This window comes from Sporosarcina thermotolerans, assembly GCF_030067815.1.
Lineage (GTDB): Bacteria > Bacillota > Bacilli > Bacillales_A > Planococcaceae > Sporosarcina > Sporosarcina thermotolerans.
This window is the reverse complement of sequence record NZ_CP125968.1, coordinates 1,170,001-1,285,343: the sequence shown is the minus strand read 5'-3', so window position 1 is coordinate 1,285,343 and position 115,343 is coordinate 1,170,001. Positions and strand designations below refer to the sequence as shown.

Below are 115,343 nucleotides of genomic sequence, written 5' to 3'. Positions count from 1 at the left end.
ATAGTAGCCCGGATCATGTCGCGGCTCGAAAACCGTCCAATACTCTTTATTCGCTATAAGAAGTTCAGTAAAAATGACGGCGTCTTCTTCTGTCAAAACACGTAAATAACAAGTTCGCCCTTCAAGCAGAATCAATGCTTCTTCACCTTTCTTCGGAAGCTATTTTCAAAAACTCTTCGACATCTTTTACGCAAAGAGCTACACCTTTAGCCCAGAATTCCTCCTTAGTGATGTCTTCACCAAGATGCTTCATAGCCAAATCCTCAACGGACATGATAGCAGTATCACGTAATAATGCCATATACTTCTGTTCAAACGATTCTCCTTCTGTTAGCGCCTTCGCATAGATGCTTAAGGAGAATAGGTAGCCAAATGTATACGGGAAGTTATAGAAAGGCGTACCTGTAATGTAGAAATGTAGCTTGGACGCCCAGAAATGCGGATGAGTTGAATCAAGTGCACCAGCATAAGCTTCATGTTGTGCTTCTTCCATTAATTCATTGAGGCGTGAAGCTGGTACTACACCATTTTTACGCTCTTCATAGAAACGAGTTTCAAATAGGAAACGCGCATGGATATTCATGAAGAATGCCACACTTCGTTGGATTTTATCCTCAAGTAATGCAAGTTTTTCTTCTTCTGTTTCAGCGGCTTTTACAGAGGCATCTGCAACAATCATTTCAGCGAATGTTGAAGCCGTTTCCGCTACTCCCATTGCATATTGACGATTCATATAAGGCACTGGGCGTAATGCGTATGAATGGAAAGCGTGTCCAAGTTCATGAGCAAGTGTAGCAACATTCGACATAGAACCGCTATATGTCATGAAGATACGGGATTGTTCAGAAACCGGCATTCCTGTACAGAAGCCCCCTGGACGTTTATCCGCACGATCTTCTGCTTCGATCCAGCTATCTTCGAATGCTTTACGAGAAAACGCCTCGAGTTCAGGACCAAATTTACCGAAATGCTCAAGTATAAATTCTGCCCCTTCCTGATAGGACATTTCCTTCGTTGAAGATGTAACAGGTGCGCTCATGTCGTACCAATTAATCTTTTCACTACCAAGCATATTCGCTTTGTACTTCAAAAAGTCAGCGAATGGAGCTTTATTGGCGCCGATAGCTCCCCACATTGCATCCAATGTTTCTTGGCTCATTCTGTTACGCATTAGCGGCTCGGCTAAAACATTATCCCATCCTCGTTTTTCATAGACCGCCAAACGGAAGCCAGCCAAATGATTTAATGTCGAAGCAAAGAAATCTTCTTTCGATTCCCAAGCCTCTTCAAGTTTCTCAAATACTTCCTTACGAACTGCCGCATCCGGATGGGAGCCTAAGTTATTCGCTTGCCCTACGGAAAGTTTCTTCTCTTCTCCGTTAACAGTCATTTCAATCTTAATGTCTCCGACTAATTGATTGTAAAGTTGTCCCCATCCATTGTATCCATCAACGCTTAACGCCGTTATCAGACTTTCTTCTTTCTCAGATAACTTCAATTTTACTTGTTCGCGCCACTCGTTTAAAACAAATGCAAATGGAGATAACTGTTCTGATTCCAATAATTCATTCCACACATTGTCTTCTGCTTTTGTAATCGTTTGTTGGAATTTCAAAATTACTGTTGAATATCGTGCACCCATTGAGCCCATTTCTGATTGAAGAACAAGCGCTTTTTTGTCTTTTATGTCAGCTGCAGTGAAACAGCCAATAACAGCTCCAGCTTCCCTTAAGTTTTTACCCGTATTCGTGATTTCCTCAAGAACGTTTAAAACTTGAACCGCTTCGTCTTTGGATACCGGTGTCTGTGTTGTATTTGCAAGCTCTTCCAATGTACCAATTTGTACTTTTACAGCGTCAAGATGTTGACGAAGTTCCTCTGAAGCACTTCCCCCTTTGAAAAAAACGTCTAAATCCCATACCTGTGAATATTCTTCTTTTGTCTTCATTGATTGATTCCCCTAATCGTCTAAAAAATTTGTAATTAGTGCTTTTTTAATTATAACATGAATCTTCGGGATTCGAAATATTAGATTTGTGACGGAAATTTCATACTTTCTTTCGCATGATCCACAAAACCTATGTATACTGTTCAAAGGGAGGATTTATTATGTCTAAAACCATTATGATGACGCTATCTTTAATCGCAGTCATTATTGTGAATGTAATAGCAAGATTTTTTTCATTGAATGGGTTTACAACAAGCGAAATCGCGAATAGATTACCTGTTCTCTTTATCCCTGCTGATTATGTGCTGCTTATTTTGGGCGTAGTAGTTGTCCTGCTTTTTTACTGGATTTTCAATTTCAATAAAGCGGGGCGAAAGTTAAGTTATAGGTATCAAAACCGTGTCGCTTCACTTTTTATACTATGTAGCATTTTGCACATCACTTGGATTTTTTTATGGCACTACGGTTTGTTCAACTGGGCGGTCATTGTAAAGCTTGCACTTCTATTTTTATTGCTCGCTTTTTACTTTTCCTATCCGAAAAGGGACAACCGATTACTAGGGAGATTCCGTTCAGTCTGTTAGTTGGATGGGGCTTCATATCTACCATAATGAATGTCAGTTATACACTTATTATTAACGATTGGTCTGGGATGGGGCTGAGCGATCCACTTTGGACCGTCATCTACTTAACCATTTCTACTGCGTTCGCACTACATTTTATGTACCATCACCGAGATTATGTAATGAATCTTGTTTTTGTTTGGGCATTCATTGGAATTGCTATTAAAAACGGAACCGAGGAGTTGTTCATATCAGCGGCTGCTATTTTCTTATGTGCAACAATCATTACATGCATCTTCTTGTTCTCAGGAAGAAACACGGAAATCAAAAATAGAGTAGGCGCATGATTTTTCAAGCGCCTACTCCTTTTTTTATGCCGCCCTTTGAATAAGTCGTGGAGCGGTTGTGAATAAGGGAACTGCTACAACTGCACAAAGTATAATTGAAGGTATCATATACGAGGCGTTGTACACGAGTGAATACAACCATACTGGTTGATCCCCGCGAATTCGGCAAAGAAAATAACTCCACCGATAAAATGGGCAAGGAATCGTAGTACGCCCCCAATGACGGTACCTATTATTATGGCAGAAACCATTGATTGTTTATTCCCCGTTTTTCTACTGCTAAGCAACCAGCCTAAAGTAACTGCAGCAAGCCCTACCAGCGAATAAGCAACAAAATAATCGAGTGCCGCTTGGTAGATATTCAACACATATGCCCCACTAATTACCTGTAACAGTCCAGTAATTAACCCTGTTAACATTCCGCCAAGTATTCCCCATCTGAATGCGATGACGATGATTGGCAGCATAGATAATGTGATTGATCCACCTTGAGGCATTTTGAAAAGTCCTAGTAAATCCAAGACGAATGATAATGCTCCAAAAATAGCAACCTCTAATAAAAACTGAAGACGTTTACGATCCAATTTGAAATTCCTCCTCTTTTTTGTCGGAGGGATACGGAAGAAGAAAAGACATCGAACTGCTTCCACATGATGACCATCAGTAAAAGTTAGGCAAAATATATGAGCCAACAGTTTAATAAGGGCCAATCAAGGTTACGTTTAAAGCAGAGTCACTTTTTCTTTACAACAAAAAACGACATCCCGGATAGAACCGAGACATCGTTAATACATGTCAGTTTCCATCCACATCCCTACGCAAGTATGAACTTACAGGTTCGAAGGGTCCGGACAGATGTCCAATCTCAGCCAATGAAGGCACCCCTTGTGGTCGTGTAATTCAATTGTCGTATACATTGTATATGTTAAGGTACATAATAGCAAGATGATTCTATAAGCTTTTGAAAACTATGGGAGGTTTGCCAATGTCCAACAATAAAATCCTACCGGCATTATGTTATTTCAGCATATTTTTTTCGCCTCTTCTACTTCCAGCCATTGTCTATTTCATCACAGATGATCACGAAGTAAAAGGACATGCCAAACGCTCGCTAATTTCACATTTGGCACCGGTTGTACTGCTGATTGCAGGGTTTATCCTTTTTTCGTTCTCAATCATATCATATGAATCCAGAATACATACGATGATGACGGGACAGTTTGACTTTTGGGGGTTGGCTCCTTTCCTGTTCATGCTTTTGTATGGTCTACTCTTTTTATTTGTCGTCATTTGGAATGTCTTCCAAGGTGTAAAAGTCCTAAAATGATTTAAGCATACGGGCCATCAGGTTAGAATAGTTATGATATAATCGGATGAAAAAGTATGTTTCGAAGAAGGGACCTGTAAAGAATGATTGTTAAAAACAATGAAGAAATTGAAGCGTTGAAAAAAATTGGACGGATTGTCGCGGAAGTACGCGAGACAATGAAGGAAGCGGCTGTTCCTGGAATTACAACTAAAGAACTTGATGAACTTGGCGGACGTCTTTTTGCTGAACGCGGGGCTGTTTCGGCTCCTATCGATCAGTATGACTTTCCTGGATACACATGCATTAGTGTGAATCATGAAGTTGCCCATGGGATTCCGGGATCGCGTGTCCTTCAAGATGGCGATTTAGTCAATATTGACGTTTCAGGGTCATTTGGCGGTTATTTCGCGGATACGGGCATTTCATTTGTTGTAGGTACACCCGATGAAAAGAAACAGTTGCTTTGTGATGTTGCGAAACGTGCATTTGACCGTGCGATGACGAAGGTGAAAGCGGGTTCCAGTCTGAATCAGATCGGAAAAGCTGTTGAAAGAGAAGCGAAGGATAATGGGCTTAAGGTGATTAAGAATTTGACTGGGCATGGTATTGGCACTTCTTTGCATGAAGATCCGCAGCATGTTTTAAATTATTATGATGCGTGGGATAAGACGTTGATGAAGGAAGGGATGGTATTGGCGGTTGAGCCATTCATTTCCGAGAAGGCCGAGCATATTATTGAGCTTGGTGACGGATGGACGTTTGTTACGCCGGATAAGTCCCTTGTTGCACAAATTGAGCATACGATTATTGTTACGAAGGATGAGCCAATTATTTTGACTCAGCTATAAGCTATACAAAAAAGGGCATGCCAATTCACTTTGATGGAGTTGGCATTGCCCTTTTTATTGTTTTTTGTTTGGTTTTTTAGTTACTGGTTTTTGACCGCTGACTGTTTTTGAATTTCCTTCAGCAAGGTTTCCTTTGTACCATACCTTTTGAACGGGTTTGAAGTCCTTTGCAAGCTTTCGATACGAACGTTCTTCGGGGTAAGAGAGTAGCGTAAGGACTTCCCCGTCCTCACCAGCGCGTCCGGTACGTCCTGAGCGGTGTAAATACTGCTCGATTGTATGAGGGACGTCGACGTGGATGACATGGGTCAATCCTTGGATGTCCAATCCTCTTGCTGCAAGATCTGTCGCGATTAGAATACGAATTTCACCTTTACGAAAACGTTCAAGCGTTTCTTGGCGTTCGAATTTTTTCATAGATGAATATAAAACCGCGATTGGAGCCTCATTGTATTGTAATTTCAGTTCCTTCATCCGAAGCTGATCGACATTGTTCATGAATGCAAGAGCTCTAATATCGGGTAGATGTGATAGGCCGCGTAATAAATCAGTTTTGTCACGGGCTTCCGTTTTAACAAATGAATGTATCACTTTTCCTGACAACGGCATATCTTCAAGGGATACTTTTAGTCGAACCGGGTCATTCATAAGCTTCTTCGCAACGATTTCAATTTCATCTGTAATGGTTGCGGATACAACCGCCACTTGGCGATCTGTATTGGCTGCTTCGATCAGATCTTTAACGATGACTCTGTACTCACGAGAAAGAAGCTGATCCCCTTCGTCCAAGACAATATACCGAATATCACTCATTTTTAATCGTCTCGCTTTAACAAGTTCGACTAATCGACCAGGTGTTCCAACGACGATGGTTGGCTTTTTCTTCAACCGCTCAATCTGTCGTTGCATATTCGCACCGCCAATTAGCTGAGTGACGGATATGCTTGTTCCTTCCACCCAACCACGAATGACATTGACTATTTGCATCGCTAATTCTTGTGAGGGAGCCATGATCAGTGCCTGTGTTTTCATTTTATCGCCATCTACCTGTTGAAGCATCGGCAATACATACGCCAGTGTCTTACCTGTTCCTGTTGGAGATTCCGCTACGATATCCTTGCCATTCAGCAATTCAGGAATCATTTGTGACTGTATCGGCGTCTCATGTTCAAATTTCCACTTGTTCTTAAATACATCGTCCATTTTTTCCAAGAAGGACATTCTCATCCCTGCTTTCCTTATACCTTATCTCATAATGGACTGGATTCCATTTCATTTCAACATTTTTTATACGTTTGGCTTGCTTCTTACCAATGTTTGTTGTTCGAATGCATATGCATACCCTATCAATTCCGGCTCGGCAAATGCCCGTCCGCACATTGTAATACAAAAAGGCTCTCCTTTTTCCGTGAAAGATGCGGGAACTGTGATTGCCGGATAACCAGCCGCTGCACTGAAGCTGCATCCATGGTCTTGCGGAAATAATGAAAATCAATGCGGTGTTCATTGAAAGCTTTATCAAGGGCTACTTCCCCTGCCAAATGACGGTTTTTAATTAAAGCCTCGATATAGGCAGGTTCCTTCAATGTTCCACTTGTTCGGTCCACTTTTTCCAACATCACTTGGCCGTATTTAAGCGTTTCTTCCGAATGCTCTTTATTGAATCGAATGACATCGGACAAGGTTCGCACCGGGTTCGTCATCGGGGTTTTTCCAAGATACGCATTCAACGCGGCCTTGAATTCGTAGAGTAGGACATTATACCCTAAATCATCCTCCATCGCCCCTAAATCGATTGAATCGATAATTTCCGCGCCCAATGCTTCCATTTGAGTTAGGACGGTATCGAACTGCGCCTTTCTTTCTGTCGAAATTTCACGTTCAAAAATAGAACGGGCAATACCGATTCTTTTACCAATAAGCGCCTTAGGATCCAATAACGATAGCCAGTCTATTCCGGCATAACAATCGGATCCTTTCGTAACCGGATCATCAGAATCATGACCTATCATCAGACTGAACGTTATCGTTGCATCTTCTACTGTTCGCGCCATTGGCCCCGGGGTATCCTGGGTGAATGATAGCGGGATTATACCGCTTCTACTGATTGCACCTACTGTCGGCTTTATACCGACAAGTGCGTTCTGTGCGGATGGGTTAATGATGGATCCACTTGTCTCCGTTCCAATGGAAACCGCTGCCATGTTGGCACTGACTGCGGCAGCTGCTCCAGAACTTGAACCTCCAACGTCGAAAGGACCGTACGGATTGTTCACTTGCCCTCCACGGGAACTCCACCCATTCCTCATCCTGTCAGACATGAAGTTCGCCCATTCTGTCATATTCGTCTTCCCAAGGATGACTGCGCCCGCTTCACGTAATTTCTTTACTAAAAACGCATCTTCTTCTGCAAAATAATCTTTCATAGCCAATGAACCACAGCTTGTATGCATTTTATCGGAAGTATCCATATTATCTTTTAGCAGCACCGGTATTCCGTGCAAAAGAGAGCGTACTTTTCCAGAACGCCTCTCCTCATCGAGTGAACGAGCTGTCTGGAGTGCTTGTGGATTAATTTCCAGGATAGCGTTAACCGTTTGATCTACCTCTGAAATTCTTTGTAAATACATGATCACCAGTTCTTCAGAACTTATCTCATTGTCCCCCATCTTCTGTTGCATTTGACGAATAGTCGCTTCCTCTAACCATTCCTTGCGAAATTTCTCCAATTTCCCGTTCAAGCTTATCCCCCCAATGATTCACTCTATCTCTATTCCCATTGTATACTGTTTTAGCAACTCATATAAGGAAAGCTCATATAATTGTTTACCATTAATTTTATAAACGCCTTTGCTTACAAGTTTCTCAATGATTGTGTTTCTTTTTGAATCCATTTGGTGGTTTTGATGTTTTGGTTTCTCATGATGAAAAATTCCTCCTTGAGTTATTCACCTTTCTATTCCACCACCTACAACACTGTAAACTTTACTAAAAAAAACCCAATTGCATGATTGCAATCGGGTTTTAGATATTTTTGGCCAGCTTCGGTCGGCAGCCAAAGCCGTTACGAAGAACGGGTTTTGCGAGTAAAAGCGAAGCGTTAGGAGCACAGTTGGATGCCTTAATTTCTGCAAAGATCCGCAGAAATACGGCAAATCAAACCCTTCGCTGTTTGATTGGCTAAACACCGCCCTCCGCTTTTCTTATTCCCAGCTATTATTTTTATATTTACGGTAGTAATTAATTTGTCTCAATAAAAGATATAGTTTTCTTTTGAAGCTTCTATCCCTTTTATAGAACAATGGATTGGTGTATTTACCCGCCCTTAACAACTTCTTAATCTCTTCCCGGACTTCTTTATTGTCAACGAACTTCTTAAGAACAATTTTCGGAACGACCGTAAAGAGGAATTTTTCATCCAATAATGTTAGAGACTTTTCGACATTATAAATGAGGTCATCGACAAAATTCTTCGCCATATTATGACCGCATGACGTTATATAATAGCTTGAACGTCCTTGACGGATATTCACTTCAAACACTTTGAATTTGCCGTCACGATGATCATATTTCAAGTCAAAATTCGCATATCCCACATAGTTGAGCGCCTCTAAAAAGCCCTTCAGCTTCAACATCATCTCTTCATTGTATCTCGTTATGACTGCTGTGTAATTTCCAATAGCAGTAGGAGTATGCTCTTGAAGTACAACTTGTCCAAATGTGATCAGCTCAGTGTTCCCTTTGCTGTTAATGTAAAAAACGGAGTCCCACATGTATGTATCATCACCTGGGATGAAATCCTGGATGATCAAGTCATCTTGATAGCCGCTCTTTTTAATCGTTTCAATTACTTTTTGAATTTCCCCATACGAGTCGACTTTATAGACTTTTTGCATACCTGTAAACGGGTGTTTATAATACTCTACGCCGTTGCTTGGCTTGATGATAACTGGGAACATGACTTCATCTGTGAAGCGGTCGTCATTTTACAGGAATAAAAATAAGTTGCTGGCGTATCGATTCCATGCTCTTCACATAGTTTATAAAAATTTTTCTTTACAAGTAAGTTATTCATTAACGCTTCATCGATATAATTGAATACAAAGTCTTTGGAGAGGGCATCTCGATTCTCAATAATGAGGCGTACATAAAGGTCATTTGTGCCGATCAGGAGCAATCTTTTCCCGGAGTTTTGTATTTAGATGCGACTTGTTTCAGAATAGCTGCAAATTCTTTCTTTTCCCCAGCTTCGGAAACAGTTCAATCGCTCCGGGATTGTGCTTAAGCTTGTAAAGGATAGTGGTTCTTTTCCAACGAGGATAGGGTGTATTCCATATGCCTCATGAAAGGAGATTGCCATATTGTATGCATTAATATCGGTTCCTACAATAATCGGGATAAACGGATTTGTCATAATTTCCTCCAACTAATTTTCTCATTCTAAGTGTAGGGTTATGGAATTTCTATGTCAATCAACCGGATGACCTGCTTTAACTTTATACGGTGACAGTTCGATCACTTATTCTCTCCCAAATAGTCCACGGATGCACGGAAGGAGGTATCGATTCGAATTTCATTAATTCCTTTGTTGTCGGATGAGGGAATTCGAGGGTATTTGCCCATAAAGCAATTTGCTGGCCAGGTTTATTCACTTGTTGCCCGTATTTTTGGTCTCCGTAAAGAGGGGTACCAACTGCAGCCAATTGAACGCGGATTTGATGGGATCTGCCTGTGTGTAGACGGACATTCAATAGGCTCATACCGTCCATTTCTTCAATTGCTTCATACTGAAGGATGGCTTTTTTTTTCCATCCGGATGTCCAGCTTTAACCGTATGCACTTTATTCTTTTTCGTATCTTTCCATAAATGATGTTCCAATACATCGTAATTCTTCTTCAAACTTCCACGCACAACGGTTAGGTAAGTCCTTTCCATTTCCCTTTTTCGTAATACATCGGATAAGCGAGAAGCAGCTTTGGATGTTTTGGCAAACACCATAACACCCCTACCGGACGATCCAGTCGATGAACCAATCCAAGATAGACATTTCCAGGCTTTTGATAGCGCTTTTTCAAATCCTCTTTCAATAGAGTAAGTAGGTCTGCATCGCCGCTTTCATCGGCTTGAACGGGTAAATTCACGGGTTTTTCGACAACAAGCAAATGATTGTCTTCATATAAAATGTGTATGATCATCTTTCACAGCTCCCTTCAAAGAGACTGTTCGACAAATAATTCTATATGATTTTCCATTTTTCATAGTATATCTCCTCCAGTCCGTCTATCATACTATATATTTTCAGTTAATCCGTTGGAATAAAGTGTTTTATGCAAGCAAAAAACCGGAATGCAGTATTCCGGTTTTGATTACTTACTTATTCTTGTACGAGATAGATCTGTTCGCTGATGCGCCATGAAGGATAATCGGAAATGATTCCGTCGACTCCATACTTATGGGCTTTCGAGACGAGTTTCTTGTCACTTTTCGACCAAACAAGGACCTTGCTTCCTCGCTGTTGGACTTTATTCACCATGCTTTTGTTTACAAAGGAGACATTGAAATTTACGAAAGATGCAAAGGATGTTAAATCATCCAATTTACTATCAGATAAAAATGATTCTGCGGGACGAACTAAGACTGCTACGTTTAGTTCTGGCAGCAAGGATTGCATTTTCCTCATTGATTCGATATCAAATGACTGGACGATGATTGAACTTAAATCATCATATTTACTTAATAACGATACAACACTTTCTTCAATACCCGGATTTTTTTCGGGATTTTTCAATTCTATTAATAAACCGATTTGGTCAAAGAATTCATCCAATAACTCGTTAAGGGTCATGATTGACTCACCTTTGAATTCCTCACTGAACGTAATTCCAGCATCAAACTCCCTTAATTCGGCCAATGTATAATCACTTATGAAACCGCTTCCATTCGTTGTCCGGTCGATTCTTTCGTCGTGCATGATAATGAGCTCTCCATCTTTTGATAGATGAACGTCGCACTCCAAATAGTCCGCTTGAAGTTCGACACTCTTTAAAAAGGCTGATCGGGTATTTTCTGGCGCAAAACCGGAGGCGCCCCTATGAGCAATACTCATCATATTCGGTTGATGTACCCGTTTTGTCTGGCCGTTGTACCCAACTAGAAGTAATAAACAAGCTCCAACAATTGCAATCCAAACAAGATTATGTTTTCTCATATAAATACCCCATATCTCTCATCAGATTTATATAATCCGAATTATCTCTCTATTAGAATAACATATTTCATGAGACTTGAATACCCCTTTTTTCCATTTATCTTATATGTAAAATGTCCCAGTTCTATGCGACTTTTTATTTCATTCACAATAATTTCCTAACATGATAGGATAGGAATAAATAAGCAAGGAGGTCAGGGGAATGAATATTGACAAGTACCTAATGCGTTTTAACGCAAGTCATTTGACGGATCCTTCTCTAAAGAACTTGAAGGAACTGCAGTTTTTGCATATGACTAACATTCCATTTGAAAATTTAGATGTCATCCGAAAAGTTCCTATTTATCTAAACTTGATTACAATCTATGAGAAAATCGTCACACGAATACGTGGGGGCTATTGCTACGAGTTAAACGGACTTTTTCATTGGCTATTGGTCGAACTCGGATATGATGCATCCTTGGTCGCAGCAACCGTCTTCAGACCGAATGGGAAATGGGCAAAGCCCGAGACACATGCGGCTATACTCGTTCATTTGGATGAAACGTATCTTGTAGATGTCGGTTTTGGAGATTCTACAATCCTTCCAATCCCGTTAAATGGTGATTTATGTACTGATGCAGGCGGAAGTTACGATGTTAAGAAATTCGATAATCTAATGTATGTACTTAACCGGACAAGAAATGGGGAATCCCGCATGATTTATAAGTTCAGAGCAACACAGAAGCGCCTTGAAGATTTCCATGAGGGCTGTGTTTTCAATCAAGTTTCTGCGGATTCAACATTCACTCATGTGGATATTATTACGAGGGCGACTGAAACTGGTCGGATTTCATTATATGATGATGAACTATCCATTTATGAAAAAGGAAATAAGAAAAATAGAGTAATCACACATACTGAAAAACCTTCTGTTATGAAAGATCTATTTGGTATCGAGATAAAGTAAAGAAGCATCCGGTCGTAATGCCGGATGCTTTCTTATTTGTTTTATATTGTTGTTTCTTTAAACATAGTCTTTAAGGCTAATTGCAATGAACTCGTTGTATGGATTTTAGAGAAATCCAATCCTAATTGGACTGAAGTTTGTGCGATTTCTGGCCTGATTCCTGTTATCGTCGATTCAATACCAAGCAAGCCAAGAACCTGGGTAAGTTGATAGATATGATTCGCCACCATTGTATCAAGAATGGATACTCCTGATAAGTCGATGAAAAGGTTGCTTACATCAAGCTCAGTACATTTATAGGGAACGTAGTCCGATATGGACTGAACCCGTGTGTATCGACATCTCCTATAAGGGGCAACACACCAATTGAAGAATTCAGCTTAATAATTGGCGCGTTCAGTTCTTCAATCAGGCTTTGTTGTGCATCTAATCTGTTATTCATCAAGTCATCGTATCTCTTTGAAAACTCTACCATTAGTTCGTCCAATGCCTTATGAATGGTAATGCCCAGCCCATGATGTCCGAACGAAGAACCCTCTCCCCTTCTCTTTCAACAAATTGCTCAATATAGAACCAATATGTCGATCTAAGCTTAGAAAGTGCATCTAAGACTTCAAAAATTGGTGTATTGGTATTTACTCTACTTTCTGTAATAACTAAAGCCCAATTTATTTTATTTTTCTGAAACACGCTGCAATCATTTAACAAACTGCTTGCGACAGTCAGATTGGTCAATGTATTTTGTTCACTTATTAGCTTTTCAGCCCACTCACCCGCGTTTATTGAGTAAATGGATCCTTTCAGGTCTTCTCGATCCAATAGCCATTTCTCAGTTATCAAGTCTGTATTCTCGCATAAGAAATTGTAAAGCTCACGGTTCATATCTATCATAATAATTCCCCCAATTTTATGCCCTTTTAGATAATTGTACCATACAGAGAAACTTGAATCAGTTATGACTTATTGGAATTAAAAAACACGCATTGGGGGACAATTGACTCCCAATGCATGTCTACTTAATTCAAAACTATAATCTTTACTTTTTTTACTCCCCACTCCATAGCGCTGTCATAGGAAGGGATGAAGACATCAATTCTATGTCCTTTTATAGCTCCTCCAGTATCTCCCGCAATCGCCTCACCATAACCTTCAACCCATACTTTTGTTCCAAGTGGAATGAGTTTCGGATCTACTGCAATTACTTTCTGATCTGGATTGGACCGTAAGTCAATTCCAAATGCAGTCGTTCCTGAACAACCTGCGCAATACGCTGTGTATGCAGTAGCAGTAACAATAAATTCGTCCCCAACACTTGCGGGCGGTGTTGAAATTGAGGCTTGGAATGCTGGTTCCTTTGGTTCTTTTGATTCCGGGACTGTTTCAGGTGTGATCGATGCGACTTGGACAATCCCTACATCTTCAACAGATTTCCCCCACCAACCACCAAGACTTCCCCCGGATGGATTAGATCACCGGTTATGTCATTCCAACTCATTAGCTCAAGAAGAGAGACATTATGATTCATCGCTATCCGAAATAGATTGTCCCCTCCACTACCGTATACGTTTGGGGTACATCATCCAAAATCTCAAGCGGTGGATAAATATGTGGTATTTCCCCCGCCAATAACTCCATAAATGGAACGTCATTTTGGATAGTCTCTATATCTTCAACAGATTCTTGCGTTTCAAAATTGACACTAACTATGTCCCCTTTAAATTCTGCCTGTTCTGTTGAGCTGACTGGGGCTGCTTCAGCTAAAACACTATAAGAAAATGTCAGAACAACAGTTAAAAAAATCATTTTCATTTTCATTGGAAAGTAGTTCTCCTCTCTTACAATTTCCCCCATCCTGCCCCAAAACTTTTAAAATCAAACATATTCTTTAAAAAAGAAAGTATAAAAAATGCTAAACAAGAAATTGATTGGCATTCTGCAACAGTTATAGAGGTGAATGTTTTGTTTATCTTTCTGTAAGAGAGGGCAAATTAATAAATAAAAGGAGCGTAATAAAATGAAAATAGGAAGATTTATTAAAACAGCTATTAAATGGGCTCCAGTCGTTTATCCGATTGTACGGAAATTACTTTCCAAAGGAAAAACGACTGCGGCGTCGCGTAGACGATAGACGTGTTGGGAAGCCTTTTGTGGATAAATGGGGCTGATATTGCCATCCTATTGGTGAGTACACAATGGGGAGGCAGTGAAGATGTCAGAGTTGAAAAGCAACATGTCCAAAAAAGATCGAAAGGATATCGACTTTCGCTATTTGGCGCATCCCGAGGGAATTCCTTCTGAAGGAGTGAGTTTATTTGATATGCACGAGGACATGCAAACAGTAGATACCATTAACTTGGATGATCAGAAGGAAGATTTACGTAAAGAGCGGATTCATAAAAATCCGCGGGGATAAAAAAACAGACTGCGACCATCGAGTTCCGATGATCCGCAGTCTGTTTTATTTATGTTTTTCACAAACGCTCGTTTATCTCTGAATCCGCTCGTTCTTTTGTAGAAGCGCTCGTTTATTCCAATATCCGCTCGTTCTTTCGCGGAAGCGCTGTTTATTCCAATATCCGCTCGTTCTTTCGTAGAAGCGCTCGTTTATTCCGATATCCGCTCGTTCTTTCGTAGAAGTGCTCGTTTATTTCTTTAACCGCTCGTTAAATCCATCCTTTTTCTCGGCAGATGGAGATTGCCTCTACTTTATTTTTCGCTTCAACTTTTTGCAGGATTTCGGACATGTAGTTGCGAACAGTGCCCGGTGATAAAAAAAGCTCTGCGCCAATCTCCTTCGCTGTCATTCCGTCAGCAGATAGTTTTAACACATCTTGCTCCCTATCTGTTAACGGATTCTCCTCATGATAGGAATTCATGATTAATTCAGCTGCAAATTCCCTTTTCCCTTGCATCACATTCCGGATTGCAACCGCCAAATCATCGATAGAACCATCCTTCAACATATATCCATGTACCTTCGCTTTAATCGCCCGCTCGAAATAGCCCGGCCTTGCAAATGTCGTCAAGATGATCACTTTGCATGAAGAGCCACATGCTTGTAATTCATCTGCAACTTCAAGCCCGCTTTTCAACGGCATTTCAATATCCAAAATGCATATATCCGGACCCAAATCACGAACAAGTTGCAATGCCTGCACACCATTTTCCGCTTGGCCTACTACCCTCATATCTTCCTCAAAATCAAGAAGCGTGCCCAATGCCCCTCGAAGAATACGCTGATCTTCAGCAATTACAATCCGGATCATAAAGCAACCGCCCTTTCCTTCGTCTTCACTACAATTGGTATGGAAATTTCGATCATCGTTCCACCCAAATACGACACATTCAGTTCTCCTTCAATTAATGAAAGTCGCTCGGCCATCCCCTTTAATCCATTGCCCCACGGACGGTCTGCGATTCCAATACCATTATCTTGAACTTCTATAGTGAGCCCAATTGAATCCTGTTGGACAGTCACCAAACATTTTGATGCTTTACTATGTTTTACAATATTGGTTGAAGCCTCGCGCAAACAAAGCCCCGCAATATTTTGTTGAAGCGGGGAAAGCTCCGTGATGACTTCAGGTATACTGCAATGAAATTCGATGTTTGCAGCCATCAAAATTTGTTCTATATGAACAAGTTCCTCCTCGATTGTGCTGACTCGCATATCTGCCACCAGCTCACGAACTTGTTGAAGTGCGGACCTCGATGTCTGCTCAATCCCTTTCGCTTCAGTCCTAACTTTATCGGGATGCTCGGCAATACGTTGAATTACTTGGCTTTGCAAAGTGATTAGTGACAATGTATGCCCCAATGTATCATGCAAATCCCGGGCAATCCGAACCCTTTCCTCTTGTTTAATAAGCGTCTTGATTTGTTCATTCGCTTCATACAATTGGCTTTTCAATTCCATTCGTTCATTCATATGTCTGACGCCGTATGGGGAAAGAATGATTACAACTATAAAAGGCAAGAGAGCAACAAAGCCAGAAAATCCATTGTGAAACCAAATCCAACCGGCGCATAGTAAAACGATACTCGCAAATAGCTTCAAGACTATATCGAATCTCTTTTTATCCTCAATCCAGCCGATGAAGTGAGACGTATAAAAACCTAAAAATATGCTGTATGGATCATAGAAGACAACGAAGATGACAGTGACTGCCACCTGAATGAATAGCCACGTGTAAAATTTCTTTATATGGATCGGTTGATAGCACTGCCGGTACGAAATAAAAAAAAGCAGTAACAGGACATAGCCGATTACCGCTTTCACTCCTACTTCTTTGTTCACTTGGTAAAGCGGCATCACCAGATAGACTAAAAATATATAAGGAATAAATCCAAACTTTTTTGGAAACACCCTAAAGTTCTTCATATTTACACCGCTTCCTGTTTCCTTCTGATATATATTGATACTACCATAAATAAAAGAAGATAGAATGCCAGTATTGCAATACTTTTAAATTCCGGGAATTGTCCTCGAATGATTCCCCAGGCGCCATTCCCATAATGGTATGCTGGTAGCCATGACCCGATTAGTTGAATCGTCTTCGGCATGATTTCCATTGGCATCCACAAACCGCCTGTAATCGCCAACGCTAAATAGACAATGTTACTCACGCCGGAAGCAGTATCCACCCGTTTCATCGTGCCAACAAGAACGCCCAACGCAAGGAACGGGAAGGATGCAATCATTATCCAAATGGCGCATAATATCCATTCCGCGAAAGTCATCCTGATACCATTCAGAATAATACCGGCTAAAAAAATGACACCTATCGAAAAAACATGAACCGCAGACTGACCAATCATCTTGGAGATAAAAATAACTTGAACTTGGTAGAGGCGTCACCTTAATCCACGTTGTCCACCCTTCATTCCTTTCCTGAACCATCCGAATGCCAAGTGTCATAATCGCACTCCCCATTACACTAAATACCGCAATGGACATAAGGAAATGTTTATTCCACAGCTCCTGATCATCTACCCCTGTGTTAACGACTTTCGTGAAGATGAAATAGAATATGATTGGCATAAGCAGTGACCAAAAGACGAAATAAGGGTTCCGGAAAATCCGGATCATTTCAACTTTGCATTCATTCAAAAGCATCTTCATTCACGATACCCCCTGTTCGACTGTCAATTGTTCGAAAGCGTCTTCCAGTCTTCCTTTATCAATCGAGATATCCGATATTTGTAATCCCTCAGTGAACAGGGATGCTATCACACGATCGGTGTCTTCTGTCTGAATGACGATTCTTCCCTTCTCCTCTGAGATTACGGATATATGGTCCATTGTGAGAAACTGTTCCTTCGGGAATTCTTTCTGCACTTTGAATGAAACCGTCTTTTTCAGCAATCGCTGTTTGATCGTTGAAGGGCTGCCATCCGCTACCAATTTCCCTTTGTTGAATAAAAGAATTCGAGTCGCTGCATCATCCGCCTCTTGTAAATAATGAGTGGAAAATATCACGGTTTTTCCCGCTTCAGAAAGCTGTCGGACAGTTGCCCAAAACTCCCTCCGTGCGGTGCTATCCATGCCTACTGTCGGTTCATCGAAAAATACGAGATCCGGATTTCCTACCATTGCGAGGGCAAAACTGACGCGACGCTTTTGTCCGCCGGATAACTTTTCAGTTCTTTTCTTTAACTCATTTTCCCCGAGTCCGGTCAAGCGGATCATCTCTTCCAATGATAGCGGGCTTGGGTAATAGCTCCTGAATAAGGCAAGGACCTCTTTCACTTTCAACGCATCCATGAGACTAACTTGCTGAAGCATGACTCCTATTCGTTCCCGCACTTTTTGAACTTGTGGCTGCTGATTGAAGAGCGAAACTTTTCCTGAAGTCGGGTTCAGCAGGCCAAGCATCATAAGGATCGTTGTACTCTTCCCGCACCATTAGGCCCAAGGATTGCTACGACTTCACCTTTTTTGATGGAGAAAGAGACATCCTCAACTGCTTTCTTCCCTTTGAATTCTTTTGTCAGATTTATAATGTCGATAACCGTTTCCATACGCTCACACTCCCTTACTACAATCATATGGAATTGTGAACATTACTTTCAGTATGCTCTGTCATAGAATGAGATGACAATTGTCATGAATAGTTGAGCGGTGGTAGCCTGCTTTGGACGCGCAAAGTAATTTTTCTATCATAAAAAAAGTAGCAAAGGAAGTTTCTCCTCTGCTACTGCACTACTTCATCTTACTTCTTCTTCGAAGGATGCTTTCGCATGCTCTTCGTTACCTTTTTCCATTTATCTCGTTCAGCTGCCTGCGCTTGACGGTTCATTTTGCGATCAAGAAAGGCAATCTCTTTTTGCAGTTTCACATAGTTAGCATAACGCTCCGCGGACAAAACACCTGTATCAAGTGCTTCCTGTATTGCACAACCTGGTTCCCCTATGTGACGGCAATCATTGAATTTGCAAGTCTCGGAAAGAGCCTCAATATCTTTAAATCCGGAGTCTAAACTTTCGCTTTCATTCCATAATTGGAACTCCCTCATCCCAGGCGTGTCGATCAGAACGCCACCCGTCGGTATCTTCAGTAGTTCCCTATGTGTCGTCGTGTGACGGCCTTTTGCATCATCTTCCCGAATGCCTTGTACCGCCATCGTTCCGTCTCCGCAAATCGCATTGACAAGCGATGATTTTCCGACCCCGGAAGAACCTAATAACGCCGCGGTCTTACCACCCTTTAATAAGTCAGTGAGCGGCTCGATCCCTTCACCAGTAGTATTGCTCACAGAATAAATATCCGCACCAGGTGCGATAATTTCTGCCTGTTCGATATAATACTGTGGGGCTTCACTTAGATCCTTCTTCGTCAGCACAACAACTGGTGTTGCGCCCGAATCGTATGCCGCGACAAGGTAACGTTCAAGTCTTCTTGCGTTAAAATCGTGATTCATCGACATGACAAGGAAAACGATATCGACATTCACCGCAATGATTTGCTCGGAAATTGTTGACCCTGCCGACTTCCTTGAAAAAAGTGATGTTCTTGGAAGGATTGCGTGAATGATGCCCCTATCTTCTCCGGGCATTCTCTCTACTAACACCCAGTCCCCTACCGCTGGGAAATCCCGTCTTTCAAACGCTGCATGTTGAAATGCTCCTGAACAGACGGAAAGCCATTCGCCTTCCTCAGTCATTACCCGATACATCCTTTTATGTTCAAGCGTGACACGGCCTGCCACGTAGCTGTCTGCTTTCAATTCATCTATTAGTGCATTGAAGTTCATTTCATGTGTTTCATTCCAGCCGTACTCTTTCAAATTAATCAAATGGTATTCCTCCTATTATGTTCGTGAATATAAAAAAGCATGGTTCCGGATCGGACACCATGCTTTCACGCGCATAACAGAATAGACATGCCTATTTGGCAAGTCTCGCGGGTGATGGAATGGGTCCGATCATTTGTACAATAGCCATATTGATTTTCGCCATAAAACATCACCTACTTTCTGAAAGTTGTTTTTATCATAACAAAGTGACTATTTTTAGTCAACAGTTTTTTCACGTACTGAAAGGATTTTCCATACAAGATAGACGCCATACCCAATAATTACACCGATTGTGTTCAAGATGATATCGTCAATATCTGTGCTACGACCGATGAAATATTGAGTGCCTTCGATGAAGCAAGTGACGCCAAATCCTATGAACAGGATTGATTTAAATGAATCCATCCTACTCCACAACAAAGGAATGAAAAATCCAATTGGTGAAAACACGAACATGTTGCCAAGAAGATTCACAAGCGAAACGCTGCTCCAGCCGCTCACATGTTCATTAACTTGAAAATAATTCAAAATCGTTCGCAACGGGATGAGATTGACACTCGATAGACGATTAATGCTATAAACATCAAAATAGAACTTTCCCGTACTCCCGTCCACGCTCAAACTCCACTTCGGAATAATAGTCTGGGAAGCAAGACCGACTAAGTAGAGGATGAATAAAGCAAGCAGCAATTCATGCAACTTGTTTACGGGAAGCTTCTTTCTTTTGATGATGATCGTTCGTATAAGTACGTAAATTGGCAGTGCAACAACCATATACGAGAGCATCTCTATGACATACATGCTAATTAACCACATAGCTTCTCCTTTTGACTTCGAATTCTTCTTATTAAACATGACGTAATCAAGCTTGGAGTTGTTCCATTTGATTTTTTTCACCTGTGGAAAATTATCGGTCACTTACCGAGGCTTATCGGTCACTATCAGGAAGTTATCGGTCACTTTTCAAGTTTTATCGTCGTTTCAGGACCTTTGACTCACACAAAAAAACTCCGACTGGCAAATGCCATCGAAGCTTTTAAAATTACAACAAACAATCCTTCGGAATCCAACCGACTTCTCCACTGCACAACTTTACTAATGCATATCCTTCGTGACAGTCATCAACTACGGAGACGGTCTCTCCTTTTTCAACAGATAAGAAGGTTGTGCTCAAATCATTTTTGCACATATTCTCTTGAATATACTCATTTTTAATCCACTGTTGAATTCCAAGATTCTTATTTTCACAAAGGGTGAAGTACTCACCTTTCTCTAAAACACGTATTTCATAGTTCGGATAGGTGACTGTTCCAACACGATTTGTTTCATCCACATGACTACGTGTAATAATATTCTCTTTCAATTCATCAACATATGTATAAGCAATATCGTCCCCGTTAATTATGAGCGCATTTAACTGCCCGTCTCTTTTAATTTGATTGCCGCCGTCTAAGGCAATTATCTTTTTCTCCAAATTGATGATTGGTGAGTTGGAGCTTGCAGTAGTAGCGCGGTAGTTGACGACGGGCCAATGTCCTACGATTACGGTTTTATCCGCTTGATGTTCTTTCTCATAAAACGATTGGGTATATAAAGCAAACTCATGACTCGTCCCTTTCCAATCGGGAATATCCTCAATCCCCGCATGGATGATAATAAAGTCTTCAGTTTCATAGGCTATTGGCAATTGGTCCAGCCACTCCAGTTTATCTTGAAAATGCTTTCGATAATGCTCCCCAAGTTCTTGAAGTGTCGCAAAATCCTCCAGCGCTTTCCATGCCGTTCAAGCATTTCATTCAAAACGGAATGTTTTCGCTTCGTCATATAGTTTTTAATGCCTTCAACATTATTAAAAACATAATTATGGACGACATCGCAATTCCCTTTCGTGATAAACACCCGATCCGATTCTTCGCAAAGTTTTCGTGCAAACGCCACCGTCGATAGACTATCTGGCCCTTTTTCACATAGATCGCCATTGATGAATAAATAATCATCTGTCGTGTAGTTCACTTTCTTAAGCAATTGTTGAAACAGTAGAAGGTTTGCGTGAACATCGGACGTAATGATAACCCGTCTGTCCTTCTCCAATTTCAATTCCCTTATTTCGATCATAATACGATTTCCCCTTTTCTGAACGTTTATCAGAATTTCTATAAGAATGACTATACCATATGGAAATGAACGGCAAAAGGGTCCCACACAAACGGGACCCCTCGTAAAAAAGAAATGAAATCTTGCAAACTCGCTCTTTCGTCCATATTGTAGATAAACTTTCTTGCAAATAAGCATAAATTTGGATATTCACGCATAAACTCGGAAACTTGCGTATAATTCCGTGAAACTGCGCATAAATGTAATAAATTGCTCATAAATCGCCGCAAAGACGCATAAGGGAATTTATTCACGCATAAATGTCAACTTCACTTACACTTTCCTGCTCAATTTCACGTCGAATTCCGGATGTGTCACATATTCTTGGTATTCCACTTTGCCGTCGAACTTTAAATACTCCTCGATGCGAGCCCGAATCGCTGGCTGCTTAATATACTCGATCACTTCTTCCTTAGGAACCCACCTGCAATCCGTCGTTTCATCAGATGTGGATAATTCCCCGCCAATTGGCTTGCATGCAAAGTCGAACATCACTTTCGTAGGTACATCCGTCACTCCGTCATACCATTTGTAAATCGCAGAATTCGTATACACGCCTATCAAATGACTGACTTCCACATCGATGCCGCTTTCCTCTTTCACCTCCCGGATCAAGCCATCCATGAGGTTCTCCCCAACTTCAACCTGCCCACCCGGGAATACCCAGCCTCCATGATGCGTTTTTACGATTAATAAATTCCCTTCCCCATCTTCAACAAGCCCCCACAGGCTACAATATGTGTTGGCATCGCCATGTTCCCATCCCCATTCTTTTAGATAATCCCTATACATTTATAATAGTAGCAATTCTCCACCATTAAAAAAAGCTTCTGATTCGATTATTCGAATCAAAAGCTAAAGATGTTAAGCCTTTACCACGTCACTATAATAAGCGTCCAATTCCTTATAATACTTATTCATGGACGAAGGGGACACTTCGAACCATTCAGCAATCTCTTTCAACGTCATGGACAACGGCTCGAAAAATGAATGTTCCTGTCCGAAACGGATAGCACCTGCCGCAATGGCCACTTCCTTCCTGGCATTTGGTTGTTGCTCCACTAAAAAGTCCTCAATCACGTCAAGTAATTTATTCGGATCCCGATCATGTTTTTCCAAAAACTCCATGGCTGATAATAAAACCCCGGATTCAAAATTTGTAAACTCTCCACCGGCATAGCCAGATTCACCGAGACTCTTCCAGAACTCTAAGGAATTTTCCTTTATAAATATGGAAACCAGTTCCTCTGGTAAATATCGCTTAGCAAATTCATTGATCACGTTCGTATGGTCTGTCGGGAAGAAAATTAGGCTTGAAACAGCTAAGTAGTGATTTTCATTCCCTGTTCCGTCAGGCAAGATGAAGCAGTATAAGTGAACGCCTTCCGGTACAGGTTTCTCTCCTTCACGCCGTAAACGGATCACTTCATCCGTAAAGATCATTTGAACGGTTATGTAAGCTTCATCCACTTCTTTTACTTCCCGATAAATGCGCGGGGTTGCTGCCAAGCGTCAACAACTCGTAATACTGAGGGACGGACTATTTTCTTCTTCTGCTTATCCAAATATCCGAGCCAGATATCGGAACGATAATGGAAAAAGAATTCGTCCAAACAAATCGCTTCTATCATTTCCTCTGGTAAATACTTTTCTAAAGAGCTTTTCCATTCATTAGCTAACTTCAAGTAATCAGGTATATCTTTCCGTTCCGGATATTCTTCATAAAATGATTGCAGTACGCGCTCCAGTTCTTCCTTTTGAACCGTTTCAACTGAGACTGCTTTTTTTGATTGGCAACATTTCTTATATTTTTTACCGCTTCCGCAAGGGCATGGGTCATTTCTTCCTATCATTTGATACACTTCCTTTAAATATTTCAACTCTATAAGTTTAACATTTTTATTGAGTTTTCGACACAGTTTCATTTTACTGCTGTCGGTTATTTAAAAGTTAGTTGATTTCACATATGCAAAAACGTACAGAACTCCATCTCCATTTTCATTGCACATGTACGTTATATAGTACAAATATAAATCTTTGTAATTTATAAAAGGATAATAAATTCCCATAAATTACACTAACCTCATAGTTAGAGGTGATTAGCTTGACAACTTCATCAAACTTCATACGGCTTGTCGGAATCCATTTGCGTATGGTTAGGGAAGTAAAGGGGATTAAGCAAGAATGGCTGGCGGAGAAAGCGGGAATCGCCAGGGCAAGGATATCGGAGATTGAAAATGGGAAAGGCAATGCTACATTGGGTACAGTTGAAAAAATCATGGATGCTTTGGAAATCACACCGGTTGAATTATTTAACTTCCAAAATCTCTCGGATATCGAGGATATTACGGACAAAAAGTTACTAATCGATATCCATCGAACCTTGCTTTTGGAAAGGGATTTGAGTGAAATCCAATATGTGGTCAACACGACGAAAGACTTTTTACGGACTGTTGATAAAAAATCAGATTACGGAAAAAAATGAAAGAGCCTTGCACAATAATTCAAGCGTGCAAGGCTTTTTTTTCAACACTCCCGCTGCCCATTCCCACTTGTCGGGGTAAGTCTCTTCTGCTTGGCTTGTTTTTCAAGAAGTTTTAATAATGTATGTTGGATAAACTTTGTTTCCGGTGATGCGTACTTTGGATTTGCAAGGTTTTTTTCCTCATATGGATCTGTAGTAACATTGTACATTTCATATTGTACTGGCACGGGTTCCGTTTTGGTTGTGGTGATGGAAAGTACAGCCTCGCTAGTATCCGAAATTGGGAAAGTCCCTTTCGTTACCGTAACTTGATCCTCTACATTGGGATCGCTCCAAAATTGAGGATTGTCATAGTAACGGGATAGTTTCCATTTTTCATCGCTATGATTTTTTCCCGTTTTCAATGTAGTGATCACGGTCTCTAAGTGATTTGGTTGAGTAACAGATTCGTAAGGCTTTCCTGTTAATGTTACTTGATTCAACCCTCTTGAAAACTCATCATCTGTCATGAAATAGAGCGGTTCATTCGAACGCGAAAACTTTCTCTTCCCCTCTAAAACCGGTGTTAAATCGCGCCTACTAGTGGATGCACCTCCGTATGATCCCGCTTAAGTCTATCCTGAACATAGTCAATCGGAATATCTGCTAGCCCTAATAATGTAGGAATAATATCAACATGACATGTTAACATATCTGTTTGTTCTCTACCTGAAAAGAGTTTCGGATTATGGATGATCAATGGGACATGTAAAGATTCCTCATATGCATTATGCCATTTCTGAAACAGTCCCCCATGCGAGCCTAACAAATCCCCGTGATCTGATGTAAAGACAACAATCGTATCTTCATAAAAAATGGATTTACGGAGCGCATCGAACACTTTGAACATTTCATCGTCAACTTCTTTTTGGAGTGAAAAATAGAACTGTCTAAGAAAATCTGTATCGAATGTCGGTTGCAAAGCCAATTGGTACGTATCCCGATAACTTTTCTGAGCTGACGGTTTTGTTTGAAGACTTTCATCCGCAGTTGGAGCGGGAGGAATTATTGGTACGGAAGGATCTATTTTAAAGTTGAAGGTCGGTAGGAAACGGGTGAATAATCCAAGTAAAACGATATCATGGGGATTTACGAAAGACGAGACGATAAGCCATGGCTTACTCTCCTCTGTATACCCCTTTTCTAAATCACTTAATAGCGACACGACTTCTTTAGCATAGATTACATCCCGGCCACTTACACCCATCCCTGCGGAGGAGCCGGAATTCCTTGGATCACTTCCATGAGGTTCGGGACCTATCCATCCTGAAAACCCAAATGATTCAAGACGATCTGCTCGCTCATATATCCGTGAATTCTTCGGATTCGGTACACCTGTATTCGTGCCATAGCTTGGCAATGAATCATGTGTACCCGGTATCAAGATGTCTTCTTCAGATATATGCCATTTTCCTTTCCAAAAGGTGCGATAGCCTGCAGTTCGGAAGTAATCACCAAGGGTCGGAACAGTATTTGGGTCAAGCCAAAACATATCAGCATCAAACGACCCCTTTGCAGCACCCGGCGTTTGGGTTACGCCATGTAGGGACGGATACTGTCCTGTAAACAAGGTCGCCCTACTGGGGGCACAAGCTGTACTCCCAATATAATGATTGGAAAAACACATTCCATTATCACGAAGAAGTTCTTGTGTTTTCAAATGCGTTTTCCTCCATTGGCTCAGTTCTTCATTCTCATAGACAAGCGGGAAACGCTCTTCATCAACAATGATGAAAAGGAAATTTGGTTTCTTTTTATGTCGGTTCAAGCCATCGGACTGATTCATAGATTCTTGCGCCAATTTTACACCCTTTCTATCCTATAAATGTTGCTCTTCTATTTTATGTACGACTTAAGGAATGGGTGCATCGCCTATTTGGCATGGGATTCATAAAAAGAAAAAGCCCTACATCGAATGTGGGCTTTGTGTGTAGCATCATTCTATCCTTTTTCACTCATAAGATCATTTACTGTTCCAATACGTAGTCCTTTAGAATTTATTTCCCTAATCATCCTATCCAAGCCTTTGGCTACAGGATCAGTTGGATGCATAAGAATCATCGCGCCGTTTTCCACCTTGGAGACAACTCGATTGACCATTTCAGTAGGCTCAGGTTTTCTCCAATCAACCGTATCAACCGTCCATAGTATCGTTTTCATCTTCAGCTCATGCGCTACATCTACAGTTTGCTGATTGAAGCTCCCACTTGGAGGTCCAAACCATTTCGCTTGAACGTTCAAGGTTTCAAAAATGACATCATTTGTTTTTGTGATTTCTTCCATTGTCTCGGCCTTCGAACGTTTCTGAAGATCCGGATGACTGTACGCATGGTTTCCTATTTCATGGCCTTTTTTAAATCATTATAGCCAGATCTGGATTCGCTTTCGTCCAACTTCCATCAAAGAAAAATGTTGCTTTCACTTCATGTTCATCTAAAATTTTGAGGATGGGTGGGATAAATTCATTGCCCCAAGCTACATTAATGAGTAGTGAAACCATTGGTTTTTCGGGATTCCCTCTGAAGATTGGTTGAGGCTCCAAATCGTCCAAATGAACGGCAGGTGGTATTTCCTCAAAAACGAGCATTGATTCATCATATTCGCCCGCCTTCTTCATCTTTTTATAACTCGCTTCAACATCAACTCGTAGTCCATTGTATCCGGGATAGCCTTCCATACTCTATCAATTTTCGCATCAATTGGTTTTACTTCATGCTGCTCACTTTTTGACTGTATCTCTTTATATAATTCATCCTTCTCCATCTTTGAGTTAAGAAAAGCAGCTTTGTTTGGCGTCGCAAAACTTAACGCCACTATGAAAATGAAGACAAGAAGTAGCCAAGCTTTTTTCGTCATAGCAAGTCCTCCACCTTTGATATGTTGGCCTTAAGATTCCCTTGCATTCGGGAACTATACTTGTCCCCAATGACAGTTAATGGCTTTACCCGTCGCGTGAAAGAGATTATTTAATAGGCCAAGTTATAGCGGTGCATAACCCCGCCGACTGTAGAATAAAGTTGAATATACCATGCAAAGGAGTGATTGAATGGCGAAATGCAAAAAATGTGGTGCGGATAAATCTAAATGTAATAATTGCAAGAAGTGCTGAAAAAAATACTTAGTTGATCAAAAGTAGGAGGCCAATCATATACGATTGACCTCCTACTTTTAGTATTTAATTTACTTGCTGTCCATGTAAGCATCCCATTTTTCCTGGAATTCACTTATCTTATTATTCATATCCTCTTCGCTTGGTATATGCGCAAGGATTTCATCCTGACTATACAGTTTACCGCCTTTGATGATGCGATGGATGTCTGTAGTATGTCGAATAGCTTTTAGCGGATTTTCGCTTAAAATAACAAGATCGGCAATATAGCCTTCTTTTATCACACCGATATTCTCAAGATTGATGGACTGGGCTGCATGAATTGTTGCGGCTTGCAAGGATTCCAATTCCGTAAATCCTATTTCATTGAAAATCTCCAATTCCCTATGAAGCGCCATTCCAGGAAACGTATAAAGGAGCGCAGGCGTATCTGTTCCAGCTACAACCGTACCACCTAAATCGTAATATGTTTTCGCAATGATTTTGGTGAACTTCGTCAATTTACCGACTTGTTCTTTCACTCCTTCAATGTTGCTCTCCATCGCCTTCCAATGGTCAATCAGTATATTCCCTTCTTCCAGAGAGTTTGTTATTTTGTTCTTTGGATACCAAACTTCAGGATACCTCTCCGCTTGGTCTGAAAGGACAATCGTTGGGCAAAGTTTGACATTGTATTGAATCATCTGTTCACAAAGCTCTTTTATCTTATTTTCGTCCGGTTCATCCCAATTAATATGACTCCACTCCGTTTGGTCTGCCGATGGATACCATCCCGGATAAAGCGCCTGAGCAAACCCGGATGCATGCTCAAACCAAGTGACACCAAATTTAGCTACATCCAAGGCATTTAACTCTTTGGAATGAATAATGTCGCAACTCACTTCCAAATTGAACTTTTTCGCCTCGTCAACCGTTGCTTTCATCACTTCTTTATTCGCCCATCCATAAAGTTTTATAAATTTCGCTCCCACCTCAGCCTGTCTTCTCACTTCTTTTCTCGCCTCTTCCGGATCTTCGGTCACCAAGTTTCCGAAGCTGTCGGCCCCCAAAGCCCTGGCTCTCCGTCAATCATCCGATCTGCTGCATAGACTCTTGGTGTCGGCGCATCTAACGGAGCTTCGATCAAGCTTTGAAGAAATATCACATTTCCAGCTGTATTTCGGACCGTCGTGATGCCGGACGCCAAAAAATGCGGAGCAAAATTTTCCTGGATATGACAATGCATGTCAATCAACCCTGGAATGATGAATTTCCCTTCAGCATCGACAGTTGGAAGGTGATCCGGTACCATTTCAGTCGAACGATAAATTTTCGAAATCTTATTTTCCTTTACTTCAATTGCACCGATGAAAGAATCCCCATTTTCCACATCGATAATCATTCCATTCTTTACAATGTATTCTTTACTATCAACCATTTCCATACCCCCGTGAAAGAATTTTGTCAATATACATTCAATTTTAGATGAAGCAATTACATATTCATATACCAAAACCGAAAAGAGCATCTAAAGGCCTAAAAACGGAAGGGCCCAAAAAAATATTTGACAACTTTGTGAACAAGGTAAATAATAAAGAAAAGGGGTGTTGGTAATGGATTCCAGATTAAAAATGTTGAATGCAGTAAAAGTAGTCGGGTTAACCATCCTTACCATCGGAATCGCCATATTCTTATACGGATTTTTCGTAAGCGATTACAGCGCCATCACAGGCGTAGGAATTGGTACAGTAATGGGAGCCATATTCATTTTCCTAATGGGCATTTTTTTCGTCGCAACAGAAGAAATGCAAGAAAAAGTAAAAAGACAACTTATGCAATAAAAAGCCAAAAAGGGAGCACCCAAAGCGGGCGCTCCCTTTTTATATATTATCATCCAGCTCCGGACGCTATCTGCTCGGGTCGCTTCGGTTCTGAAAGAAAAGGCAAAGAGCGCCTTTTTTTCAAACCCTCCAGCGCCTGTCGCAGCTAAAGCCGTCACGAAGAACGGCCTTTTGCGAGTAAAAACGTAGCGTTACGAGCAGTGGTCGCAAGCGTCCTCCGCTTTTGGGTATCACATATCCCATACCAAGATCAACAACGTACCAAAAATCGTGAACAACGCTATAGCGATGCCATAGTAGATGTTCATATAAATTATCGTCTTATCCTCTGACTCCCCTACATGCATAAATCCGACCAACTGAACGGCCGCTTGCACAAAAGCAGTAGCTAAAAGAATCGTAATCCCGACATTAAATGACACATCCAAGAAATAGACAGTCAACGCAGCTGCCGTCAGAACCAATGAAAAGACGAAGCCCATCACTTGTTTACGTGGGAATAACTCAATCATCTTACATCATTCCTTTCAAATAGATGAAGCTGAAAATGAAAATCCAAACAACATCTAAGAAGTGCCAGTAAAGCGAAAAGATAAACGACTTATTGGCCGTTTGAGGCGTTATGCCCTTTTTCTTCACTTGCATAATGATGAATAGTCCCCAGAAAAGACCAACCGTTACGTGAGCCCCGTGCGTTCCCAATGTTGTTAATAAAATGCCAGTAAAGGCACTAACCTGAAGACCCGCACCAATATGTGCATAGTGCATGAACTCATAAATCTCAACGCCAAGGAACGCAAGACCAAGCAGCAATGTAATCGAAAAGAAAGTCAACATGGCATTCTTTCGTCCGATTCTCATTGCATGTATACCAAGACCAATCGTGAAACTACTTGTTAAGAGCACAAACGTTTCAATGAGAACAGGAGTGAGCTCAAATATCTCAGCTCCTGCTGGTCCATTTCCAATACGGTTTTCTAATGTGAAGTAAGTCGCGAAGAGGGTTGCAAAAAGCATTACTTCCGCACCGATGAAAACCCAGAAACCAAATATATTCATCTTATTTTGTTCAGTTGCATATTCAAGAGGAACCGAGTTATCTATTTTCATCAGTCAACACCTCCCAATCTTTTTCCGTAGCTTTAATATCCTCAACAGAAATATAATGTCCGTCGTCTTTTTCAAATGAACGATGTGCCATGCATGCGAATATTGCTATCGTTGTAATAATCGCTGGGATCCACATGCTAAATACGAACGAGAAGCCCCAGACGAAGAAAATACAGCTCATGATAAACGGCATACCGCTATTATTCGGCATATGAATCTTTTCGATTTCACCTTGGAATATCGGCTTCCCGTTTCTCTTATGATCCCAAAGCGCTTCGATTGAATCGACTTGTGGAGTCCGTGCAAAGTTATATGATTGGACTGGAGTTTGCGTTGCCCATTCAAGTGTACGAGCATCCCATGGATCCGATCCAATGTCCCTTGAAGAATGGCGCACGCTATAATAAACGTTGTATACGATCAATGCAAATCCAATTGCAAGTCCGATTGCCCCAGCAAAGGAAAGCATATTCAACGGACCAAAACCAGTTGCTTCGGAATATGTGTACATACGTCGTGCTTGTCCATCTAACCCCGTGAAGAACATCGGGAAGAATGTGACGTTAAAGCCAATTGCGACAAACCAGAATGCCCATTTTCCGATACGTTCATTTAACATGAAACCAAACATTTTCGGCCACCAATACGTTAGACCCGCAAGCATCGCGAAGACGACACCTGGAATGATTGTGTAGTGGAAATGCGCGACCAAGAACATCGTATTATGGTATTGGTAATCGGCACTCGCCATACCAAGCATGACCCCTGTCACCCCACCGATTGTGAAGATCGGGATGAACCCTACTGAATACAGCATTGGTACCGTAAACTTAATCTTCCCTTTCCTCATCGTCAACAGCCAGTTGAAGATCTTAATCCCGGTTGGAATCGCAATCGCCATTGTCGTGATGGAGAAAATACTATTGGAAAGTGGTCCTTGCCCCATCGTGAAGAAATGGTGCATCCAAACTAAGAAGGACATAAATGAAATGACCACGATTGAAGCGACCATCGATTTGTATCCGTAAAGATTTCGGCGTGAGAATGTAGAAATGATTTCACTATATATACCGAATGCCGGCAATATAAGAATATATACTTCCGGATGCCCCCAAACCCAGAATAAGTTCGCCCAGAGCATGTCCATTCCGCCATTCGTCATAGTGAAGATATGTGTGCCGAATAGCCGGTCCATCGTTCCAAGTAGAAGAGCAATGGTTAGTACTGGGAATGCGAAAACTACGATTGCATTTGTGATTAAAGCAGTCCATGTGAACATTGGCATTTTCATCAATTTCATACTAGGTACTCTCATTTTGAAAATTGTAACGATAAAGTTAATACCAGATATTAATGTACCAATACCTGCAATTTGAATCGACAGCATGTAGTAGTTTGTACCGACCGATTGACTGAAATCATTCCCTGCAAGTGGGAAATATGATGTCCAACCGGCGTCAGGAGAACCTCCAATGACAAATGAGATGTTGAATAGCATTGCTCCCATGAAGAACAACCAGAAACTAAGTGCGTTTAAACGTGGGAATGCTACATCGCGTGCCCCGATTTGGAGTGGTACGACAAAGTTCATTAATGCGTATATGAATGGCATTGCCATGAAGATGATCATGACAACTCCGTGTGTTGTAAATACTTCATTGTAATGTTGTGCATCTAACAGAGTATTATCGGGAACGGCAGTTTGTGCACGCATCATTAATGCGTCGACCCCTCCGCGGAATAGCATGAGCAATGCGGCGATGAGGTACATGATACCGATTCGTTTATGGTCAACCGTTGTTAGCCATTCACCCATAAATATCCCCATTTTTTGAAATAGGTTAAACCTATAACTATTGCAATCATCGTTAGACCGATGGCAACCATTGATGCGTAGATTGCGGGGCTTGGATGAGGTATGGCAAATCGATCAAAGTAATCCATTCTTGTTGTACTCCTTTCGAAAATCTAAAAAAAGATTAGAGCTATTAATGACCTGAATGGTCTGTGTCTTCCTCTTCATGTGCGTGTTCTGAATCGTGTTCGTTTGAACCGTGATGACCTTCGGGTGGTGGTAGGAACCCTAAATGAGTTCCGCTGAATGTTAATTGACCGAGGTGACCTGGTTCTAACAATTCATCGAACTTTTCTTCAGTAAGGGGTTCAGCATTCGCTTTTACATCTTCAACCCATTTATCAAATTCCTTAGGAGGCATGGCTTCTACGTGGAAGATGTTTTCGGCGAAGCCTTTCCCGCTGAAGTTTGCGTTTCTTCCCATGTACTCACCTGGAACTTCCGCTGCGAGGTGCAAAGTAGTGATCATGTCTGACATCGCATACTTTTGTCCGCCTAATTGTGGAATCCAGAAGCTTGTAATTGGACCGTAAGAGTAAAGTCTGAACTCCAATGCACGATCTGTCGGGATATATAAGTAGTTCACTGTTTCAATATCTTCTTCAGGGTAACTGAAATGCCACTTCCAGTCAGAGGATGAAGCGTAGACAATCAGCGGTTCTTGATCCTCATATCCTTTTGGAGTCGCCTCAACTTCATATGTGGATTTGACCGTAACAATTGAAAGGAAAATGATTATAATTACTGGAATTGCAACGATGAATGTTTCAACAATCGGATTCCCTTCAATATGTGGTGGTTCATAATCCTCACTTTGTTTTGAAGCGCGGTACTTAAATACGACATACGCCATCAGTCCGAAAACAGCAATCACTACGATTGCCATCGTCGCAATTGAAATCCAAATGACATTGGCAGTCGTTTCAGCTTGCGGCCCTTTAGGATCCAAAACCATTAGTGGTTCACAACCCGCCAACACTGCGAGAAGGCCAATAACTAAACTTAAAAAAGTCCATTTCTTTATCATGAAGAAACCCCTTCCTTTTAATCTATAAGCTGTTAAACAACCGAAGTAATGTGTGACTTCAACATCTTGTTCTTTATTTTAATAGAATGAAAAACTAAAAACAATTAGATGAACTACACTTCACAAAAACTTCACCTGAAAACGTGAAATACTGTCACTAAACGTTCATCATTCAGTTATATAACGGACACATTTCAATTTGATTACTGATGTATATTTTGTTAAAAAATAAAAACAAACCAAAATTAATTACTAAATTCATTTAAACAAGCGAGTCTCTAAAAGGAGCACGCTATTTGTGATACTTGCCAGTTTTTCACACGCTTACTTTGTTAGTTAACGGAGAACCTATTAAACGAAAGGTGTTGATAATTGTGAAGTTATTTCAATTACTGGTTGTTTTATTTCTTCTGATACCACCTATTTCCCATGCAAATACAGACACTGATCAGGTAAAAGTAGCTTTTACGCGCGATGGCTTTCTTTTTGTTAAAACAAACGGCGAGGAAGAAAAAATAACTGAGGAGAAGGCAATCTATCCTTCTCCACCGGAATGGTCGCATGACAGTAAAATGTTGCTTTATCAAAAACTTGTGACTGATTCCCCTGATGATCCCGATAAAACGTCAAATGAATTATGGGTATATGATGTCGTAACTAAAAAGCATCAAAAAATTTTCTACAACGGTAATAATCCTCAATGGTCGCCTATTGAGAATATTGTCGCCTTCAATGCGGGGGGTGTTTTGAATATTTCCGATTTGAAAAACTTCTATAATATTGCATTAGGGGTGGATGATTACACATGGCAGCCTGATGGAAAAGGTTTTATCGCTTCTTCCGGTGCATCTCTTCGTCCTGATGGATGGACCCATACGATCCTTTATACGATCTCAATTGAAAATGGCTATAGGAACATTCCTGATTTAATGGACCATGGAAAGAAATTGTTTGTGGTCCCGAAAGAAGTACGAAAAGGTGATGTGAGTGTCATTTCTATCGGGGCGGAAAAACTTACTTATTCCCCAGATGGAAAATGGATTTCATTTGTTATTTCTCCTACTGCATCCTGGTCTATGGACAGTGACATGCTTGCATTGATTTCTTCAGACGGGAAAGATTTTGAAGTGATAGATGAGGTAATTTTGGAGTTTACTCCCAAATGGGCATATACCAAGAATCTTCTTGGCTATATCGCAGGCGGAGGACGGATTGTCTTTGGATTTAAAAATAAGGATATGAAAGTAACAGAGATTCCCATGGATTCAACCGTTAATCTTACACCTGAAAATTATGCGGAAATGGGCTTCACATGGGTTGATGACAATTCACTTATTGTCTCAAGGGTTCAGGAAACAGAGTGGTCCAATGACCCAAAAAAACGACCAAAACCAGTTTTATATTTAGTTTCTTTGACTGATGAACGTCAAATCAAACTGACAAATCCTCATAAGAATAAAGGGGATTATCAACCACAGTTTTTAACTTCCATTGATAAAATCACTTGGCTAAGACAAAGTGATTTGGTGGAGGGCCATGGAGATCTATGGAAGGCAGATCGAAATGGAGAAAATGCAGAAGTTTGGATTAAGGATGTGGAGTTATACTCATTTTACCAAAAACATACAAAAACGAGTCCTTTATGAGGACCCGTTTTTGCAATGTATATCAACCGCGCGCGTTGTCCTAGATTATGCCTTTCGGTTTACTATATCCATGAGGTTCTGACGTTGTTCTTCAGTTGCATTTTTACTGAACTCCACTAATTCTTCAACTGTATTAATTGCTCTTCCAGCAATGTTGACAGGTAACGCTTCGGTTAGTCCAAAGAAGATAGTATTTAGATGGACCGTAGCTGTCGTCTGACGAATTTCTCCGGAATCGTCTTCAACCAATGTTACTCGGTTTACGACATCTCCTTCTACAAATGTGAGTATTCCTTTGAAAATATTTCTTGTATAGTTAAACACCTGTGGCGTGTCCGTTGGATCCAGTAAAATCGGGAAGGAAATCCCAATTGGCCCAGAAACATCGAAGAATCCTGGTAGGAATCCACCCGGTTGTTCAATGATTTGATCAGATTCGATCGTGGCTCTTTCATCAATTTCTGTTAAGTTTGTACATGTTGGAGTTGTGACATTAATAGGCGCAGTCACGACAAGTGGAAACTCTCTTTCATCAATGCTTACGACTGCGACATTACGGTACTCCCCAGGACCATGATCTGAAAATGATATTTCATATGGGAAACAAGCAATTTCCCCAGGGGCTAATTCATGCAAACCTGTTAATGGGAATGGTCCAGCAATTGTCGTGAAATCGAGGTCAGGCGCGGCTCGGAACTGAATTTCATCCAAAATTTCCAAACCAGTAGTCGTTGCATTTCCATAATTCGAAACACAGACAGAGCCGGATACTGTATACGTTCTTGTTTCACTTTGTACAAATCTATCTGCAGTAATTCGGTAATGAACGGGTATTGTATCAGATGCAAAGAAGTTAAACGTAATATTTTCTGGTGTAGCTGTTTTAACAATTGACCAATCGTAGACGATTACTTCGTTTAAAACGACAGAATTAGCTGTTTTCGTCGCAGCAATTTTTGGTATAAGTAACCCCATATTGTAACCTCTTTCTTTTTATTTTTGAGAGCGCTCTCTGTACCAAGATATGTAGCCTTTACAATCTGAGATGGACAATCCTACTGGTCTAATCGTATACTTTTCAATAAATCCTTCAATCCTGCCATTTAAATCAAAAAACAGCCCAGAAAATCAGTGATTTCACTGACTTTCTGGGCTGTCTCATTTTATGATTATAGTGTTACTCGTGTACCCGTTTTTCCTTCAAGAGCATCTTTTAGCTTGTCGATTGAAGTAATGACGACGTTTTTGCCGCCTTTTTCTAAGAACATAATCGCTGCTTCGATTTTTGGACCCATGCTTCCTTTCGGGAAGTGGCCTTCTTCCATATAACGAAGTGCTTCTTCAACTGTCATTTCAAGCAAGTTTTGTTGTTGTGGAGTTCCGAAGTGGATCGCCACTTGTTCAACACCCGTTAAGATGAATAGGTAATCTGCTTTTACTTCCGCTGCAAGTAATGCACTTGCGAAGTCTTTATCGATAACAGCATCTGTACCTTTTAGAATACCGTTTTCTTCAGTGACAGGGATTCCGCCGCCGCCAGCTGTAATAACAGTAATTTCCTTGTCAAGAAGTGCTTCAATAGCTTCTTCTCAACGATTCTAACCGGTTTTGGAGATGCGACAACGCGTCTGTACCCTCTACCGCTATCTTCAATGTATGAAATTTTCTCTGTCTCAAGAATTTTGTCTAATTCTTCTTGTGTGTAGAATGGACCAATTGGTTTCGTCGGAGTCGCGAATGCTGGATCCTCTTTAGAAACAACGGATTGCGTAACAATTGTTGCAATCGGTCTGTTAATGCCACGTTCAACCATTTTGTTCTTGAATTCTTGCTGGATCAAATAACCAAGGTTACCTTGTGTTTCAGCATCCAATACATCTAAAGGATAAGCTGGAACAACAGATTCCGCCATTTGGTTTTTAATTAACGTATTCCCAACTTGCGGGCCATTTCCGTGAGTGATGACAACTGTATTGCCTTGTTCGATTAAGTCAAGAACTGGACCGCTACTTTCACCAATGTTTTGGATTTGCTCTTCAAGCGTACCTTTTTGACCTTCTTTAATAATCGCGTTTCCGCCGATAGCTAAAACGATTTTTTTACTCATCAATATCTCTCCTTTACCCTTAAAAATCATTTCAACAAAGTATATAACAGAAAAGTGGAGAGGAACAAGAAAAAAAATCCATTTCCTCTCCAAATCAATTTCATTATTCTGCTTCGATTAAACCAAGTTTCACTGCATATGCATCGATTGCTTTTTCAAATGCAGCCAATGGAGCACGAACAGTACCCGCACCGATTTGTCCAACGCCAGCTTCTCTGTGAGCGATACCTGTGTTAATAATCGGTTCGATTCCAGTTTCAACAACTTTTCGAGCGTCGATTCCAAGGGCAGAACCTTTGAAATCCCAAGTTGGTATGGAGAAGTTCGGGTTGTGATCGATACAAATATCCATCATATCGTTACTTGTCGTAACTGCATCATCCATACCGCCAGCACCTACGAAGCGTGTTACGCCAGGAGCAGCGATCATTGCAAATCCACCAACACCAAATGTTTCAGTGATTGCACTGTCACCCATGTCTTTACAAGCCATGTCTTGATCGTATCCTGTGAAGAATAGACCTTGTGGTGTATTAACCGGTGCTGTGAACCATTGGTCACCCATACCAGCGATACGGATTCCGAACTCATATCCGTTACGGCACATTGCTGTTACAACAGTACCATGTTGGATTTGTCTTGCCGAATCCATTACTGCTTTTGTGGAAGCCATAGCAATGTTCAAGAAGTACTGATCTGTGTCAGCAAGGAATTGGATAACGTCTTGCTTGTCTTTTTCATCTACATCTGTTTGTAGGATGTATGGAACGATTTCTTTTAAGAAGATAAGTGATCCCGCAATATTACGTTGGTGGAATTCGTCACCCATTGTAATTGCTTTCGCCATCATAACGTTGACGTTTAGGCCGTCACCTTTAATGTTAAGAGCTTTAGATAGTGTTGGTCCAAGAACATCTCTGAACCAGTTTAGACGGTTAATTACTTCCTCTGAGTAAGCACCGAAACGAAGTACTGCACCAATTCCTTCATTCATTGTGCAGTATGCACGGTTTCCGCCGTCACGATTTTCCGCAACGAGAACAGGCATGCTTCCGGATGTGATTCCGCCCATCGGACCTACTGCGTTTACGTGGTGACATGGAATAAATTCGATTTCGCCGTTTTCAAGCATAGTACGTGCATCATCAGCATTCGTTGCCCAGCCTTCAAATAATGTAGCACCAATACATGATCCTTGCATTGGGCTTGTCATGTTTTCCATTTGATAGGCGGTCCAGCATGAAGTAATACTTTCCCGTTTAATTCTTCAATAACTGATTTCGCTGGCACTACATCATTTAAAAATGGTGCGCTTGATACAATTTTATCGATAACCGCTCGGTTTGCTTCATCAATTGTTTTAAATTGTCCGTACATTGTGGTTTCCTCCTGAAAAATCAATATTTCTATAAAGATTACCTATTTAAAGCTTCAGCCATTTAGCTGCAGCGCCTATGAGTTCGGGTCATAAGCCGATTTGGCTGTGAGGCAAAAGACGCCTCTTCGCCAAGTCGTCTTATGCCTGTCGCTCCTAAACAGGCGCTTCCGCTTTTGTTTATTATTTAAGAAGGCTTAAGATTTTGCGTAGTCTTGGGTTTCCGCCAGCAACTGGACGCCAGTCATATTGAACAACTCTGCCGCCGTTTGCAGTAACCGAATTAGTGAAGCTCTTCAAACCAACGTTAACAACGTTAGGTTTTTCAGACAATAGTTTCTGGATTGCTTCTGAAACAGTAAAGTCAGCATTTGTAGCTGCTTCTTTCATTGGAGTTACTTCTTTTATTCCTTCTTCAACTTGAATGCCAAGCATTGCTAAAGCAGTAAGAGTAGCTTGGTTGTTGCTATCACGAATGATAACTCCAGCTTCTTTTAGTTTCGCCTTTTGCTCATCGATGCCTTGTGGGTCTTGATCCGTACCGCAAACAGTTGCAACGAAGTAAATGTTTTTGCCATTTGCTTTTGTTTCTTGTTGGATTTTTTCGATGCCTGGAAGCAATGCGCCAGCCATATCTTCGTGTGCGCCATAGCCAAGAACAAGGTCAAATAGGATGACTGCTGTTGATTCGTCTTGAGCAGCTTTTTGGAAGAATTGGATTCTTGTATCTGGATCAATCATTGGATGTGGTTTTCCTTGTGTGTAAATATCATCACCAAGGTCAATTACTTCAAAACCGTCCGCATTTAGAAGGTAACCAGCTTGGCCATGGTCAGTTTCTCCAAGGTTCAAGCCTCTGCTGATCAACGTAGCTGCTTCATACCCAAGCGTACCGCCTGAATATAGACCTTTGATCGTTTTTTGTTCTAACTTCAAGTCAACTTCAGGCACATCTGAATGTAGCGTGTTGTAATTTGGTTTAATTGGATTGCCTTTTACAAGATCGACAGCAATTGCTGCTGTTTCTTCAAGCGTGTTTGCATAGTACACATTTCCTTCATGGTTATGTGGCTCTTCTCCAAGGAAAATCGCAACAACCGGTTTAGAAATGCTGTGTAGCAATTGTACAACTTCATCACGAACTTCTTTTGCAGGGGGCTTAGAAACAAGTGTGATCACTTCTGTTTGATTATGTTGCGCCAATGCTTTAAGGCCATCCAACATTGTGATTGCACCGATCTTGTCAGAAAGGTCGCGTCCACCAGTACCAATTGCATGGCTAACGCCTGCGCCTAAACGGTCGATTTCAGTCGTTACTTCTTGGATACCTGTTCCAGAAGCTCCGATAACACCGATTTTTCCTGTTTTCACTACGTTTGCGAATGCTAAAGGAACACCGGAAACGATTACTGTACCTGCATCAGGACCCATTACAAGAAGACCTTTTTCATGAGCTTTTTCTTTAATGCGGCGCTCATCTTCTGTCGTTACGTTGTCACTGAAAATCATGACGTGCATATCGCGGTCAAGTGCTTTTTCCGCTTCTTCAGCAGCATATTGGCCAGGTGTTGAGATGATAGCAATATTTGCATCAGGTAGTGCATTTACAGCTTTATCCCATGAGTTAACTGTTTCGAAAGCTTCTTTACCAGCGCTAATTGCTTGGTTGCTTAGATAGTTATCCACTTCGTCGAGTACTTCTTGGATTTTCTCTTCTTGTTCTGTATCGACAACGATACACATATCGTTGGACGCAGCACTTTCAAGTTCTTCAGTGAAAAGGCCTGCAGCCTTGAGGATATCCTTGTTGGGTGTTCCCATCATGATTTGAACTTTGATGATGCCGTCCATTGTTGAAATTTTGTTTGTGAGAAGCATTAGGTTAACTGAATCCTGGTAGGAGTTCTGTTTGACGATTGTATATAACATGTTTTCACGCACCTCTTTGTTTATTTTTTCTTTAGTTTTTTAAAAATCGACACAGGAAAGGGGTGGCCATTTGGCATGACCACCCTTTATATTTCAACCTTACTTTGCAAAAGGGCTTTTATGATCATATGCATTGTTATGGACAACGTCTGAAATTAGGTATTCATAAATGTCATCCACGATTTCGATTCCGTTTTCTGCGTATTGCTTTTCACGTTCAGCACTTCTTTGACCAGGATAAGATACGTGATCGAAACCTGGAGCAGGTTTAATATTATTTAGGTCCTGCATTGTTGTAGCAATGCCTTCTTGGAATGTGCTTAATCCGCCAAAGTATTCGGGATTAATAACGATGTGTAGCTGTCCAAGATTCCGGTACTCAGTAAGATCATGGTACATTGAAGAAACTTTGTTTCCAAATGGAAGTCCCAACAGAATTCCAGATAAGACGTCTACCATCATCATAAGTCCATAACCCTTCGGTCCAGCAATCGGAACTAAAGCACTAACTTTGAATGGGTCGGTTGTAGGCTCTCCTTCGATATCAACAGCCCACGTGTCAGGAATGGATTCATTTTTTGAACGAGCATGAAGAACTTTACCCCAAGCTTGAACAGTTGTTGCCATATCGAAAGTGATATGTTGGCCGTTTTTGCCTGGCGCCGCAAATGCAATCGGGTTTGTTCCGTAATATGGCTCAGATCCACCAAAAGGAACGACCATCGGGTCAGATTGGCATAGTGAAATACCAACTAAGTTTTCATTTGCAGCTTGTTGGACGAAATAAGAAAGTGCACCACTGTGACCGATTCTTTTTACACCGACTACCGCTACTCCATTTTCTTTTGCCATTTGTATCGCTTCGTCCATTGCTAACTTTGCAACGACATGACCTACACCGTTATCGCCATCAAAAACAGCTGTTGCAGGACCTGTCTTTTCAAATGTGAAGTTTGGATTTGCGTTCAATCCACCTTTAGCAATTCGCTCTGCATAATACTCAACTCTCATTGCTCCATGGGAGTGGACTCCTCTTGCATCCGCATGAACAAGCACGTCTGCAACTCCACGAGCATGGTCCTCTGTCAAGCCTGCCTTATGCAACTTTGTTGTAATTAACTCATTCAATTGCTCACTACTAACTCTCACTCCACACACCCCTATTAAGTTTTTCAGCCGTTATCTACTCAAATAGTGAATATTATTCAGCGAATGGATTTTTATGGTCGTATTGATTATTATGGATGACATCAGATTTTAAATACTCGTAAATGTCATCGACAATTTCAATGCCGTTCTCTTTATAGTTCTCAATGACAACATCATTGTTTTGTCCTGGGTAAAGAACTTTTGAGAAGCCCGGTGCAGGTTTGATTTGATTCAAGTCTTCCATCGATTGTGTGATGTCATTTTTGAAACTAGTTAAACCTGTAAAGAATGCTGGATTAATGACAATATGCAATTGACCAAGTTTCCGGTATGCCGATAAATCTTCATACATTGAGGAAACTTTATTACCAAATGGAAGTCCAAGAAGGATTCCTGAAAGAACGTCTACCATCATCGCCAATCCGTAACCTTTTGGACCTGAAATTGGCAATAACGCGTTCACTTTTAATGGATCTGTCGTTGGTTCTCCATTGCCGTCAACTGCCCATGTATTAGGGATTGACTCATTCTTAGAACGTGCATGAAGAATTTTACCCCAGGCTTGTACAGTTGTTGCCATATCCAATGTAATCATTCTTCCATCACTGCTTGGTGCAGCAAAGGCGATTGGGTTTGTTCCGTAGTAAGGCTCTGCGCCTCCGAAAGGAACAACCATTGGATCCGATTGACAAACTGAGAATCCGATTAGATCTGCACTTGCCGCTTGGTTTGTGAAATAAGAGATTGCTCCGCTATGAGAGATATCTTTAACACCAATGATGGCAACTCCGCTTTCTTTTGCCATTTTGATGGCTTCGTCCATAGCTAATTTAGCCGCTGTATGGCCGTTACCACCATCGCCATGAAATACGCCAGTTGCTGGGCCTGTTTTTTCGAATTTAAAATCCGGGTTAACATTCATACCGCCCTTAGCGATTCTCTCTGCGTAGTATTCCACACGAATTGCTCCGTGGGAATGAATGCCTCTTTCGTCCGCAAACGTTAGAACGTCTGCCGCTACATCAGCATGCTCTTCTTTCAAACCAGCCTTATGAAGTTTTGTTTTGATTAGATCTTTTAGTTCATCTCTACTAACTCTCATCATGACACCTCTTTAGTCTGTAAATTATAGTGATGCATCACGATTGCAGTCTTTGGAGTAAACATATGTCAACGGTTCTCTACCAACCGCATACGCTGCTTGATGCACATATGGCGCCATAAAAATGTAATCGCCTTTTTTAACTGGGATCCACTCATTGTCAAGGTTGTACATACCTTCACCAGATAATAAGTATGCGCCATGGCCTTGGTAATGTGTTTCAACGAATGGGTGGCTTGCTGCTGGATCAAATGAAAGAATATGGAAGTTCATGTCGAATTCAAGATCCATTGGCAATAGATCTTTCAGGTGAACGTTATGCATGTCATCATAGTCCATATATTCGATTTCGTTAGCATGACCTGATACGACCCATGGCTTACGGCCGTTTGCAAGAGGATTGTGTTTTTGTTTGTAAAGGAATAGACGTGAATCGCCAGACTCCATGTTTTCCAAATACATTTTCACACCAGGAGGGCAGTATAAATAGCCGCTTTCTTCAAGAATGAATTCTTGATCGTCCGCTTTTGCTTTAATTTTCCCACTAATAACGTAAACGAAGCATTGCACGTCTTCTTCTCCACAGTAACCTTCGCTGTTTTTGCCACCTTCATGCATTGTGACCATATAGTCTACAAAGCTTGCGCCAAGTTTCGGTGAACCCAAAATAGAGATTCGGCAATTTTCAAATCCAGGGATGACATTATTCACTAATCCTTCTGGAGCGATTAGAGCGTATTGCCCTGGCTTAATAATAGATCTGCTTGATAATAAGTCTTTTGGATAACCCATCTTCACATTCTCCTTCGTCTCTATATAATGATTCGGCTTGCGCCTAACCTACAATTCCTTATTCTTTATAGCCTAATTCGTAAAGTGCACCGATAAGCGCTTTGACGCCCTCAGCCAAATCAGCAGGCTCAGTAAATTCAGCTGGATTATGACTGATTCCTTTCAAGCTTGGAACAAACAACATTGCTGTTGGGACAACAGGAGCATAAATCTGTGAGTCATGTCCTGCTCCGCTATGCATCACTTTATAATTAAAGCCATTTTCCTTACATTGCTTCTCGATAAGATTAACTACTCTTTGATCCATTGGAACTGGATCTTCGTCCATCCAAAGATCGATGTTCATCTCAACACCATGATCTTTTGAGATTTCCTGCATTCTTGCTGTCATTTTTTCCGTAAAGGACAAAATCGCATCTTTATCCGTATGGCGGACGTCGATTGTAAAGATTGCCTTCCCTGGAACTACGTTAACGATATTTGGAACAGCTTCAACTTTTCCGACTGTCGTTACGAGTGGATCGCCAATCTCAATAGCCATAGAAATAATTTCGTGAATCATATGGCTCGCTGCAAACATTGCGTCTTTACGGTAACCCATCGGCGTCGTGCCGGCATGGTTTGCTTCGCCTGTCAATTCGATCGTATATCTTCTTTGACCGACAATATTGTTCACTACACCAATGTCAATTTTTTCGGTTTCAAGGACGCTTCCCTGTTCCACATGGACTTCTACGAAAGCTTTCAAGTCTTTGCGAGATCCTTTGGATTCGTCTCTGAAGTCAAAGCCTGCATTTCTCATCGCTTCGACAAACGGAACGCCGTTGAAATCTTTAATTATTTCAACATCTTCACGTTTTGCGATTCCTACTATATTTTTAGAACCCCAGAAAGAATAAGGGAAACGACTTCCTTCTTCTTCTGCCATCGAAACAACTTCGATGTTTCTTACTGGTTCACCAAAATGTTTTTTCAAATATTTCAATGCGATGATTCCGGCAACAACACCATATGCACCATCAAAACGGCCACCGTTTTTCACTGTGTCAACATGGGAACCGGTCAAGATCGTTTCTTCTGTATTTTTACCTTTTAATGTTCCGTATAAGTTTCCGACTTCATCAAATCGAGCTTCAAGGCCTTCGCTTTCCATCCATTCCTTTAAGGCGTTCTGACCTTCCACCCATTCTTTTGTATAGAGTAAACGAGTAACTCCACCTTCCGAATCTTTACCGAATCCTGATAGCCATTTAAGCTTACTATCAGTTTCTTCAGCTAAAACATCCAGTTTTTGTATAATATCTTTCGGTGTTTCGTTCAATCTATTTCACCACCCTTTTCCGCTATGTTTTTTCAATGCATTATTAGATAACGCTCAATATTGTTTGTAATTCATGCAGATAGTATGCACGAATTAATCTTCGTTCACGGATGGACTATTAGCTCCACTATTAATTGTAGTCATTACAACCGAAATAGTCTTTGGCATAAGAGGATAAAGATTTTAGTTTTTTTTATCCTATAAGGATAAAAAACACTTTAGTTCGAAAAGTCTATATTCTCAGTTCTTACGTTGTATCAATTCATGAATTTTAAGACCAACCCTTACAGATAACATTTCTTCAGAATCGTCAAAATCCATGCCTGTTATTTCTTTAATCCTCTCTAAACGGTATACAACAGTCTTATAATGGACAAATAGCTGTTTGGCTGTTTGCGCAGCGTTTTGATTGCATTCTAAAAATATTTTCAATGTATTCAGTAAGTCTGCATGATTCGCCTGTTGATATCCTAGTAATTCCCCAAGAGACTGGGGAATAAACTGTTTTAAGGCAGATGCATCTTCAATATTCCGCAGCAGCCTAAAAATGCCTAATTCGGAAAATGTCGTTATCGAGGCTAATCCATTCAATGTTGCACCTAAATCCAATGCATCGTGAGCTTCTCTGTAACTTTTTCGGATTCCTGAAATATCGTCAATCGCATTTCCAATCCCAACTTGAACATCGATATCTTTAATTTGACGTTTTATTAACGTTTGGATGGATAGTGCGATTTTCTTTATTTCATTTATTACTGACTTATCATTCTTGCTTATTTTCTCTACTTTCCAGAGAATGATAAATAGGTTGCTTTTAGTTGATATAATGCCATTCGGCAAGTAATGATGGATTGCTTCGCTCACAACAAAATGGTTTCTGTCGGAGAGTCCGCTTTTCTGTTTAATAACGCCATCTTCACTACGATTTATCTTAAACAGGACTGTCGTAAACGCACCGGTAAGATCCCACCCGATAACGTTCGCTTTTTCAAAGACAGCTTCCATCGATTGGAATCTTCCACTTATCAATTCCTCAATCAAATCGTTCTTATATTTCTTTTCAACCTCTGCTACTGCAAATTGTTTCATTAATTCAAGAGATAAGGAGGTTACTGCATTTTCCACAGCGATTAAATCAAGTTCACCTAAAGAGTTATTATTTTCCCCGATTAGGAGATACATTTTGTTATGGTTAAGAGTATCAATCGGAACAACAATTTGATGCCCTATGTTTTTCTGTTCAGGGTATTTTACGATTTGCCGGTAATGGGGATATTTAATCCCTGAGGTCTGTTCGTAAAAGTGAACTTTCTCTACCATTTGGAACTTTTCGAGATTAGGATATGTTGAAATAATCGGGTTAAAATTCCGATCAAATAATGCGACAGGATTTCCAATCAACTCTTCGAGTGTGTAGATAATCTTTTCTAATCCTTCACCCGCAAGCGATAGAGCTGTAAAACGATCGTGAATCTCTTTATAGTATTGGAGCTTTATTACCTGATTATTGAAAAGCTCTCCCATGATGGGATACATCACATCGACGAATGGAACGCTGTTTGGAAGCTCGATAATGGGCATTCTATATTTCTTGCCAATTGCAAGTAATTGTTCGATAAACTCTGGGTTAAACTTTTTAATTATCAGAGCACTTACTCTTTTTGCTGCCAATTTCCCGATGAATTCTTTTAGTTCATTTTCGGTAAAGTTTCTTATCGAGTATAGACTTGTTAAGATTACTTCACCGCCTTTTATCCAATCTGCTATGTCGGGGCCTTCCATTATGGTGACGCCTTGGATTACGTTGTCATTGAAAGCTTGTCCTGCTATTATTTCCGCATTTTTCATTGGCTCCATGGCCAGTAGATCTTTGATCTTTAATTCCATTTGACGCATTCCTTTCCGTCTTTAAATGAAACTGATATGATTTATTTAATACCATTAAAGAGAAGAGTGACATCGTGTTGAAAACAACTATTGTATATAAACAAGGACAGAATTTTGAACTTAAAGGTGATTTCTATGCTGTTAGTGAGAAATCACGACCGCTCATTGTCTTTATTCATGGTGGCGGTCTAATATGGGGTTCCAGGGAAGATATTAACCAAACGCAGATAGAGTTTTTTCATAAAGCCGGTTTTAATATCTTTTCCATTGATTATCGATTGGCCCCGGAATCTAAATTACCTGATATCAAAGATGATATTGATGATGCCCTATTCTGGGTCAAAAACGAGGGCGTAAACCAGTTTGACTATGACTCGGAAAGAATTGCCGTTATCGGTAGCTCTGCTGGTGGATACCTTGCCCTTCTGTCCGGAACTTTGACAAACAAACCAAGAACAATCGTTTCGTTTTATGGGTATGGGGATATTACTGGGGATTGGGCGGTGAAGCCAAGCCCGCACTATACAAGCATGACAAACGTGCCAAGAGAACTTGCAAAAATGCTTTTGTCTAAGGACATCATTTCCGTTGGCCCAATCGAAAAACGATACGCTATTTATATGCATGCCAGGCAGCACGGTGTTTGGATTGAGGAGTTAAGTGGACTTATCCCGTTTTTGGAAAAAGACAAACTCAAAAAGTACTCCCCACTCTTCAACATTCATGCTGATTACCCACCAACCTTGCTCCTTCACGGAACAAATGATGAGGATGTCCCTTACGAACAAGCCGTCCTCTTTGCAGAAAGTTTACAGGAAAATGGAATCGAAGGAAAACTGATTACCATTCCTGAAGGCAAGCACCAATTCGATAATGACTGGGAACTTCCCGTTGTGCAAAATGCTTTCAATGAAGTACTTACCTTCTTAAACGATCATTTAAAGTAAGCCAAAATACAAAAATAGATGGAGGAAAATTTTACATTATCCCCATCTTTTTTTATTGTTTATTGGACAACTCGATTTCTTCTTGATCTTCCACACCGTATTTATCCCATTTGATAAGATTTTCCAATAGGAGTGAAAGAATAATCCCCACAAGTAGTCCGCTGCTTAGTACTGGACGGATAATGCTTGGAACCGTGATGAAATAAGTCGCAGGCAGCGTCATAATAACAATCCCGACAAACAGCGGAATTGCCGAACGATACACATTGACTGTATTAAATTCAACATTTTTAAAGAAATTAAAAGAAGAATTTAAGAGCAGTAAATAGGAGACAAACAATGCTGCACTACCGACGCTTAATGGAAGTTGAGAGAAAAAGTGGCCGATTGGTGGGATAAGTCCCATTACAAGGAACATAAGACCACCAAGAACAAACGGAATTCTATTTATAATTCCTGTCTGACTTAAGAAACCAATCGATGACACGTAAGGTGAATTTGGTACAAGACCAAAAATACCTGCAATCAGAGTGAAAACACCTGTAATTGTGAACGACGCTCTATACTCGGATTTAGTCGTTTCCACCTTATACATACTTTCCGTACCTTTTAACGCACCAAATGTATTTGCCGCGTTTAATAAACCAGCTATGACAGTTGTAATGATAATTCCCATATCCCATGCAGGCTTTCCTAACGGGAATAATTCAAGTTTAAACGATGTCGCTTCGCTGATGGCACTTTCCGGCCTGAAGATAAGCGCGAAAATAACCCATCCAACGATAATTCCAATGAGTAACCCATATCGACGGATGCTTGTCGGGGCCTTCACACTAATCACGATGACCAACGTTGCAATCACAATCGAAAGTAAAGAAACTGGTACATCGATATGTGCACCTCCGGATTGGTTTCCGAACGGGATACCAAGCATTCCTTTAAAAAGATACCGATTAATTGACATCCGAATAAAAACATAAATACACCCATTACTGCTGGTGTAAATAATTTAGCGATAAGTGGTCCAACCCCAGTTACGCCAATCAAAAAGGTCAGAATCGCAACAATGATTATTCCAACCGTTAAACTGCCTCCAAGTATAGACAAAGGCATACCTTGAGCCGCAGCTGTTGTTACAAGTGTTAAAATGACGCCCCACCAAAGTCCGGATTGACCTTCCATAATGGCACGTTTATGTCCAAAATAGGCTTGAATGATACACGCAAGACCTGTTACGACAAATGACAACTGCAGCATATTAACAATTGTCTCTTGCGAAAGTTCAAAAGCAGCACCGACAGTTATCGGGATAACAACTATATTTGTAAAAATAAAAAAGAGCCATTGTAAGCCCGAAATCCAGTTACTTGATTTAGCTAACTCTTTGATAACAATCACCTTTCTTTTTTGTGAATAACAACTGAGGTAATACCTACTAAAACGCCTAACAATGTGTCGGCGCCAGATGTATGTCCGATTTTCTTCAATTCATCAAGAGCCTCAATTAATTCAGATCCCATTGGTTGGTTCAAAACAGAACATATCCCTTGAAGATGTGAATGAAACTTATTGTCAGTTGCATATAGAAGATACTCTAAAGCGATATCCGTTGTACGTTTTCGACCACGGTCATCCAAATAGGATTTAAGTTTTCCGATAAACGTTTGATCAATCCCCTCAAAAGCAGAAAGGACTGCGCAAATTCCTGTAATGACATCATCTCCACTCGGGGTGAGCCCAAGACCTCTGCCGATCCAGTAATCGAATACTTCTTCAGCTTCGATATCTTCCTCATTGCGTACAAGTTTCATCAAACTTGATAGTTTACCGAAAATGATACTATCCCCATGGGAGTTTGAGGAATCTAATAGATAATGAATGATTTGCTTTTTTTCTTCTTCATTATCACCGAGACCCGTTTGCCAATCGTCTTGAAGTAGCCTGTCGGCAACGAATGCAGCATTTGTTTTTATATATGATAACTGGTATACAACCGGCTGCACCTTATGATTCGCCCAATTCACTTGATTGAGCGAAAGCCAAAGCCCTTTTGGAAAGATGATTGACTGCGATCTAACATCCCAAAAAACTTCCTCGCTTGCATGTGCAAGCTTTGTAAGAAACAGGGCAATTTCCTCGCTTAGACCAATTCCGAATGGTGATAATCCATTTGGAAGTGCACCGATATGGATAAGGTGTTCGCCAAAGGCCAAATTAAAACTGCTGTTAAAAACACTGTGGACACGTCCCTTTGGGCATTCATTCAGGATTTGATGTATATCACCACTTGCTGCTAGTGCAGTCAATGTAAATGGTCCGGTATGGTCGGTGTTTTCACCCATTGAATAATACAATATTTTCACCCCAGAATTAAGATAATATCCATTTTATGACTTCCCACATTTTTTCACTAACTATTCAAGTCTACAACTTTTCTTAATTAATGTCATTGTTTAACATGACTAATTTATGCTTTGATTTTTGTTCACTTTTAACGTAAAATGATATCAACACTTTCATTTCTGTCATTATGAAAAACTTTTTTATAAAGAGGTATCTAAATGAAAACAATAAATGATTTATTAATTTTAGAAGGGATGAAAGAAGGTATAGTGTTGGCAGGTCATCGCGGGCTCACGAGAAATGTACAATTCGTTAATATCTCCGATACACCCGATGTCATCAACTTCTTGTCTAATAACCATCTTCTTCTTACAACTGGTTATGCGTTTAAAGATGATCCAGAGAAATTCTGTGAGTTAATTCAACAAATGCATGACTTGAATTGTTCTGGACTTGTGATCAAGATCAACCGTTTCTTCAACGAATTGCCAGCGGAAGTAAGATTACTTGCTGACGATTTGGCATTTCCAATAATTGATTTACCGACAAATCACACCTTGGGTGATGTCTCTCGCCACATCTTGAATTATTTAAACGACGCTGAAACTGAACAATTGTATTATGCCCTTCATATTCAAAAAGAATTTTCTAATATGCTCATTAAAGGCTATAGTTTAGCCGCACTATTGGAACGACTGGGTCATTCCTTGGCACGCCCAGCTCTCCTATTGAATCATAGGGGCGAAAAGATCGCTCAAAGCCATCATTTCTTAAAAGAATCAATGAAAAAAATTGAAATGGAAATTATCGAAAAGGTAAAAGAGGACTTATCCTCTGCACGGGAAGGGAACCACTTTTTCGATTCCATCTCATGAACAACAATCCATTTCCACTTTCCCGGTTCAAACGAAGCGCCAATATCCAAGCATGCTTGTCATTTTTGATTCACTCACATTGCCATACCCTTCTTCTCAAATGGCAATTGAACAAGCGGGCAATGTTATTTCTTTCACAATAATAAAAGAACAGGCGATCGAAGAAAATTCAAGGCTATTGAAAAATAACTTTTTTTGCAGATTTAATCGAAATGAAAATTCAATCTGATGAAGAAATTATAAGCCGTGCAAACTATTATGGATTGGTAAAGGATTTGGAAAATGTCTGTGTTATTTGTACGATTGATGCAGATGGCGATATATACGAAACCTTGCAGTTATACGAAAAAAAGGTCGGAGAACTGCATAATAGCGTTTACGACCAACTTGAAGATGAACTTATTCATGCAAATTTAGAGGCAACTTTATTCACAAAAGGAAAGTATTTCGTCATGGTTTTACAATTTCCAAGATACACTGAAGAGGAAGTTGATACGATTACGAAATTCATCGAAAATGTTCAAGCAAATTTCAAAGGTGAATTCACACTATCCTTCGGTGTCAGCCATTCTGTACAGCCCCTTAAAGATATGCCGACAGCTTATGATGAAGCTGTAGAGGCGATATTGACTGGATACGACCAGAACTTAAAAGGTTTTATCAAACATTATAAAACAAGGGACTTAAAAGAATTATTGAATACGTTACCTCGGAAAGATTTAAAAGCACTTTACGAAAACACATTAAAATCACTGGCTTATCCAAAAACAAAGGACGATCAGGATTTAGTGAAAACTATTCAGGTTTACCTGGATTCCCAATGTGAGTTTTCGGAAACGTCGAGGAAATTATTCGTTCACCGTAATACCGTGAAATATCGGATTGAGAAAACAGAAGAGCTGCTTAACTGCTCACTTCGAGATCCTTCCGACTCTTTACGAATTCGCGTAGCACTTGTCATAGGCTCAATCTTGAAAGAAGATGAAGTTGAAAATAGTTAATAAAAATCCCCAACCATATCGGATTGGGGATTTTTGTTTTATTTATTTCGAGGAAATCAATTTTCCGATTGGCTCTCCTTGGATACCTTTTTCCAAATCGAATACAACATGTCCGCGTACAATGGTTTTCGTTACACGGCAGTCGATTTTTCTACCTTCATATGCACTATGTTTGTTTTTATAGTAGAGGTCTTCCCTTTTCACAGTGTATGACTGATTCGGATCCACTAAGATAATATCGGCATCCTTTGATACAGCAAGTTCACCTTTTTGTGGAATATTGAAGCGCTCAGCTGGATGCGTTGCGATCAATTCAACAAATTTATGAACTGGTAGGCCACGTTGTTTAACAGATAGGTCAAACATTAGGTCTACATTGTTTTGTGCTCCACTAATTCCGCCCAAGCTTCCCAAAGTGTACCTTGTTTTAAGTCTTCAGTACATGGGGAGTGGTCGGATGTTAGCCAGTCAATATTGCCAGCTAAAAGCTCATCCCATAATCTCGCTTGGTCTTCTGCTTTTCTGATCGGTGGTTGGCATTTTGCCTTCGGACCAATTTCATCCACTTGTTCAGCTGTAAAAGCAAAGTAGTGAGGGCATGATTCAACAGTTACATCTACACCTTCTCTTTTCGCTTGTATGATTGTCTGAATTGCCTCTGAAGTACTGATATGAACAAGATGCAATTTACAACCAGTCTCTTTAGCGAAAAGGATTGCACGTTGTACAGCTTCCACTTCTGTGAAGATTGGACGTGATTCTGCGTATTCTACTCCGGAATTTTTGCCTTCTCTTGCAAATTCCTTAGCCAATCCCGAAGGTACAGCTCCATTTTCTGCATGAATACATAGAATTTGATCCAACTCAGCTAACTTTTGCATGCCTTTGTATAATGTGAAGTCATCCACGTTGATAAAATCGTCAGGAATATCACTTGTAATATCTGATAAGAAGCATTTGAAAGCAAGAACGCCACCATCAGCCATTTCTTTTAACTTGTCAACGTTTCCGGGTACAAGACCGCCGTAAAATGCGTAATCTACATAGTTCTGATCAATAGCCGCTTCTAGTTTAAGATCCAACGCTGCTTTATTAGTCGTTGCTGGTAGGGCGTTCAATGGCATTTCAACATAGCTTGTTGTTCCACCTGCCGCTAATGATTTGGAGCCTGTTTCGAAACCTTCCCATTCTGTACGTCCTGGTTCACTGATATGAACATGTGTGTCGATCATTCCTGGCATGACGTATTGACCAGTTGCGTCAATTACTTCTTTTGCGTCTTCGGTGATTGTTTCTGCGATACATGTGATTTTTTCATCTCTGATCCCAATATCAACTTTATAAACTCCATCACGTAAAACTACGTTTCCGCCTTTAATTACCAAATCGAATGTCATTGTGATTACCTCTTTTCAGAATTATGAAAGTAATTTTATAAAAATTTGTCTATATAGACAAAATACAACACAAGTTCAAAGGTTTAGCTATGTTCTTTCTGAAATTCCCCACTTCGTTCAAGTTTAACCTCTTTTTTGACTATACATCTCAAGGATGCAATAGAGAACGAACGCTGAGATGAATCCTGCAAACCAGGAGATATCGTAAAGCGGTTTGAAAAACGGTACGAAGTTACCAATTAGACAAATGACGCCGGCAACAACTGTAGTGACTATCGCATTCACATTAAAACCATTTTTGGTACGCGGGAATTTACCTTCACCTGAATACAATTCCTTCAGGTTGATGTTCGTTTTTGAGATAACGAAATACTGTGCAAGCATGACGCCTGCAACTGGTGCAAGCAGCCCAGCAACGATGTTCAAAAACAGGAAGATACTTGTTGCGTTCTCCATCAACTTCCAAGGCATTACAAGTATCCCGATTACCGCTGCTACCAATGCACCTGTTTTGAATGTAAGCTTTTTCGGGAACAATGAAGCAAGCTGATAACCTGCTGGAACGATATTACCTGTGACGTTAACAGATAATGTTGTTAAACAGAGAGTAAGTACTGAAATTCCAATGGCGAACATGCCGTCAAATCGAGCAACAACGTCCAAAACGTTCCAAATCGGCGTTCCGAATGCAATTTCAGATCCAACAATAATCGAAATACTTGCTACCGCAAATAGAAGATAGGTCACAACGAGGCCTAATGTCTGACCGATAGCTTGGTCTTTCGTTGAGCGGGCTAATCTTGTGAAGTCTGACACGTTCACCATCGGCGCAGCCCAAGCAGCTAACACCGCGGTAACGGCTGCCACAAAGATGATTACTTTATTGCCTTCAACGCCGGTGCCTGTATAGGCGAGAATCGGTCCAATGCCTCCAGCCAAATTAATGGCCCAAATCGCCATACCACCAAAAACAATATAGACAAGCGGTGAAAGGATATTCGTGAACTTCCCTAATACTTCCATACCACCGTAAATTAATGCAACGTTAAATAACCAGAAGATCAAGAATGAAATTAACCCAGGCAATGACAATCCTAAAAGATTCCAGTCGCCACCCAATGTTAAATATGTCGGCCAAAGTTTACTTATTAAAATGGACAGGGCTTGGCTTCCTGCATAGGTTTGAAATCCAAACCACATGATTCCTGCAATTACCCCACGTAATACGCCAGGAATTATCGCACCCTTAGTTCCATAAGATAGACGAACCAACATGGAAAACGGCAATCCGTATTTTGAACCCGCATGCCCGTTTAACACCATCATTACCGATAAAACAATAGAAGCAACGATGATTGCGCCGAATACTTGTCCAACCGAGAGACCTAATGCAAACAGTCCACCAATCGCAATATAGTTCGGAATGTTATGAACTGCGCCCATCCATACTGTTGCAAAGTTACCAATACTCCATTTCCGCTCTTCTTCTTTAGTTGGTAGGATATCTTCACTGTATCCTAAGTCCTTTAATTCTTCTCGATTTATATTTTCCATGGGAAAACCTCTTTTTCTATATCAAATTGGCTATACTCATGCATTCTATTGTGTCCCAATCATCCAGATGTATTGGCAGTTATTTTTGGAAACTACTAAAAATAAAGGACGACTTCCTATTTGCACGTTTAGTATACAAACTTTCATACCCATAGTCGTTAGTACATGTAACCAAAAAATAGGTATTATTTTGTTGACAGTAGACGACCACACATACTAAATTAGCCACTTTGAACTATTGATTGTTCAAAGTGGCTAAAACCAAACCGCTATTTTTATAGAAAGCTGTCATGAAAGTTAGCAAGACGTAGACTAATTTGAATAAAGAAAAGAAACATTACTTATCGAAAATTGTTCCCTTTTTAAAGCTTGAACCTTTAAAGGCATATTTAGACAGTAGATAATAAGATATTCCTGAGACTACAACCCCAATGATCCACGCGAGCTCTACCTCTATAAACGCCGCACCTGCACCAATAAACATAGCAAGCAAACCTGCTGGGTTATATCCTTTATAAGGACCTTCATCATTGTACAAATCAGCAGTTTTCACTCTTTGTTTTCTCAAAATATAATACTCGACGAGCAGTATGGAAATAACTGGTCCTAAAAATGCAGAATAGATAAGAATAAACATATTCAGACCAGTTGCCGACGATTCTTGTACAAGCAACCAAGGGAATGCACCTAAAGCAAGCAATCCTGTAATAATTGCAGAAGGTTTGTATTTTAATTTCGTCAGCAATGTAATGACATACACTGGCGGAATAATGTTCGCCACCATATTTGTCGCAATTACAGCAACGACGATAAATACAGATACAAATATGGACACATAGTCATTATTAAGGATGATTGGAAGTGCTTGTGCTGGATTCGTTACACCTGTTGCAGCAGCGAGCATTGCTCCGATGACAATAACTAAACCGTATGAAACAGTGATTGGAACGAAATATAGTGCTCCACGCTTCTTATTGCTCACACCAGTTTTAAGCTCTCTGGAATAGTCTGCAGCGCTAACGAAGATACCTGCATAGTTACCTAAGAACACCATGATAAGCCCGAAGAACGGCAAGCCCCATGAACCTTCAACCTGTACCCAGTTTTGGGAAATCTCAGGCATATGCGACGTGACAAGAAGACCGAAAACATACACAAGTGCTATCATGAACACAACAGATGCAACCGTCTCTACCCATTTAATCGCATGGAAGCCGAATAGCGAAAGGATAATCTGGAATATCTGAAGAGCTATGAAGCAAATAACAATATTATCGAAAGACCCATTTGTAAGAATCTTCGCAATTTCATTTAAGGCGGTTCCGCCAATCCAGCTTTGAACACCATACCAGACGATAGCAGGTATTCCGCGTAATAATGAGGAAATGACTGTTCCTTTTACCCCAAAGGACATTCTAAGCTGAACAACGTATGGAATACCTTCTCTATAGCCAAGACGATCATTTAAAGCGAAAACAGTTGAAATAATTGCAATTGAAATCAAAGCTGCAAGAATTGTTTGGTAGACGTTTAATGTTGCGATTCCCGCAACAATTACGCTGGCGCCTAACGTCATATTTCCTAAGTTAACCCCGTCGCCCATCCACATGAAAACGTAGTGTTTTGGGTCAACAGTTCTTTCTTTGTCGGATTTTGGATGCAATGATTCATCCATTTTCGTGGTGTTTTCTATCTGAATGGCTTTTGTATCGACACCATCATTTACTGCTGACATTTGCGTTACCCCTTTCGGTACCGTAATAATAGATATTTTTATTTTGCCCAATACTAACATTTTTACTACTGAAGAAAAGATGTCAGATTGTCATTTTGTTATGATTATCTAAAACGGTTTTTTATTTAACAACACTGATTATACATAGCTTTATTTAAAACGTCTTTATACCTATTAAACAAAATGTACAAGCGTTGACTATGTACTGTGCATAATATTTTTTCATTAAAAGCCCATTCCAACAATTCTTTGTGCACTTTGCATAAAACCATAAAATTATGTAATTCAAAAAAAGGGAAAACAAAGTCATTCATGGACTTTTTTTCCCTTTCACGTGGTAATATTAAACATTTTAAAAGTAATTTTCCAATCAAATTCTTAATGATCCCCAAAGCCCCTTGCTGCATAGTAAGAATCTGCGCCGTTATGGTATGTAAAAACAGTATCATAACGCCTGTCACAGAAAATGGCCCCGCCAAGCTTTCTTATATCTGCAGGTGTCTTCACCCAACTGGATGTTTTTAAATCGAAATTTCCAAGTTTCTGCAGCTTCCAGTATTGTTCTTCTGTTAAAAGATCAATACCCATTTCTGCGGCCATATTCATTGCGCTATTTTCCGGCTTATGCTTTTTCCTTGCCTCAAGAGCCTCTTGGTCGTAACAAACACTTCTGCGACCTTTTGGGCTTTCAGTTGAGCAGTCATAAAAAACATATTCATCCGTCTTCTCATCATACTCTACAACGTCCGGTTCCCCTTCTGTTCTTTCCATTTCACTAAGCACCCAGAGTTTCTCTAAATTTGCTTCAAGCTTTGCTTGCACTTTCGCCCAACTAATCCCCACATGTCGGTCCATATTTTTCTCAAAACGTGCTTCCAATACTTTAAGCAATTCTTCACGTTGGTCTTCGGGTAAAATGTTCGTCATATTAGTCGCTCCTTATTTTACAATTATCGTAATTTTAGTATAGAAAATGCAAATAGTACATCAAATTGTCGAATTAAGAAGGAATTCAGATGGCCTGTGCCGAATTATTAATTATATCGAAAGGAGTTGCTTAATCTTGAAACCACCTATAGCAAAACGCATTCCCCATCCTCATGAATTACATGGTGATGTGCGTGAAGATGATTATTATTGGTTGAATGAACGTGACAATCCAGAAGTTATCCAGTACTTGGAGGAAGAAAACAAGTATTTCGAAGAAATCATGCGGCCACTTGAGGATGAAACTAATAGGATTTATCAGAGCATGGTTGACCGTGTGCCTGATTCAGAAGTAAATGTTCCTGTGCAGCATGGACAATTCTTCTATTATTCTCGCTTGGATAAAAGCAAGCAATATCCTATCTATGCACGTAAGGAAGCCGCGAGTCGCGACCTACTTAACGAAGCACAAGAACAAGTGGTTCTCGATCTGAACGAATTGGCTGTTGAAGATGGATATTTAAGTGTGACAGCATTAAGATTTAGCTCGGATCAGACCCTTCTTGCTTATTTGGAGAATCGCGACGGCACAGACCGATGCACCATCCATATTAAGAATTTGGAAACAGGCGAACTGCTGCCTGACCGGATTCCTAATGTTTATTTATTCGGAAGCATGGAGTGGAGCCGGTCCGGTGAATACATTTTTTACACGACGGTGGATGAACACCAACGCCCTTACAGATTGTGGCGTCATCGTTTAGGAACTGAAGTAGATCAGGATGAGTTAGTCTACGAAGAGGTCGATACGACGTTCACGTTATTCATTAGCAAATCACAGAGTCAAAAATTCATTTTCGTGCATTCGCATTCAAAAACAACGAACGAGACTCGCATGATCGATACGGATTCACCGCTCTCCTCGTTACAGTTATTGGATGCACGGCGTCCAGGCGTCTTATATGATGTCGAGCATTGGGGCGATGAATTGCTGATCCTGACGAATGAAAATGCACTGAACTTCAAGTTGCTTCGTTGTTCTCTCGATGACCTCAGCGCACGAACTACTGTTATTGAGCATAGCGAAGCTCGCTATCTTCAAGCTATGTATCCCTTCCGTGACTCGCTTCTTGTCGCAGGCAGGGAGAATGGTCTGACGCAAATTTGGGTTCTTAAAGACGGCAAATTGGAGCAGATTAAATGGGATGAGCCACTATACACCGTAGCGGTTTTATCCAATCAAAGCTATGAAGCAACTGAAGTATTAATCCAATACGAGTCGTTGCTCACACCAAAAACGACTTATAGCTTGGATCTAATAACTGGAGAGAAGAAGTGCTTGCAGGTTGCACCTGTTAGCGGTGACTATGACCGCTCTCGTTTCCGCCAAGAGCAACTATGGGCGACAGCGGATGATGGCGTGAAAGTTCCAATGACCGCTGTTTACTTCGAAGGAGCACTCGATAATGGGCCTGCACCGTTGATTCTTTATGGGTATGGATCGTATGGCTCTAACAGTGATCCACGCTTTGACCCGTATCGACTTCCGATACTCGAAAGAGGTGTCGTGTTTATCACTGCACAAGTTCGTGGTGGATCAGAAATGGGACGTGGTTGGTATGAGGACGGTAAAATGCAGAAGAAGCGTAACACATTCACTGATTTTATCGCTGCGGCGAAACATCTTATTGAGAATAACTATACAACCCCAAGTAAGATGGCAGCCCGTGGAGGCAGTGCGGGAGGATTGTTAGTAGGCGCTGTAGCCAACATGGCGGGTGAGCTGTTTGAAGTAATCGTTCCAGCAGTGCCGTTCGTCGATGTTGTAACAACGATGCTTGATACGACAATTCCCCTTACTACACTTGAATGGGATGAATGGGGCGACCCTCGGAAACCGGAAGACTATTTCTATATGAAATCGTATAGCCCTTACGACAATGTTGAAGCGAAAGATTACCCGCATTTGTATATCACGACCGGCATTAACGATCCACGCGTCGGTTACTTTGAACCGGCGAAGTGGGTAGCTCGGCTTAGATTGTTAAAGACCGATGATAATGTCATTGTGATGAAAACGAATATGGGCGCCGGCCATTTCGGTAAGTCCGGACGCTTCAATCATTTGAAAGAAGCTGCTGAATGCTATGCATTTATTCTTGATCGACTTGGTGTATTAGCTGAAGAAGTAGTGTCAAACCCCCGTTAATTTGATGTGCCCCCCGAAAGTTAGAGTTTTATATTAAGCAGCTGATTGGCTGGTGTGAAGACGGTATTGAACCGGACTCATGCCAGCTAATTTCTGTTTGATACGCTTGTGATTGTAATAATGGATGTATGTTTCGATATCTTTTTTAAGCTCCTCGTAAGTTCGAAGAGCCACGCCATAATACATCTCCTGCTTTAAAAGCCCGAAGAAATTCTCCATCGGTGAATTGTCTATACAGTTTCCCTTTGTCACTCCGGTACGAAAAAGTTGTTTTGAAAATAGAGGAATATATGCGTAAATTAATCTAGGATTCAACCAGGTTTTACTTTTATTTTTCAAACGATGAATTAATTATGGGACTAGTTATTAAAACATATATTTAGGTTGACAAAGAGAGGGGGGGCAGATGGTCACAATCAGTTTATGCATGATTGTTAAAAATGAAGAAGATACCATTGGCCGCTGTTTAGATTCTGTTAAAGATATTGTGGATGAAATCAACATCGTGGATACAGGCTCAACCGATCAAACGAAAGAGGTGTTAAGAAGGTACACGCAACGTATTTATGATTTTGAATGGGTGCATGATTTTGCAAAGGCTAGAAATTATGCTTTTCAACAAGCAACAAAAGATTTCATTTTATGGTTGGATGCGGATGATGTATTTTTACCAAAGGATCAAGAAAAATTTAATGAATTAAAAATGAATTTAGATCTTACAACGGATTCTGTGACAATGGACTACAATCTTTCTACCGATCAACATGGAAATGTATTAACGAGTCTTAAACGGAACCGTTTAGTGAAACGAACAAATCATTTTCAATGGATTGGGGCTGTTCATGAATATTTAGAAGTAGCTGGAACGATCTTTCATAGCAACGTAGCGGTCACACATAAAAGCTTACATCATGATACGAATCGAAATTTACTTATTTATGAAAAGCAATTAGCTAACAATGTAGAGTTCTCAGCTCGTGATTTATTTTATTTTGCTAATGAATTAAAAGACCACCAAATGTATGAACGAGCAATTGAATATTACGAAAAATTTCTCTTAACAGAGAAAGGGTGGGTCGAAGATAACATTTCAGCTTGTAGTAGACTAGCGGATTGTTTTTTTTCGTTAGGAGATTATAAGAAAGAATTAGAGTCCATTTTACGATCTTTCCAATATGATCATCCTCGATCAGAATTTTGCTGTCGTCTAGGATTCTATTTCTTGAAAAAGAAAGAATTATATGCAGCGATATTTTGGTATCAACTAGCGACTGAGATTAAGCTCCCTAGTCATAATCTAGGTTTGCAGTATCCAAAATATGCGACATGGCTACCTCATTTACAACTTTGCGTTTGTTATGATCAATTAGGTCAACACAAACTTGCAAACGAACATAATGAAAAAGCAAGACAGTATAATCCAGATGATCCAAGAATCCTTCAAAATAAAAAATATTTAGAATCGATCCTACTGAAACAGACTAAACGAAAATAAGCAGAGCCCATGGGGAAAATCCACGGGCTCTTCTTCTGATAGTAAACCTTGTATATTAGTTTTTTGCGTAAATTAATCTATCTTATTTTTGAATCTCTTGTTAGTAGTAGGAAACCCTTAGACGAAAGCTTCGTTTAAGGGTTTCCTTTAAAAGGACTTGATAACATAGATTTATAGTTGAATGCCATCCCTTTGTTTTTTAGGTTCCTAAATTACAACTTCACCTCTTATGTATAGAGGAAGAGTCCATGGAATCAGTAATATCATGGACTCTTCCTTAGTTAACTAACCTTGTACATTTAAAGAAGTGGAGATGAAAATACGATTATTTCTCTCCCGTTCCTATTATTCATTACCATTCTTCGGTCAGGCTAAAAATTCCATGAACATCATTAACAGCGGGGAATAAATTATATACAGCTAGAGTAATGGTTTCAGTATCCGGTAATTGAAAATCGGGTAAGAAGTCAGAGGTTGTAATTCTAGCACTTCCTGAAGTAGTTCCAGCTACTAATCCTTGAAATAGCACTTGTCCTCCTGATATTGTCGTTAAAGTGTTATTAACTGTAAGGGCTGTCTCCGATAGAGGGATACTAGTGTTATCGGTTGGAAAGTTTACAAATTCTCCATCCATGGTTCCACCTAATATGACTTGGTAGCAAATATCTGCCGAATGTACAAGATCAACACCTTTTAGTTTTATACTAACTGAATTGGATCTAGCAGAACCAGCCGGGAAGACTGCTTTTCTTTGGAAAGACACAATTGGTACTAAATCCTGTTCTAAAGCAAGTACAGTTCTTCTGTCAGAAGTAACACGATAAACCGGATTATATGCGCCTAGAATGCTAAATTGTCTTCCTCCAACAAATAAATTGAATGCAGCTGCCGTACCGTTATTAAAAATTTCTGCACGAAGAGGGAGATTAGGGTCAGCAAGATTTGTTTGCCCGGTCGGGAATAACGATGAACGGTAATCACTTCTTGTGCTAAAGTTGTAGGATTAGGGAGAACCACTTTAAATTCAATTACTCCATACCCATACCATGTATATACAATTTGAAAAATATTACCTTTTGATAAATTAAGATTCTCCCCACTTGGACCTGTTCCGTTTAACGGATCTACGTTCCAAGATGATTGAGGAATAACAGTATCAACACCTGCTCTTCTAATAGCTACGAATATCCCATTGGGTACATCTTGACCAAAGAGCATACCATTTTGGGCGTCAAAAATGCCCCATCTGCCCACTTGGTTTCCTGTTGGTGCAACTGGCAACCGGATACCTATTCCTGCTTCAGCAGCATATCCTGGTTCATAATTTCCTCTTTCTGAGCTTTGCAGGATGGCGCTATCTGTTCCACTTGCTATCGTAGTTAATTGGAACTCGCTATTATTACTTCCTACTGAACCAACGCCAGTTACGGTAACAATGTCTCTTAAATCGGATAAGCCATATGAGGAAGTCAATTCAATTAACGGTGTTCTTTGGCTGACTCTTAATTCGCTAAACTGCGAGCTTACATTTGGTCCTACACCGACTATGTTTGCGTTAGGATCAAAAGTGCCGGTTGGTCCGGTTGCGCCAGCAGCACCAGTAGGTCCAATAGATCCATCTGCTCCAGTTGGTCCCGTATCACCGGTAGTCCCCGTAGCTCCAGTAGCGCCAGTAGCGCCGGTAGTTCCTGTAGATCCAATTTCTCCAGTTGTTCCAGTGGCACCAGTTGTACCAGTAGCCCCGGTAGGTCCAGCAGATCCAGTTTCTCCAGTTGTTCCAGTGGCACCAGTTGTACCAGTAGCCCCGGTAGGTCCAGCAGGTCCAATTTCTCCAGTTGTTCCAGTGGCGCCGGTTGTACCAGTAGCCCCGGTAGGTCCGGCAGGTCCAATTTCTCCAGTTGCTCCAGTGGCGCCGGTTGTACCAGTAGCCCCGGTAGGTCCAGCAGGTCCGGCAGGTCCAGTTTCTCCAGTTGCTCCAGTGGCGCCGGTTGTACCAGTAGCCCCGGTAGGTCCAGCAGGTCCGGCAGGTCCAGTTTCTCCTGTAGCACCGGTAGGTTCAGGAGGACAAGAAAGAGTACAGTCGGAAGCTTTAAACGTGGGATAGTATCTTATTTTCCTTTTTTCACATGACAAATTTATCACCTCCTTTATCATTATTTAAGTATTATATGTTTTCAATTACATATTTGCTTGTACAAAAAAGAGGCTTATACTATGTATATCTTGTGCTGATAATCGCCCAATTGAAGAAATACTGCAGGGCGCTAGCGCGATGTACGGATGGCGCCCCAAAGGTTGATCTGTCATCCAGTTATGTTCGATTCTTTATCAACGACAACAAACCTTTGAAATGCATTCTCCAATATTTCCAGTAAGACCGATTCCATTACTGATTTCATCAAACCCCTCCATTATATTCCCCAAGTAATCCATTTTTCTCAAAATAACAAATATAGCGTAAACAGATGATTTTGTAAGGAAATAAAAATGAGGTGAAACCATTCACGTTCGAATGGATTTCACCTCATGAAAACTGTTACTGATTTAGATCATAAATCTGACCTTTTATTAAATAAGCGGCACTTTCTGCGATGTTTGTAATGTGGTCAGCTGTTCGTTCAAGGAAACGATTGATGAATAATAATTGAACGAGCTGTGTTGTTTCTTCTGGATGTGTACGTAAATATTCAGTGATGCTTTTGTATGTTACTGCATAAGCATCGTCGACTTGATCATCCAAAGCGGCGACTTCCTTAGCCAACTCCATATTTCCATCGATGAACGCAGTAACTGCCTTTTTAAGCATGTCGAGGGAAACCTCATTCATTTTCTCTAGACTTGTAATATTGATCAGTGATTCTGTTTTTCCGATTTTCGCTGTCGCTTTCGCGATATTTACTGCGAAATCGGCAATCCGTTCGATATCAGATGTGATTTTTAATGACGCAATGATTCTTCGTAGATCCGTTGCAAAAGGTTGCTCTTTCGCAATAAGCCACACTGCAAGTTGATTGATTTCCTGGTCAAGATTATCAATAGCAGTGTCTTCGTCAATGACTCGTAACGCTAATTCGACATCTTGTGTTTTAAAAGCGGTGAACGCTTTCTCAAATGCTGATACCGTAAGTGCATTCATTTCCATCATTTTGTTTTGCAGCTGTTGCAAGTTCTTGTCAAAGTTTTTTCTGACGTTCATCATTACAGTCACCCCACATGTAATATATTGAGCTTCGGCGAATTAACCAAACCGACCTGTTACATAATCTTCCGTTCTTTGGTCTTTCGGATTTGAAAAGACGTTATTTGTGACATCATATTCAATGATTTCCCCATTTAAAAAGAAAGCTGTTTTGTCTGATACCCGCGCAGCCTGCTGCATGTTATGGGTCACAATTACAATTGTATACTCTTTTTTCAATAGTGCAATCAATTCTTCAACTTTCAATGTCGAAATTGGGTCTAATGCTGAAGTAGGCTCGTCCATTAGAATTACATCCGGCTTCATCGCAATTGCACGGGCGATACAAATCCTTTGTTGCTGACCACCTGATAGACCAAGTGCAGATGATTTAAGACGGTCTTTTACTTCATCCCAAATTGCAGCCCCACGTAGGCTTTCTTCAACAATCTTGTTCAATTCTTTTTTATTTTTAATACCTTGGCTCGGGGTCCGTAAGCAACATTATCATAGATACTCATCGGGAATAAATTCGGCTTTTGGAATACCATACCGACTTTTGTACGAAGCTTAATGACATCACTCGATTTATAAATATCTTCGTTATCAATGACGATGTCCCCGCTGATTTTAACTCCATCGATTAGATCATTCATCCGGTTGAGCGTTCGTAGAAAAGTTGACTTCCCACAACCGGATGGCCCGATTAATGCTGTTACTTTTTTCTCTTCAATATCTAATGATACACTGTACAGTGCCTGTTTTTCTCCATAATAAAGACTTAAATCTTTTACACTGATCTTAGCTGTTCCTTCTGATTGCTTCTTCATAAGCGCTACATTTCCTCCTTCGCTTCTTGCTTCATTAATAATCTGCTTTACTTAACTTCTTGGATATGAACGTAGCTGAGAAGTTCAAAATCAAGATGATAACGATTAACACAATTCCAATTGCAGCCGCAAGCTCAATATCTCCCGCCTCCTGTGTAACTAAAAAGGCGTGAACCGTTAATGTCCTTGCAGAAGAGAAAATGCTTGATGGCATCGCTGCCACAGTTCCAGCGGTTAAAAATATCGCAGCCGACTCACCGATAATCCGTCCCATAGAAAGAATGATTCCTGATAGGATTCCAGGCATTGAGCTTGGCAAGATGACTTTCATGAGTGTCTGAAGTTTCGTTGTTCCTAATGCCAAAGAACCTTCTCGATACGCCCCGGGTACTGTTTTCAATGCTTCTTCTGTTGTTCGGATAACGACAGGCAATACGATAATCGTCAACGTCAATGACGCAGAGATGATCGACATACCGAGCTTTAGCGTCGTCACAAAGAATACTGCACCGAATAATCCATAGATGATGGACGGAATCCCTGTTAAGCTTTCTGTCGCAAAACGGATTGTTCTGACAAGTCTGCCTTGCTTCGCGTACTCTTGGAGGTACACAGCTGCTAAAATCCCGATAGGTGTTGCAATAACGAGTGAAATGACGATTGTGTACACGGTTGTAACGATCATTGGCCAAATGCCACCGCCACCAGTAGGTGAATAACTTCCGAAGATAAAATCAAGATTGATGAGACGGAATCCTTTATAAAAAATGTAACCTACAATAAGTAACAGAATACCAACCGTCACGAAAGCTGAAAACCATAGAAGGCCGCGCAATAAGTTATCCTTAAAAGTCCTCATCTTAGTTCGCACCCCTTGCGCTGATTTTTGCTAATACGAAATTCAAAATCAAGATAAAGGAGAACAATACAATTCCTGTTGCAAATAACATTTCTTGATGTACCCCTGCAGCATAACCCATTTCCAAGGCAATATTGGTTGTCAACGGGCGGACACTGTCTGTCAGGCTTGTAGGAACGATCAAACTGTTTCCTGCTATCAAAATAACTGCCATCGTTTCCCGATCGCTCTACCTAAACCTAAAACAATCGCTGCCATAATACCGGACTTAGCCGCCGGTACAACCACTTTAAAAATAGTGCCAATTTCAGAAGCGCCTAGTGCCAAAGAACCTTCCCGATACGTTTTGGGAACTGCACGAATCGAAGTTTCAGCTACCGTCACAATTGTTGGAAGCATCATGATCGCTAATACGACAATGACTGCCAATAAGCTTTGCCCCTTCGCTAAACCTAAATAGTTTTGCAAAAACGGCACGATAATCGCAAGTCCGAAAACACCATAGAGAACAGACGGGATACCAGCAAGCAATTGTACAGCTGGTGAAATAATTTTCGCAACTCGTTTTGGTGCGATTTCAGATAAGAAAATGGCTGTAAATAATCCAATCGGTACACCGATGATTAAGGAACCAATTGTCGCGTAAAAGGATGCGACAATCATTGGGAATATCCCAAATTTATCCTCCCCCGGCACCCAATCTACGCCGAAAAGAAACTCGAAAAAGCTGTAACCCTCTGCGAGAAACGGATGAGATCCTCTATAAAATACAAAACCGACGATTAACAACAAACTGAGTACTGATAAAAGTGCACAGAGTAAGAAAAGTTTTGATGATAAACTTTCCAACATGTATTTTCTTTTATTTGATTTACCGTTACCTATGTTGTGTTTCTCAATAGGTGGGCTTGTCATGGCTGCATTCCTCCAAGATTACCTTTAATAAGGCAGATGTAGATTCGATTCATGATTCGTTAACTGGTATAGCCCCGGTTTCAGATACAATAACCTGTCCATCCGGACTTAAAATAAAATCAATGAATTTCTGTCCCGCATCCGTTACACCTCCGTCCATATGAACGAACAAGAATGGACGGGCAAGTTTATATTGTTGCTTTAGTACGTTTTCCGCAGTCGCCTGTACGCCATCAATGTCAATCGTTGAAATGGACTCATCGATATATTCGAAGGAAATGAAACCTACCGCATGCTTATTCATCGCGACAGTCGTTTTAATATTCCCGTTTCCACTTGCTATGATGGCACTTCTCACTAACTCACCTGATGAGTAGTCAACGATTTCTTGGAATGCATCCCGTGAACCTGAACCATCCTCACGAGAAACGACTACTATCTCCAAGTCATCACCGCCAAGCTCTTTCCAATTTGTCACTTCGCCTGTGAATATTTTCTTTACTTGTTCCAACGTGAGATTTTTCACTTTGTTCGTTGGATGCGTTACGACAACGATACCGTCGTAAGCAATAACTGTATCTTTCAACCCTTTGTCAATCTCTTCCTGTTTTAAATCACGGGAGGACATTCCGATTTCGGATACACCATTTATCGCATTTGTTATTCCAGCTGATGATCCGATCTGGTTAATCTCTATTTTGACATCGTTGTTTTCTTCATATTTAAACGCTAACTTTTCTGCCAACGGCCCTACGGAAGTCGACCCAGAAATAGCAATTGTCGGTAAACCTTCTTTTGACGATTTAGTACCTCCATCAGCTTTATTGCCACATCCAGTCATTACGACCGTCAGAAAGACAATAAATAATCCTTTTGCTGCATTCCTCATGAAGTTCATATTATACCTCCAGCATGATTTGTTAACCCAATGTAAATATTAGCGTCGAATTGTAAATTTAAATCGGGTTTCTTGTAAATGTTTTGTAAATCCTCTTTACAAATTCTGAATTCTAAGACATAAAAGTATTTTCAATCATAAAAATCCCTATTATACATGTTGAATGTTTTATGGATGAAACTGAATTTGCTTCAAAATAGAGTTTACCCTATATCCAAATATTAATGTGCATACTCAATCCCCAAATTGCCAGGCAATTTGGGGATTTTTTTGCATAATTTTGTTCTGCACGTATAGATGCCCGATGATAGCTAATTTTCACGAGTATACATAAATGTAAGTGATAAAGGGGGTGATTTGAGTGGAAGACAATAATAGCCGTGAACAATTGAACGAGTTATCAGGCCAGTTAATGGATTTGTTTGTATCAGATTTATTCACCAAAAACAAAGTCGATATCGAAAAAGTAAAAGCACGTATAACAGATGACCAGCGTGAGAACTTGAGGCAGACTGTGGAACAGCTAAAAGCTCAAGTAGAGGACTTTTTGGAATCCAGAACCGTTCTCAAAGTTGAAGAATCGGAAGGTAAAACAGAGGGACAGGCGGCGACAAATCCGTTACGGGAAGCCATTCTGCAAAGAAAACAAATGAAGCGAAATAATAAAAACAATACGAATAGATAATTTGTCCAACTCAACGGCTTCTCATTACATGTAATAGATAGAGAGAGGAGGGAAGAAAAATGGGCTATAAATATAATTCTCGTCAAAAAGAAAGATGGTCTGCTTTGAACAGTAATGCAAAGCACCCAATGTCTCTTTGTAGTTGTGGAAGAGAAGAAGAAGAAGCGGCTGTAGAAGCAAAGGTGACTTCTGATATCGATCAGCTTTCCCAAGAACTGATTGTCATCCGTGATTCTTGCAAAGTCAGAGTTAAAACAACTGATACGCAAATTGCCGCTTCTTTGCAAGCAGCGCTCCAAGTCGCCATCGCAGTCGTTGTCAATATCTCTATTGATGATGCTGTAAGGGCGGAACGAGTGACAATTGAATTACTTGAAAAATCACAGATCAAGCAGACCAACCGTCAAAAATTGATCATCGTTAACTCCCGTGATGTCGAGGTGATAACGGAAGATATCGACGTAGCGATTTCCTTGCAGCTATTGCTACAAATCCTCGTAGCGGTAATCGTCCAATTGGATATTCTCTAAGGCTAAGAGAATAAGTAGGAAACTACACTCTGCAATAACGACTGCCTCCGCGACTCCCACGTTGCGGGGGTGGTTGTCTGTTAGGAATCCCTTTGACCTAAAGTATGCAGCGGACTCCACGTTTGTGCCGAATTTGGCAACCGGAAATAGGCAATTCAAATTTATTTTCACTTATTTCGCTGTGTAGTTTAAGAGTTAACAAATCGGGTAAAATAGATTAGATGTTAACATGCGAGAGGTACCAATGCAGCATGACATACTTGCGCGATACTCCAGACTTCATTACTCTTACTGTTAAATTGAGTATCAGTTAATAAAGTAATCACCTGTACTAACTTACTTCTCGTTTCATACAGATTGTCTTTTACCGATTTCTTCATTGGATTTCTCCCTTTTCGAAATCGCTTATTAACGCAATGAGAAGTACCAATACCCAAAGAATGTAGAGACAATGATTACGTGGCACTTCTCATATGTCGTTTCCACTTACTTAACTATGCAGACCTCCACTTAACCAAGAACGGTGTCGGTGTGGACCTGTCGGGATTTGGATGAGGCTTGTTTTTAGTGGACTCAGCTTGTAAATCTCGTCACTTACGTTCACATCAAACCCGAGGAGTGGGTGCCCTCCGAATTCGAGAGATGACGCGACTAACAGCAATCTTTGCACCAACATTCCCGCCTCCATTTGTTGGATACGGTATCCTCGGTACCCCAATTCCGTTTTGAAATGATTTTTGTCCCCTACGACATGTAGACAAAGTGGTACTTGGAACAGATTTACATTGTCTAAGGACAATCCGTGCTGTAACCGTAATCGCTGATCTCCGAGTTGTACTTTGCGTAACGCATGGGCAGAGCTGTCATAATGATATGCACCATTCGGAATGCCTTCGACATTATACAAACATCCGTAAAGTGAGACACGGGACTTCTGTTTTTTTTGATCTCCATCCAAATCATTTTGATACGAGAAGGAATCCATCGCGCATTTAAGCAACTTGGCAAGCTGGAGTTGACTAACATTCCCCAAAATGAAATCTCTGTCTGGTGAAAACCGCTTTCGGCAGACCGATGCCAAATCATACGATAATCGCTTCACATATGGCAAAGCCACCGTTTGACCTTCGTAATTTAGTTGCTCCTCTTTGATTTTCCGAAACGATCTCGTTGATTCCATCATGGATGCTTCATTCATCTTCGTTACAATCGGGTACTCTAAAACCCTTCGCGATTGGACGTAATGAGTAGACTGAATTGCCGTCAATTCTCGGCATAAATCAGTGGCAGATTCATCCACACCTTTGGTGCATCTATTGAAGCAATTTGTTGAATCAGCTGTTAGCGGAATCACCGCATACACGCTCTCCTCTTGTTCGGAAAGCCCAATCAGGTGGTTGATGGCCCGATCAAGGAACTGAAAGTATACGCAAGGGGCGAAGCCAAAACATTTTGCAACTTCCAGTAATTGTCCAATCAACACACCAGCATCCAAACCTTGAAGACGGTAAGCGAAGTTATTGTATTTAAAGAAGTTCTTCCAAAACATTGTTGATATAAAGACAGTACCAAAACACTCGGATACCTCACAGCGATTACCAAGTGCACGGGATATATATGAATCGAAATTTCCTTCGCGCAGCAACAATAGGCGATGATGCGCCACATCATAATGGTAAACACCGGCAGGCAAATCCTCTATCTTCAAATAAACATACAATTCGTTTGGATACAGCGCCCCACCGGAAGGGACAAACCGCCGTTTCCTGCATGAGGTCCAAGGCTTGATCGCTGGAACCCAAGTTCATCATGGATTCGCTAAATTGCGTTAGACCAAATACATACCAGAGAAAATGACCGAGTTTGCTTAGGTCAGGTTTTGCAGTTCCTTCCACCCTGTTAAGCGTCAACGGCACTTCTAAAGAAAGTGGAAACACCGGTAAGCCACGGTAGAGCTTATACGGAAGTGGCGCGTCTTCCCAATCCACTTCCCAGTCTGGCGGGCTTACCTTGTCAATTTCAAAATGGAGATTGTGCAGTAATGCCTCAAGATTCATCCTCCTACCTCCTAACGACTGGTTATGGGAACGGATGCGGATATGGATTGAGCTGTTCAAGTGTTAACAGTTCTTCCTTATATCCGAGTTCCATTGGCAACCTGAGCACCCTCTCAAGCCCTGTTACTCGGGTAAGATGTTGACCGAATGTCATCGGCAGCATCCCTGGAATCAGGACTTTTACGCAGAACAGTCCGTTTTGTTTTACTTCAGGTGTAGTTTGGTCCACTACGATCACATCGAGGTTCAACCCCCTAAACACCTGGAGAATATCCCGCAGATCATCCGTGAGGTCTGCATGCACTGCCTCCCATTTGAATTCCTCATCAAACGTTCGTAATGGCCGGTTATCATCTAACAAAAACTGTAGGCGTTCTTGCGCTTCCGGCAACCCATACAACATCCCATGATCATCCATCTTCCGTACCAAGGAAGAGTCTTTCAACATCCGCACATATTCCTCCCGGTTAGTCTCCAAATTCTCGTCAAGTATTAGCATCATGCCAGCCAACTCATGAATCGCGCTTTTAGCCGCTCGTATTGGATCCAGATGAGCGCCGGCCGCAGCAATGATATTCAACCCCGTTTTTTTCCTGTTTTTCGCTAGGACCAAAACACTTGGAATTCCATTCTCCATCGTCGAATTATAAAAATGAAGATCATAACCACAAACCGCCCGCACACGATCAATCATCAACTGTAATTCCTGATCATTAGTTGAACAAGGGTCAAGACGTGGTAGTGACAGCTCTGCGTACCAAGTCATCAAGAACGAATCACGCTCTACAACTTCCATAATACCGTAGAAAATGGCCTCCTCTAAGCTACCGCCTAACGCACATCCATTGGAAGTTTCATAGACAATTCCCTCTCCGCCCAAACTGTAATAAGCAAGCAACTCTGGAATCAGAATAGGACGTTCTTCCAAAAATGAATAACCCCAAACCCAATCGATGGAGCGATCAGGATTGAACGGTTTGAACGGAAAATTTGGCAGCGCATACTGTTCCTTTGAATGCACACCTACCTTGAGAGGATTAAGCGCTCGGTCTTTTAGGTTGCGGAAGCTATCATGAACCACTGTTCGTTTTCCACTTGGAGACAATCCACAGTACCGCTCCAACCCCTCCAAAATAGCCGTGGACTCACTAACCTTGTATGAATGAGTCCGGCCTGCCACCCCCTCGTCTCCGGCAAACAACGGCAGATTAACACTTGCATCGGCAAATGGCAGCATGAGGTGATACATTTTACTATTTACCAAACCAGTCCGATCATCTAAGTAATCCTTGCCTAAAATATTTTGCAGGTCATCTATGGAACGACTGCGGTAACTGTCGGTACTGATTTTCAGACTAGATTGCAGTGTAATTCGGGCCGCGGCTGCTGAATCATCGGGTATTTGACTACAGACCGGACACAACGGGTCAGGAAGAAACGAATGCCATGAACTCTTTAGCGATTTCAGATTAATTAAACATAAACGACCTTCCGAACGAGCCTGATTTCCATCTAGTATGCTCTGTACCTCTGATTCGAGAAGGTGCGCCATTTGCAATAATCCCGTACGAGATGCCCAAGCATCACTCGGAGCTCCACCAAGTTCCTTACGTCTCTGTTCCATCTCCCACATCTCTTTACGGTCTCGTCCGGCCATGAGACGTCGCTTGTCTGCACATTGGGAGCAGCCCGGTATTTCCGGACGTACGAGTGGCCCAATCACTCCTTCTCCATATGAAACAATGCCTCGCAGCCAAGGTATGCCGGTTGGCCGCAATACCTCTTCCGCTCTTTTTGAATGGAAGGATTCAAGGTATCGTGCAAGACCATAACCAGTTCAGTCGTTTCTGGTACTCCCTCTTCGAAATCGTACCGGCGTATTACTTCGTATTGAGTGGATAAATCCCCGCACACACGGTCAGCCAATAATCCTTCTCCAACAACCATTACGACGGCAGTCACCGGTATCCCTCCTCCTCTCGTAACGACACACCAAACAGCCCCGCGATCCCCTCTTTCAAAAATGGTTCAAATGCTAAATCAAATACTAATAGCCGTTTGTGATTCCGTTCTAAGATTTGTATAGCGGAATGCAAAATCTCGGCCTGTCTCTTCTCATCATAAGCGGAGATAACAAGGCTGAGTGGTGCTTTTTCTTCCAGTAGAATAATTTCCTGCGATTGCACCGGGTGTGAAGTCATAAGCGCCTGTTGTAGCGCTTTTCGCAACGCCAATGTACTATTCAATTCTACACCACTATACCAGCCGTCATTCGTTCCGACCCAGATGGCAGGGAAACCGTTTACTTCCTCCCCAAGCCAATCGCCGGTGCGCCATGCATCGTGGTCAGTGCCTCTAAATAAAACCGGCAATGTTCATCTTCTACCGTATCCACTTGCAACGGAGTAACATGGATTTTTTTATTTATGAGCTGCATGCTTAGCTCTTTGTCCAAACACTTTTGTAATCCCCGGCATATACCTTCCGCAACCGTTTCTCCCGCTCCAACTCCAATGAACTCCTTTTTTTCTACCCCGTTCTCCCCATTTTCCTGGCTTGAAGGTAGGGTCGCAACGAGCAGCTCAACCGCTTGTGACACATATGATTCTATTCCAGCCAATCCCGCTTTCCTCCGCGCTTCCTCATGCGTCAAGTCTGCACAAACAATGTCTGGTAAAAGGTCAGCAGGTCCCTTTGATAACATATCAACCGCCTGAACACGGCACTGAGCTAAAGGTAGCTGCTTGAGATCTCCTTCCTCCCAAATATGAAAAACCCCTGATACATCCGATGTCAACTGGCTAAAGTAAAGTAACAATCCATTCGGTTCATCTTTGCTTTCGTTTCGTTCAAGACGCACATCCAAATCTGTTACCCATTCACTATACACGCGTCCATCCACCAACGGATGAGGCAAAAATGAATGCCAGTTTCCTTCCAACGTCTCTAAATCAAGCAGATAGAATAGGTTCCTCGGTTCAGATTCGGTCACTCCCGTAATCTCTTTAAACAATTCAAATGTGATTACATTGGCTAACATTGCCCCTGCAGTGGCAGAGAAAGCGGTGAACTGCTGCTCTTCGGAAAGTACAGCTCGATGCATGCGCCTCCATGCAGACTCCCAACATATTTTAGAGTCTGGATGCACGAGCGGACCGCAAGGCCCACATGCTGGTGACATATAGCAGGAAGAAACACCTTCTTCTCTACCCTACAAACCTTTTGAAGCACTCGGAGTTCCTCTATATCGCCCTCCTGGGACACATACAAAATCGAATCAAACGGTTGAACAATTTCATGCCAACAACGTTCCCCTCCTTCTGCAAGCTGATCTCTTCTACCGTTACCTCTGTGTCTGTTTCACGGGCATGTGCCACGAGTTCCATCAACCGCTGTCTATTGGTCGACTCCGAGTCCGTGATGAGCATATGGAACTTGGGCAATCCAGATTCAAGTAATGAAGAAACCAATGAAACAAAAAAATGACCAGCACCAACTGCCAACACGCTTGACTGACGATAAGTTTGAAATCGGGACGCACTCGAATCTCCGAAACTGTCCAGAAATTCAATTTGGGAAGCATACTTGGTAAGAACTTGATCGGTCAATTGATGAGGAAGGTCCTGGCTCACATCCCGAGCATACTCATTTCGGAACAGTACCTCCGCAATTTCATAGACACGATTCCGATATGGAACAGGCAATCCTTCTGTCAAATCCCCTAACGTATACTTACCGTTGAACATCGGTACCAGTTTTTCAACCCACTGAATGATCCCAGTTCCTTCCACACGAAAAGAACTTTTATTATTCCTAAAATACACACCACCATTTGAATCGGGGAGAAAAAAATGTGTCCCTTTTCACTTTCAGGCGCATCATAGGAGTCAAATTCGACATTCCATTCCTCCTTAACAATAGCTATTTCTAAATCAAAATTATTACTAACACTCCAATCCTATGTACCATAACTTGTTTCATATGTTTAACCTTATATAGAAAAGTCCCTGCAACAACTGCAGGGACCTTGGCAATCATGTTTTTTGTTACTATTAACCGTGGCAACGGCCGCCGCAACTACTACAGCGAAAACAATTATGGCAACGGAAACAATTAGAGCAGCGGAAACAACTAAAGCAGCCAAAGCAGCTAAAGCCGCAACGGAAAAAGCCACCGCCAAAGCAACCGCCAATGCCAAAGCCTCCGCCAAAGCAACCGCCAATGCCACCGAGCTGCGCAGTTTGATTTGAAAGAGGATTGTTTTGGTCCCAATTAACTGCCTGACTCGTATTGAACTCGCCAAGATTCAGCATCTGGAGTTCGTTATGGAAATCATTCATTCTTGCACCTCCAATTATATTATCAAGATGTGCTATGAACGTGAAAGGGGAAACACAATAGTCAAAAGTCCATTTACACACTCTATACCAATTTATGAACTGGGGGTGGGGAATGTTACTGCTTTATATGCCTATGATAATCGACTATGTATCCCTTTTTTTCCCCACAAAAAATTGTTTGTTAATTCTTTTGAAAAAGCTGGATTTGATACCTATTAAAAGCATATTATTAATATTGGGGTTATTAAAAATTTTCTAAAGGGGAGGAGATTTATCCATGACGCAAGATATAGCTCAAAATTATTATAAAGAATTAATTGATTTACAAGATGTAGAAGGTGTCGAGGCTCAATTTCGAATTTTACTTGAAGTTCCAATTGAATCCATTTCTGACCTAGAAAAGTGGTTAAAGGATGAAAAGGATTTAATGATTAAAATTATGGAGGCGATGATAGGTCACCAAGTCGATTTCTTCCGAAACACAGAGGATGCTGACATCAAGTCAACGTTTCTTCATGATCAGCAAGTCATCCAACCACTTTTAATGAAATATGAGGCAAAACTGAATGAGAAATTCTGTGATTCTCCATATTTCAATCAAATAGATGAAAACCGTTACGGTTTAATGCGTCGCGTTCGCGAGTCCAAAGTTAAATTGTTCAGAGAAGAAAACATTCCATTAATGGTAAAAGAACAAGAACTCTCTACGAAGTATAGTGAAATTATGGGAGGGCTAACAGTTGAATGGGAGGGGAGGAAAAGCCTTTACCGTTTGTCGAATCCCAACTTGATAATTTAGACAGAGCCGTGCGAAAAAAAGCTTATCTCTTAATAAGGTCAGCCTATCGACAGATTAAGCCCGATATGGATGCCATCATGGATGAGCTCGTTCAACTACGCCATCAAATTGCATTAAATGCAGGCTTTGAAAATTATTGTGATTATATATTTGTGACCAAAAATCGTGAGTATAGTGTTCAGGATTGTTATGATTTTCATGAAAATGTAGAAAAACATATTATCCCTGCTTGGAACAGACTTGCAGATGTTTTTAAGTCTAAGCTAAGTGTCGATACTTATCGCCCCTGGGATAACACCGCTAAACTCTTGAAAAACCCACCATATACCGAGGTGTCCACTCTTATGGATGGCGTTGGTGAGATGTTAGGGAAAACCGACCCATATTTCGCAGACCGTTTCGATTACATGAGAGAGCATGGATTACTCGATCTTGGAGATCGAAAAGGAAAAAGCCCAGGTGGTTTCTGTATCGACTTACCTGTTTCAGGAAATAACTTTGTTTTTGCAAACATGAGCCCATCCTTCTTCTCTCTTATCGCATTAATTCATGAAATGGGTCATGCGGTGAATGGATATCTCCAGTTTTCAGAGCAGGGTCCTCTTGAAGAATACCAATGGCGAGCGGAAATCGCTGAACTGTATTCCCATGGGATGGAATTGCTCTTATTGGATAAACTAAATCAGTTTTACTCAGAAGAAGAATTTAAGAACGCTCAGCGTGAGGAGCTAAGAAGGGCTTTTACAATGCTATTCGGACCATTATCAGGGGATCTCTTCCAACATTGGATGTATACGAATCCTAAACACACCCCCAAAGAGCGTGATGAAAAATTCTTTGAAATCTCAAAACGTTATGGCTTAAACCCTGTCGATACTTCTGGGTTTGAGGAGGAAATTGGAATGAGCTGGGTAGGCACCCTTCATTTTATTCAATATCCTTTCTATACTATTGAATACTCCATCTCGATGTTAGGGGCTCTTCAATTACTTGAGAATTATCAGAAAGACCCAGAGTTAGCTGTCGAATCCTTTAAAAAAGGTGCAAGTGTGGACTACAATCAATCCATCGCAGCTATATATAAAGAAACTGGGGTCAGTTTTGATTTTTCAGAGCCAACTGTCAAACAAATGGGTGAATTCCTAGAAAAGTCATTCAAGACATTCATTAACGAAGCGGAAGTAAAATGAAAAAGCAAATCCCAAGTTTAAGTCGGGATTCGCTCTTTTTTAAACTTCACACCAATTCCAACCACGTTACAGCCTCAACATGTGCAGTGTGTATGTGGCAATTTATTCAAATATAGCTACTAAGCGCCCTTTTACTTCATGATTTTTGAGTTTTTCTAAGCCTTTGTCGACTTCTTCAAACGGAATGGTAACAAGAGTTGGATTCATTTTACCAGTAGCGAAGCAATCATATACACCTTGTAAGTCTTCTACAGATCCGCCATTACTTCCTAATAGCTTAATTTCTTTTGTAATCATTAAATACGTATTGATATTGGATTCTAATTTACCCATACCAACAATTACAACTGTTCCTTCTCGTCTTACAGCTTCCAGTGCATCAGAAGTTGTTTGGCCAAAACCAGCAAAGTCAACAATGACGTCACACTCTGCTTCTTTCATATCTAAAATTGAGTCGTAAACTTTATGAGCACCTAATTCTTCAGCAAGTTTTCGAGCTTCAGGAGAAACATCTGTAGCGTACACTTCGCAACCTTTAATCTGTGCCATTTGCAAAGCAAATTGACCAAGTCCACCGATACCGATAATTCCTAATTTCGTACCTTCTTTTGCTTGTCCAATACTGAAAAGCGCACGATAAGCTGTAATTCCTGCATCTGTTGAAGCCGCCCCTTCTGCAAAGGTTACGCTTTCGGGAATAATTACACATTGATCCGCAGGAACGCGCACTTTTTCTGCATAACCGCCGTCATAAGTGTACCCCGCAGTTACTTTCGTTTCTCGATTCATTGGGTTAGCCCCGACTCGGTCTCCAACTTTAATGTTTTCAACGCCTTCACCCACTTCAATAACAACCCCAGCAAACTCATGCCCCATAATAACAGGACCATTTGGGAATAGTGGCATCCAACCTGGATCTTGTAATGCTGCAACGTCTGAATGGCATAGACCAGCAGCTTTTACGTCTATCACAACTTGACCAGGAATCGCTTTTGGATCTTCTTTTTCAATTAATTTTAGTGGTTTATTTGTACCTGAAAATAGCCAACCTCTCATACTATCGCCCTCCAAAATTGTTTTACTACTTTCCTTAAAATTTCGGTCCAATCTAGCTTTTGAGACCACCCTATAGGTTGTGGTTACATTTATAGTGTAACTGCTTTCATATACGTTTATGTTGAGCGCATTGTCAGATAATGCAGTGTCGGGCGTGGGGGCTGCTAATCAGTATATTCATATTGCCATTCTCGTGCTTGAAGTTGTCGGAAATGGAGCCGCGATTCTCGTCTCCCAATATCTTGGATCGAAGAGATACTTAGAGGCATCCAAAATTTCAGCACTGGCGATTACGTTGAACCTGATTGTTGGACTGATTATGAGTGTATTATTCGTTCTGTTTTCCAGAAATATTATGATTGCAATGAATTTACAAGGAGATGTATTGGACTACGCCACCAGATATTTGGTCATTGTAGGAGGGGCTATTTTCCTGCAAGCCATTATCAATTCATTGGCAGCAATCATTCGGGTGCATGGCTTTACGAAACAGACGATGCTTGTTTCGTTGGGTATGAATATTTTTCACGTCGTAGGGAATTATTTGCTCATTTTTGGGAAGTTCGGTTTTCCTGAATTAGGTGTTCAAGGGGCTGCAATTTCTTCAGTCGTTAGCCGTTTACTTGCGATGATTGTGTTTTTCTGGTTGCTTTATCGGGTGATGGAGTACCGCGTGGAATTCCGCTATTATATTACGCTTTCAAAAGAATATATAGGGAAAATATTGCAGATTGGCATCCCATCCGCGTTCGAACAAATTATGTACCAAGGCTGTCAAATTGTCTTTTTGTATTACGTCACTTATTTAGGGGCGGAATCGTTGGCAGCTAGGCAGTATGCCGTGAATATCTCCATGTTTACGTATTTATTTGCAATTGCAATTGGAATGGGTACTGCCATTATTGTAGGACGTCTGGTCGGCGGTGATAAAAAGGATGATGCATACAAAAGCGTCTGGACGAGTGTGAAGTGGGCATTGTTGTTCACATTATGTATGGTCGCACTCGTCATGATTTTCCGCTATCCTTTATTAAAACTATTTACGGATAATCCGGCTGTTATTGAAATAGGTGCCACCGTCTTATTGCTAAGCATTGTCCTTGAAACGGGACGGACGATGAATATTGTCATTATCAATTCATTACGTGCGTCCGGGGATGCGAAATACCCCGTCATCATCGGTGCTTTTTCGATGGTCGCCATGAGTTTGCCATTAGGTTATTTGTTAGTTTTCCAATTGAATCTTGGACTTGTTGGCGTATGGCTAGCCATTGCGGCAGATGAATGGGTACGCGCTACCATTATGTACTTCCGATGGAAAAGTAGACGATGGGAAAGATATGCGCTCGTTTCACCAAATAAATAACGAAGATAAAAACAGGAGGAGAAAAATGACGTGTTTTTCTCCTCCTGTTTTAGTTATTTTTATCTTTGTTGTTTATTCTTTTAATGTCAGCAATGCCACGCACTCGACGTGGCTTGACTGCGGAAACATGTCCACTGGCTGCACTTCTTTCGTCTGATAGCCACCATCTTCCAAGATTCGCAAGTCGCGTGCCAGTGTTCCTGGATTGCAGGATACATACACAACCCGTTTTGGTTTATATTTTAGGATCGTTTGAAGCAATTTTTCATCACAGCCTTTACGTGGTGGGTCGACGACTAAAACGTCAAATCTTTTCCCTTCCGCATACCATCTCGGAATAACGTCTTCAGCAGCACCCGATTCGAAATAGGCATTTGTAATGCCGTTCAATTCTGCGTTTCTTTTAGCGTCCTCGATTGCTTGTGGCACAATTTCTACACCGTACACTTCCTTCGCCTTTTGCGCAAGGAACAATGAAATCGTACCGATTCCGCAGTATGCATCGATTACCATTTCCCCACCTGTCAACTGGGCATAGTCAAGTGCTTGTTTGTAGAGCACTTCAGTTTGAGCGGGGTTCACTTGGTAGAAGGAACGTGCCGATATTTCAAACTGGATGTCGCCAATCGTGTCGATGATAAATGACTTGCCGTACAAGCAAATCGTTTCATTTCCGAAAATGACGTTCGTTTTTTCGCCATTGACGTTTTGCATGATGGACGTCACTTCTGGTACAACGCTTTTGATCAGTTCAACGACTGCCTCTTTTTGAGGAAATTTCTTTTTAAGGGTCACAAGGACAACCATGATTTCCCCAGTCGCTTTCCCTTTCCGGACAATTAAATGTCGAAGCATGCCGCGATGTGTTTTTTCGTTATACGCATCCAGTCCAATTTCGTGCATTTTATGCTTCAACGTTGACATCAGTTCATCGGCTTCTGCGCTTTGAATGATACAAACATCGGTATCAACGATGTGATGTGTTTTGGATTTGTAAAATCCTGATACAACCTTCCCATCGCGCTCGGCAAAGGGGATTTGAGATTTATTGCGATAGCGCCATGGATCTTCCATTCCTTTAACGGGATGGACAGGAACGTCTGGCAATTTTGCGATTCGGTCGATGACGTCTCGGACTTGTTTTTGCTTTTGGATGAGCTGTGCTTCATATGACAAATGCTGCAGCTGGCAACCGCCGCATTCCCAGAAGACGTGGCAAGGTGGTGTGATGCGATCAGGAGATGGCTTTTTCACATCAAGCAGACGTGCGAATCCATAATTCTTCAACGTCTTTCCGACTTGGACTTCAACATCTTCTCCAGGTAATGCTCCTGGGATGAAGAGTGGATACCCTTCCACTTTTGCAACGCCCGATCCGTCATGTGTCAAATCCTCAACATGGACAGTGAGACGGTCGTTTTGATTTACAATAAAAGACATGATTTTTCCTCCAAATTTCGTGTGATACAAGTTTAACATTATTTCGTCTAAAAAAGTGAAGGGAAGTCGCCTACATCAGTGCGTCAAAGGTCCCGAAATGACCATATATCTCGGGAAATGATTGATATAAGTTGGGAAATGATCGATAACTCCTCCCAATTGATCGATAAATGCTGGGAAATGATCGATATCCGGCGGGAAATGATCGATAAGTTTTCAAGGCGCAAAAAACAGACGCCACAAGACGTCTGTTTTCCATTAATCCTTCTTATTCACAGAACCGTCCAACGGTGCGACGAGAAACGCGATGACAATGGCAGCAATTAGGATAATAAATGGTGCATAAAAAATTATAAAATTAGACATGATTCATCCCTCCTAAGCATGGAAATTATCCTTTCCACGCACATAGTCTTTATTGAACAGGAATAGGCGCATAAGTAGCACTAGTGACGGGATCAACAAACCAAGACCTAAGATGAAAACTACAACAAGCGAAATCGCCATCGCTGGGTTCGTGAAAAACTGTCGTAGATCGTTAAATGCGGGTAGAGCAAATAGGGATAATGCGATGCACCGTATCCGAAAAACGCGAATGCGAATTGCCCTGCAAGTAATCCGAACGCCCAACCATAATTGCGTCGTTTCGCAAGTAGCCAAACCGTTCCTACGAACATCAAAAATGAAATAAGGAACATCGGCCAAAATGTCTGGATATTAGTATAGTGATCGAAATTATGCCTCCGTAGCTCGAAAATGATTCCACCTGCTGTGATGATAGTCGGCAGCGACCAGATGAGCGCGTATTTCCGAAGCAAGTCTGTCGCATCGACGTCCCCTGCTTTATTTGCATACCATGTCAGAAATGTAGCGGAAATATATAGTGTTGCCGCGATGCTTAAGACAACTATTGCCCACGTCAGCGGACTCGAGAAAAGAACCCAATAATCGAGCACCGGATGCCCATCTACCATGTCGATGAAGCCGCCTTCCGAAATAGTAAGGACGATAGATAACGATGCAGGTAGCAATAATCCCGCAACGCCGTACATGAACGAATACCCTTTATGTCCACGTGCCCCGTACGTTTCGAATGCATAATACGAACCGCGAATCGCGAGTAGGATAACTCCAATGCTGACAGGTACTAATAATGTCGTTCCATAGTAGAATGCCGTCTTCGGGAAGAACCCGATAATCCCTACGAAAAAGAAAACAAGGAAAACGTTTGTCACTTCCCAGACAGGCGATAAATAGCGTTGGATGACTTTTGTCAGGATCCGATCTTTTCCCGTCAGCAAACTATATGCATTGAAAAATCCAGCACCGAAGTCAATTGCACCGACGACGATATACCCGAAGAGGAATGACCAAAGAACCGAGATTCCTAAGATTTCAAGGTTCATCGTACTTCACCGCCTTTTTCTATATCTCGATCAGCAAGCTCTTGTTCTACAGGGTTTTTAAAGAACATTCGTCTAAGGACGACAATGCTTCCGACTCCAAGGATTAGATATAGCAACGCAAAAAGCATAAGCATTAAGTCGACTTGCCCGCTTGTCGTCGCGGCATCCTCGACACGCATAATCTTGCGAAGGATCCAAGGCTGCCTTCCGACTTCCGCAAGCCACCAACCTGATTCGATGGCGATCATTGTCAACGGTGCTCCAAGGACAATAAGCCAACGGAACCACTTGGTAGACACGCGTCTCCATCCACGATTGACGCCAATCCAATACAATGCGGATAGGATTGTCATCCACATACCAATGAACACCATAATGTTGAATAAATAATGGATATAAAGTGGCGGTATTTCATCCTCCGGAAATTGATCCAGACCAATGACTTCTGCTTTCGGATTATTATGCGCAAGCATGGAAAGCCCAAACGGAATTTCAAGAGCATACTTCACTTCCCCATCACTTAACACGCCAAGCAAAATGAGTGGGGCATTTTCCTGCGTTTCAAAATGCCACTCTGCGGCAGCCAACTTTTCCGGTTGGTACTCCGCCAGGTATTTACCAGAGAAATCTCCGATCAATGCAGTTGCGAGCGAGAAAATGAACCCTAATTTCATCGTTAGAAAAAGAGCTTTTTTATGATAAATATGGTCCGAACCTTTCAGTAATCGGAATGCAGCAATTGCCGCTAACACAAAAGCAGCGGTCATATACGCAGTGATAACGACATGTGCCACTTTCGTAGGCATCGCAGGGTTGAACATCGCGATAATCGGGTTGATGTTTACGAGTTCTCCGTTGACGATGTCGAATCCTTGAGGGGCATTCATGAACGCATTCACCATCGTTATGAATACCGCGGAAAAAGATGCGCCGATAGCAACAGGCACTAATAGCAGTAAATGCTTTTTCTGATTTTCAAATCGGTCCCAAGTATATAAATAAATACCGAGGAAAATGGCTTCAAAAAAGAATGCGAATGTTTCCATGAAAAGTGGAAGTGCAATGACATTCCCGGCAAACTCCATGAAATTTGGCCATAGCAAGGATAATTGCAGACCGATCACGGTCCCTGTCACGACACCGACGGCGACCGTAATTACAAATCCACGTGCCCATCGTCTTGCAAGCAATATATAGTGTTCATCGTTTTTTTTGATACCCACCCATTGCGCAATCATGATCATGAGTGGGATACCGACACCGATTGTTGCGTAAATGATATGGAAGGTTAATGTCAATTCCGTTAGGACACGTGAATAAAAAACAGCTTCTTCATTTCCCATTTACTATTCCTCCTTCAACTTCCGAAAACTCTTCCCACAATGGACAACAACATTATTCCTGCTACGGTGAAAACTATCCACATAAGCCATTTCTCTTGTTTTTTATACACGGATCATACGCCTCCTATGTGAGTAAATCTCCTTGTATCTATATAAGATGACCATCGCTTATTACTTTTCCCTTTTTGGGATCGAAATAACAAAATTGTCACAGCAACCGTGAACTATTTTTGACAACAACACTCTTGAGAGTAATTTGAATGTTTTGTATAATAAGGATTAAAGGGAGATGAGCACAATGGAAGTGAAACGAAAAGTTTTAGCTTACATTACAAAAGGGGAAAACACCGAACGCAAAATCCTTGTGTTCGATCAAAAAGGGAACCCTGATGCAGGTTTGCAAGTTCCTGGGGGAACAATCGAAAGGGACGAGTTGCTCATTGATGCGTTATATCGGGAAATTGAAGAAGAGACCGGTATTAGACGTGAGCAACTGGAGTTAAGGGGGAAAGTGCATAAAAGAAATTACTTTCCTGAACATAGAAAAGATGTTATTCATGAGCGGAATATCTTTCATCTTATTTATATAGGAGACGATGAAACTGAGTGGGATAATCTTGTTCAAAGCGAGGGGCAGGACAACGGTATGATTTTCCATTGCCAATGGATGCCGATTCATAATTTACCGCAACTTGCTGCTAGGCAGGATGAAGATATCGAGTTTATTGTCTAAAACAACATAAATAAAAGCTGCAAGGATTCTTAGTCCAATGCAGCTTTTTCATCGTCTTCGTCTAAAACAATTCTGTCTTGTTCCCGCAATTGATCAAGTGTGGCGAACATTTCAACATGGCGGTATTTAATCTCAAATTCGGCGGGTAGCGTTCCGCCATACTCACCATCTAAATTCAGTAGAACTTCCTCTGAAGAAGTGACCTTTATTTTAGATGCTTGCGATGAGATTACTAACGGATCATCCAGGTGTTCACCGCGTAATGCCAAACTAACAACTCGGATGAATTCAGCAATACTACACTTTTTCAATACCAATAATGTGAACTTACCATCATTAATACTTGAATTAGGTGCAAGTTTTTCTAATCCACCTACAGAATTTGTAAGTCCAACGAGAAACAGCATCGCTTCCCCTTCAAACACATTATCATCGTACTCGATTTTCACATTACTCGAATGGAAGGAAGGCAACATCTCGATACCTTTCAAGTAATAAGCAAGCTGTCCAAGAACAGTTTTAAGCTTGCTTGGCACTTCATATGTCAATTCGGTCATCCGGCCACCGCCAGCTATATTGATGAAATGGCGTTTGTTCATAAGCCCGACGTCTACTGGTATTGTTTCGCCCTTTATAATGATATCCACGGCCTCATCAATATCACGGGGAATGCGCAGTGCCCGTGCAAAGTCGTTCGTTGTTCCGGTTGGAATCAGTCCAATTTTCGGTCGTTTTTCGCATGATGAAATACCCGCAACGACTTCATTTAACGTTCCATCACCACCTGAGGCGATGATGACGTCAAAACCGCGTTCTACAGCTACCTTCGCAGCCACAGTCGCGTCGCCTTCCGCGGTTGTCGCATGTACTGATGTTTCATATCCCGCTTTCTCAAGCTTTTCAAGCACGTCAGACAGATGCTTCCGGAATATTTCACGTCCTGCTGTCGGATTATAAATGATTCGTGCACGCTTCATACATGTTCCCTCTCAATCATACAAATTATTGCACTTGCATATGCGTTACTGATCCAGCAATAGGACGCCTTATGTTAAAGATATGTTGCACCCTTTACCCGTCAATTCGTTTTCTGTAGTGCCGGCATGAATGTTTTTCTAATGTCTTCATAGACCGTTAACCATAATTCGGGTTGTGTCGTATATTCTGTCATCAGTTCCGAAATGAATGCGCGTTGCTTTTCGTCGAATGCAGGGTCTTCCTTCGTCGGGAGTTGCTTACGGCGCTCAAGCACATCCTCCTGTATTGCAGTAGCACGTGGACCCCATTTCGCAAGGATTTCCCCTTCATCATCAAGAAGGAGATAAATTGGTATCGATCTTCCGCCATTCGTCAAATGCATATCAATCAAATCTGTATCTTCATCCCGATAGGCAGTCCGAACATCCAATTCAGCAGCTTCTGCAATTCTACGAAGGATTGGATTATTCATCATGGCGTCCCCGCACCAATCTTCAGTTATAACTAAAACATTAGGCTTTTTCTCTTTCAAAATTTCAATGAATTCATCGTCCTGCGGCACTTCGAATTTTTCGTAGATCCCGAAGCTGTTCTCTTTATGCTTCTCCATCTTTTCCATATACGCTTCTAGCGTTATTGCTTCATCAAAATATTGTTTTTCAGTTTTCATAGCTAAACACTCCTTTTCCTTAGTTTAAGTCTATTCGTTAAGACAATCAAATAGGATGCAAAACAAAAGCGGAGGGTGGCGGTTTGCCTCGACAGGCGTAAGGCGGATTTGTGAAACGGCGGTTTTTGCCGTGTAGCAAAGCTGACTTATGACCCGAGAGGCTGCCACCCGAAGCTAGACTTGGAGGCTTTATTTGAAAAACGCCCTATACGAAATTTCTCGCATAGGACGTTCTCCATATTTTGTTATCGCTTGTTAATTTCCTCAAGGAGGATTTTATTGACTAACGGCGGGTTAGCTTGACCCTTCGTCGCTTTCATCACTTGTCCGACGAGGAAACCGACAGCACGGTCCTTACCGTTTTTATAGTCTTCAATCGATTGTTCATTCGCATCTAAAATTTCACTTACGATTGTGCGAAGCGTACCTTCATCCGAAATTTGAACGAGACCTTTTTCTTTCACGATATCAGCAGCGTTTCCACCATTCTCGATTAGTTCCTTAAACACTTTCTTCGCAATCTTGGATGAAATAGTACCATCCGCAATCAGTTTAATCATACTGGATAGTCCCTCTGGTGTTAGAGCTGTATCATGCAGTTCTTTTTGCTCTGCATTCAAATAAGCGGAAACCTCACCCATCAACCAGTTGGAAGCAAGTTTCGCATCGGCTCCAGCAGCAACAGTTGCATCGAAGAAGTCCGACATTTCCTTCGTCAATGTCAATACATGTGCATCATATTCTGGTAAGTCTAACTCTTGGACGTAACGAGCTTTACGAGCGTCAGGAAGTTCCGGGATTTCAGCACGCACACGGTCTTTCCATTCTTGATCGATATGGATTTCAGGAAGATCCGGGTCGTTGATAAATCGGTAATCATTCGCACTTCCTTTAACGCGCATGAGTACGGTTTGGCCTGTCGTCTCGTCATAACGGCGTGTTTCTTGTTGGATTTCCCCTCCAGAAAGAAGGATTTTTTCCTGGCGTTCAACTTCATTCGCAATTCCACGACGTACGTAGTTGAAAGAGTTCAAGTTCTTCATTCCGTTTTTGTTCCAAATTCCTTCTGACCGAATGGGCGCAATGAAATATTGGCGTCACATCGGAGTGACCCTTCCTCCATACGAACATCGGAAACGCCTGTATATTGGATGATTGCTTTCAATTTCTCAAGGAATGCATATGCTTCTTCAGGTGAGCGGATATCCGCTTCCGTAACGATTTCGATAAGCGGCGTTCCTTGTCTGTTTAAATCGACGAGTGAATAACCGTTATCCGTGTGCGTCAACTTACCTGCATCTTCCTCCAAGTGAACACGTTCGATACGAATCTTTTTCTTTTTCCCTTCAACTTCGATCTCAATCCAGCCGTTTTGGCCGACAGGTCGTTTATCTTGGGAAATTTGGTAAGCTGCAGGATTGTCCGGATAGAAATAATGTTTCCGGTCGAAATTCATGACGTCCGCGACTTCACAATTCAAGGCGAACGAAGCTTTCATTCCGAAGTCAACCGCTCGTTTGTTCATTGTCGGGAGCGTCCCAGGGTATGCCAAGTCAGTGACGTGGATATTCATATTCGGCTCCGCTCCGTAATGGGATGGTGCCGGTGAAAAGATTTTCGTATCTGTTTTCAATTCAACGTGGACTTCAAGCCCAACAATCGTTTCAAAGTTCATTATTCATTCCCCTCCCCTAAAGATGGAGATTGTGTATGAAAATCAGTCGCTTGCTCATAAGCGTGAGCAACTCTGTAAAGAAGCGCTTCATCAAAATGCTTCCCAATGATTTGCAAGCCCACTGGCATTCCATTAGAAAGACCACATGGTACTGAAATCGCCGGAACGCCCGCCAAGTTGACAGAGACTGTTAATACGTCATTTGCATACAATGTCAATTGATCCTGCACCGCGCCGCCAATTTTATAGGCTGTTGTAGCACTCGTTGGACCGATGACCACATCATATTTTTCAAATAAAGTAGCAAAATCTTGAGCAATAAGCGTACGGACTTTCATCGCTTTGACATAAAGATCCTCATGATGATCCGCGCTCAATGCGTACGTTCCGTAAAGAATCCGCTTTTTCACTTCAGTTCCGAATCCTTCAGAACGTGAACGCAAATAAATCTCTTCCAAGTTCTTTGCGCCTTCCGGATGGTAACCGTATCGGATGCCGTCAAATCTTGCAAAATTAGAAGAAGCCTCTGATGTAGCAATCGCATAATAGACCGGTGAAGCGTATTTGGAATGTGGAAGCGTTACCTCTTCGCAAGTTGCGCCAAGGGATTCAAGGACTTTTAATGCTTGCATAACGGACTCTTTTACGTCTTCCGCAACGCCTTCGCCTAAGTATTCCTTAGGAACCGCAATTCGCAATCCTTTAATGTCCCCAGTCAAGCCTGCACGGAAATCAGGAACCTGAATAGGCGAGGATGATGAATCCCACTGATCCAATCCTGAAATCGCATTCAAAAGAAGCGCATTGTCCTCAACAGTTCGAGTGATTGGTCCGATTTGGTCCAATGAAGACGCGAATGCAACAAGACCATAACGAGATACTCGTCCATATGTCGGTTTCATCCCGACAACACCACAAAAAGCGGCAGGTTGACGGACTGATCCGCCCGTATCTGTGCCAAGAGAGAAGGTACTTCCCCTGCTGCAACAGCTGCAGCTGATCCACCAGAAGATCCACCTGGAACGCTATCCAAATTCCATGGATTATGAGTTGTCTTGAATGCCGAACGCTCTGTTGTTGAACCCATTGCAAACTCGTCCATGTTCAATTTCCCTACGCTGACCATACCGGCTTGGTTAACTTTGTTCATGACAGTCGCATCATAGACTGGAACAAAATTTTCAAGCATCTTGCTCGCACATGTCGTTGTGATGCCTTTTGTAATGATATTATCTTTTATGCCGATTGGCAGTCCGAACAAAGGGCCACGATTTTCCATCGGTTCATTATCTAAAGATTCCGCTCTGGATAATGCTTCTTTTTCAGTCACCGTAAGAAATGCTTGCACTTTTCCGTCAAGCTTCGCAATTTGTTGCAATGAATCTTCGGTCAATTCTTTGACAGAGACTTCCCGATTATGTAAAAGTTGTTGAAGTTCTGCTGCCGACTTTTTCATTAACGTCATATTACATCCTCCTCAAAACCCGTTCTCACAGGATATTCGGAACTTTTATCATTCCGGCTTCATGCTCTTCCACGCTTGCCAACATCTCTTCCCGGTCAAGAATATCTTGCGGAACATCTTCCCGTAGCACGTTGACAAGCTGCAACGGATGAGTCATCGGCTCTATGTGATCTGTTTCGACTTCTTTCAACACATCGCCAAATACGACCAATTCGGAAATGAGATCAGCAAACACTTCAGCTTCTTCATCCGACACGCCGATTTTAGCGAAATTCGCGAAGTATTTTACATCATCTTGGGTAAATTTCGTCATTTGATTTCCTCCCACTGCAATTGTACGACTAATCATACCATCTAACTGTTTTGTTGAAAAGTTACACAGAAAAGCGCAGGGCGCTTGCAAAGGTTCGCAGTCTAAGAACGCCGCGTCCTGCGGCAACGACTGCATGACCGGCATCCTGCCGGCCTCAGGCATAAGGCGAAGATGTGGCGTGGCGGTTTTTGCCACAGAGCATCTTCGAATTATGACCCGAGCTTTTAGCGCCCGGAGCTGGACACCGAAAAGCGCAGGGCGCTTGCTTTGGTATCAGTACCCGTATATATGAACAAATTCCTTTTCTCCAGCTTTCTTTACAATCAATGCCTCTGGACCATTTACTGTAGTGATGCTCACTTCAATGTCGATATTCGGAAAATATTTTTTGACATGATCAGTCAAAAACTGTGTGAAACCGATAATCTCAGTCTTCCCAAAAAATTGGACAGGTATATTAATCTGAAGCGACTGCATACGATCTTCCTTGAAAAAACCTGTTCCAATTACGTTTACGAAGCTTGGGAAGAACTTATCGATATCCTGTTTAAATTTATTGAATGTCGTGTTGATCTCACGATAATTTTCAATGTCAGACGAAGCAGGAAGCAATACATATTGCTCGTTCACTACTTTCCATCCAGACGGTGCAGCCTTCCCTTTATCAGCATAAGCTGTCGCAAAGTAAGTGCCCGGAACAATCGAATTCCTTTTTTCTTGCTTGAAAAGTCCGACGACTATTGGAATATCTGCAAATCCTTCTTTCGCTCTAAGCCTGCTGACAATAATTTCTGCCATGTCCATGCCTTTCTTTTCAAGTTCCTTGTCAGGAATGGTTGTTTGTTTACCATCTCTGCTGTAATAGACTGAATTTAAAGCAAGTCCTATGGATATTCCGGATAGGTGCACTTTCCTATCATCCGTCATCGTCAAATAATTCTGCTCCAATATATGAGCAAGATAGATTGGCTGTTCCTCAGCATCCTCGCCCTTTGCTTCCGGTGGATTCAAGCCAGCCTCATTGTTGGAACTTCTTGCAAGCCAAGTATTGGCAGTATCTTTATCGATATACTGGCCTTCCTGGAAAAAATGATTTTTCGGATCAAAATGCTGGGCAGATAGGCGCATTAGGCCTTCTTCCGACTCCTGGACATCATACTTCGTGTATATATTGTTAACAACTAGCCCGCGGCTTGCGCTTTTCTTAAAAGGAAGCAGAGTCCTGTAAAACTCGTCTTTCAATTGAACGTCGGGAATCATTACTGTTTCCTCGACCTTTTCATTTTCCTGGATGACTTCCTCTTTATCTGGGCCGATTGAAGGTAGACAGCCTCCCAACAAAAGGACGGCCGCCATGCCGGGTACTGCTAAGAACCTTTTCATACAAAATTACTCCTTTTCGCCGAGCGCATCGACCAACTCTGTTTCGTTCCAAACCGTGATGCCAAGCTCTTGCGCTTTAACAAGCTTGGATCCTGCGTCTTCACCAGCAATGAGAAGGTCCGTCTTTTTACTGACGCTCCCACTCACTTTACCACCCATTGCCTCTATTTGTTCTTTTGCGTCATTACGTGTCAAAATCGAAAGTTTCCCTGTCAACACAACCGTCTTTCCAGCAAATGGCCCTTCAGTCGGTAACTCCTCACGTATTCGGCCTTTATATATCATATTCACGCCATATGATTTCAGCTTGTCAATCACTTCCTGGACATCTTCATTTTCAAAAAATGAAATGACAGAGTCCGCGACTTTATCACCTATTTCGTGTATAGATGTAAGCCTATCCGCATCGGCCATTGCAATTTTCTCAAGCGTACCGAATTCTTCCGATAAAATATGTGCCGCCTTTTCACCAACATGTCTGATGCCGAGTCCGAATAATAACTTTTCCAAAGAATTCTCTTTGGATATGTCAATCGCAGATATCAAGTTCAATGCATTCTCTCCCCATTCGTTCCAGTGATAATAATTGGTCTTTTGTAAGGGCGTATAGATCTGATACATCATGAACGAGCCCAGCAGTATACAACTGGTCGACAACACGCTCCCCAATCCCTTCGATATTCATCGCATTGCGAGATACGAAATGGATTAGTGCTTCTTTCATCTGTGCCGGACACTGAGGATTTACACATCTTAATGCTACTTCTCCATCAATCCGGATAAGCTCGGAATCACATACCGGGCAATTATCGGGCATTTCGTAAGGTTTTTCCATTCCTGTCCGTTGTTCAAGGAGAACACTGACGACTTCCGGGATAATATCCCTGCTTTACGAATAATGACAGCATCGCCGATCCGAATGTCCTTTTCACGGATCAAGTCCTCATTATGAAGGGATGCCCTTGCCACTGTCGTTCCGGCAACTCGTACTGGTTCCAAAATCGCTGTAGGGGTGACAACGCCTGTCCGACCAACACTCAGTTCTATATCTAAAAGTTTCGTATGAACCTCTTCCGCTGGGAATTTGTAAGCAGTCGCCCATCTTGGACTTCTTGCTGTGAATCCTAATTGCTCCTGATCTTCATAGCCATCCACTTTAATGACGATGCCATCTATTTCATAATCTAGATCCTGTCTGCGTTCCTGCCAAGATTCAATATACTCGATCACTTCTTCAATTGAACTGCATCGCTTACTTCCTGTATTCGTCTTAAATCCAAGTGTAGCAAGATAATCGAGTGAATCCGAATGGCTGTCTTGTCCATACGCACTTCCATCCCCGCCGATTCCGTATATGAATACGGAGAGGTTGCGGCTTGCAGCAATTTTCGGATCAAGCTGTCGCAACGATCCCGCCGCAGCATTCCGTGGATTTGCGAATGGCTCTTCACCGTTTTCATCACGCATTTCATTCAATTTTATAAATGATTTTTTCGGCATATATGCCTCACCGCGGACTTCGATTGTTATAGGTTCTGACAGTTTCAAAGGAATCGCGTGGATTGTCTTCAAGTTCGCTGTGATGTCCTCCCCAATTGTTCCGTCCCCACGTGTCGACCCTTGAATGAAATTGCCTTTTTCATATTTTAATGAAACGGCAAGTCCGTCTATCTTCAATTCACAAATATACGTGATGGAATGGCCTGCACCTGCTTGTACCCGTCTATCGAAATCACGAATATCCTCTTCATTAAACACATTCGATAGGCTCAGCATCGGAAATTCATGGACCACTTTGCTGAAGTTAGAAAGGATTTCCCCTCCAACGCGTTGCGATGGAGAGTCCGGGAAAATCAAATCTGGATGCTCCGCCTCAATGGCTAACAGTTCCTGCATATGTTGATCATAAACAGAATCAGGGACAACCGGCTTATCTAATACATAATAGGCATGTCCATATTCTTTGAGCAGGTTATTGAGTTCCCGCACACGTTTTTCAACTTCATTTCGATTTATTTTTTGGTCCATGTTTTCCTCTCCCTACGCTTTTTCTATCGGAGCGAATTTAGCAAGTAACCGCTTGATGCCGACTGGTTCTGGGAATGCGATATCAAGTTCAAGATCGTCTTCTTTCCCTTTCACGCTGACGACCATGCCAGTTCCCCAAGTTTTGTGGGTCGCCTTGTCGCCCGCTCTCCAGCCCATCTTCTCTCCACCGCTCGATTGATATTTCGGCTTTTTGACTGCAGTTCGAACAGGCACTTCTGTTCTTCTATACCCGCCAAATGAAAAGCCTTGATTGTTATTCGATGTCACTTCAATGATATCATCTGAAATTTCAGCAATGAAACGTGATGGATTATTATAACTTGAGCGTCCAAACAACGTCCTGTAGGAGGCGCAAGTTAAGTAAAGCATACGCTCCGCCCTCGTTATTGCGACATACGCAAGTCTGCGTTCCTCTTCCATTTCTTCGTCGTCCCCTATGGATCTTGAGTGAGGGAATATATTCTCTTCCATCCCGATTACAAAGACGACTGAAAATTCAAGTCCTTTTGCGGCATGCATCGTCATAAGGACGATTTTTTCGGATGTTTGGTTCTCTTCTTTATCCAATGAATCGATGTCCGCAATAAGCGCAAGATCTGTCAGGAATGCAACGAGAGAGCGGTCTCCCTCATCTTCCTCTGCTCTTTTTTCAAATGCCTCCGTAACGGAAAGGAATTCCTCGATATTTTCCAATCGGCTTTCCGATTCAATCGTTTTTTCACGTATAAGCATTTCCCGATAGCCTGTCTTTTCTAACACTTGTTCAACTAACTCAGTGATCGGCAAGAACTCCTGCATTTGTGTGAATCCGTGGATCATATCTCTGAACTTCACTGCTTCATTTGCCGCTCTTGCTGTCAGCCCCATGAAATGCACTTCCTGTAAGGCGTCGAAAATTGAACGGTCATTCTCAATCGCAAATTGTGCCATTCTGTCGAAAGATGTAGCACCAATGCTCCGTTTCGGTTCATTGATAATCCTTGCAAGCGCCAGGTCATCATCGTTATTCGCAATCAGTTTTAAATAAGCCAATAAATCCTTAATCTCTTTTCGATCATAGAACTTTGTGCCTCCGACAATCGTGTAATCCAAATTGGATTTCACAAGATATTCCTCAATCATACGGGATTGCGCGTTCGTTCTGTACAGTATTGCGAACTGATCAAGCGTTAGATTTTCGCTTTCCTTCAGCTCGATGATTCTTTGTACGATAAATTGGGATTCATCCCGCTCGTCAGAAGCCTTGTAGACGGTAATTGAATCGCCTTCTGCGTTATCTGTCCGCAATTTCTTATCGTAACGACTACGGTTGTTTTGGATAACATCGTTTGCTGCTCGCAGGATGTTTTTGGTCGATCGATAATTTTGCTCAAGCAAGATGACTGTTGCGTCTTTATAATCTTTTTCGAATGAAAGAATATTTCCAATATCGGCACCACGCCATCTATAGATAGACTGGTCTGAGTCACCGACAACGCATAGATTTCTGAATTTCGATGCCAACATATTACGAGTCTGTATTGGGCATTATTCGTGTCTTGGTACTCATCAACATGGATATATTGGAATTTATTTTGATAAAATTCGAGGACTTCCGGTACGCGTTCGAATAGTTTGAGAGTCATCATGATGAGGTCGTCAAAATCGAGTGATTGGTTTTGACGAAGTTTCTTCGTATACCCTTCATAGACAGTTGCAATTGTCTTTTCATATGGGTTATGCGGATTGATCTGTCCCTTAAAGTTTTCCGCATCGATGCATTCATTTTTTGCCGAACTGATTGCGCCAAGCATTGCGCGTGGGTCATATTGTTTAGGATCAATATTCCGTTCCTTCAGCACGTTTTTAATGACAGTCAATTGGTCCGATCCATCAAGGATAGAAAAGCTTTTTGCGATCCCAATCCGATCGATGTCTCTTCGAAGGATACGAACACACATTGAGTGGAATGTGGATACCCACATCCGCTCGCCTGTTCCGGGTCCAAGTAGACCGTCGATCCGATTACGCATTTCTCTTGCTGCTTTGTTTGTAAATGTGATGGCTAATATATTTGAAGGGTAGACATTTTTTTCGACAATCAGATAGGCGATGCGATGTGTAAGTACCCTTGTTTTACCTGAGCCTGCGCCTGCCATGATGAGGAGTGGGCCTTCGGTTTTTTTTACTGCGCGGGCTTGTTCCGGGTTCATGCCGACAAGCAAGTCTGCTGCTATTTCATTCAAAAGTAATCCCGCCTTTCGTGGAACGTTTGTTCTTTATTATACATTATCGAAAGATAAATAACACTGTTGATTTCCGCTTCGGCGGACGCTTTCCGCGGGCGTCGCTTCAGCCTCCTCACTACGCTTCGCTTCGTTGCGGGGTCTTCTGCTGACGCTTTTCCCGCAGGAGTCGCCGCCCTACGCTTCAATCAACGGAGCTTCTTAAAAATATTTAGATCTTATATTAAAGGTACAGTTTTCACTGCTTCTACAGTGGACAAAGCAGCTTTCATGTCTTCATAGATGATGTTGCCTACTATGACTGTTTGGGCTATGGAGGCCATTTCTTTGGCGTCTTTTGCGCAACGGACACCTCCACCGTAGAATAGTTGTGTTTTTTCTAATACACGGGCGGCGGCTTTGACAATTTCTTTGTCTCCGTAAGTGCCGCTATATTCGAGGTAGAATACTGGCAAGTTAAAGAGATGCTCTGCCATGCGTGCATATGCAATGACATCTTCTTCGTCTGGGACTTCTTGTACACCTGTCAGCTTGGCCGCTTTGCAATCGGTGTTCAGAATGCAATAGCCTTCTGTTATGACCTCATCCCAATTCATCATATGACCGTATTCCTTAAGGGCTTTGTGATGGATGCCATTCACCCATTCTGTCTTTGTTGAGTTAAGGACTGTCGGGATGAAATAATAATCAAAGCCAGGCGTTACGGATTCGACCGTTGACACTTCAAGCGCGACCGGTACGGAGTATCTCCGTATGCGTACCAATAGATCGAGGACATTTTCGAGTGTTACTCCGTCCGTTCCACCTACGATAATGCCATCCGTTCCAGATTCAGCAAGTCTTTCGATTTCATCATCCGTCAAAGTTTTAGCAGGGTCCACTTTAAAGGCGTGGCGCCATTGTCTATAATCCATTGTTTTACCACCTAATCCATCAAATTACGTTGTCATCTTCTATCCCACAGTATACCAAAAAAACAGGCGGAACGTTTCTCCGCCTGTTCACTTCTTATCGCTATTTTCGATGAGCTCCGGGTAGAGGCGGTTCAACACAGTGTTATAGCCCCCCGAACCGTAGTCAACACAACGCCTGACGCGTGAAATTGTTGCTGTACTTGCTCCGGTTTCGTTTTGGATTCGATCGTATGTCTTTTTCTGTTTCAATGCATGAGCCACTTCTAACCGCTGAGCCATCGATTGCAATTCGCTCATTGTGGATAGATCATCAAAAAACATATAGCATTCCTCGAGATCCTTCAACTCCAATATGGCTTTGAATAGCTTGTCTGTCTGCTCACTTCGGATTTTATTTATTTGCATGCAAGTTTCCCCCCTATTTCCTATCGTTCGTTCAAGGAGTATAAGTGACTGATTTTGAGATTCCCGAAGTTGGAACAATATGGACCCATGTTCTTCCTGGAACTAATTTAGCTAACTCGCCATTCTCAACAGGCACTAAAAAACCGTCAATATTCTTCCATTCCAATTCTTTGGCAATACCCGCCTGGAACAGAATTGCTTTTCCGCCACTTTCAATATCGACGGCCAGTCTGCCTACACTATCGATTGTGCGGTGGCCTGCCTCAAGAACGAGGATATTGGAAACTCCAACTGGCGTGTCATTCAATTTATCAATTGTTTTGATGCCATTTACCATCCGGTCATACGTTGCATTTTCCGGATCATATGAGAATGTGGATATGAAATTTTTATCCGAACTGAAACGAATGTCGATCATTGTTGCAATATCCCCTACTCGTGCATCCTCGACGGAATCATGGAAGGCGAACTCAGGTACCTTCACGATTTCAGTAGATGAATTTGTTTTTTCCATAGCGGCTTTGATATTCTCTCCGCTAATATAGGAGTTATGTGGTGCTTTTCTGTCCGATGATCTTTTGAATAAAGTTCCGTCATATTGCATGCCATTTATATGATCGACATACTTTCTGTCCAATAAAGCTTTTGCATCCGGACTATAACCGTGTGCAACGTAAAACGCGTCCATCCCTTTTGACAAATAAACAAAATAATCCCGAGCACTTCGGATTGGCCCCACCGTTTCCGGAAGTTCACTTTGGAATAATGCCAAGAAGCGTGTCATATTCCCTTCAGCAAGGAATTCATATACGACATCTGCCTGGCTGATTCCCGATTGGGGTCGGCCGCCGGGTGGTTGTTGATTGTTGCAAGAACAGGTCTGGCCCAATTTTCATCCTCCGTTAACGCACCTATGAACGGCGATTGAAAACGCAGCGATCCGTTCACTTCATCCTCATCTTCAGTTTTTCGACTACTTCTTCAACTTCATCATTCTCCGTGGGCTCTGGATTTTTTTCTTCTGCGCCCACCTTTTCATCTTTCGAACACGCTGACAACAACAGCAACAAAATGGCCATTCCTATAAGCCATCCCCTCATATTCCCCTTCATTACTTCCTCCTATCTTTCCTTCGATGGAATGATTACTTCGTTCTTCATGACATTATAAAGCCCTATTTGAGTTGCCCGTACATATGGCAAATGTGTTGATTGTAAAAATAAGAAGGTATAAACGGCATCACCATGTTTATATCCCCGTTCCAAGAGTGCTTTTTTCAATTTCAGTTCCTGTTCAATTAGTACTTCGACGTTTTCCGCTGACAATCCTCCACTGATTGGAAGTGGGATTGACGCTGCAATCTTTCCGTCTTCATGCAACACCATTCCGCCCCGCATCTGTTTCATTTCACGGAATGCACGGAACATTTCTCGCTTATCTTTTCCAATCAAAATGATATCCCCTGTATTCGAATAGGAGGAAGCAAATCCTTGAACATGATCTGCGAATCCTTTAATAACCGTATTGACTCGCCACTTTCCATTCCGATCGATGAGCATAAGGAAGCTCTCGTCGTGTTCATCTGACAATCTGTCCACCGAAAGGTCAATTGTCACTTCATATGGTTTTGTAATGACGTCATTCACCATGTTAATACCTACTGAATGACTAAATTCGAAATCCTTTTCGCCTAAGTCGAAGTCCAATTTGAAATCTGGAATCGCAGACCAATCGACATTCTCGAATGACTCAGTAGGTTCATTGTTACGCTTCAGCCACTTGCCTTTAGAGAGAACGTCAGTTGGAACCGGGTTCTTGTCCTCCTTTAGGAAATTGAGCGTCGCATATCTTCCCGTCGCAATCACACCATGCAAATCGGTGATATCATAATAGCGCGCGATATTATAGGAAGCCATTAAATAAGCATCGATTGGGTTAACGCCAGCGTCGAGCGCTACTTGAATGCATTTATCCATGACACCATCCATGTGGAATGAAGGTGTCGAGCCATCCGTTGTCATCATGAGATGATCGAACACATCATGACCCTTTTCAAGGATCCCATTTAAAAGTTGCGGCAAATCCGGCGAATGGATGAATGGCGAAGCGTCACCGCAAACCCTTGCTGCAGGCGAGCTTCAACCTCCTCAACAGTCATCGCTTCGTGATCACCATCGACGCCTAAAAGTTTCATCCTCGCAAGCGTTCTTTCTGAGGACCCTGGGAAATGTCCTTCGATTTTTTTTCCGGCTTTTTTTGCCGCAATAAGTGAAGCGGTTATATCCGGATCACCATTCATGAGACGTGGCCATCCCGTCAATTCACCGCCCATTAAGACATCATCACGTTTCAACCATTCGGCGATTCTCTCCTGGTTGAACACTTCCTTTTCATCTTGTAAAACTGTTTGCGAATCAAATCTCGCCCACCAGTAGAATGAGAATGGCAGTTCGCGCAACTGTTCAAGCACTTTGAAAGCTTTTTCATTGCCTAAGAGCAAGAAAAACGTCAAATTATCCGATAGGAACGTCGTCGTTCCAAGTCGCCCCGCATACTCTGCGAATGTTTCTGGATTATATAGCTGGAAAGGATGAACATGCGGTTCGATATAGCCAGGAACGATTTTTTTATTCGTAGCGTCTACGATTTCAGTTCCTTCTGTAATTGCTGGCATCCTGTCACCTGCATAGACAATCCGATCTCCTTTGATCCAAATATTACCCGTCACCCATTTTTTGAAGATGGAATGAAGGTACGTCGCATTTTGAATGATGAGGTCCGGCGCTAATTTTCCGTTGATAACCCCAAGTTGCTGCTGAATTTCACGTTGGTCCCACATTTCAATAAACCCCTTTTGAAGAGAATTCTATATATCTATATATTTTTATCGTAGCATAGCATCCATTTGAAATATAGATGTTTCGCATCATTTGCATGAAATTTCAGTCGTCATGCGTCCGTGTATCATTTCCTTAATTGTGGGGACGCTAAGGGCAAACTTTTTTTCTATGCTCCAGATGAAGGGAGAGTTGGAGATGAATGAAAAGCCAGGAACTACTGGGGCACCCAAAACACCTCCTATAGTGAACACATTGTCTAAAATGTTCAATCCGTCAGGCGACGTCGTTCAAACTCCACTGCAAATGAAAGGTGAATGTGCGTTCCTCTTCTATTTGAGATCAGTGGCTGATGGCGATAAAATCCATCAGACTGTTATCCGGCCTTTTTTTGAAATGGCTTCTGAAGAAAGCTTTACATCCTATATCCATTCCTTGCCAAATCGAACAGATGTGCCCGATAAAGATAAACTGCTTACCAAGATCAGTTCAGGGTGCGTTTTGATTATTATACGTGATCAAACTTTTTTACTTGATATCCGCCTCATCAAGAACAATGAAGTGCAGGATACGACTATTGAGCCGACAGTCCTTGGACCGCAAAAAGGGTTAAGCGAGGACATCGGTACGACCATCAATTTAATTAGGCAACGGTACCATAAATCCTCCTTGAAGGTTGAAGAGATTGTAACGGATGATCAGTCTAAACGTGCCGTCGCTTTACTTTATGACATTGATTTGGTCGATCAGGAAGTTCTAAAAAAATTAAAAGAACAGATTAAAGATCTGCAAACTCCGTTATTACAATCCGCTGGCGAGCTCCAGCATTTCCTTAACAAAAGCAGATGGACGCTCTTTCCAACAACGTTAGTTACCGAACGGCCCGATCGGATCGTCTATAATCTGGTCGGCGGTAAAGTCATCATTGCCATTGATGGGAGTCCGAATGTCATCATTGCTCCCGTTATCTTTTTCGACTTCATGTCATCGATGGAAGACAATTACCACGTCTCTCTCTTATCAACGATGACGATACTATTAAGATATATAGGTTTGTTCATATGTATTTTACTTCCCGGTTTATATGTGGCAATGACATCCTATAACCCGAATATCCTTCGAATCGAACTTGCCCTTACAGTTGCGGGTAGCAGGATTGGTGTTCCGTATCCATCATTCATTGAAGTCTTTTTCATGCTCCTATTCATGGAATTGTTGACGGAGGCGAGCATGCGGCTGCCGAAAGCCGTCAGTGGGACTGCAACTACCGTCGGCGGACTAATCTTAGGGACGGCGGCAACAGAAGCAGCTCTCACGTCTACAATTATGATCATTATCATTTCTGCAATGGCGATTGCCACATTCGTCATTCCTGTCAACGAAATGAGTTTTACGATGCGGGTCGTTCGTGTATTATTACTAATTTACAGTTCCTTATTCGGAATGGTCGGTCTGCTGATCGGCTTTCTGGGAATTATTATGCTATTGGTTAATAAAGAAAGTTTGGGCGTACCTTATTTGCGAATTCCTTGGATTGGTAAAAACGATGAATTGAAGGCGGGCAATAAATGAGCCGGTTCATATTCTACTTAATTTTGATTAATATGATGACGAGTATGGTTTCCTTAACACCAAGAATTCTAATCTCTGGAAGCGGTAGTGGGACAATTCTTTCGTTAGTTCTCGCACTGATTATAGGGATTGTAATGACGTATATTCTTGTAAGTCTATTCAGTCACTTCCCGGGACTTGGCTTGCCCGAAATCTTGGAAGCGTATGCTCCTAAATGGTTTGCAAAACCGATCCTCCTTTTTTTGGGCTAGCCTGGTATACCGCTGGTCTATTTACACTTACTATTTATACAATTATCATTATTAGGTTTCTGACTCCTGCTATGTCGCTTTATACGATTGTGTTGACGTTTGTAATTGTTGTCACATTTGGCGTATTCATGAAAGCACATAACATCTTATATATGAGTGAAATTATTTTTGTCGTTGTTGTCCCTTTTATTGTATTTATTCAAATGAAAGGGTATTTTAGTCGCGATCTAAACTGGGATTATGTGCGTGTCGCACTTATGGAAATTAATCATCTACCGGATTACGGAGCTTTTACGTCTTCCCTCTTTATAGTCGTAGGGACCGCGAACTTAGTCATTTTTAATCGGGTTTTCACGCAACTGAAAAAGCCGACAGGCAAAGGAATAACCCTTCTCGGATTCTTCTTAGCATATGTCCTTGCGACGACTTATTTCCTTCCGATTGGCTTCACGGGGTACGACGCCATAAAGAATACTATGTTTCCATGGATTATGACGAGTGATTCAATACGGATGAAATTCGGGGTCATCGAACGAATCGTCTTTCTATTCATTGGCTCTTTTTTGGCGCTTGGTGTCGTTAGTATCATCATGCATTGGCATGTTTCCATCCAGTTGCTTTCGAGTGTTCTTTATTCTGAACGGTTCAAATGGAAATCTTTCAATTTAACTTCTCCATTATTGATCGTCATATTTTGGGCTGTTGCGATGACCGTAGTAGTAAAGATTACGACAGATGGCCTATTCAAGTATGTCTCGATGTTTGACAACTACTTCACCCCAGCCTTGCTCACTTTGCTAATCTTTTGTCTACTTTCGGCACGAAAAGGAGCTGCATCCAAATGGCGGAAAAGCAAAAAATAATAAAAGGGGGCATTGCAGCTGTCCTTTTTCTTATGGTGCTTCTACAAGCGGGATGTGCATTCAAAGACATCGACAAAAGGATCTTCGTCGTAGGAATCGGGATTGATCCTTCTGAAAAGGTAAAAGACGGGTACAGAGTGACATTGAAATTGGCAAAACCAATCGGAAATGTCAAACAGGCAACAACTCCCACCTACGCTTATTTATCACATGATGCCGATTCAATTGCGTTAGCCGTAGCTGAAATGGAAACACGCACCGACAAACTATTGGACTTAACGCATAACCGGATCATTATTTTGAACAAAGAATTACTTAGTAAGGATTTGGCTTCATTCATGGACTTTTTCACAAGGCGCGGAGATATTCAGATGATTTGCTTCGTCGCTGTTGCCGCAAACACGTCAGAAAAAGTCCTTTCCTTCGAACCGGCAATTGAAGCACCTGCATCGATTTCTTTATATAATTTTTTTGACAATACGGGTACAAAAGCCCCAACATCTTGACGACATTTCTATTTGAATTCCGACGGGAAGTGTTAGGTAAAGGGATTGATGCCGTTTTGCCGATCATCGATATTGACGAGGAAAATCAGGAATTTAAAGTCGAAAAATCGATTGTTATTAAACGGGGAGAAGAACCCATGGAATTGACGTCCGAAGAAACAAAGTATTTCAACTCAATTGCGAACAGCGCTTCCGGATTCAGTTATAATGTTAAGGAAGTAAATCACTCCTTCGTATTAAAAATCTATGAAGTGAGAGTTAAATATAAACTTATCCTGAACGAGGGTGAGCCTCGGATCGATATGAAAATCACAACAGTAGGTTACATCGGCGAATCCAAGCACCGTTTGAACGGCATGAATTTAGGGAAATACGATAAATTAGCAGCTGAACATATAAAAAAGCAAACCGTGGAATTATTGACAAAATTCCAAGAAAAAAATGTTGATCCGTTCGGGTTTGGCTTGCGATATCGGGCGACAAGATTATCGCATAAGGATACGATGGATGAATGGAATCGGATTTATCCTGACATCAAATTTAACGTCACAGTGAAGGTCAAGTTAAAGGGCACCGGTGCAGTTGAGTAATATTAAAAACCGAAAGCCGTTACGAAGAACGGCTTGCACAAGCGAAGCAAGTCTAATCGAAAGAAACAGACCACACATCAATATGTGTGGTCTGTTTTTATTTACTTTGTAATGTGCGCCAGCCGATATCTGTACGATAGAAGAAACCATTCCATTCGACTTGATTCAATCCGTCATACACTTTTGCTTGCGCCTCTTTCAAGGTTCCGGCTTTTGCAGTAACTAAAAGGACGCGGCCGCCATTGCCGATGAAATGATTTCCTTGCGCTTTTGTGCCTGCGTGGAAAACGTCAAGCCCTTTTAGTAGTGCAAGATTAGGCAATTTTGCTCCATTAACGACATCCCCGGATAGCCGTCCGATGCCAACACTACGCCGAGCATTGCTTCTTCATGCCATTCCAATAAAAACGGCTTTTCATTCATAAGTGCCATCATGAATTCACCGAAATCGGATGCCATCCTTGGCAGGACGACCTGTGTCTCAGGATCGCCGAAACGGGCGTTGAACTCGATCACTTTCGGGCCTTCATTCGTCAAGATGAGTCCTGCGTAAAGAATTCCAGTGAACGAAACGCCTTCCTCCGTCATCGCGCGCACGGTCGGAACGACGACCTTCTCGTATGCCTCTATAATGACAGCCTCGGGAATTTGAGGTACAGGGGAGTATGCACCCATACCGCCCGTGTTCGGCCCTTTATCGCCGTCATACGCGCGCTTATGATCCTGCGCGATGACCATTGGGTAGATTTGCCCTTCATGCACAAATGACATATACGAGAACTCTTCCCCGTCAAGGAATTCCTCGATGACTACGCGGGATGAGGAATCACCGAACCGTTGATTGCCAATCATATCGTCAACCGCTTCGATTGCTTCTTCGATAGTCATTGCGACAATGACGCCTTTCCCTGCAGCGAGCCCATCTGCCTTTACGACGATTGGTGCACCTTGCTGCTGGATGAACGCCTTCGCTTCATCTGCATCCGTGAACGTCCCATAAGCCGCCGTTGGGATACCGTACTTTTTCATCAGATCCTTCGCAAAGGACTTGCTGCCTTCAATTTGAGCGGCAGCCTTTGTCGGCCCAAAAATCCTAAGCCCTTGTTCTGTGAAGTAGTCGACAATACCCTCCGCCAATGGCTGTTCAGGTCCGACAAATGTCAAGTCGATCTGGCGCTCTTTCGCGAAAGAAGCAAGCGCTATGAAATCGGTTGCCGCAATCTGTACACAGACAGCATCCTTTTCCATGCCGTCATTGCCCGGCGCGACGAACACTTCCGACACCGATGCCGAGTTTTTGAATTGGCGGGCGATTGCGTGCTCCCGGCCTCCACTGCCGATGACAAGTACTTTCATCTGTATCTTCTCCTTCGATCAATGTTTGAAATGACGTACGCCTGTGAACACCATTGCAATGCCGTATTCATTTGCCTTTTTAATAGAATCTTCGTCTTTCACGGATCCACCAGGCTGAATGATTGCTGTAATACCCGCTTTGGCGGCAGCTTCCACAGTATCGTCCATTGGGAAGAACGTGTCCGATGCAAGTGCTGCGCCATTTGCACGTTCGCCTGCTTGCGTTAATGCGATATTCGCAGCTCCGACGCGGTTCATTTGCCCTGCTCCAACGCCAAGCGTTCTTTGTGCATCCGAAACAACAATCGCATTGGATTTCACATGCTTGACGACTGCCCAACCGAGTTTGAGCGCTTCCCATTCCGCTTCTGTCGGTTCACGGTCCGTTGCAATGCGGATGTCTGCATTTTCGAATCCGAATGTATCCGGCTCCTGTATGAGTAAACCACCTTCAACAGATACCGTATTCCAAGAATCCTTTATCTGTTGTCCGAACGGGATTGTCAAAAGTCTGATGTTTTTCTTCTTCGTTAATAATGTGTTTGCTTCCTCCGTGAATGACGGTGCAATAATGATTTCAAGGAAAATTCCAGAAAGCTGTTCAGCTGTTGCCGCATCGACTTCACGATTTAATGCGATGATTCCTCCAAAGATGGAAACCGGGTCGGCTTCGTATGCTTTATTGAAAGCCTCCGAAATCGTATCACCAACACCTACTCCGCAAGGATTCATATGCTTCACAGCGACTGCCGCAGGTTGCTGGAATTCCTTCACGATTTGGATGGCTGCATTGGCATCCTGAATATTATTGTAAGAAAGCTCTTTACCGTGTAATTGCTCCGCATTTGCGATGGAGAAGTCCGATCCAAGCGGACGGCTGTAAAACGCCGCCTTTTGATGCGGGTTTTCCCCGTAGCGTAGTGGCTGTTTTAATTCATATGTAAATGTGATTTGTTCAGGGAATTTTTCTTCTGATAGGTCTGTTAAATAGCCTGAAATGAGTGCATCGTAAGCTGCTGTATGACGGAACACTTTCGCTGCAAGACGACGGCGTGTTGCAAGAGTCGTCTGTCCTTCTTCGTTTAGCTCTTCAAGGACTTGTGCATAGTCAGCCGCGTCAACAATTACGGTAACGTAAGCATGGTTTTTTGCGGACGCACGAAGCATCGCTGGACCGCCAATATCAATGTTTTCGATAGCGTCTTCGACAGAAACGTTAGGTTTGGAAATCGTTTCTTTGAATGGATAAAGATTGACACAAACGATATGGATCGGCTCGATGCCGTGTTCGATCATCTGAGCTTGATGTGTTGGATCGTCTTGTTTTGCAAGGAGACCGCCGTGAATCATCGGATTAAGTGTTTTCACACGACCTTCCATGATTTCAGGGAAGCCCGTCACTTCGTCGACTGCTGTTACTGCGACTCCGTTTTCTTTCAGATGCTTCATCGTCCCGCCTGTTGATAGAATTTCATAATCGAGTTTCTCAAGCGCTTGGGCGAATTCCAATATACCGCTTTTGTCTGAAACACTGAGTAATGCACGTTTTTTCACGAGTGGTTACCTCCGATTTTTATAATAAACTGTTGCAAGTGAATTCAAGCTTTACACTTCATTTCACTGGTGAACAATGACTGTAACGCCTCTTTATAGATGACGTGTTCAACGGCATGTATTGCTTGCGCGGTCATTTCAGGATTACCTTCCACTACCCGGACTGCGGCTTGCGCCAAAATTGGGCCGGTATCCATTCCTTCATCTACAAGATGGACGGTGACCCCGGTCACTTTTACACCGTGTGCAATCGCTTGACCGATAGCGTCCTTACCCGGGAATGACGGCAGCAAAGAGGGATGGATATTGACAATACGTGAAGGATAAGCGTCAAGCAATGTTGGGCCAATCAGCCTCATATAACCTGCCAGCACAATCCATTCAACGCCCGCTTCTTGTAAAATGGCTATAAGGGCTTCTTCAAATTCTCGCTTTGAAGGGAATGCATTCTGCTCCAAAGCGACAGCCCGTATATCCGCTTGCCTCGCCCGTTCTACAACGAAGGAAGCGGGTTTATCAGTCATGACTAGTACGATTTCCGCATCCAATTCCCCTTCACGGCATGCAATCTCAAGTGCAGCAAAATTGCTACCGCTACCGGATGCGAAAATAGCTATCTTTGTTTTACCAGTCATTCTGCAAGACTCCCGTCATGGTCCCCGTTGAATATGACTCCCGTTCCGCGAACGACATGACCAATTTCAAACGCTTCTTCATTGTGCTCAGCCGCAATCTGGATTGCACGCTTCGCCTGATCCGCCGGAAGGGCGATGACAAACCCGATACCCATATTGAAAACGCTATACAGATCTTTATCAGACAGTTCGCCTTTTGCTTTCAGCATTTTGAAAACTGGGAGTACAGGCCATGACCCAAGATTGATCTCCACTCCAAAGCCTTCCCCAAACATTCTTGGAAGATTTTCATAGAAACCTCCACCCGTTATATGGCCCATTGAATGGACGTCAAGTTCTTCGTGAATTTGCATGACTGGCTTTGCATAAATCTTTGTAGGTTCAAGCAATGCCTGTCCTACCTTTCCAAGTTCCTCAAAGCCAGCAATATAGTCGTCAATCGCATATCCTTGATCTTCTAAAACGATTTTTCGAACAGTGAAAAACCATTTGAATGGATGCCGCTTGAAGAGATTCCGACAAGAACATCCCCTTCAGCCACTTTTTCACCGGTTACGACTTTACTTTTTTCGCAAGCACCTACTGCAAATCCTGCTAAATCATATTCCTCGACATAGTAAAGTCCTGGCATTTCAGCCGTCTCTCCGCCGATCAACGCTGCTCCCGACTGCACGCAACCGTCCGCAATTCCTTTGACAATCGCTTCGACTTTCTCAGGAACGGCCTTGCCAAGTGCGATATAATCCAAGAAGTATAGTGGTTCTGCCCCTTGCGCGACAATATCGTTCACACACATCGCGACGCAGTCGATACCGATTGTGTCATGCTTATCCGCAAGAAACGCCAATTTCAATTTTGTACCGACGCCATCTGTTCCGGAAATTAAAACCGGCTCTTTATAGTTAAGTTCCGAAAGATCGAACATCCCTCCGAAACCGCCAAACGCTCCTGCGACACCCTTACGTGCCGTGCGTGCGACATGTGATTTCATGCGTTCCACCGATTCGTAGCCCGCTTCAATATTGACTCCCGCCTTTTCATACGCCTTTGACATGGAATGTCCTCCTTTGAGAATGAATGTGCTTTTTTTCGTAAATGAATGCAGCTGTTTTAAAATAAATGAGTAATAAGAACTTTCCCGAAGCAAACGAGAATTTAGCGCGCACTCACTTCTTATCGCGAAAGTTCTTTTTCATGCGGCAATACTGTGTCCGCATAAATCTCCGTCGGGTATTCGCCTGTAAAACAAGCGAGGCATTGTCCGCAGTTCTTCATTTCAGGAGATCTACCGATTGCCTTTAACATTCCTTCCGCTGAAAGGAACGTCAGCGAATCAGCAGCAATCAAGTCACGGACTTCCTCGACAGAACGCCCGGTTGCTATCAAGTCCGAATCCGTACTGATGTCTACGCCATAAAAGCAAGGACTGACCAATGGAGGTGCTGCAATAACGACATGTACTTCCGTTGCCCCTGCATCCCTTAACATTTTGACAATCCGTTTCGACGTCGTCCCTCGGACTATCGAATCATCCACCATGACGACTCGTTTTCCTGCGACAACTTGTTGTACCGGCGAAAGCTTTAGCTTTACGCCTCTCTACGCATCGCCTGTGTCGGTTGGATGAATGTTCTGCCGACATATCTATTTTTAATCAATCCTAATTCATAAGGAATTCCGCTTTCCTCGGAGAATCCGATAGCCGCCGAAATACTTGAATCGGGAACGCCCGTAACGACGTCCGCTTCGATCTGAACTTCCTTTGCGAGTTGTTTCCCACATCGTTTCCGTGCCATATGGATATTAATGCCGTCGATATCTGAATCGGGTCTCGAAAAATAGACATATTCCATTGAACACATCGCACGATCTCCCGCCTCGGCAAATCGATCAGATTGCAAGCCTTTATTATTAATAATGATCAATTCACCAGGCTCTACCGACCGAATCGTTTCTGCGCCAATCAAATCAAACGCACAAGTCTCGGATGCAACTACCCACGCATCTCCCAACTTCCCGAGAGATAGCGGCCGCATTGCATTTGGATCCTGTGCGACCATTAGCCCTTCTTCCGTCAACAATACGAATGCGAAGGCTCCTTTTAACATCGAAAGCGCCTTTTTCACACGATCCCGCTGTGTTAACGCTCCTCCGGCACTCTTTTTGATTAAATGCGCCAGCACTTCCGTATCGGAAGTCGTTTGAAAAATGCTCCCTTGCTTTTCGAGGCTTTCTTTTAATTCCTGCGCATTGATCAAGTTCCCGTTATGCGCAATCGCCATGCTGCCCGTCGTAGAACGGAAGACGAGCGGCTGCACATTCTCCGCTCCCCTTCCATCTTCAGTCGTGTACCTAACTTGCCCAATTGCGCTATTACCTGTCAATCCTTTAAGTGAGTCACCGGAAAACACTTCATTAACAAGGCCTTCGCCTTTCTTCACTAACAACCCTTTACCATTCTTCGTCGCAATCCCGGCACCTTCCTGCCCGCGATGCTGTAACGCATGCAAGCCGTAATACGTGAGTTGTGACGCCTCTTCATGGCCCCAAATGCCGAATACGCCACATTCCTCGTTTAGGCCTCTGAGTTCAGCAAGCATGGAATTGCCCCTTTCCAAGCAGAACGGAATTCTTCCACCGTCCCGTCAATTAAAACAGTATTGTTATCGCCTTTTATGACGATTTTCTCTTCATTTGTAACCGTACCGATTTTCACTGCATCTTGTACAAGTGCATCAAAAGCAGTCGTAAGCTCTTCTTTTACTGTTACAAGGAACCGAGATTGTGTTTCGCTGAATAAAGCAGTTACCGCTGAACCTGAAATAGTCACTTCAGCACCAAGTCCATCTGCATCGAACGCCTTCTCACAAAGAGCAATTGCAAAGCCACCTTCAGACAAGTCTGTAGCCGATTGGACTAACTTGCTTTGAATCGCTTTTAGCAATGCTTTTTGGCGTGCAGATTCCACTTCAAGATCAATAGCAGGAACCTTACCGAAAATCTTGCCTTCCACCATTTGCTGAAGCTCGCTACCACCAAATTCAGTTGCCGTCTCACCAATCAAATAAATTGCGTCGCCTGCTTGCTTGAACTCAGTTGTCGTCACTTGCTGAAGATCATGAACGATTCCGACCAAGCCCATTGTCGGCGTTGGGTAAACTGGTACGCCATTCACTTCATTCGACATCGATACGTTACCTCCGATAATTGGCGCATTCAATGTACGACAAGCTTCAGAAATGCCATCTGCGGATTTCTCAATTTGCCAGAATACTTCCGGCTTATCCGGGCTGCCGAAATTTAGGCAATCTGTCGCTGCAATTGGCTCTGCACCTGAGCAGACAAGATTCCGTGCTCCTTCAGCAACAGCAATCTTTCCGCCCGTTTCCGGGTCAAGATAGATATAGCGTGAGTTGCAATCTGCCGTCATCGCAAGTCCCTTATTCGTTCCTTGCACACGGATGACTCCTGCAGAAGAACCTGGTGCAACGACTGTATTTGAGCGTGCTTGGGAATCGAATTGATTATAAACCCATTCCTTCGAAGCAATCGTTGGACGCTGCAACAATGCCGTCAACGTCGCTTTTAAATCTTCGACTGCCGGTTCAGTATTCTCGATTCGCTGGAACTCACGGAAATACGCAGGCTCCTCGGAAACTTTATGATAAACCGGTGCATCTTCAGCAAGGATATCCGCTGAAATTTCCGCTACAACCTCACCTTTATGAACAAGACGAAGCATTTTATCGTCTGTTACTTTACCGATTGCTACCGCTTCAAGACCATACTTCTTACATAGATCGATGATTTCATCTTCACGGCCATGCTTTACAACAACAAGCATGCGCTCCTGTGATTCGGAAAGCATCATTTCATAAGCTGTCATTCCTTCTTCACGTTGCGGAACAAGATCCAAATTTAATTCCACGCCATATCCCGCTTTCGAAGCCATTTCCGCTGAAGATGAAGTAAGACCAGCGGCACCCATGTCTTGGATTCCGATTAACGCATCAGATTTAACAAGCTCAAGACATGCTTCCATCAGCAACTTTTCAAGATAAGGATCTCCCGCCTGCATTACTGGAAGTTCCGCTTCTTCTCAACAGCAACCTCGGACGAAGACATCGTCGCACCATGGATTCCATCACGCCCCGTTTTCGCACCGACATACAATACTGTATTGCCGACACCAGAAGCGATACCTTTCTGGATATCCTCATGATTCAATAAACCAACAGCCATCGCATTGACAAGCGGGCGCTTCGAATAGCTATTATCAAACTGCACTTCCCCAGCCACTGTCGGAATCCCGATTGTATTCCCATAGCTTGCAATCCCCGCAACCGCCTGTTCAAATAAATAACGATCACGTGCATCAGACAAATCACCGAAACGCATCGAGTTGACGAGTGCAACCGGACGGGCACCCATCGAGAAAACGTCACGAATGATTCCGCCAGCACCAGTCGCTGCGCCGATGAATGGCTCGATTGCTGAAGGGGAGTTATGCGATTCCATTTTGAATACTGCCGCCTGATTATCCCCGATATCGACGATTCCTGCACCTTCCCCAGGACCTTGCAAGACACGTGCCCCTTCTGTCGGGAATTTGCGCAATACCGGCTTCGAGCTTTTATATGAACAATGCTCAGACCACATAGCAGAGAACAAACCTGTTTCCGTGTAATTTGGAAGACGTCCAATCATGCCAACCGCACGTTCGAACTCCTCATCGGTCATCCCCATTTGAAGGTATAATTTTTCATCTTTGATTTGCTGAGCTGTAGGTTCATGCATGGCTGACATTGTTCTCACTCCAGTTCTTCAAGATTGATTGGAATAAAGGCAATCCGTCCGTTCCACCGATAATTTCTTCGACCGCCCGTTCAGGTAGCGGCATCATCCCAAGGACATTGCCTCTTTCATTCAACACACCGGCAATTTCTTCCACACTGCCATCCGCATTTCCATCTTCATATGTAAATACAATTCTGTTCGTCTCTTTTAAGAGTTGGGCAGTATCCGAGTCAACATAATAATTGCCATACTCATGGGCAAATGGAATTGTAAGTAACTGACCTTGTTCATAGTTGCTTGTGAAATAGGTCGAAGCATTTTGAACAGTAAGCTTCGCTTTACCGCTTCTGAATTTTAAGCCTTTATTCCGTAAGAATGCGCCTGGTAGGATACCCGCCTCAACAAGGATTTGGAAGCCATTTCCTACACCAAGCACTAATTTCCCGGAATCAGCAAAAGCTTTTAAACTCGCAATCGACTTAGAGCTTTGTGCAAGCGCACCTGGGCGTAATAATCTCCATAAGAAGCTCCAGTCGGTATCAATACAGCATCGTAATTTTCCAAAACAGCATCCGTGTGGCTGACGATTTCAGCACCCTCACCGATAACATCTCTCACTGCACGCAACATATCCACGTCACAACTGGATCCGGAAAACTTAAAATGGCGAACCTCATTTACCCGCAACCTCCCCGATTTCAAAGCTATAGTTCTCAATCACTTTATTGACAAGAAGCTTATCGCACATTTCCGTCACACGTGTTTCGATTTCAGCGGCTGTTCCGCAAGTTCAAGTTCAATCAGCCTTCCAATACGTACGCTTTCCACTTCGTCAAACCCCATCGTTTGTAGTGCCTCCTGTGCAGCAATGCCTTGTGGATCTACAACACTTTCGCGTAATGTTACGTAAACTTTAACTTTTGTCATTTTGGTTTCCTCCCAATTGAAATCGCATTAATTTGATTGATTAAGCCCAAATGCCTGTAGAATCTATATCTTGTAACGTTTTCTCAATATCATCTGTCATGATTGTGACATGCCCCATCTTACGTTTTTCCTTCGCTTCCGCTTTTCCATAAAGATGAACGGACCAATCCGGATAGTTCACGATAACTTTTTTAAGGGGAGCCACATGTTCACCTAATACATTCACCATAATGGACGGTGCCCATAGCTTCGGCTTTCGAAGCGGCCAACCGCAAACTGCGCGGACATGCTGATGGAACTGTGAAACATTACATGCCTCAATCGAGTAATGCCCTGAATTATGCGGCCGTGGTGCCAGTTCGTTGATAATGATTTCATCATTTTCGAGTACAAACATTTCTACCGCCAATGTTCCTACAAGCTCAAGGTGGTCAGCAATCTGCTTCGCCGCCTCTTCAGCTTTTCCAATTACTTTGGAACTCACCCTTGCCGGTACAATTGATTCATGTAAAATATGATGTTTATGAATGTTTTCAGCGATTGGCAGGCAGTACGACTCCCCTTCCGGATTCCGTTGAATGATGACTGAAATCTCTTTAGTGAATGGAACGAAAGCTTCCGCTATGCATGTTGAATGTTCGAATAGACTTTCCGCCTCTTTAATATCTTCTAGTGAATTAAGCTTTACTTGCCCTTTTCCATCATATCCGCCGAAAGCGGTTTTAACGATGCAAGGAAAACCAACTGTATTTATTTTCCCTTTTAACTCTTCAAACGTTTCAGCCGTCACATAGTTAGCTACAGGAGCGCCTGACGCCTTAATTTCCGCCTTTTCCGTTGCCCTATTTTGGGTGATTCTTACAAGCTCAGCCCCTTGTGGCACATAAGCGATTTCGCTAAGACGTTTAAGGCCAACATAATCAATATTCTCGAACTCGTACGTAATTACATCACTTACTTCGCCAAGCTCTTCAAGTGCCGTCTCATCATTATAAGAAGCGACTATCCGGATATCGGCGATCTGTCCGCAAGGCGAATCCATCGTAGGGTCAAGTACAGCTATTCGAAAACCCGCTTCTTTCGCTGCAAGTCCCATCATCCTGCCTAACTGTCCCCCACCAATGATTCCAATTGTCTGGCCTGGTAAGATTGTCTTCATTCCAATTCACCGCTGCTTTCCAATGCCGCTTCGCGCATATTATCTCGACGTTCTTGGAGTCTCGCCTGTAGTTCCGTATCATGCACCGCCAAAAACTGGGCAGCAAGTAGTCCTGCATTCGTTGCCCCTGCTTTGCCAATTGACACAGTTGCGACTGGAACACCACCAGGCATCTGGACAATTGATAACAATGAGTCCATTCCGTTCAGTGCTTTGGATTGAACAGGAACGCCGATGACCGGCAAAGAGTCTTCGAAGCAACCATCCCCGGAAGATGGGCAGCTCCGCCTGCTCCCGCGATAATGACTTCTATTCCTCTATATTGCGCCTGTTCCGCATACTCAAACATATAATCCGGTGTGCGGTGTGCTGAGACCACTTTCTTTTCATATAGCACATTCAGTTCATCCAAAATATCGCAAGAAGATGCTTCATCGTTTCCCAATCACTTTTACTTCCCATGATGACGCCAATTTTCGGTTCCACAGACAATTCTCTCCTTCTTTTCAATAAAATAAAAAAATCCTTGAATAAACTATTTTCCACATACATGGAAAGCAGTTCATTCAAGGATAATGTTCAAATGGCATAAGGATGAATGTACACATTTTAAAATGGCACATCTTTCGCCAAATCCTTAAATTCGCTTTCCCGCATAGTCCAGACATTACGGTGTCCTGGTAGAAACGCTGAAGCCAATTCTTCAGCATATATGTGGGTCTTCTATTACTATCTTTATAATATCAACTGAAAGTAGCCACGTCAATAAAAAATACGAACGATAAATAATTCCATTTATTCATCGTTCGTATTTTAGACAATTATTCACTTAAAATCCCTTTGAATTTAATAATTTGACGGATTGGGACATACTCTCCAGCCTCTTCCTTAAAAACTGGTTCTTCCTTTCGACCAGCCACGGAATAGCCGGCAGCTGATAGACGTTGCAGGCATTCAGCAACTGTCTCGCCCTCTTCAACTTCAAACCAAACCGTTTTCTTCTTTGAACTCATTTAAACAATTTTCCTCTCTTAACAGACTTCACCCAAAATCCACCATGAATCGTCTTTGGCTCATATGAAATAATGAATGCTTTCGGATCGAGCTGTTTGATTGTATCATAAAGTTTCAATTCATCTTTTCGCGGTGTTAAAATCTGCATGGCAGAACGTCTGCCTTCCAAACCATTCGCAGACCAATCCGTCACACCATACCCTTTTTCACGTAATAATTTTGGCATTTCATAATCCACATCTGCAGTGATCACATTAACGGTAATATAACCAAGGGCAAGTTTTTCCTCAATCTTCGAACCAATAATAACACCAATCCCGTAACCGACCGCATATGCAATGATATTTTGTATTTCATTCAGATTATCTAACACTAAGCCAAGGCCGACAATGTAGATAACGACCTCAACCATACTTACAACAGCCGCAATATACCGATATCCTTTCAGAGTAAGAATCATTCGGACCGTAAAGAAAGTCACATATACGATGTTAATTGCAAAAATGATAAGAACCATAGTCATTATACGTCAACCCCCTTCTTCTAGGATGACCTTCATCTTAACGCTCAATACAGGAGAATTCAAGAAATTAATAGTGGAGGACTATGAAGGATGTGGATAATCGGAGGTGTTTTGGACAGGGATGGGATGCTTGAGCGTTGGGGGCCGATTCGTGAGCGTGGGGGATGAATTCTTGAGCACGGCAATGGATTCTTGAGCG

At 42.0% G+C, this 115,343-nt stretch carries 95 protein-coding genes, 29 pseudogenes and 2 riboswitches (1 of these 126 running past the window's edge); of the genes and pseudogenes, 25 read left to right on the top strand and 99 right to left on the bottom strand.

Annotation, left to right across the window (positions count from 1 at the left end):
- Positions 1-135: the 5' portion of a GNAT family N-acetyltransferase gene (locus QNH10_RS07225; protein WP_283734068.1), read on the bottom strand. It extends 411 nt beyond the left edge of the window; 135 of the gene's 546 nt are visible here — the first part of the coding sequence; the start codon lies at positions 133-135; its stop codon lies off the left edge, out of view.
- A gap of 7 nt (positions 136-142) precedes the next feature.
- Positions 143-1,948 carry a M3 family oligoendopeptidase gene (locus tag QNH10_RS07220; RefSeq protein ID WP_283734067.1) on the bottom strand — a complete coding sequence of 602 codons (1,806 nt, stop codon included), beginning with the start codon at positions 1,946-1,948 and terminating at the stop codon, positions 143-145.
- 116 nt (positions 1,949-2,064) lie between these two features.
- On the opposite strand from QNH10_RS07220, the pseudogene QNH10_RS21350 reads away from it, so the two are divergent.
- A pseudogene (locus QNH10_RS21350) lies at positions 2,065-2,858 on the top strand (tryptophan-rich sensory protein).
- A 24-nt stretch (positions 2,859-2,882) separates the two neighbouring features.
- Here the strand turns inward: QNH10_RS21350 and thiT are convergent.
- Positions 2,883-3,508 (bottom strand): annotated as a pseudogene (gene thiT, locus QNH10_RS07205) (energy-coupled thiamine transporter ThiT).
- Between the two features lie 144 nt (positions 3,509-3,652).
- Positions 3,653-3,754, bottom strand: a riboswitch (TPP riboswitch).
- An 89-nt stretch (positions 3,755-3,843) separates the two neighbouring features.
- Here thiT and QNH10_RS07200 point away from each other — a divergent pair.
- Together QNH10_RS07200 and map are read left to right on the top strand one after the other, a co-directional pair.
- Positions 3,844-4,185: a magnetosome magnetite crystal formation protein family gene (locus QNH10_RS07200; protein WP_283734064.1), complete on the top strand. Its 342-nt coding sequence runs from the start codon at positions 3,844-3,846 to the stop codon at positions 4,183-4,185.
- A gap of 83 nt (positions 4,186-4,268) precedes the next feature.
- Positions 4,269-5,015, top strand: coding sequence for a type I methionyl aminopeptidase (gene map / locus QNH10_RS07195; protein WP_283734063.1), 747 nt, complete (start codon positions 4,269-4,271; stop codon positions 5,013-5,015).
- A 54-nt stretch (positions 5,016-5,069) separates the two neighbouring features.
- Here map and QNH10_RS07190 read toward each other — a convergent pair whose 3' ends face one another.
- The 7 genes and pseudogenes from QNH10_RS07190 to QNH10_RS07160 all read right to left on the bottom strand — a co-directional run bounded on the left by QNH10_RS07190 (position 5,070) and on the right by QNH10_RS07160 (position 11,224).
- Positions 5,070-6,236 (bottom strand): DEAD/DEAH box helicase, encoded by a 1,167-nt coding sequence (locus QNH10_RS07190; RefSeq protein WP_283734062.1) that lies wholly within the window; start codon positions 6,234-6,236, stop codon positions 5,070-5,072.
- Between the two features lie 125 nt (positions 6,237-6,361).
- The gene (locus tag QNH10_RS07185) at positions 6,362-7,756 is read right to left on the bottom strand and encodes an amidase family protein (RefSeq protein WP_347178017.1); all 1,395 of its coding nucleotides are present in this window, start codon (positions 7,754-7,756) and stop codon (positions 6,362-6,364) included.
- Positions 7,757-7,774: 18 nt separating this feature from the next.
- Positions 7,775-7,909 (bottom strand): Fur-regulated basic protein FbpA, encoded by a 135-nt coding sequence (gene fbpA, locus QNH10_RS07180; protein ID WP_283734061.1) that lies wholly within the window; start codon positions 7,907-7,909, stop codon positions 7,775-7,777.
- A 309-nt stretch (positions 7,910-8,218) separates the two neighbouring features.
- The gene (locus QNH10_RS07175) at positions 8,219-8,974 is read right to left on the bottom strand and encodes a carboxylate--amine ligase (protein WP_283734060.1); all 756 of its coding nucleotides are present in this window, start codon (positions 8,972-8,974) and stop codon (positions 8,219-8,221) included.
- A gap of 239 nt (positions 8,975-9,213) precedes the next feature.
- A complete protein-coding gene (locus QNH10_RS07170; protein ID WP_283734059.1) occupies positions 9,214-9,429 on the bottom strand; it encodes a hypothetical protein in 216 nt (71 codons plus the stop codon).
- Positions 9,430-9,511: 82 nt separating this feature from the next.
- Positions 9,512-10,211, bottom strand: a pseudogene (locus QNH10_RS07165) (RluA family pseudouridine synthase).
- 179 nt (positions 10,212-10,390) lie between these two features.
- Positions 10,391-11,224 (bottom strand): glycerophosphodiester phosphodiesterase, encoded by an 834-nt coding sequence (locus QNH10_RS07160; protein WP_283734058.1) that lies wholly within the window; start codon positions 11,222-11,224, stop codon positions 10,391-10,393.
- 202 nt (positions 11,225-11,426) lie between these two features.
- On the opposite strand from QNH10_RS07160, the gene QNH10_RS07155 reads away from it, so the two are divergent.
- Complete coding sequence (locus QNH10_RS07155; protein ID WP_283734057.1) at positions 11,427-12,173, top strand: arylamine N-acetyltransferase family protein; 747 nt, start codon at positions 11,427-11,429, stop codon at positions 12,171-12,173.
- Positions 12,174-12,214: 41 nt separating this feature from the next.
- Here QNH10_RS07155 and QNH10_RS07150 read toward each other — a convergent pair whose 3' ends face one another.
- From QNH10_RS07150 to QNH10_RS07125, 5 genes are all read right to left on the bottom strand, one after another.
- Positions 12,215-12,415, bottom strand: coding sequence for an STAS domain-containing protein (locus QNH10_RS07150; RefSeq protein WP_347178044.1), 201 nt, complete (start codon positions 12,413-12,415; stop codon positions 12,215-12,217).
- Between the two features lie 32 nt (positions 12,416-12,447).
- On the bottom strand, positions 12,448-12,648 hold the full coding sequence (locus tag QNH10_RS07145; protein ID WP_283734055.1) for a hypothetical protein: 201 nt from the start codon (positions 12,646-12,648) through the stop codon (positions 12,448-12,450).
- On the bottom strand, positions 12,648-13,064 hold the full coding sequence (locus QNH10_RS07140) for a hypothetical protein (RefSeq protein WP_283734054.1): 417 nt from the start codon (positions 13,062-13,064) through the stop codon (positions 12,648-12,650). The genes QNH10_RS07145 and QNH10_RS07140 overlap by 1 nt, the downstream gene beginning before the upstream one ends.
- A gap of 125 nt (positions 13,065-13,189) precedes the next feature.
- A complete protein-coding gene (locus QNH10_RS07135) occupies positions 13,190-13,351 on the bottom strand; it encodes a 3D domain-containing protein (protein ID WP_283734585.1) in 162 nt (53 codons plus the stop codon).
- Positions 13,352-13,700: 349 nt separating this feature from the next.
- Complete coding sequence (locus tag QNH10_RS07125) at positions 13,701-13,988, bottom strand: hypothetical protein (RefSeq protein ID WP_283734052.1); 288 nt, start codon at positions 13,986-13,988, stop codon at positions 13,701-13,703.
- Between the two features lie 205 nt (positions 13,989-14,193).
- On the opposite strand from QNH10_RS07125, the gene QNH10_RS21080 reads away from it, so the two are divergent.
- Both QNH10_RS21080 and QNH10_RS07120 read left to right on the top strand, forming a co-directional pair.
- Complete coding sequence (locus tag QNH10_RS21080; protein WP_381427636.1) at positions 14,194-14,301, top strand: hypothetical protein; 108 nt, start codon at positions 14,194-14,196, stop codon at positions 14,299-14,301.
- 81 nt (positions 14,302-14,382) lie between these two features.
- Positions 14,383-14,586: a hypothetical protein gene (locus QNH10_RS07120; RefSeq protein ID WP_283734051.1), complete on the top strand. Its 204-nt coding sequence runs from the start codon at positions 14,383-14,385 to the stop codon at positions 14,584-14,586.
- 250 nt (positions 14,587-14,836) lie between these two features.
- Here QNH10_RS07120 and QNH10_RS07115 read toward each other — a convergent pair whose 3' ends face one another.
- From QNH10_RS07115 to QNH10_RS07065, 11 genes and pseudogenes are all read right to left on the bottom strand, one after another.
- On the bottom strand, positions 14,837-15,439 hold the full coding sequence (locus tag QNH10_RS07115; protein WP_283734050.1) for a response regulator transcription factor: 603 nt from the start codon (positions 15,437-15,439) through the stop codon (positions 14,837-14,839).
- On the bottom strand, positions 15,436-16,554 hold the full coding sequence (locus QNH10_RS07110) for a sensor histidine kinase (protein ID WP_283734049.1): 1,119 nt from the start codon (positions 16,552-16,554) through the stop codon (positions 15,436-15,438). Before QNH10_RS07110 ends, QNH10_RS07115 begins: the two co-directional genes overlap by 4 nt.
- 2 nt (positions 16,555-16,556) lie before the next feature.
- Positions 16,557-17,295, bottom strand: a pseudogene (locus tag QNH10_RS21075) (ABC transporter permease).
- Positions 17,296-18,194 (bottom strand): annotated as a pseudogene (locus QNH10_RS07100) (ABC transporter ATP-binding protein).
- Between the two features lie 191 nt (positions 18,195-18,385).
- Positions 18,386-19,465, bottom strand: a complete 1,080-nt coding sequence (gene rsgA, locus QNH10_RS07095; protein ID WP_283734584.1) for a ribosome small subunit-dependent GTPase A — start codon at positions 19,463-19,465, stop codon at positions 18,386-18,388.
- 219 nt (positions 19,466-19,684) lie between these two features.
- Positions 19,685-20,284, bottom strand: coding sequence for a VanZ family protein (locus tag QNH10_RS07090; protein WP_283734048.1), 600 nt, complete (start codon positions 20,282-20,284; stop codon positions 19,685-19,687).
- A gap of 226 nt (positions 20,285-20,510) precedes the next feature.
- Entirely contained in the window at positions 20,511-21,155 is a 645-nt protein-coding gene (locus QNH10_RS07085; protein ID WP_283734047.1) for an SH3 domain-containing protein, read from the bottom strand.
- Positions 21,146-21,583 carry a metallophosphoesterase family protein gene (locus QNH10_RS07080; RefSeq protein ID WP_283734046.1) on the bottom strand — a complete coding sequence of 146 codons (438 nt, stop codon included), beginning with the start codon at positions 21,581-21,583 and terminating at the stop codon, positions 21,146-21,148. The genes QNH10_RS07085 and QNH10_RS07080 overlap by 10 nt, the downstream gene beginning before the upstream one ends.
- Before the next feature lie 312 nt (positions 21,584-21,895).
- Positions 21,896-22,414 (bottom strand): NUDIX hydrolase, encoded by a 519-nt coding sequence (locus QNH10_RS07075; RefSeq protein ID WP_347178015.1) that lies wholly within the window; start codon positions 22,412-22,414, stop codon positions 21,896-21,898.
- A gap of 72 nt (positions 22,415-22,486) precedes the next feature.
- On the bottom strand, positions 22,487-23,092 hold the full coding sequence (locus tag QNH10_RS07070; RefSeq protein ID WP_283734045.1) for a hypothetical protein: 606 nt from the start codon (positions 23,090-23,092) through the stop codon (positions 22,487-22,489).
- Between the two features lie 5 nt (positions 23,093-23,097).
- The gene (locus QNH10_RS07065; RefSeq protein WP_283734044.1) at positions 23,098-23,475 is read right to left on the bottom strand and encodes an SEC-C metal-binding domain-containing protein; all 378 of its coding nucleotides are present in this window, start codon (positions 23,473-23,475) and stop codon (positions 23,098-23,100) included.
- Positions 23,476-23,726: 251 nt separating this feature from the next.
- Between QNH10_RS07065 and QNH10_RS07060 the strand changes: the two genes are divergently transcribed.
- Positions 23,727-24,107, top strand: a complete 381-nt coding sequence (locus tag QNH10_RS07060; protein WP_283734043.1) for a helix-turn-helix domain-containing protein — start codon at positions 23,727-23,729, stop codon at positions 24,105-24,107.
- A gap of 41 nt (positions 24,108-24,148) precedes the next feature.
- On the opposite strand, the gene QNH10_RS20545 is transcribed toward QNH10_RS07060, so the two are convergent.
- The 5 genes and pseudogenes from QNH10_RS20545 to QNH10_RS07040 form a co-directional block, all read right to left on the bottom strand.
- Complete coding sequence (locus QNH10_RS20545; RefSeq protein WP_347178014.1) at positions 24,149-24,589, bottom strand: hypothetical protein; 441 nt, start codon at positions 24,587-24,589, stop codon at positions 24,149-24,151.
- 83 nt (positions 24,590-24,672) lie between these two features.
- Positions 24,673-25,947: a sulfatase family protein gene (locus QNH10_RS07055; protein WP_347178013.1), complete on the bottom strand. Its 1,275-nt coding sequence runs from the start codon at positions 25,945-25,947 to the stop codon at positions 24,673-24,675.
- A 140-nt stretch (positions 25,948-26,087) separates the two neighbouring features.
- Positions 26,088-27,002: pseudogene (locus tag QNH10_RS07050) on the bottom strand (polysaccharide deacetylase family protein).
- A gap of 324 nt (positions 27,003-27,326) precedes the next feature.
- Entirely contained in the window at positions 27,327-28,304 is a 978-nt protein-coding gene (locus QNH10_RS07045) for an amidohydrolase family protein (RefSeq protein WP_283734042.1), read from the bottom strand.
- Positions 28,274-28,672 (bottom strand): hypothetical protein, encoded by a 399-nt coding sequence (locus QNH10_RS07040; protein ID WP_283734041.1) that lies wholly within the window; start codon positions 28,670-28,672, stop codon positions 28,274-28,276. Before QNH10_RS07040 ends, QNH10_RS07045 begins: the two co-directional genes overlap by 31 nt.
- A gap of 175 nt (positions 28,673-28,847) precedes the next feature.
- On the opposite strand from QNH10_RS07040, the gene QNH10_RS07035 reads away from it, so the two are divergent.
- Complete coding sequence (locus QNH10_RS07035; protein WP_283734040.1) at positions 28,848-29,075, top strand: hypothetical protein; 228 nt, start codon at positions 28,848-28,850, stop codon at positions 29,073-29,075.
- A 230-nt stretch (positions 29,076-29,305) separates the two neighbouring features.
- Here QNH10_RS07035 and qoxD read toward each other — a convergent pair whose 3' ends face one another.
- From qoxD to qoxA, 4 genes and pseudogenes are all read right to left on the bottom strand, one after another.
- Positions 29,306-29,587: a cytochrome aa3 quinol oxidase subunit IV gene (qoxD, locus tag QNH10_RS07030; RefSeq protein ID WP_283734039.1), complete on the bottom strand. Its 282-nt coding sequence runs from the start codon at positions 29,585-29,587 to the stop codon at positions 29,306-29,308.
- A gap of 1 nt (position 29,588) precedes the next feature.
- Positions 29,589-30,185: a cytochrome aa3 quinol oxidase subunit III gene (gene qoxC / locus QNH10_RS07025; protein WP_283734038.1), complete on the bottom strand. Its 597-nt coding sequence runs from the start codon at positions 30,183-30,185 to the stop codon at positions 29,589-29,591.
- Positions 30,172-32,129: pseudogene (gene qoxB, locus QNH10_RS07020) on the bottom strand (cytochrome aa3 quinol oxidase subunit I). The gene qoxC and the pseudogene qoxB overlap by 14 nt, the downstream one beginning before the upstream one ends.
- A 44-nt stretch (positions 32,130-32,173) precedes the next feature.
- On the bottom strand, positions 32,174-33,067 hold the full coding sequence (qoxA, locus tag QNH10_RS07015; protein ID WP_283734037.1) for a cytochrome aa3 quinol oxidase subunit II: 894 nt from the start codon (positions 33,065-33,067) through the stop codon (positions 32,174-32,176).
- Positions 33,068-33,441: 374 nt separating this feature from the next.
- On the opposite strand from qoxA, the gene QNH10_RS07010 reads away from it, so the two are divergent.
- Positions 33,442-34,713 carry a TolB domain-containing protein gene (locus QNH10_RS07010; protein ID WP_283734036.1) on the top strand — a complete coding sequence of 424 codons (1,272 nt, stop codon included), beginning with the start codon at positions 33,442-33,444 and terminating at the stop codon, positions 34,711-34,713.
- A 45-nt stretch (positions 34,714-34,758) separates the two neighbouring features.
- On the opposite strand, the gene QNH10_RS07005 is transcribed toward QNH10_RS07010, so the two are convergent.
- The 10 genes and pseudogenes from QNH10_RS07005 to QNH10_RS06960 form a co-directional block, all read right to left on the bottom strand.
- Positions 34,759-35,688: a hypothetical protein gene (locus tag QNH10_RS07005; protein WP_283734035.1), complete on the bottom strand. Its 930-nt coding sequence runs from the start codon at positions 35,686-35,688 to the stop codon at positions 34,759-34,761.
- 194 nt (positions 35,689-35,882) lie between these two features.
- A complete protein-coding gene (locus tag QNH10_RS07000; RefSeq protein WP_283734583.1) occupies positions 35,883-36,239 on the bottom strand; it encodes an amino acid kinase family protein in 357 nt (118 codons plus the stop codon).
- A complete protein-coding gene (locus QNH10_RS06995; RefSeq protein ID WP_283734034.1) occupies positions 36,209-36,820 on the bottom strand; it encodes an amino acid kinase family protein in 612 nt (203 codons plus the stop codon). The genes QNH10_RS07000 and QNH10_RS06995 overlap by 31 nt, the downstream gene beginning before the upstream one ends.
- Before the next feature lie 103 nt (positions 36,821-36,923).
- Positions 36,924-38,197 (bottom strand): annotated as a pseudogene (locus tag QNH10_RS06990) (YlbE family protein).
- A 181-nt stretch (positions 38,198-38,378) separates the two neighbouring features.
- Entirely contained in the window at positions 38,379-40,124 is a 1,746-nt protein-coding gene (fdrA, locus tag QNH10_RS06985; RefSeq protein ID WP_283734033.1) for an acyl-CoA synthetase FdrA, read from the bottom strand.
- A gap of 99 nt (positions 40,125-40,223) precedes the next feature.
- Complete coding sequence (gene allD / locus QNH10_RS06980; RefSeq protein WP_283734032.1) at positions 40,224-41,273, bottom strand: ureidoglycolate dehydrogenase; 1,050 nt, start codon at positions 41,271-41,273, stop codon at positions 40,224-40,226.
- A 52-nt stretch (positions 41,274-41,325) separates the two neighbouring features.
- Complete coding sequence (gene allD / locus QNH10_RS06975) at positions 41,326-42,375, bottom strand: ureidoglycolate dehydrogenase (RefSeq protein WP_283734582.1); 1,050 nt, start codon at positions 42,373-42,375, stop codon at positions 41,326-41,328.
- A gap of 24 nt (positions 42,376-42,399) precedes the next feature.
- Positions 42,400-43,167, bottom strand: a complete 768-nt coding sequence (allE, locus tag QNH10_RS06970) for a (S)-ureidoglycine aminohydrolase (RefSeq protein WP_283734031.1) — start codon at positions 43,165-43,167, stop codon at positions 42,400-42,402.
- A gap of 58 nt (positions 43,168-43,225) precedes the next feature.
- Entirely contained in the window at positions 43,226-44,455 is a 1,230-nt protein-coding gene (allC, locus tag QNH10_RS06965) for an allantoate deiminase (protein ID WP_283734581.1), read from the bottom strand.
- A gap of 273 nt (positions 44,456-44,728) precedes the next feature.
- Entirely contained in the window at positions 44,729-46,375 is a 1,647-nt protein-coding gene (locus QNH10_RS06960; protein ID WP_283734030.1) for a PucR family transcriptional regulator, read from the bottom strand.
- Positions 46,376-46,452: 77 nt separating this feature from the next.
- On the opposite strand from QNH10_RS06960, the gene QNH10_RS06955 reads away from it, so the two are divergent.
- Positions 46,453-47,322, top strand: a complete 870-nt coding sequence (locus tag QNH10_RS06955) for an alpha/beta hydrolase (RefSeq protein WP_283734029.1) — start codon at positions 46,453-46,455, stop codon at positions 47,320-47,322.
- Positions 47,323-47,374: 52 nt separating this feature from the next.
- Here QNH10_RS06955 and QNH10_RS06950 read toward each other — a convergent pair.
- Positions 47,375-48,667, bottom strand: a pseudogene (locus tag QNH10_RS06950) (uracil/xanthine transporter); the annotation flags it as partial.
- Positions 48,668-48,716: 49 nt separating this feature from the next.
- On the bottom strand, positions 48,717-49,676 hold the full coding sequence (locus QNH10_RS06945; protein WP_283734028.1) for an oxamate carbamoyltransferase subunit AllH family protein: 960 nt from the start codon (positions 49,674-49,676) through the stop codon (positions 48,717-48,719).
- A gap of 207 nt (positions 49,677-49,883) precedes the next feature.
- On the opposite strand from QNH10_RS06945, the gene QNH10_RS06940 reads away from it, so the two are divergent.
- Both QNH10_RS06940 and QNH10_RS06935 read left to right on the top strand, forming a co-directional pair.
- Positions 49,884-50,540 carry a PucR family transcriptional regulator ligand-binding domain-containing protein gene (locus tag QNH10_RS06940; protein ID WP_283734027.1) on the top strand — a complete coding sequence of 219 codons (657 nt, stop codon included), beginning with the start codon at positions 49,884-49,886 and terminating at the stop codon, positions 50,538-50,540.
- A gap of 212 nt (positions 50,541-50,752) precedes the next feature.
- The gene (locus QNH10_RS06935) at positions 50,753-51,541 is read left to right on the top strand and encodes a PucR family transcriptional regulator (RefSeq protein ID WP_283734026.1); all 789 of its coding nucleotides are present in this window, start codon (positions 50,753-50,755) and stop codon (positions 51,539-51,541) included.
- Positions 51,542-51,583: 42 nt separating this feature from the next.
- On the opposite strand, the gene QNH10_RS20540 is transcribed toward QNH10_RS06935, so the two are convergent.
- From QNH10_RS20540 to QNH10_RS06915, 5 genes and pseudogenes are all read right to left on the bottom strand, one after another.
- Complete coding sequence (locus QNH10_RS20540) at positions 51,584-51,946, bottom strand: amidohydrolase family protein (protein ID WP_347178012.1); 363 nt, start codon at positions 51,944-51,946, stop codon at positions 51,584-51,586.
- Positions 51,913-52,938 (bottom strand): allantoinase AllB, encoded by a 1,026-nt coding sequence (allB, locus tag QNH10_RS06930; RefSeq protein WP_347178011.1) that lies wholly within the window; start codon positions 52,936-52,938, stop codon positions 51,913-51,915. The genes QNH10_RS20540 and allB overlap by 34 nt, the downstream gene beginning before the upstream one ends.
- Before the next feature lie 123 nt (positions 52,939-53,061).
- The gene (gene allW, locus QNH10_RS06925; protein ID WP_283734025.1) at positions 53,062-54,492 is read right to left on the bottom strand and encodes an allantoin permease; all 1,431 of its coding nucleotides are present in this window, start codon (positions 54,490-54,492) and stop codon (positions 53,062-53,064) included.
- Between the two features lie 337 nt (positions 54,493-54,829).
- Complete coding sequence (locus QNH10_RS06920) at positions 54,830-56,227, bottom strand: NCS1 family transporter (protein WP_283734024.1); 1,398 nt, start codon at positions 56,225-56,227, stop codon at positions 54,830-54,832.
- 370 nt (positions 56,228-56,597) lie between these two features.
- Positions 56,598-57,154: pseudogene (locus QNH10_RS06915) on the bottom strand (DUF4256 domain-containing protein).
- A gap of 136 nt (positions 57,155-57,290) precedes the next feature.
- Between QNH10_RS06915 and QNH10_RS06910 the strand changes: the two are divergent.
- Positions 57,291-59,363 (top strand): S9 family peptidase, encoded by a 2,073-nt coding sequence (locus QNH10_RS06910; RefSeq protein ID WP_283734023.1) that lies wholly within the window; start codon positions 57,291-57,293, stop codon positions 59,361-59,363.
- A 33-nt stretch (positions 59,364-59,396) separates the two neighbouring features.
- Here QNH10_RS06910 and QNH10_RS06905 read toward each other — a convergent pair.
- Positions 59,397-59,609, bottom strand: a pseudogene (locus QNH10_RS06905) (IS3 family transposase); the annotation flags it as partial.
- A 160-nt stretch (positions 59,610-59,769) separates the two neighbouring features.
- Here QNH10_RS06905 and QNH10_RS06900 point away from each other — a divergent pair.
- Entirely contained in the window at positions 59,770-60,858 is a 1,089-nt protein-coding gene (locus tag QNH10_RS06900; protein WP_283734022.1) for a tetratricopeptide repeat-containing glycosyltransferase family 2 protein, read from the top strand.
- 352 nt (positions 60,859-61,210) lie between these two features.
- Here QNH10_RS06900 and QNH10_RS06895 read toward each other — a convergent pair whose 3' ends face one another.
- The 8 genes and pseudogenes from QNH10_RS06895 to QNH10_RS06860 form a co-directional block, all read right to left on the bottom strand.
- A complete protein-coding gene (locus QNH10_RS06895; protein ID WP_283734021.1) occupies positions 61,211-61,492 on the bottom strand; it encodes a hypothetical protein in 282 nt (93 codons plus the stop codon).
- A 206-nt stretch (positions 61,493-61,698) separates the two neighbouring features.
- Complete coding sequence (locus QNH10_RS06890) at positions 61,699-62,991, bottom strand: hypothetical protein (RefSeq protein ID WP_283734020.1); 1,293 nt, start codon at positions 62,989-62,991, stop codon at positions 61,699-61,701.
- A 403-nt stretch (positions 62,992-63,394) separates the two neighbouring features.
- Positions 63,395-64,057 carry a phosphate signaling complex protein PhoU gene (gene phoU / locus QNH10_RS06885; protein WP_283734019.1) on the bottom strand — a complete coding sequence of 221 codons (663 nt, stop codon included), beginning with the start codon at positions 64,055-64,057 and terminating at the stop codon, positions 63,395-63,397.
- 39 nt (positions 64,058-64,096) lie between these two features.
- Positions 64,097-64,866, bottom strand: a pseudogene (gene pstB, locus QNH10_RS06880) (phosphate ABC transporter ATP-binding protein PstB).
- Between the two features lie 34 nt (positions 64,867-64,900).
- A complete protein-coding gene (gene pstA, locus QNH10_RS06875) occupies positions 64,901-65,725 on the bottom strand; it encodes a phosphate ABC transporter permease PstA (protein WP_283734018.1) in 825 nt (274 codons plus the stop codon).
- A gap of 1 nt (position 65,726) precedes the next feature.
- Complete coding sequence (locus QNH10_RS06870; protein WP_283734017.1) at positions 65,727-65,909, bottom strand: hypothetical protein; 183 nt, start codon at positions 65,907-65,909, stop codon at positions 65,727-65,729.
- A gap of 14 nt (positions 65,910-65,923) precedes the next feature.
- Positions 65,924-66,640 carry a phosphate ABC transporter permease subunit PstC gene (gene pstC, locus QNH10_RS06865; RefSeq protein WP_283734016.1) on the bottom strand — a complete coding sequence of 239 codons (717 nt, stop codon included), beginning with the start codon at positions 66,638-66,640 and terminating at the stop codon, positions 65,924-65,926.
- A gap of 49 nt (positions 66,641-66,689) precedes the next feature.
- Positions 66,690-67,538 (bottom strand): phosphate ABC transporter substrate-binding protein, encoded by an 849-nt coding sequence (locus QNH10_RS06860; RefSeq protein ID WP_283734015.1) that lies wholly within the window; start codon positions 67,536-67,538, stop codon positions 66,690-66,692.
- 361 nt (positions 67,539-67,899) lie between these two features.
- Here QNH10_RS06860 and QNH10_RS06855 point away from each other — a divergent pair, with 361 nt between their 5' ends.
- Positions 67,900-68,223: a hypothetical protein gene (locus tag QNH10_RS06855; protein WP_283734014.1), complete on the top strand. Its 324-nt coding sequence runs from the start codon at positions 67,900-67,902 to the stop codon at positions 68,221-68,223.
- Between the two features lie 59 nt (positions 68,224-68,282).
- A complete protein-coding gene (locus QNH10_RS06850) occupies positions 68,283-68,753 on the top strand; it encodes a spore coat protein (protein WP_283734013.1) in 471 nt (156 codons plus the stop codon).
- A gap of 251 nt (positions 68,754-69,004) precedes the next feature.
- On the opposite strand, the pseudogene QNH10_RS06845 reads toward QNH10_RS06850, so the two are convergent.
- The 5 genes and pseudogenes from QNH10_RS06845 to QNH10_RS06825 form a co-directional block, all read right to left on the bottom strand.
- A pseudogene (locus QNH10_RS06845) lies at positions 69,005-69,133 on the bottom strand (DinB family protein); the annotation flags it as partial.
- 110 nt (positions 69,134-69,243) lie between these two features.
- Positions 69,244-70,810, bottom strand: a pseudogene (locus QNH10_RS06840) (SagB family peptide dehydrogenase).
- A 22-nt stretch (positions 70,811-70,832) separates the two neighbouring features.
- A pseudogene (locus QNH10_RS06835) lies at positions 70,833-72,772 on the bottom strand (TOMM precursor leader peptide-binding protein).
- Positions 72,769-74,710 (bottom strand): annotated as a pseudogene (locus QNH10_RS06830) (putative thiazole-containing bacteriocin maturation protein). The pseudogenes QNH10_RS06835 and QNH10_RS06830 overlap by 4 nt, the downstream one beginning before the upstream one ends.
- Positions 74,711-74,862: 152 nt before the next feature.
- Positions 74,863-75,123 (bottom strand): heterocycloanthracin/sonorensin family bacteriocin, encoded by a 261-nt coding sequence (locus QNH10_RS06825; protein WP_283734580.1) that lies wholly within the window; start codon positions 75,121-75,123, stop codon positions 74,863-74,865.
- Positions 75,124-75,427: 304 nt separating this feature from the next.
- Here QNH10_RS06825 and QNH10_RS06820 point away from each other — a divergent pair, with 304 nt between their 5' ends.
- Together QNH10_RS06820 and QNH10_RS06815 are read left to right on the top strand one after the other, a co-directional pair.
- Complete coding sequence (locus QNH10_RS06820) at positions 75,428-75,949, top strand: gluzincin family metallopeptidase (protein ID WP_283734012.1); 522 nt, start codon at positions 75,428-75,430, stop codon at positions 75,947-75,949.
- Positions 75,895-77,139 carry a M3 family metallopeptidase gene (locus QNH10_RS06815; RefSeq protein ID WP_283734011.1) on the top strand — a complete coding sequence of 415 codons (1,245 nt, stop codon included), beginning with the start codon at positions 75,895-75,897 and terminating at the stop codon, positions 77,137-77,139. The genes QNH10_RS06820 and QNH10_RS06815 overlap by 55 nt, the downstream gene beginning before the upstream one ends.
- A gap of 102 nt (positions 77,140-77,241) precedes the next feature.
- Here the strand turns inward: QNH10_RS06815 and QNH10_RS06810 are convergent, their stop codons facing one another.
- The gene (locus QNH10_RS06810) at positions 77,242-78,195 is read right to left on the bottom strand and encodes a zinc-binding dehydrogenase (RefSeq protein WP_283734010.1); all 954 of its coding nucleotides are present in this window, start codon (positions 78,193-78,195) and stop codon (positions 77,242-77,244) included.
- Positions 78,196-78,307: 112 nt separating this feature from the next.
- On the opposite strand from QNH10_RS06810, the pseudogene QNH10_RS06805 reads away from it, so the two are divergent.
- A pseudogene (locus tag QNH10_RS06805) lies at positions 78,308-79,561 on the top strand (MATE family efflux transporter); the annotation flags it as partial.
- 72 nt (positions 79,562-79,633) lie between these two features.
- On the opposite strand, the gene rlmD reads toward QNH10_RS06805, so the two are convergent.
- From rlmD to QNH10_RS06790, 4 genes and pseudogenes are all read right to left on the bottom strand, one after another.
- On the bottom strand, positions 79,634-81,001 hold the full coding sequence (gene rlmD / locus QNH10_RS06800) for a 23S rRNA (uracil(1939)-C(5))-methyltransferase RlmD (protein ID WP_283734009.1): 1,368 nt from the start codon (positions 80,999-81,001) through the stop codon (positions 79,634-79,636).
- A gap of 258 nt (positions 81,002-81,259) precedes the next feature.
- Positions 81,260-81,367, bottom strand: a complete 108-nt coding sequence (gene cydS / locus QNH10_RS21070) for a cytochrome bd oxidase small subunit CydS family protein (protein ID WP_381427617.1) — start codon at positions 81,365-81,367, stop codon at positions 81,260-81,262.
- Positions 81,368-81,379: 12 nt separating this feature from the next.
- Positions 81,380-82,407: pseudogene (locus tag QNH10_RS06795) on the bottom strand (cytochrome d ubiquinol oxidase subunit II).
- The gene (locus QNH10_RS06790; protein ID WP_283734008.1) at positions 82,404-83,750 is read right to left on the bottom strand and encodes a cytochrome ubiquinol oxidase subunit I; all 1,347 of its coding nucleotides are present in this window, start codon (positions 83,748-83,750) and stop codon (positions 82,404-82,406) included. Before QNH10_RS06790 ends, QNH10_RS06795 begins: the two are co-directional and overlap by 4 nt.
- 298 nt (positions 83,751-84,048) lie before the next feature.
- Between QNH10_RS06790 and QNH10_RS06785 the strand changes: the two genes are divergently transcribed.
- Positions 84,049-84,483 carry an NUDIX hydrolase gene (locus tag QNH10_RS06785; RefSeq protein ID WP_283734007.1) on the top strand — a complete coding sequence of 145 codons (435 nt, stop codon included), beginning with the start codon at positions 84,049-84,051 and terminating at the stop codon, positions 84,481-84,483.
- Between the two features lie 29 nt (positions 84,484-84,512).
- Here QNH10_RS06785 and QNH10_RS06780 read toward each other — a convergent pair whose 3' ends face one another.
- The 16 genes and pseudogenes from QNH10_RS06780 to QNH10_RS06710 all read right to left on the bottom strand — a co-directional run bounded on the left by QNH10_RS06780 (position 84,513) and on the right by QNH10_RS06710 (position 99,399).
- Positions 84,513-85,460: a diacylglycerol kinase gene (locus QNH10_RS06780; protein WP_283734006.1), complete on the bottom strand. Its 948-nt coding sequence runs from the start codon at positions 85,458-85,460 to the stop codon at positions 84,513-84,515.
- Between the two features lie 101 nt (positions 85,461-85,561).
- Positions 85,562-86,131: a thioredoxin family protein gene (locus QNH10_RS06775; protein ID WP_283734005.1), complete on the bottom strand. Its 570-nt coding sequence runs from the start codon at positions 86,129-86,131 to the stop codon at positions 85,562-85,564.
- Positions 86,132-86,376: 245 nt separating this feature from the next.
- Positions 86,377-86,772, bottom strand: coding sequence for an Asp-tRNA(Asn)/Glu-tRNA(Gln) amidotransferase subunit GatB (locus tag QNH10_RS20535; protein ID WP_347178043.1), 396 nt, complete (start codon positions 86,770-86,772; stop codon positions 86,377-86,379).
- A 237-nt stretch (positions 86,773-87,009) separates the two neighbouring features.
- Positions 87,010-87,806: pseudogene (gatB, locus tag QNH10_RS20530) on the bottom strand (Asp-tRNA(Asn)/Glu-tRNA(Gln) amidotransferase subunit GatB); the annotation flags it as partial.
- Positions 87,806-89,271 (bottom strand): annotated as a pseudogene (gene gatA / locus QNH10_RS06765) (Asp-tRNA(Asn)/Glu-tRNA(Gln) amidotransferase subunit GatA). The pseudogenes gatB and gatA, both read right to left, overlap by 1 nt.
- 25 nt (positions 89,272-89,296) lie before the next feature.
- Positions 89,297-89,584 (bottom strand): Asp-tRNA(Asn)/Glu-tRNA(Gln) amidotransferase subunit GatC, encoded by a 288-nt coding sequence (gene gatC / locus QNH10_RS06760; RefSeq protein ID WP_283734004.1) that lies wholly within the window; start codon positions 89,582-89,584, stop codon positions 89,297-89,299.
- Positions 89,585-89,857: 273 nt separating this feature from the next.
- Positions 89,858-90,967 carry a CamS family sex pheromone protein gene (locus QNH10_RS06755; RefSeq protein WP_283734003.1) on the bottom strand — a complete coding sequence of 370 codons (1,110 nt, stop codon included), beginning with the start codon at positions 90,965-90,967 and terminating at the stop codon, positions 89,858-89,860.
- Positions 90,968-90,973: 6 nt separating this feature from the next.
- Positions 90,974-91,519 carry a helix-hairpin-helix domain-containing protein gene (locus tag QNH10_RS06750; protein WP_283734002.1) on the bottom strand — a complete coding sequence of 182 codons (546 nt, stop codon included), beginning with the start codon at positions 91,517-91,519 and terminating at the stop codon, positions 90,974-90,976.
- Positions 91,497-91,784 (bottom strand): hypothetical protein, encoded by a 288-nt coding sequence (locus QNH10_RS06745; RefSeq protein ID WP_283734001.1) that lies wholly within the window; start codon positions 91,782-91,784, stop codon positions 91,497-91,499. Before QNH10_RS06745 ends, QNH10_RS06750 begins: the two co-directional genes overlap by 23 nt.
- Complete coding sequence (gene ligA / locus QNH10_RS06740; RefSeq protein ID WP_283734000.1) at positions 91,727-92,995, bottom strand: NAD-dependent DNA ligase LigA; 1,269 nt, start codon at positions 92,993-92,995, stop codon at positions 91,727-91,729. The genes QNH10_RS06745 and ligA overlap by 58 nt, the downstream gene beginning before the upstream one ends.
- 12 nt (positions 92,996-93,007) lie before the next feature.
- Positions 93,008-95,208, bottom strand: a pseudogene (gene pcrA / locus QNH10_RS06735) (DNA helicase PcrA).
- Between the two features lie 251 nt (positions 95,209-95,459).
- Positions 95,460-96,155 (bottom strand): heptaprenylglyceryl phosphate synthase, encoded by a 696-nt coding sequence (gene pcrB, locus QNH10_RS06730; protein ID WP_283733999.1) that lies wholly within the window; start codon positions 96,153-96,155, stop codon positions 95,460-95,462.
- Between the two features lie 87 nt (positions 96,156-96,242).
- Positions 96,243-96,560 (bottom strand): YerC/YecD family TrpR-related protein, encoded by a 318-nt coding sequence (locus QNH10_RS06725; RefSeq protein WP_283733998.1) that lies wholly within the window; start codon positions 96,558-96,560, stop codon positions 96,243-96,245.
- Positions 96,561-96,591: 31 nt separating this feature from the next.
- Complete coding sequence (locus QNH10_RS06720) at positions 96,592-97,449, bottom strand: DUF3048 domain-containing protein (RefSeq protein WP_283733997.1); 858 nt, start codon at positions 97,447-97,449, stop codon at positions 96,592-96,594.
- A 55-nt stretch (positions 97,450-97,504) separates the two neighbouring features.
- Positions 97,505-97,672, bottom strand: coding sequence for a hypothetical protein (locus QNH10_RS06715; protein WP_283733996.1), 168 nt, complete (start codon positions 97,670-97,672; stop codon positions 97,505-97,507).
- 9 nt (positions 97,673-97,681) lie between these two features.
- A pseudogene (locus QNH10_RS06710) lies at positions 97,682-99,399 on the bottom strand (adenine deaminase C-terminal domain-containing protein).
- 196 nt (positions 99,400-99,595) lie between these two features.
- Here QNH10_RS06710 and QNH10_RS06705 point away from each other — a divergent pair.
- From QNH10_RS06705 to QNH10_RS06685, 5 genes are all read left to right on the top strand, one after another.
- Entirely contained in the window at positions 99,596-100,969 is a 1,374-nt protein-coding gene (locus QNH10_RS06705) for a spore germination protein (RefSeq protein WP_283733995.1), read from the top strand.
- Positions 100,966-101,220 carry a hypothetical protein gene (locus QNH10_RS06700; protein WP_283733994.1) on the top strand — a complete coding sequence of 85 codons (255 nt, stop codon included), beginning with the start codon at positions 100,966-100,968 and terminating at the stop codon, positions 101,218-101,220. Before QNH10_RS06705 ends, QNH10_RS06700 begins: the two co-directional genes overlap by 4 nt.
- A gap of 71 nt (positions 101,221-101,291) precedes the next feature.
- Positions 101,292-102,083, top strand: coding sequence for a hypothetical protein (locus QNH10_RS06695; protein WP_283733993.1), 792 nt, complete (start codon positions 101,292-101,294; stop codon positions 102,081-102,083).
- Positions 102,062-102,589 carry a Ger(x)C family spore germination protein gene (locus tag QNH10_RS06690; RefSeq protein WP_283733992.1) on the top strand — a complete coding sequence of 176 codons (528 nt, stop codon included), beginning with the start codon at positions 102,062-102,064 and terminating at the stop codon, positions 102,587-102,589. The genes QNH10_RS06695 and QNH10_RS06690 overlap by 22 nt, the downstream gene beginning before the upstream one ends.
- Positions 102,586-103,179, top strand: a complete 594-nt coding sequence (locus tag QNH10_RS06685) for a Ger(x)C family spore germination C-terminal domain-containing protein (protein ID WP_283733991.1) — start codon at positions 102,586-102,588, stop codon at positions 103,177-103,179. Before QNH10_RS06690 ends, QNH10_RS06685 begins: the two co-directional genes overlap by 4 nt.
- Positions 103,180-103,276: 97 nt before the next feature.
- Here QNH10_RS06685 and purD read toward each other — a convergent pair.
- From purD to QNH10_RS06625, 12 genes and pseudogenes are all read right to left on the bottom strand, one after another.
- Positions 103,277-104,535: pseudogene (gene purD / locus QNH10_RS06680) on the bottom strand (phosphoribosylamine--glycine ligase).
- 18 nt (positions 104,536-104,553) lie between these two features.
- Positions 104,554-106,089, bottom strand: a complete 1,536-nt coding sequence (purH, locus tag QNH10_RS06675) for a bifunctional phosphoribosylaminoimidazolecarboxamide formyltransferase/IMP cyclohydrolase (protein WP_283733990.1) — start codon at positions 106,087-106,089, stop codon at positions 104,554-104,556.
- Positions 106,090-106,133: 44 nt separating this feature from the next.
- Entirely contained in the window at positions 106,134-106,724 is a 591-nt protein-coding gene (gene purN / locus QNH10_RS06670; protein WP_283733989.1) for a phosphoribosylglycinamide formyltransferase, read from the bottom strand.
- Positions 106,721-107,778 (bottom strand): annotated as a pseudogene (gene purM / locus QNH10_RS06665) (phosphoribosylformylglycinamidine cyclo-ligase). Before purM ends, purN begins: the two are co-directional and overlap by 4 nt.
- A gap of 119 nt (positions 107,779-107,897) precedes the next feature.
- Positions 107,898-109,324: pseudogene (purF, locus tag QNH10_RS06660) on the bottom strand (amidophosphoribosyltransferase).
- Positions 109,300-111,470, bottom strand: a pseudogene (gene purL, locus QNH10_RS06655) (phosphoribosylformylglycinamidine synthase subunit PurL). The pseudogenes purF and purL overlap by 25 nt, the downstream one beginning before the upstream one ends.
- Positions 111,471-111,513: 43 nt before the next feature.
- A pseudogene (gene purQ / locus QNH10_RS06650) lies at positions 111,514-112,198 on the bottom strand (phosphoribosylformylglycinamidine synthase subunit PurQ).
- Positions 112,195-112,448, bottom strand: a pseudogene (purS, locus tag QNH10_RS06645) (phosphoribosylformylglycinamidine synthase subunit PurS). The pseudogenes purQ and purS overlap by 4 nt, the downstream one beginning before the upstream one ends.
- A gap of 40 nt (positions 112,449-112,488) precedes the next feature.
- Positions 112,489-113,607 carry a 5-(carboxyamino)imidazole ribonucleotide synthase gene (purK, locus tag QNH10_RS06640; protein WP_283733988.1) on the bottom strand — a complete coding sequence of 373 codons (1,119 nt, stop codon included), beginning with the start codon at positions 113,605-113,607 and terminating at the stop codon, positions 112,489-112,491.
- Positions 113,604-114,069 (bottom strand): annotated as a pseudogene (purE, locus tag QNH10_RS06635) (5-(carboxyamino)imidazole ribonucleotide mutase). Before purE ends, purK begins: the two are co-directional and overlap by 4 nt.
- 174 nt (positions 114,070-114,243) lie before the next feature.
- Positions 114,244-114,343: riboswitch (purine riboswitch) on the bottom strand.
- An 85-nt stretch (positions 114,344-114,428) separates the two neighbouring features.
- Entirely contained in the window at positions 114,429-114,620 is a 192-nt protein-coding gene (locus tag QNH10_RS06630; RefSeq protein WP_283733987.1) for an NETI motif-containing protein, read from the bottom strand.
- Entirely contained in the window at positions 114,617-115,144 is a 528-nt protein-coding gene (locus tag QNH10_RS06625; RefSeq protein WP_283733986.1) for a DUF2179 domain-containing protein, read from the bottom strand. The genes QNH10_RS06630 and QNH10_RS06625 overlap by 4 nt, the downstream gene beginning before the upstream one ends.
- Between the last annotated feature and the right edge of the window lie 199 nt (positions 115,145-115,343).

Excerpts from the sequence above, each read along its gene's own strand:
- QNH10_RS06920 (WP_283734024.1), bottom strand. The coding sequence starts at position 56,227 with ATGTCAGCAGTAAATGATGGTGTCGATACAAAAGCCATTCAGATAGAA.
- QNH10_RS07065 (WP_283734044.1), bottom strand. The coding sequence starts at position 23,475 with ATGATAGGAAGAAATGACCCATGCCCTTGCGGAAGCGGTAAAAAATAT.
- qoxD (WP_283734039.1), bottom strand. The coding sequence starts at position 29,587 with ATGATTGAGTTATTCCCACGTAAACAAGTGATGGGCTTCGTCTTTTCA.
- QNH10_RS06995 (WP_283734034.1), bottom strand. The coding sequence starts at position 36,820 with ATGAGTAAAAAAATCGTTTTAGCTATCGGCGGAAACGCGATTATTAAA.
- pcrB (WP_283733999.1), bottom strand. The coding sequence starts at position 96,155 with ATGGATTATAGACAATGGCGCCACGCCTTTAAAGTGGACCCTGCTAAA.
- gatC (WP_283734004.1), bottom strand. The coding sequence starts at position 89,584 with ATGACGAAATTTACCCAAGATGATGTAAAATACTTCGCGAATTTCGCT.
- QNH10_RS06715 (WP_283733996.1), bottom strand. The coding sequence starts at position 97,672 with ATGAAGGGGAATATGAGGGGATGGCTTATAGGAATGGCCATTTTGTTG.
- QNH10_RS07115 (WP_283734050.1), bottom strand. The coding sequence starts at position 15,439 with ATGATCCGGATTGTAATTGCTGAAGATCAGCGTATTCTTCGAGGGGCA.
- QNH10_RS06790 (WP_283734008.1), bottom strand. The coding sequence starts at position 83,750 with ATGGGAAATGAAGAAGCTGTTTTTTATTCACGTGTCCTAACGGAATTG.
- QNH10_RS06935 (WP_283734026.1), top strand. The coding sequence starts at position 50,753 with ATGAAAATTCAATCTGATGAAGAAATTATAAGCCGTGCAAACTATTAT.
- QNH10_RS06700 (WP_283733994.1), top strand. The coding sequence starts at position 100,966 with ATGAGCCGGTTCATATTCTACTTAATTTTGATTAATATGATGACGAGT.
- allW (WP_283734025.1), bottom strand. The coding sequence starts at position 54,492 with ATGGAAAATATAAATCGAGAAGAATTAAAGGACTTAGGATACAGTGAA.
- QNH10_RS06695 (WP_283733993.1), top strand. The coding sequence starts at position 101,292 with ATGTCGCTTTATACGATTGTGTTGACGTTTGTAATTGTTGTCACATTT.
- QNH10_RS06785 (WP_283734007.1), top strand. The coding sequence starts at position 84,049 with ATGGAAGTGAAACGAAAAGTTTTAGCTTACATTACAAAAGGGGAAAAC.
- phoU (WP_283734019.1), bottom strand. The coding sequence starts at position 64,057 with ATGATGAACGTCAGAAAAAACTTTGACAAGAACTTGCAACAGCTGCAA.
- QNH10_RS06775 (WP_283734005.1), bottom strand. The coding sequence starts at position 86,131 with ATGAAAACTGAAAAACAATATTTTGATGAAGCAATAACGCTAGAAGCG.
- QNH10_RS06960 (WP_283734030.1), bottom strand. The coding sequence starts at position 46,375 with ATGGAATTAAAGATCAAAGATCTACTGGCCATGGAGCCAATGAAAAAT.
- QNH10_RS06630 (WP_283733987.1), bottom strand. The coding sequence starts at position 114,620 with ATGAGTTCAAAGAAGAAAACGGTTTGGTTTGAAGTTGAAGAGGGCGAG.
- fdrA (WP_283734033.1), bottom strand. The coding sequence starts at position 40,124 with ATGTTATATACAATCGTCAAACAGAACTCCTACCAGGATTCAGTTAAC.
- QNH10_RS07220 (WP_283734067.1), bottom strand. The coding sequence starts at position 1,948 with ATGAAGACAAAAGAAGAATATTCACAGGTATGGGATTTAGACGTTTTT.
- QNH10_RS07125 (WP_283734052.1), bottom strand. The coding sequence starts at position 13,988 with ATGAAAATGAAAATGATTTTTTTAACTGTTGTTCTGACATTTTCTTAT.
- allE (WP_283734031.1), bottom strand. The coding sequence starts at position 43,167 with ATGGGTTATCCAAAAGACTTATTATCAAGCAGATCTATTATTAAGCCA.
- QNH10_RS07160 (WP_283734058.1), bottom strand. The coding sequence starts at position 11,224 with ATGAGAAAACATAATCTTGTTTGGATTGCAATTGTTGGAGCTTGTTTA.
- QNH10_RS06810 (WP_283734010.1), bottom strand. The coding sequence starts at position 78,195 with ATGAGAGGTTGGCTATTTTCAGGTACAAATAAACCACTAAAATTAATT.
- QNH10_RS07200 (WP_283734064.1), top strand. The coding sequence starts at position 3,844 with ATGTCCAACAATAAAATCCTACCGGCATTATGTTATTTCAGCATATTT.
- QNH10_RS07145 (WP_283734055.1), bottom strand. The coding sequence starts at position 12,648 with ATGGTAGAGTTTTCAAAGAGATACGATGACTTGATGAATAACAGATTA.
- rlmD (WP_283734009.1), bottom strand. The coding sequence starts at position 81,001 with ATGTCTTTTATTGTAAATCAAAACGACCGTCTCACTGTCCATGTTGAG.
- QNH10_RS07190 (WP_283734062.1), bottom strand. The coding sequence starts at position 6,236 with ATGTCCTTCTTGGAAAAAATGGACGATGTATTTAAGAACAAGTGGAAA.
- QNH10_RS06895 (WP_283734021.1), bottom strand. The coding sequence starts at position 61,492 with ATGGATGGAGAATTTGTAAACTTTCCAACCGATAACACTAGTATCCCT.
- map (WP_283734063.1), top strand. The coding sequence starts at position 4,269 with ATGATTGTTAAAAACAATGAAGAAATTGAAGCGTTGAAAAAAATTGGA.
- allB (WP_347178011.1), bottom strand. The coding sequence starts at position 52,938 with ATGACATTCGATTTGGTAATTAAAGGCGGAAACGTAGTTTTACGTGAT.
- ligA (WP_283734000.1), bottom strand. The coding sequence starts at position 92,995 with ATGGACCAAAAAATAAATCGAAATGAAGTTGAAAAACGTGTGCGGGAA.
- QNH10_RS20535 (WP_347178043.1), bottom strand. The coding sequence starts at position 86,772 with ATGGGTGAGGTTTCCGCTTATTTGAATGCAGAGCAAAAAGAACTGCAT.
- qoxC (WP_283734038.1), bottom strand. The coding sequence starts at position 30,185 with ATGAAAATAGATAACTCGGTTCCTCTTGAATATGCAACTGAACAAAAT.
- QNH10_RS07005 (WP_283734035.1), bottom strand. The coding sequence starts at position 35,688 with ATGGGGTTACTTATACCAAAAATTGCTGCGACGAAAACAGCTAATTCT.
- QNH10_RS06690 (WP_283733992.1), top strand. The coding sequence starts at position 102,062 with ATGGCGGAAAAGCAAAAAATAATAAAAGGGGGCATTGCAGCTGTCCTT.
- QNH10_RS06780 (WP_283734006.1), bottom strand. The coding sequence starts at position 85,460 with ATGAAGCGTGCACGAATCATTTATAATCCGACAGCAGGACGTGAAATA.
- QNH10_RS06940 (WP_283734027.1), top strand. The coding sequence starts at position 49,884 with ATGAAAACAATAAATGATTTATTAATTTTAGAAGGGATGAAAGAAGGT.
- purK (WP_283733988.1), bottom strand. The coding sequence starts at position 113,607 with ATGAAGACAATCTTACCAGGCCAGACAATTGGAATCATTGGTGGGGGA.
- cydS (WP_381427617.1), bottom strand. The coding sequence starts at position 81,367 with ATGTCTAATTTTATAATTTTTTATGCACCATTTATTATCCTAATTGCT.
- QNH10_RS06745 (WP_283734001.1), bottom strand. The coding sequence starts at position 91,784 with ATGCCCGATAATTGCCCGGTATGTGATTCCGAGCTTATCCGGATTGAT.
- QNH10_RS06825 (WP_283734580.1), bottom strand. The coding sequence starts at position 75,123 with ATGCTGAATCTTGGCGAGTTCAATACGAGTCAGGCAGTTAATTGGGAC.
- purN (WP_283733989.1), bottom strand. The coding sequence starts at position 106,724 with ATGACTGGTAAAACAAAGATAGCTATTTTCGCATCCGGTAGCGGTAGC.
- QNH10_RS06625 (WP_283733986.1), bottom strand. The coding sequence starts at position 115,144 with ATGACTATGGTTCTTATCATTTTTGCAATTAACATCGTATATGTGACT.
- QNH10_RS07140 (WP_283734054.1), bottom strand. The coding sequence starts at position 13,064 with ATGATAGATATGAACCGTGAGCTTTACAATTTCTTATGCGAGAATACA.
- QNH10_RS07155 (WP_283734057.1), top strand. The coding sequence starts at position 11,427 with ATGAATATTGACAAGTACCTAATGCGTTTTAACGCAAGTCATTTGACG.
- QNH10_RS06725 (WP_283733998.1), bottom strand. The coding sequence starts at position 96,560 with ATGCAAATAAATAAAATCCGAAGTGAGCAGACAGACAAGCTATTCAAA.
- allD (WP_283734582.1), bottom strand. The coding sequence starts at position 42,375 with ATGAGAGTTAGTAGAGATGAACTAAAAGATCTAATCAAAACAAAACTT.
- qoxA (WP_283734037.1), bottom strand. The coding sequence starts at position 33,067 with ATGATAAAGAAATGGACTTTTTTAAGTTTAGTTATTGGCCTTCTCGCA.
- QNH10_RS06815 (WP_283734011.1), top strand. The coding sequence starts at position 75,895 with ATGGGAGGGGAGGAAAAGCCTTTACCGTTTGTCGAATCCCAACTTGAT.
- QNH10_RS07040 (WP_283734041.1), bottom strand. The coding sequence starts at position 28,672 with ATGGTTGATAGTAAAGAATACATTGTAAAGAATGGAATGATTATCGAT.
- QNH10_RS07120 (WP_283734051.1), top strand. The coding sequence starts at position 14,383 with ATGTCAGAGTTGAAAAGCAACATGTCCAAAAAAGATCGAAAGGATATC.
- QNH10_RS07090 (WP_283734048.1), bottom strand. The coding sequence starts at position 20,284 with ATGTGGTTAATTAGCATGTATGTCATAGAGATGCTCTCGTATATGGTT.
- QNH10_RS07080 (WP_283734046.1), bottom strand. The coding sequence starts at position 21,583 with ATGATCGAAATAAGGGAATTGAAATTGGAGAAGGACAGACGGGTTATC.
- pstA (WP_283734018.1), bottom strand. The coding sequence starts at position 65,725 with ATGAGGACTTTTAAGGATAACTTATTGCGCGGCCTTCTATGGTTTTCA.
- QNH10_RS07170 (WP_283734059.1), bottom strand. The coding sequence starts at position 9,429 with ATGACAAATCCGTTTATCCCGATTATTGTAGGAACCGATATTAATGCA.
- fbpA (WP_283734061.1), bottom strand. The coding sequence starts at position 7,909 with ATGGATTCAAAAAGAAACACAATCATTGAGAAACTTGTAAGCAAAGGC.
- QNH10_RS07110 (WP_283734049.1), bottom strand. The coding sequence starts at position 16,554 with ATGAAGAACTTTAGGGTGTTTCCAAAAAAGTTTGGATTTATTCCTTAT.
- QNH10_RS06860 (WP_283734015.1), bottom strand. The coding sequence starts at position 67,538 with ATGAACTTCATGAGGAATGCAGCAAAAGGATTATTTATTGTCTTTCTG.
- QNH10_RS07075 (WP_347178015.1), bottom strand. The coding sequence starts at position 22,414 with ATGTATAGGGATTATCTAAAAGAATGGGGATGGGAACATGGCGATGCC.
- pstC (WP_283734016.1), bottom strand. The coding sequence starts at position 66,640 with ATGACAAGCCCACCTATTGAGAAACACAACATAGGTAACGGTAAATCA.
- QNH10_RS06850 (WP_283734013.1), top strand. The coding sequence starts at position 68,283 with ATGGGCTATAAATATAATTCTCGTCAAAAAGAAAGATGGTCTGCTTTG.
- QNH10_RS07035 (WP_283734040.1), top strand. The coding sequence starts at position 28,848 with ATGGATTCCAGATTAAAAATGTTGAATGCAGTAAAAGTAGTCGGGTTA.
- QNH10_RS06755 (WP_283734003.1), bottom strand. The coding sequence starts at position 90,967 with ATGAAAAGGTTCTTAGCAGTACCCGGCATGGCGGCCGTCCTTTTGTTG.
- QNH10_RS06705 (WP_283733995.1), top strand. The coding sequence starts at position 99,596 with ATGAATGAAAAGCCAGGAACTACTGGGGCACCCAAAACACCTCCTATA.
- QNH10_RS06820 (WP_283734012.1), top strand. The coding sequence starts at position 75,428 with ATGACGCAAGATATAGCTCAAAATTATTATAAAGAATTAATTGATTTA.
- QNH10_RS07175 (WP_283734060.1), bottom strand. The coding sequence starts at position 8,974 with ATGTTCCCAGTTATCATCAAGCCAAGCAACGGCGTAGAGTATTATAAA.
- QNH10_RS06900 (WP_283734022.1), top strand. The coding sequence starts at position 59,770 with ATGGTCACAATCAGTTTATGCATGATTGTTAAAAATGAAGAAGATACC.